General features: G+C 69.3%; 103 protein-coding genes, 2 tRNA genes and 1 pseudogene (2 of these 106 running past the window's edge). 45 read left to right on the top strand and 61 right to left on the bottom strand.

Going from position 1 to position 114621, the window contains the following annotated elements:
- The 3 genes from AB0K11_RS08835 to AB0K11_RS08845 all read right to left on the bottom strand — a co-directional run.
- Positions 1 to 235, bottom strand: the start of a protein-coding gene (locus AB0K11_RS08835; RefSeq protein WP_364974829.1) for a nucleoside triphosphate pyrophosphohydrolase. 1001 nt of this gene lie to the left of the window's left edge; the window shows 235 of its 1236 coding nt (coding positions 1–235); its start codon is at positions 233 to 235; its stop codon lies beyond the left edge, outside the window.
- A complete protein-coding gene (mfd, locus tag AB0K11_RS08840) occupies positions 232 to 3888 on the bottom strand; it encodes a transcription-repair coupling factor (protein ID WP_364974832.1) in 3657 nt (1218 codons plus the stop codon). Before mfd ends, AB0K11_RS08835 begins: the two co-directional genes overlap by 4 nt.
- A gap of 95 nt (positions 3889 to 3983) precedes the next feature.
- Positions 3984 to 4583, bottom strand: a complete 600-nt coding sequence (locus tag AB0K11_RS08845; protein WP_264012410.1) for a TetR/AcrR family transcriptional regulator — start codon at positions 4581 to 4583, stop codon at positions 3984 to 3986.
- A 94-nt stretch (positions 4584 to 4677) separates the two neighbouring features.
- Here AB0K11_RS08845 and AB0K11_RS08850 point away from each other — a divergent pair.
- The 8 genes from AB0K11_RS08850 (at position 4678) to pth (ending at position 10762) form a co-directional block, all read left to right on the top strand.
- A tRNA-Gln gene (locus AB0K11_RS08850) sits at positions 4678 to 4749 on the top strand.
- An 86-nt stretch (positions 4750 to 4835) separates the two neighbouring features.
- Positions 4836 to 6320 (top strand): bifunctional UDP-N-acetylglucosamine diphosphorylase/glucosamine-1-phosphate N-acetyltransferase GlmU, encoded by a 1485-nt coding sequence (glmU, locus tag AB0K11_RS08855; protein WP_364974834.1) that lies wholly within the window; start codon positions 4836 to 4838, stop codon positions 6318 to 6320.
- A gap of 102 nt (positions 6321 to 6422) precedes the next feature.
- Positions 6423 to 7403 (top strand): ribose-phosphate diphosphokinase, encoded by a 981-nt coding sequence (locus AB0K11_RS08860; protein ID WP_364974836.1) that lies wholly within the window; start codon positions 6423 to 6425, stop codon positions 7401 to 7403.
- Complete coding sequence (gene arsC / locus AB0K11_RS08865; protein WP_364974839.1) at positions 7404 to 7751, top strand: arsenate reductase (glutaredoxin); 348 nt, start codon at positions 7404 to 7406, stop codon at positions 7749 to 7751.
- Positions 7748 to 8419, top strand: coding sequence for an LpqN/LpqT family lipoprotein (locus tag AB0K11_RS08870; protein WP_364974842.1), 672 nt, complete (start codon positions 7748 to 7750; stop codon positions 8417 to 8419). The genes arsC and AB0K11_RS08870 overlap by 4 nt, the downstream gene beginning before the upstream one ends.
- A gap of 38 nt (positions 8420 to 8457) precedes the next feature.
- A complete protein-coding gene (locus AB0K11_RS08875) occupies positions 8458 to 9324 on the top strand; it encodes an oxidoreductase (protein ID WP_364974844.1) in 867 nt (288 codons plus the stop codon).
- 154 nt (positions 9325 to 9478) lie between these two features.
- Complete coding sequence (locus AB0K11_RS08880) at positions 9479 to 10168, top strand: 50S ribosomal protein L25/general stress protein Ctc (RefSeq protein WP_364974847.1); 690 nt, start codon at positions 9479 to 9481, stop codon at positions 10166 to 10168.
- 18 nt (positions 10169 to 10186) lie between these two features.
- Positions 10187 to 10762: an aminoacyl-tRNA hydrolase gene (pth, locus tag AB0K11_RS08885; RefSeq protein WP_364974850.1), complete on the top strand. Its 576-nt coding sequence runs from the start codon at positions 10187 to 10189 to the stop codon at positions 10760 to 10762.
- 6 nt (positions 10763 to 10768) lie between these two features.
- Here pth and AB0K11_RS08890 read toward each other — a convergent pair whose 3' ends face one another.
- From AB0K11_RS08890 to AB0K11_RS08910, 5 genes are all read right to left on the bottom strand, one after another.
- Complete coding sequence (locus tag AB0K11_RS08890; RefSeq protein ID WP_364974853.1) at positions 10769 to 11797, bottom strand: 4Fe-4S binding protein; 1029 nt, start codon at positions 11795 to 11797, stop codon at positions 10769 to 10771.
- A gap of 44 nt (positions 11798 to 11841) precedes the next feature.
- Entirely contained in the window at positions 11842 to 12690 is an 849-nt protein-coding gene (locus AB0K11_RS08895; RefSeq protein WP_364974856.1) for an ABC transporter permease, read from the bottom strand.
- Between the two features lie 22 nt (positions 12691 to 12712).
- A complete protein-coding gene (locus AB0K11_RS08900; RefSeq protein WP_364974859.1) occupies positions 12713 to 13675 on the bottom strand; it encodes an ATP-binding cassette domain-containing protein in 963 nt (320 codons plus the stop codon).
- Positions 13676 to 13731: 56 nt separating this feature from the next.
- Positions 13732 to 15366, bottom strand: coding sequence for a fatty acyl-AMP ligase (locus tag AB0K11_RS08905; RefSeq protein WP_364974862.1), 1635 nt, complete (start codon positions 15364 to 15366; stop codon positions 13732 to 13734).
- Between the two features lie 341 nt (positions 15367 to 15707).
- Positions 15708 to 16676, bottom strand: coding sequence for a 4-(cytidine 5'-diphospho)-2-C-methyl-D-erythritol kinase (locus tag AB0K11_RS08910; RefSeq protein WP_364974865.1), 969 nt, complete (start codon positions 16674 to 16676; stop codon positions 15708 to 15710).
- A 50-nt stretch (positions 16677 to 16726) separates the two neighbouring features.
- Between AB0K11_RS08910 and AB0K11_RS08915 the strand changes: the two genes are divergently transcribed.
- Positions 16727 to 17518 carry a serine/threonine-protein kinase gene (locus AB0K11_RS08915; protein ID WP_364974868.1) on the top strand — a complete coding sequence of 264 codons (792 nt, stop codon included), beginning with the start codon at positions 16727 to 16729 and terminating at the stop codon, positions 17516 to 17518.
- An 80-nt stretch (positions 17519 to 17598) separates the two neighbouring features.
- Positions 17599 to 19101 carry an amino acid permease gene (locus tag AB0K11_RS08920; protein WP_364974871.1) on the top strand — a complete coding sequence of 501 codons (1503 nt, stop codon included), beginning with the start codon at positions 17599 to 17601 and terminating at the stop codon, positions 19099 to 19101.
- Positions 19102 to 19110: 9 nt separating this feature from the next.
- On the opposite strand, the gene rsmA is transcribed toward AB0K11_RS08920, so the two are convergent.
- The 3 genes from rsmA to AB0K11_RS08935 all read right to left on the bottom strand — a co-directional run bounded on the left by rsmA (position 19111) and on the right by AB0K11_RS08935 (position 22083).
- Positions 19111 to 19995 (bottom strand): 16S rRNA (adenine(1518)-N(6)/adenine(1519)-N(6))-dimethyltransferase RsmA, encoded by an 885-nt coding sequence (rsmA, locus tag AB0K11_RS08925; RefSeq protein ID WP_364976701.1) that lies wholly within the window; start codon positions 19993 to 19995, stop codon positions 19111 to 19113.
- The gene (locus AB0K11_RS08930) at positions 19992 to 21119 is read right to left on the bottom strand and encodes a transglycosylase family protein (RefSeq protein ID WP_364974874.1); all 1128 of its coding nucleotides are present in this window, start codon (positions 21117 to 21119) and stop codon (positions 19992 to 19994) included. Before AB0K11_RS08930 ends, rsmA begins: the two co-directional genes overlap by 4 nt.
- An 88-nt stretch (positions 21120 to 21207) precedes the next feature.
- Positions 21208 to 22083, bottom strand: a complete 876-nt coding sequence (locus AB0K11_RS08935) for a TatD family hydrolase (protein ID WP_364974877.1) — start codon at positions 22081 to 22083, stop codon at positions 21208 to 21210.
- Between AB0K11_RS08935 and metG the strand changes: the two genes are divergently transcribed.
- The 4 genes from metG (at position 22076) to AB0K11_RS08955 (ending at position 27056) form a co-directional block, all read left to right on the top strand.
- Complete coding sequence (gene metG, locus AB0K11_RS08940; RefSeq protein ID WP_364974880.1) at positions 22076 to 23623, top strand: methionine--tRNA ligase; 1548 nt, start codon at positions 22076 to 22078, stop codon at positions 23621 to 23623. The genes AB0K11_RS08935 and metG overlap by 8 nt on opposite strands.
- 103 nt (positions 23624 to 23726) lie before the next feature.
- On the top strand, positions 23727 to 24899 hold the full coding sequence (locus AB0K11_RS08945) for an FAD-dependent oxidoreductase (RefSeq protein WP_364974883.1): 1173 nt from the start codon (positions 23727 to 23729) through the stop codon (positions 24897 to 24899).
- Positions 24896 to 25798, top strand: coding sequence for an RNA polymerase sigma-70 factor (locus AB0K11_RS08950; RefSeq protein WP_364974886.1), 903 nt, complete (start codon positions 24896 to 24898; stop codon positions 25796 to 25798). Before AB0K11_RS08945 ends, AB0K11_RS08950 begins: the two co-directional genes overlap by 4 nt.
- A 19-nt stretch (positions 25799 to 25817) precedes the next feature.
- On the top strand, positions 25818 to 27056 hold the full coding sequence (locus tag AB0K11_RS08955; protein WP_364974889.1) for an aminodeoxychorismate synthase component I: 1239 nt from the start codon (positions 25818 to 25820) through the stop codon (positions 27054 to 27056).
- Here AB0K11_RS08955 and rsmI read toward each other — a convergent pair.
- A complete protein-coding gene (rsmI, locus tag AB0K11_RS08960; RefSeq protein WP_364974892.1) occupies positions 27026 to 27865 on the bottom strand; it encodes a 16S rRNA (cytidine(1402)-2'-O)-methyltransferase in 840 nt (279 codons plus the stop codon). The two genes, AB0K11_RS08955 and rsmI, sit on opposite strands and share 31 nt — an antisense overlap.
- A 24-nt stretch (positions 27866 to 27889) precedes the next feature.
- On the opposite strand from rsmI, the gene AB0K11_RS08965 reads away from it, so the two are divergent.
- Together AB0K11_RS08965 and AB0K11_RS08970 are read left to right on the top strand one after the other, a co-directional pair.
- A complete protein-coding gene (locus tag AB0K11_RS08965) occupies positions 27890 to 29431 on the top strand; it encodes a phospholipid carrier-dependent glycosyltransferase (RefSeq protein ID WP_364974895.1) in 1542 nt (513 codons plus the stop codon).
- Positions 29432 to 29552: 121 nt separating this feature from the next.
- Entirely contained in the window at positions 29553 to 30407 is an 855-nt protein-coding gene (locus AB0K11_RS08970; protein WP_364974898.1) for a hypothetical protein, read from the top strand.
- A gap of 67 nt (positions 30408 to 30474) precedes the next feature.
- Here AB0K11_RS08970 and arcA read toward each other — a convergent pair whose 3' ends face one another.
- Entirely contained in the window at positions 30475 to 31671 is a 1197-nt protein-coding gene (arcA, locus tag AB0K11_RS08975) for an arginine deiminase (RefSeq protein ID WP_364976703.1), read from the bottom strand.
- A gap of 57 nt (positions 31672 to 31728) precedes the next feature.
- Between arcA and soxR the strand changes: the two genes are divergently transcribed.
- Complete coding sequence (gene soxR, locus AB0K11_RS08980; protein WP_364974901.1) at positions 31729 to 32160, top strand: redox-sensitive transcriptional activator SoxR; 432 nt, start codon at positions 31729 to 31731, stop codon at positions 32158 to 32160.
- Between the two features lie 33 nt (positions 32161 to 32193).
- Entirely contained in the window at positions 32194 to 32790 is a 597-nt protein-coding gene (locus tag AB0K11_RS08985; RefSeq protein WP_364974905.1) for an alpha-ketoglutarate-dependent dioxygenase AlkB, read from the top strand.
- 3 nt (positions 32791 to 32793) lie between these two features.
- Here AB0K11_RS08985 and AB0K11_RS08990 read toward each other — a convergent pair whose 3' ends face one another.
- Both AB0K11_RS08990 and AB0K11_RS08995 read right to left on the bottom strand, forming a co-directional pair.
- Positions 32794 to 33444, bottom strand: a complete 651-nt coding sequence (locus tag AB0K11_RS08990; protein ID WP_364974908.1) for a DUF5642 family protein — start codon at positions 33442 to 33444, stop codon at positions 32794 to 32796.
- A 28-nt stretch (positions 33445 to 33472) separates the two neighbouring features.
- Entirely contained in the window at positions 33473 to 34132 is a 660-nt protein-coding gene (locus AB0K11_RS08995; RefSeq protein WP_364974911.1) for a DUF5642 family protein, read from the bottom strand.
- A 124-nt stretch (positions 34133 to 34256) separates the two neighbouring features.
- Between AB0K11_RS08995 and AB0K11_RS09000 the strand changes: the two genes are divergently transcribed.
- Complete coding sequence (locus AB0K11_RS09000; protein ID WP_364974914.1) at positions 34257 to 34538, top strand: hypothetical protein; 282 nt, start codon at positions 34257 to 34259, stop codon at positions 34536 to 34538.
- Between the two features lies 1 nt (position 34539).
- On the opposite strand, the gene AB0K11_RS09005 is transcribed toward AB0K11_RS09000, so the two are convergent.
- Positions 34540 to 36174, bottom strand: a complete 1635-nt coding sequence (locus AB0K11_RS09005; protein WP_364974916.1) for a PE-PPE domain-containing protein — start codon at positions 36172 to 36174, stop codon at positions 34540 to 34542.
- A 381-nt stretch (positions 36175 to 36555) separates the two neighbouring features.
- On the opposite strand from AB0K11_RS09005, the gene AB0K11_RS09010 reads away from it, so the two are divergent.
- Positions 36556 to 37257: an LpqN/LpqT family lipoprotein gene (locus tag AB0K11_RS09010; RefSeq protein WP_364974920.1), complete on the top strand. Its 702-nt coding sequence runs from the start codon at positions 36556 to 36558 to the stop codon at positions 37255 to 37257.
- Between the two features lie 10 nt (positions 37258 to 37267).
- Here AB0K11_RS09010 and AB0K11_RS09015 read toward each other — a convergent pair whose 3' ends face one another.
- From AB0K11_RS09015 to AB0K11_RS09040, 6 genes are all read right to left on the bottom strand, one after another.
- The gene (locus tag AB0K11_RS09015) at positions 37268 to 38113 is read right to left on the bottom strand and encodes a shikimate 5-dehydrogenase (RefSeq protein WP_364974924.1); all 846 of its coding nucleotides are present in this window, start codon (positions 38111 to 38113) and stop codon (positions 37268 to 37270) included.
- Positions 38110 to 39108 carry a GNAT family N-acetyltransferase gene (locus AB0K11_RS09020; RefSeq protein ID WP_364974927.1) on the bottom strand — a complete coding sequence of 333 codons (999 nt, stop codon included), beginning with the start codon at positions 39106 to 39108 and terminating at the stop codon, positions 38110 to 38112. The genes AB0K11_RS09015 and AB0K11_RS09020 overlap by 4 nt, the downstream gene beginning before the upstream one ends.
- A gap of 9 nt (positions 39109 to 39117) precedes the next feature.
- Positions 39118 to 40992: an EAL domain-containing protein gene (locus AB0K11_RS09025; protein ID WP_364974930.1), complete on the bottom strand. Its 1875-nt coding sequence runs from the start codon at positions 40990 to 40992 to the stop codon at positions 39118 to 39120.
- A gap of 24 nt (positions 40993 to 41016) precedes the next feature.
- Positions 41017 to 43152, bottom strand: coding sequence for an Rv1355c family protein (locus AB0K11_RS09030; protein ID WP_364974933.1), 2136 nt, complete (start codon positions 43150 to 43152; stop codon positions 41017 to 41019).
- Positions 43149 to 44564 carry a cytochrome P450 gene (locus tag AB0K11_RS09035; protein ID WP_364976705.1) on the bottom strand — a complete coding sequence of 472 codons (1416 nt, stop codon included), beginning with the start codon at positions 44562 to 44564 and terminating at the stop codon, positions 43149 to 43151. Before AB0K11_RS09035 ends, AB0K11_RS09030 begins: the two co-directional genes overlap by 4 nt.
- Positions 44565 to 44755: 191 nt before the next feature.
- Positions 44756 to 45670, bottom strand: a complete 915-nt coding sequence (locus AB0K11_RS09040; protein ID WP_364974936.1) for a LysR family transcriptional regulator — start codon at positions 45668 to 45670, stop codon at positions 44756 to 44758.
- A gap of 131 nt (positions 45671 to 45801) precedes the next feature.
- Here AB0K11_RS09040 and AB0K11_RS09045 point away from each other — a divergent pair, with 131 nt between their 5' ends.
- From AB0K11_RS09045 to AB0K11_RS09055, 3 genes are all read left to right on the top strand, one after another.
- Complete coding sequence (locus AB0K11_RS09045; RefSeq protein ID WP_364974939.1) at positions 45802 to 46896, top strand: tartrate dehydrogenase; 1095 nt, start codon at positions 45802 to 45804, stop codon at positions 46894 to 46896.
- Positions 46897 to 47030: 134 nt separating this feature from the next.
- Positions 47031 to 48485, top strand: a complete 1455-nt coding sequence (gene dctA / locus AB0K11_RS09050) for a C4-dicarboxylate transporter DctA (protein WP_364974942.1) — start codon at positions 47031 to 47033, stop codon at positions 48483 to 48485.
- Positions 48486 to 48540: 55 nt separating this feature from the next.
- The gene (locus tag AB0K11_RS09055) at positions 48541 to 49656 is read left to right on the top strand and encodes a glycerate kinase (protein ID WP_364974945.1); all 1116 of its coding nucleotides are present in this window, start codon (positions 48541 to 48543) and stop codon (positions 49654 to 49656) included.
- A gap of 33 nt (positions 49657 to 49689) precedes the next feature.
- Here the strand turns inward: AB0K11_RS09055 and AB0K11_RS09060 are convergent, their stop codons facing one another.
- The 6 genes from AB0K11_RS09060 to AB0K11_RS09085 form a co-directional block, all read right to left on the bottom strand.
- Entirely contained in the window at positions 49690 to 50475 is a 786-nt protein-coding gene (locus tag AB0K11_RS09060) for a hypothetical protein (protein ID WP_364974948.1), read from the bottom strand.
- 141 nt (positions 50476 to 50616) lie between these two features.
- Positions 50617 to 50689, bottom strand: a tRNA-Ala gene (locus AB0K11_RS09065).
- 47 nt (positions 50690 to 50736) lie between these two features.
- Complete coding sequence (glpR, locus tag AB0K11_RS09070) at positions 50737 to 51822, bottom strand: gephyrin-like molybdotransferase receptor GlpR (RefSeq protein WP_364974951.1); 1086 nt, start codon at positions 51820 to 51822, stop codon at positions 50737 to 50739.
- 165 nt (positions 51823 to 51987) lie between these two features.
- Complete coding sequence (locus AB0K11_RS09075; RefSeq protein WP_364974954.1) at positions 51988 to 52641, bottom strand: GNAT family protein; 654 nt, start codon at positions 52639 to 52641, stop codon at positions 51988 to 51990.
- 10 nt (positions 52642 to 52651) lie between these two features.
- A complete protein-coding gene (gene glp / locus AB0K11_RS09080) occupies positions 52652 to 53923 on the bottom strand; it encodes a gephyrin-like molybdotransferase Glp (RefSeq protein WP_364974957.1) in 1272 nt (423 codons plus the stop codon).
- A 48-nt stretch (positions 53924 to 53971) separates the two neighbouring features.
- Complete coding sequence (locus tag AB0K11_RS09085; protein WP_364974960.1) at positions 53972 to 54883, bottom strand: UTP--glucose-1-phosphate uridylyltransferase; 912 nt, start codon at positions 54881 to 54883, stop codon at positions 53972 to 53974.
- Between the two features lie 68 nt (positions 54884 to 54951).
- On the opposite strand from AB0K11_RS09085, the gene AB0K11_RS09090 reads away from it, so the two are divergent.
- Positions 54952 to 55536: a 5-formyltetrahydrofolate cyclo-ligase gene (locus tag AB0K11_RS09090; RefSeq protein WP_364974964.1), complete on the top strand. Its 585-nt coding sequence runs from the start codon at positions 54952 to 54954 to the stop codon at positions 55534 to 55536.
- Here AB0K11_RS09090 and AB0K11_RS09095 read toward each other — a convergent pair.
- The gene (locus AB0K11_RS09095) at positions 55533 to 55907 is read right to left on the bottom strand and encodes a metalloregulator ArsR/SmtB family transcription factor (protein WP_364974967.1); all 375 of its coding nucleotides are present in this window, start codon (positions 55905 to 55907) and stop codon (positions 55533 to 55535) included. The two genes, AB0K11_RS09090 and AB0K11_RS09095, sit on opposite strands and share 4 nt — an antisense overlap.
- Before the next feature lie 91 nt (positions 55908 to 55998).
- Here AB0K11_RS09095 and AB0K11_RS09100 point away from each other — a divergent pair, with 91 nt between their 5' ends.
- The 4 genes from AB0K11_RS09100 (at position 55999) to AB0K11_RS09115 (ending at position 59257) form a co-directional block, all read left to right on the top strand.
- A complete protein-coding gene (locus AB0K11_RS09100) occupies positions 55999 to 57237 on the top strand; it encodes an MFS transporter (protein ID WP_364974970.1) in 1239 nt (412 codons plus the stop codon).
- Between the two features lie 46 nt (positions 57238 to 57283).
- Positions 57284 to 58078: an SDR family NAD(P)-dependent oxidoreductase gene (locus AB0K11_RS09105; protein WP_364974973.1), complete on the top strand. Its 795-nt coding sequence runs from the start codon at positions 57284 to 57286 to the stop codon at positions 58076 to 58078.
- Between the two features lie 86 nt (positions 58079 to 58164).
- On the top strand, positions 58165 to 58530 hold the full coding sequence (locus AB0K11_RS09110) for an FmdB family zinc ribbon protein (protein WP_364974976.1): 366 nt from the start codon (positions 58165 to 58167) through the stop codon (positions 58528 to 58530).
- Between the two features lie 64 nt (positions 58531 to 58594).
- Entirely contained in the window at positions 58595 to 59257 is a 663-nt protein-coding gene (locus AB0K11_RS09115; RefSeq protein WP_364974979.1) for an SAF domain-containing protein, read from the top strand.
- A 60-nt stretch (positions 59258 to 59317) separates the two neighbouring features.
- On the opposite strand, the gene AB0K11_RS09120 is transcribed toward AB0K11_RS09115, so the two are convergent.
- A complete protein-coding gene (locus AB0K11_RS09120) occupies positions 59318 to 59725 on the bottom strand; it encodes a hypothetical protein (protein WP_364974982.1) in 408 nt (135 codons plus the stop codon).
- A gap of 274 nt (positions 59726 to 59999) precedes the next feature.
- Between AB0K11_RS09120 and mscL the strand changes: the two genes are divergently transcribed.
- On the top strand, positions 60000 to 60425 hold the full coding sequence (gene mscL / locus AB0K11_RS09125; protein WP_364976708.1) for a large-conductance mechanosensitive channel protein MscL: 426 nt from the start codon (positions 60000 to 60002) through the stop codon (positions 60423 to 60425).
- A gap of 64 nt (positions 60426 to 60489) precedes the next feature.
- Here the strand turns inward: mscL and AB0K11_RS09130 are convergent, their stop codons facing one another.
- The 9 genes from AB0K11_RS09130 to AB0K11_RS09170 form a co-directional block, all read right to left on the bottom strand.
- Entirely contained in the window at positions 60490 to 61125 is a 636-nt protein-coding gene (locus AB0K11_RS09130) for an MspA family porin (RefSeq protein ID WP_364974985.1), read from the bottom strand.
- 884 nt (positions 61126 to 62009) lie between these two features.
- Positions 62010 to 62651 (bottom strand): MspA family porin, encoded by a 642-nt coding sequence (locus tag AB0K11_RS09135; protein WP_364974987.1) that lies wholly within the window; start codon positions 62649 to 62651, stop codon positions 62010 to 62012.
- A 386-nt stretch (positions 62652 to 63037) separates the two neighbouring features.
- Positions 63038 to 63172 carry a hypothetical protein gene (locus AB0K11_RS09140; RefSeq protein ID WP_364974989.1) on the bottom strand — a complete coding sequence of 45 codons (135 nt, stop codon included), beginning with the start codon at positions 63170 to 63172 and terminating at the stop codon, positions 63038 to 63040.
- Between the two features lie 148 nt (positions 63173 to 63320).
- The gene (locus AB0K11_RS09145) at positions 63321 to 63863 is read right to left on the bottom strand and encodes a molybdenum cofactor synthesis domain-containing protein (protein WP_364976710.1); all 543 of its coding nucleotides are present in this window, start codon (positions 63861 to 63863) and stop codon (positions 63321 to 63323) included.
- A 23-nt stretch (positions 63864 to 63886) separates the two neighbouring features.
- Positions 63887 to 65266 carry a trypsin-like peptidase domain-containing protein gene (locus AB0K11_RS09150; protein WP_364974992.1) on the bottom strand — a complete coding sequence of 460 codons (1380 nt, stop codon included), beginning with the start codon at positions 65264 to 65266 and terminating at the stop codon, positions 63887 to 63889.
- A 142-nt stretch (positions 65267 to 65408) separates the two neighbouring features.
- A complete protein-coding gene (locus tag AB0K11_RS09155) occupies positions 65409 to 66908 on the bottom strand; it encodes a HAMP domain-containing sensor histidine kinase (protein WP_364974995.1) in 1500 nt (499 codons plus the stop codon).
- On the bottom strand, positions 66908 to 67594 hold the full coding sequence (locus tag AB0K11_RS09160; protein WP_364974998.1) for a response regulator transcription factor: 687 nt from the start codon (positions 67592 to 67594) through the stop codon (positions 66908 to 66910). Before AB0K11_RS09160 ends, AB0K11_RS09155 begins: the two co-directional genes overlap by 1 nt.
- Before the next feature lie 69 nt (positions 67595 to 67663).
- Positions 67664 to 67837: a 50S ribosomal protein L32 gene (gene rpmF, locus AB0K11_RS09165; RefSeq protein WP_364975001.1), complete on the bottom strand. Its 174-nt coding sequence runs from the start codon at positions 67835 to 67837 to the stop codon at positions 67664 to 67666.
- A 114-nt stretch (positions 67838 to 67951) separates the two neighbouring features.
- A complete protein-coding gene (locus tag AB0K11_RS09170; protein ID WP_364975003.1) occupies positions 67952 to 68362 on the bottom strand; it encodes a hypothetical protein in 411 nt (136 codons plus the stop codon).
- A gap of 163 nt (positions 68363 to 68525) precedes the next feature.
- Between AB0K11_RS09170 and AB0K11_RS09175 the strand changes: the two genes are divergently transcribed.
- The 7 genes from AB0K11_RS09175 (at position 68526) to AB0K11_RS09205 (ending at position 77684) form a co-directional block, all read left to right on the top strand.
- The gene (locus AB0K11_RS09175) at positions 68526 to 70208 is read left to right on the top strand and encodes an acyclic terpene utilization AtuA family protein (RefSeq protein WP_364976713.1); all 1683 of its coding nucleotides are present in this window, start codon (positions 68526 to 68528) and stop codon (positions 70206 to 70208) included.
- Positions 70205 to 71353, top strand: a complete 1149-nt coding sequence (locus AB0K11_RS09180; RefSeq protein WP_364975005.1) for an acyl-CoA dehydrogenase family protein — start codon at positions 70205 to 70207, stop codon at positions 71351 to 71353. The genes AB0K11_RS09175 and AB0K11_RS09180 overlap by 4 nt, the downstream gene beginning before the upstream one ends.
- On the top strand, positions 71350 to 72945 hold the full coding sequence (locus AB0K11_RS09185) for a carboxyl transferase domain-containing protein (RefSeq protein WP_364975007.1): 1596 nt from the start codon (positions 71350 to 71352) through the stop codon (positions 72943 to 72945). Before AB0K11_RS09180 ends, AB0K11_RS09185 begins: the two co-directional genes overlap by 4 nt.
- Positions 72946 to 72950: 5 nt before the next feature.
- A complete protein-coding gene (locus AB0K11_RS09190; RefSeq protein WP_364975010.1) occupies positions 72951 to 74930 on the top strand; it encodes a biotin carboxylase N-terminal domain-containing protein in 1980 nt (659 codons plus the stop codon).
- The gene (locus tag AB0K11_RS09195) at positions 74927 to 76087 is read left to right on the top strand and encodes an acyl-CoA dehydrogenase family protein (protein WP_364975013.1); all 1161 of its coding nucleotides are present in this window, start codon (positions 74927 to 74929) and stop codon (positions 76085 to 76087) included. The genes AB0K11_RS09190 and AB0K11_RS09195 overlap by 4 nt, the downstream gene beginning before the upstream one ends.
- Positions 76087 to 76854, top strand: coding sequence for an enoyl-CoA hydratase family protein (locus AB0K11_RS09200; protein ID WP_364975015.1), 768 nt, complete (start codon positions 76087 to 76089; stop codon positions 76852 to 76854). Before AB0K11_RS09195 ends, AB0K11_RS09200 begins: the two co-directional genes overlap by 1 nt.
- 248 nt (positions 76855 to 77102) lie before the next feature.
- Positions 77103 to 77684 (top strand): DUF1707 domain-containing protein, encoded by a 582-nt coding sequence (locus tag AB0K11_RS09205; RefSeq protein WP_364975017.1) that lies wholly within the window; start codon positions 77103 to 77105, stop codon positions 77682 to 77684.
- Here the strand turns inward: AB0K11_RS09205 and AB0K11_RS09210 are convergent, their stop codons facing one another.
- Entirely contained in the window at positions 77685 to 78989 is a 1305-nt protein-coding gene (locus tag AB0K11_RS09210; protein WP_364975019.1) for a PE-PPE domain-containing protein, read from the bottom strand.
- Between the two features lie 189 nt (positions 78990 to 79178).
- Here AB0K11_RS09210 and AB0K11_RS09215 point away from each other — a divergent pair, with 189 nt between their 5' ends.
- The gene (locus tag AB0K11_RS09215) at positions 79179 to 79637 is read left to right on the top strand and encodes a DCC1-like thiol-disulfide oxidoreductase family protein (protein WP_364975022.1); all 459 of its coding nucleotides are present in this window, start codon (positions 79179 to 79181) and stop codon (positions 79635 to 79637) included.
- 129 nt (positions 79638 to 79766) lie between these two features.
- On the opposite strand, the gene AB0K11_RS09220 is transcribed toward AB0K11_RS09215, so the two are convergent.
- The 3 genes from AB0K11_RS09220 to AB0K11_RS09230 form a co-directional block, all read right to left on the bottom strand.
- Positions 79767 to 81131: a DUF222 domain-containing protein gene (locus AB0K11_RS09220; protein ID WP_364975024.1), complete on the bottom strand. Its 1365-nt coding sequence runs from the start codon at positions 81129 to 81131 to the stop codon at positions 79767 to 79769.
- 94 nt (positions 81132 to 81225) lie between these two features.
- Complete coding sequence (locus AB0K11_RS09225) at positions 81226 to 83205, bottom strand: VWA domain-containing protein (protein ID WP_364975027.1); 1980 nt, start codon at positions 83203 to 83205, stop codon at positions 81226 to 81228.
- The gene (locus tag AB0K11_RS09230) at positions 83198 to 84583 is read right to left on the bottom strand and encodes an ATP-binding protein (RefSeq protein ID WP_364975030.1); all 1386 of its coding nucleotides are present in this window, start codon (positions 84581 to 84583) and stop codon (positions 83198 to 83200) included. Before AB0K11_RS09230 ends, AB0K11_RS09225 begins: the two co-directional genes overlap by 8 nt.
- Positions 84584 to 84736: 153 nt before the next feature.
- Between AB0K11_RS09230 and AB0K11_RS09235 the strand changes: the two genes are divergently transcribed.
- Positions 84737 to 86623: an LpqN/LpqT family lipoprotein gene (locus tag AB0K11_RS09235; RefSeq protein ID WP_364975032.1), complete on the top strand. Its 1887-nt coding sequence runs from the start codon at positions 84737 to 84739 to the stop codon at positions 86621 to 86623.
- Positions 86624 to 86633: 10 nt separating this feature from the next.
- On the opposite strand, the gene purH is transcribed toward AB0K11_RS09235, so the two are convergent.
- The 7 genes from purH to AB0K11_RS09270 form a co-directional block, all read right to left on the bottom strand.
- On the bottom strand, positions 86634 to 88199 hold the full coding sequence (purH, locus tag AB0K11_RS09240) for a bifunctional phosphoribosylaminoimidazolecarboxamide formyltransferase/IMP cyclohydrolase (RefSeq protein WP_364975035.1): 1566 nt from the start codon (positions 88197 to 88199) through the stop codon (positions 86634 to 86636).
- Entirely contained in the window at positions 88196 to 88825 is a 630-nt protein-coding gene (gene purN, locus AB0K11_RS09245; protein WP_364975037.1) for a phosphoribosylglycinamide formyltransferase, read from the bottom strand. The genes purH and purN overlap by 4 nt, the downstream gene beginning before the upstream one ends.
- A 10-nt stretch (positions 88826 to 88835) precedes the next feature.
- Entirely contained in the window at positions 88836 to 90260 is a 1425-nt protein-coding gene (locus AB0K11_RS09250; RefSeq protein WP_364975040.1) for a DUF6350 family protein, read from the bottom strand.
- Between the two features lie 60 nt (positions 90261 to 90320).
- Positions 90321 to 91184: a DUF5336 domain-containing protein gene (locus AB0K11_RS09255; RefSeq protein WP_364975043.1), complete on the bottom strand. Its 864-nt coding sequence runs from the start codon at positions 91182 to 91184 to the stop codon at positions 90321 to 90323.
- 170 nt (positions 91185 to 91354) lie between these two features.
- Positions 91355 to 92485 carry a dimethylsulfone monooxygenase SfnG gene (gene sfnG / locus AB0K11_RS09260; RefSeq protein ID WP_364975045.1) on the bottom strand — a complete coding sequence of 377 codons (1131 nt, stop codon included), beginning with the start codon at positions 92483 to 92485 and terminating at the stop codon, positions 91355 to 91357.
- A 57-nt stretch (positions 92486 to 92542) separates the two neighbouring features.
- Positions 92543 to 93733, bottom strand: coding sequence for a type III PLP-dependent enzyme (locus AB0K11_RS09265; protein WP_364975048.1), 1191 nt, complete (start codon positions 93731 to 93733; stop codon positions 92543 to 92545).
- Positions 93693 to 94226, bottom strand: coding sequence for a hypothetical protein (locus tag AB0K11_RS09270; protein WP_364975050.1), 534 nt, complete (start codon positions 94224 to 94226; stop codon positions 93693 to 93695). The genes AB0K11_RS09265 and AB0K11_RS09270 overlap by 41 nt, the downstream gene beginning before the upstream one ends.
- Positions 94227 to 94333: 107 nt before the next feature.
- On the opposite strand from AB0K11_RS09270, the gene AB0K11_RS09275 reads away from it, so the two are divergent.
- Positions 94334 to 95182, top strand: coding sequence for an LLM class F420-dependent oxidoreductase (locus AB0K11_RS09275; RefSeq protein ID WP_364975052.1), 849 nt, complete (start codon positions 94334 to 94336; stop codon positions 95180 to 95182).
- Positions 95183 to 95261: 79 nt separating this feature from the next.
- On the opposite strand, the gene AB0K11_RS09280 is transcribed toward AB0K11_RS09275, so the two are convergent.
- The 3 genes from AB0K11_RS09280 to sucC all read right to left on the bottom strand — a co-directional run bounded on the left by AB0K11_RS09280 (position 95262) and on the right by sucC (position 99017).
- Positions 95262 to 96794, bottom strand: coding sequence for an acetyl-CoA acetyltransferase (locus AB0K11_RS09280; RefSeq protein ID WP_364975055.1), 1533 nt, complete (start codon positions 96792 to 96794; stop codon positions 95262 to 95264).
- A gap of 143 nt (positions 96795 to 96937) precedes the next feature.
- Positions 96938 to 97840, bottom strand: coding sequence for a succinate--CoA ligase subunit alpha (gene sucD, locus AB0K11_RS09285; RefSeq protein ID WP_364975057.1), 903 nt, complete (start codon positions 97838 to 97840; stop codon positions 96938 to 96940).
- A gap of 13 nt (positions 97841 to 97853) precedes the next feature.
- Positions 97854 to 99017 (bottom strand): ADP-forming succinate--CoA ligase subunit beta, encoded by a 1164-nt coding sequence (gene sucC / locus AB0K11_RS09290; RefSeq protein WP_364975060.1) that lies wholly within the window; start codon positions 99015 to 99017, stop codon positions 97854 to 97856.
- 248 nt (positions 99018 to 99265) lie between these two features.
- On the opposite strand from sucC, the gene AB0K11_RS09295 reads away from it, so the two are divergent.
- Genes AB0K11_RS09295 through AB0K11_RS09310 form a run of 4 tightly spaced genes read left to right on the top strand, consistent with a single transcriptional unit; the run spans position 99266 to position 102501 of the window.
- Positions 99266 to 100366: a M23 family metallopeptidase gene (locus AB0K11_RS09295; protein ID WP_364975062.1), complete on the top strand. Its 1101-nt coding sequence runs from the start codon at positions 99266 to 99268 to the stop codon at positions 100364 to 100366.
- A gap of 51 nt (positions 100367 to 100417) precedes the next feature.
- Positions 100418 to 101026, top strand: coding sequence for a hypothetical protein (locus tag AB0K11_RS09300; protein WP_364976715.1), 609 nt, complete (start codon positions 100418 to 100420; stop codon positions 101024 to 101026).
- Positions 101027 to 101028: 2 nt separating this feature from the next.
- Entirely contained in the window at positions 101029 to 101961 is a 933-nt protein-coding gene (locus tag AB0K11_RS09305) for a hypothetical protein (protein WP_364975064.1), read from the top strand.
- A gap of 30 nt (positions 101962 to 101991) precedes the next feature.
- Positions 101992 to 102501, top strand: a complete 510-nt coding sequence (locus AB0K11_RS09310) for a hypothetical protein (RefSeq protein WP_364975066.1) — start codon at positions 101992 to 101994, stop codon at positions 102499 to 102501.
- Here the strand turns inward: AB0K11_RS09310 and pcrA are convergent, their stop codons facing one another.
- Entirely contained in the window at positions 102502 to 104832 is a 2331-nt protein-coding gene (gene pcrA, locus AB0K11_RS09315) for a DNA helicase PcrA (protein ID WP_364975068.1), read from the bottom strand.
- Between the two features lie 199 nt (positions 104833 to 105031).
- Between pcrA and AB0K11_RS09320 the strand changes: the two genes are divergently transcribed.
- Positions 105032 to 105331, top strand: a complete 300-nt coding sequence (locus AB0K11_RS09320) for a chorismate mutase (RefSeq protein ID WP_364975070.1) — start codon at positions 105032 to 105034, stop codon at positions 105329 to 105331.
- A 96-nt stretch (positions 105332 to 105427) separates the two neighbouring features.
- Here AB0K11_RS09320 and AB0K11_RS09325 read toward each other — a convergent pair whose 3' ends face one another.
- Together AB0K11_RS09325 and AB0K11_RS09330 are read right to left on the bottom strand one after the other, a co-directional pair.
- Positions 105428 to 107455 carry an acyltransferase family protein gene (locus tag AB0K11_RS09325; RefSeq protein WP_364975072.1) on the bottom strand — a complete coding sequence of 676 codons (2028 nt, stop codon included), beginning with the start codon at positions 107453 to 107455 and terminating at the stop codon, positions 105428 to 105430.
- A gap of 118 nt (positions 107456 to 107573) precedes the next feature.
- Positions 107574 to 109022 (bottom strand): NAD-dependent succinate-semialdehyde dehydrogenase, encoded by a 1449-nt coding sequence (locus AB0K11_RS09330; protein WP_364975075.1) that lies wholly within the window; start codon positions 109020 to 109022, stop codon positions 107574 to 107576.
- Positions 109023 to 109071: 49 nt separating this feature from the next.
- On the opposite strand from AB0K11_RS09330, the gene pgi reads away from it, so the two are divergent.
- On the top strand, positions 109072 to 110736 hold the full coding sequence (gene pgi / locus AB0K11_RS09335) for a glucose-6-phosphate isomerase (protein ID WP_364975078.1): 1665 nt from the start codon (positions 109072 to 109074) through the stop codon (positions 110734 to 110736).
- 62 nt (positions 110737 to 110798) lie between these two features.
- Here the strand turns inward: pgi and AB0K11_RS09340 are convergent, their stop codons facing one another.
- From AB0K11_RS09340 to AB0K11_RS09360, 5 genes and pseudogenes are all read right to left on the bottom strand, one after another.
- Positions 110799 to 111182 (bottom strand): hypothetical protein, encoded by a 384-nt coding sequence (locus AB0K11_RS09340; RefSeq protein WP_364975081.1) that lies wholly within the window; start codon positions 111180 to 111182, stop codon positions 110799 to 110801.
- A gap of 210 nt (positions 111183 to 111392) precedes the next feature.
- The gene (locus tag AB0K11_RS09345) at positions 111393 to 112142 is read right to left on the bottom strand and encodes an SDR family oxidoreductase (protein ID WP_364975083.1); all 750 of its coding nucleotides are present in this window, start codon (positions 112140 to 112142) and stop codon (positions 111393 to 111395) included.
- 29 nt (positions 112143 to 112171) lie between these two features.
- Positions 112172 to 113740 carry a succinic semialdehyde dehydrogenase gene (locus AB0K11_RS09350; protein WP_364975085.1) on the bottom strand — a complete coding sequence of 523 codons (1569 nt, stop codon included), beginning with the start codon at positions 113738 to 113740 and terminating at the stop codon, positions 112172 to 112174.
- 55 nt (positions 113741 to 113795) lie between these two features.
- Positions 113796 to 114263: a zinc finger domain-containing protein gene (locus AB0K11_RS09355; protein ID WP_364976717.1), complete on the bottom strand. Its 468-nt coding sequence runs from the start codon at positions 114261 to 114263 to the stop codon at positions 113796 to 113798.
- Between the two features lie 153 nt (positions 114264 to 114416).
- A pseudogene (locus tag AB0K11_RS09360) lies at positions 114417 to 114621 on the bottom strand (DNA-formamidopyrimidine glycosylase family protein); its annotated part runs 38 nt beyond the window's last position; the annotation flags it as partial.

Genomic DNA, 114621 nt, shown 5'->3' on the forward strand with positions numbered 1-114621 from the left:
GCGCAGCGATCAGCCGGTCACCCGCAGCCAGGCGCGCCCGGACCGCCGGATGCTCGGGATCCGACGACAGCAGCACCGGCGCGTCCTCGCCGTCGTAGGCCGGCCGTGCCGCGGGTAGCGACCACGGCACCGCGATCGGCATCTCCTCGGTGTACTGCACGTCTCCGGCGAGCATCTCGATGGCCGCGATCGGGACCAGAGCGGGTCGGCGGGGATCGACCAGCACGACTGTCATGGCGTCTGCCGTCTGTCAGTCATGGCCGGGCCACCTCCGAATTTGGTTATATCAACATCCGTCACAGCATTCCCGCTAAGCGTCAATATCAAGCCGGCGACCATCGCCACCAGTTCGAGGTCGCGGATCCGCGGCGAGCCGACCCCGGTACCGGCCCGCGGTATCGGGACCTGCACCGTCGCGGTCGTCGCCCGGTAGGACGCCGAGGGATACAGCCGTTTCAGTCGCAGCTGCGCCGAATCGGGCAACTCCAGTGGCGACACCTTCACCGTCGACCCTGAGACTCCGCTGACCTCGGTGACGCCGTACTCGCGGCACAGCAGGCGCAGCCGCGCCATCGCGACCAATCGCAGCGCCGGCTCCGGCAGCGGCCCGTACCGGTCGACCAGCTCGTCGATCACCGCGTCCACCCCGGCGTCGTCGTGCACCGCCGCGAGCCGCCGGTAGGCCTCCAGTCGCAGCCGGTCACTGGCGATGTAGTCCGGTGGCAGATGCGCGTCGACCGCGAGGTCGATCCGGACGTCCTTCGGCTCTTCCGCTGTGGCAACGGTTTTGCCGTCGGCGGCGGCCCGGTAGGCCTCCACCGCCTCGCCGACGAGCCGGACGTAGAGGTCGAACCCGACCCCGGCGACGTGTCCGGACTGCTCGGCGCCCAGCACGTTGCCCGCGCCGCGGATCTCGAGGTCCTTCATCGCCACCGCCATGCCTGCGCCGAGTTCGTTGTTCTGCGCGATGGTGGCCAGCCGGTCGTAGGCGGTCTCGGTCAGCGGCATCTCCGGCGGGTACAGGAAGTAGGCGTAACCGCGTTCCCGGCTGCGACCCACCCGGCCCCTCAGCTGGTGCAGCTGCGACAGACCGAAGGTGTCGGCCCGCTCCACGATCAGCGTGTTGGCGTTGGAGATGTCGAGCCCGGTCTCCACGATCGTCGTGCAGACCAGGATGTCGTACTCGCGGTTCCAGAAGCCCTCGACCGTGCGCTCGAGCGCCTCCTCCGGCATCTGGCCGTGGGCCACCACCACCCGCGCCTCGGGCACCAGCGCCTGCACCCGCGCGGCGGCCTGGTCGATCGTGCGGACCCGGTTGTGGATGTAGAACGCCTGACCGTCGCGCAGCAGTTCGCGCCGCAAGGCCGCCGCGACCTGCTTGTCGTCCTGCGGACCGACGTAGGTCAGCACCGGGTAGCGCTCCTCGGGCGGGGTGAGGATCGTCGACATCTCGCGGATGCCCGCCAGGCTCATCTCCAGCGTGCGCGGGATCGGGGTGGCGCTCATCGTCAGCACGTCGACGAAGGTGCGCATCGACTTGATGTGCTCCTTGTGCTCGACGCCGAAGCGCTGCTCCTCGTCCACGACCACGAGGCCGAGGTCCTTCCACGTCACCCCGGTCTGCAGCAACCGGTGGGTGCCGATCACGATGTCGACCGACCCGTCCTTCATGCCCTCGAGCACCGCCCGGGACTCGGCCGGGTCGGTGAACCGGGACAGTCCCTTGACCGTCACGGGGAACCCCGCCATCCGCGTGGTGAACGTCTGCAGGTGCTGGTCGGCGAGCAGCGTCGTGGGCACCAGCACGGCGACCTGCTTGCCGTCCTGCACGGCCTTGAACGCGGCGCGCACCGCGATCTCGGTCTTGCCGTAGCCGACGTCGCCGCAGATCACCCGGTCCATCGGCACCGGCTTCTGCATGTCGGACTTGACCTCGGTGATCGCGGTCAACTGGTCGATCGTCTCGGTGAAGCCGAACGCGTCCTCCATCTCGGCCTGCCACGGGGTGTCCGGGCCGAACGCATAACCGGGCGCGGCCTGCCGCTTGGCGTAGAGCGACACCAGTTCGCCGGCGATCTCGCGCACCGCCCGACGGGCCTTGGTCTTGGTGTTCGCCCAGTCGCTGCCACCCAGCTTGGACAGCGACGGCGCCTCGCCACCCACGTATCGGGACAGCTGGTCCAGGGAGTCCATCGGCACATAGAGCCGGTCCGACCCACCGCCGCGCTTGCTCGATGCGTACTCGAGCACCAGGTACTCGCGGCGCGCCCCGCCCACCACCCGCTCGGTCATCTCGACGAACCGGCCGATGCCGTGCTGGTCGTGCACCACGAGATCGCCTGCGGTGAGTGCCAGCGGGTCGACGACGTTGCGGCGCTTGGCGGCCAGCCGCTTGCCCTCCGGCGCGGTGACGCGGTTACCGGTCAGGTCGGTCTCGGTGATGATGACCAGGTTCGACCCCGGGAGGACGACGCCGTCGTGCAGCGGACCCCGGAGCACGCCGACCACGCCGGCCTTCGGCTCCGCACCGGGTTCGAGCATCCCCGCGGGAGTGTCGGCATCGGCGAGCTGTTCGCACACCCGGTGGGCGGTGCCGGTGCCGGGGGTGACGATCGCGGCGTGACCACCGGTCGCCACATGAGCGCGCAGCATCGCGAAGATCTCGCTGACCGTCGAGTGCTGCCGGGCCGATGGCGCCGACCGGACGTCCAGCGCGATCGCCGACTCGTCGGACAGCTGGCTCAGCGTCCACCAGGGATGGCCACCCGCCCGGGCGCCCTCGGCCACGTCCTCGAGCTGCAGGAACCCCGACGCGCCGAGTTCCTCCAGGTCGATCGGCGCGTCACCGCCGACCGCCGCCGTCGACCACGACGCCTCCAGGAACTCCCGGCCCGTCTTGATCAGGTCGGCCGCGCGAGTGCGCACCTTTTCCGGGTCGCACACCAGTACCGGCGTGCCCGCGGGCAGGTGATCGGCCAGCGAGGAGAGCTCGCCGGGCCGCAGCACCGGCAGCAGCGCCTCCATGCCGTCGACGGGGATGCCCTCCGCGAGCTTGGCCAGCATGTCGGGCACGCCTCCGGGCACCGCGTTCTCCAGGCGGGGATGGTCAGCGGCGATCTTGGCGGCCCGTTCGCGGACATCCGCGGTCATCAGCAGTTCGCGGCACGGCACGGCGATCACCGCGTCGACGTCGATGTCAGGGATCGATCGCTGGTCGGCGACGGCGAACATCCGCATCTCCGAGACCTCGTCGCCCCAGAACTCGACGCGCACCGGATGTTCGGCGGTGGGCGGGAAGAGGTCGAGGATGCCGCCGCGCACCGCGAACTCGCCGCGCCGCGCGACCATGTCCACCCGGCTGTAGGCCAGGTCGACCAGCCGGGCCACCAGTCCCTCGAAGTCGAGCTCGGCGCCGACGGTCAACGTCACCGGCTCCACCTCGGCGAGGCCGGGCGCCATCGGCTGCACCAGCGACCGCGTCGTCGTCACCACGATCCGCAGCGGCGGGCCGAGCCGGGCGTCGTCCGGGTGGGTCAGCCGGCGCAGCAGCATCATTCGCGCGCCGACAGTGTCCACCCCTGGTGACAGCCGTTCGTGGGGCAGCGTCTCCCACGAGGGGAACAGGGCGGCGGCGTCCCCGAGATAGCCGCGCAGTTCTGCGGTCAGGTCGTCGGCCTCGCGGCCCGTCGCGGAAACCACCAGCAGCGGGCCGTCCTGCGCCAGCGCCGCCGCCACCAGCACCCGGGCACTGGCCGGACCGACCACGGCGAGCCGCTCGGGCCGTTCGGCCGCGCGGCGGGTGAGGTCGGCGAGCGCCGGATCGCGCAACGCCAACGAGATGAGCCCCGCGATCGGGGTTTCGACATGGGTGGGCCCCGAAGAGGTCATGATGCATCCATCCTAGGCAACGCCCGTCGGGCACGTTGTCCGTGCACCTACCCCGTTTCGACGGGTGTCAACTCGCCGGCGGCAGCGTGGTGTCGCTACCCCTCGTCGTCCTGCAGCCTGGGGTCGGCCTCGAGATGGGTCAGGCCGTTCCACATCAGGTTCACCAGGTGCGCGGCGACGACTTCCTTCTTCGGTTCCCGTGTGTCCAGCCACCACTGGGCCGTCATCGACACCGAGCCGACGAGTGCCTGTGCGTACAGCGGCGCCAACTCGGGATCGAGGCCGCGGCGGGAGAAGTCACCGGCCAGGATCGAGCTCACCTGGTTCACCGCGTCGTTGAGCAAGGTCGAGTAGGTGCCCGACGTGATCGCGGCCGGCGAGTCGCGGATCAGGATGCGGAACCCGTCGGTGCGCTCCTCGACGTAGGTCAGCAGCGCCAGGGCGACCCGTTCGACGCGCACACGGGAGCGGTTGTTGGTCAGCGAGGAGGTGATGCCGTCGAGCAGTGCGGACATCTCCCGGTCGACGACGACCGCGTACAGGCCCTCCTTGCCGCCGAAGTGTTCGTAGACCACCGGCTTGGAGACGTTCGCCCGCTGCGCGATCTCCTCGATGGAGGTGCCCTCGTAGCCACGCGCAGCGAACAGCGACTTCGCGATCTCGATGAGTTGCTGGCGCCGCTCACTGCCGGTCATCCGGGCGCGGGGTGCACGCACTTCCTTGTCGGGTGCTGCCACGATGCTCAGGGTAGCCGCTGGCCTGTGTCGACTAGAGTCTCCAGGTGATCTTTCCGTCGTGGTGTAATCGGCAGCACCTCTGATTTTGGTTCAGATAGTTCAGGTTCGAGTCCTGGCGACGGAACAATTCTCGGCGGCGGGCGTGCGAACGGCGCGACGAGCGACGTGTCGACCGACAGACATCCGCTTTCGCGAGAAGAGGGGACGGCGATGACGGTGCACGGCGAAGCCGCGGTGCTGGTGCTGGCAGCGGGCGCGGGCACCCGCATGCGGTCCGACACCCCCAAGGTGCTGCACACCCTCGGCGGGCGCAGCATGCTCTCCCACGTCCTGCACACCATCGCCAAGGTCGCCCCGCAGCACCTCGTCGTCATCCTCGGCCACGACCGCGACCGGATCGCGCCTGCGGTCACCGCGCTGGCCGAGGACCTCGGTCGTCCGGTCGACATCGCCGTACAGGACCAGCAGCTCGGCACCGGCCACGCCGCCGACTGTGGGCTGTCGGCACTGCCCGACGAGTTCGCCGGCGTCGTCGTCATCACCTCGGGGGACGTGCCGCTGCTGGACGCCGACACCCTCGCCGACCTGCTGTCCGCCCACAGCACGGAGGCCGCCGCGGCCACCGTGCTGACCACCACGCTGCCCGACCCCACCGGTTACGGCCGGGTGCTGCGCACCCAGGACCACGAGGTCACCCGCATCGTCGAGCAGTCCGACGCCAGCCCGTCGCAGCTGGCGATCCGCGAGGTCAACGCCGGTGTGTACGCCTTCGACATCGGCGCCCTGCGTTCGGCACTGCGCCGGCTGCGGTCAGACAACGCCCAGCACGAGCTCTACCTCACCGACGTCGTCTCGATCCTGCGGCAGGACGGCCTGGTGGTGCGGGCCCGCCACGTCGACGACAGCGCCCTGGTCGCGGGCATCAACGACCGCGTCCAGCTGGCCGCGCTGGGCGCCGAGCTGAACCGCCGCATCGTGGCCACCCACCAGCGGGCCGGCGTGACCGTCGTCGACCCCGCCACCACGTGGATCGACGTCGACGTGACCATCGGCCGGGACACCGTCATCCAGCCGGGCACCCAGCTGCTCGGCGCCACCAGCGTGGGCGGCCGCTGCCAGATCGGCCCGGACACCACCCTGGCCGACGTCACCGTCGGCGACGCGGCATCGGTGGTGCGCACCCACGGTTCGCAGGCGGCCATCGGATCGGGCGCGACCGTCGGACCCTTCAGCTATCTGCGGCCCGGCACCGTGCTCGGCGCAGCGGGCAAGCTCGGCGCGTTCGTCGAGACCAAGAACGCCACCCTGGGCGCGGGCACCAAGGTGCCCCACCTCACCTACGTCGGTGACGCCGACATCGGTGAGAACACCAACATCGGCGCGTCCAGCGTGTTCGTCAACTACGACGGCGAGAACAAGAGCCGCACCACCATCGGTTCGCACGTGCGGACCGGCTCGGACACCATGTTCGTCGCGCCGGTCACCGTGGGCGACGGCGCCTACACCGGCGCGGGCACCGTGGTCCGCGAGGACGTGCCGCCGGGTGCGCTCGCGGTGTCGGCGGGCCCGCAGCGCAACATCGAGGGCTGGGTGATCCGCAAACGGCCGGGATCGGCCGCCGCCGACGCCGCGGCCGCAGCACACGAGGCCGCCGAGCGCGCCGCCGACCGACAGGACGACGCCCAGGGGTCGTGATCTCGACCCCTTCTGTTGGCGATCCGGCAACCCGGCAGCGCATCTGCAGGACCGCTACGTACGATTGGGCCGACATCGACCCCCGACCGGCAGAGGCGCACAGTGGGCACCGAGTGGACCGACAACCGCAAGAACCTGATGCTCTTCTCGGGCCGCGCGCATCCCGAACTCGCCGAGCAGGTGGCCAAGGAGCTCGACACCCCGGTCACCGCGCAGACCGCGCGTGACTTCGCCAACGGCGAGATCTTCGTCCGCTTCGACGAGTCCGTGCGTGGCTGCGACGCCTTCGTGCTGCAGTCCCATCCCGCGCCGCTCAACACGTGGCTGATGGAACAGCTGCTGATGATCGACGCGCTCAAGCGCGGCAGCGCCAAGCGGATCACGGCGATCCTGCCGTTCTACCCGTACGCCCGGCAGGACAAGAAGCACCGCGGACGTGAACCGATCTCGGCCCGGCTCGTGGCCGATCTGCTCAAGACCGCGGGCGCGAACCGGATCCTCACCGTCGATCTGCACACCGACCAGATCCAGGGCTTCTTCGACGGGCCGGTCGACCACATGCGGGCGCAGAAGCTGCTGACCGGGTACATCGCCGAGAACTACGCCAACCACGACATGGTGGTGGTCTCCCCCGACTCCGGCCGCGTCCGCGTGGCGGAGAAGTGGGCCGACGCGCTGGGCGGCGTCCCGCTGGCCTTCATCCACAAGACCAGGGATCCACTGGTGCCGAACCAGGTGGTGTCCAACCGCGTGGTCGGCGACGTGCGCGGCAAGACCTGCGTGCTGACCGACGACATGATCGACACCGGCGGCACCATCGCCGGCGCGGTGAAGCTGCTCAAGCAGGACGGTGCGGGCGACGTGATCATCGCGGCGACCCACGGTGTGCTGTCCGATCCTGCGCGCGAGCGGCTGGCTGACTCCGGTGCCCGCGAGGTCATCGTCACCAACACCCTGCCGATCGGCGAGGACAAGCAGTTCCCCCAGCTGACGGTGCTCTCGATCGCACCGCTGCTGGCGAACACCATCCGCGCGGTGTTCGACAACGGTTCGGTGACCAGCCTGTTCGACGGGTCGGCCTAGATGGCGCAGACCGCCACCGTCTATCACAACCCGCGGTGCAGCACGTCGCGTAAGACGCTGGATCTGTTGCGGGACAACGGCATCGAGCCGACGATCGTGCAGTACCTGAAGACGCCGCCGTCACGCGACGAGCTGGCCGCACTGATCCGCGATGCGGGCATCGAGGTGCGCGCAGCGGTGCGCAAGCGCGAATCGCTCTACGGTGAGCTGAATCTGGCCGACGCGACCGACGAGGAACTACTCGACGCCCTCGCCGAGCACCCGATCCTCATCGAGCGGCCCTTCGTCGTCACCGCGAAAGGCACCCGGCTGGCCCGGCCGATCGACACGGTGCGCGAGATTCTGTGACCGCCCGCCGCCGCTGCGTGGCGGCAACGCTCGCGCTGATCACCGTCGCCGCCGTCGGCTGCGGCGCGGAAACCCCTGACTACGAAGCGGTCTGGTCGACGACGAGCACCACCTCGGCGGCCCCGACGAGCACCGAGGCGCCGGTGCCGCTGTCGCAGTACCTGGCGGGCATCGGGGTCGAGGGCAAACCGGTGGCCCCCGACCGGCTGCCGGACCTCACGGTCACGCTGCCGACGCCCCCGGGCTGGAAGCCCTACACCAATCCCAACTTCGAGCCCGGCACCCGCACCATCGCCAAGGGCGACACCTACCCGATCGCGATGCTGGTGGTGTTGGAGCTCAAGGGAGACTTCGACGCCGCCGAGGCGGTCAAGCACGGCACGGGTGATGCGGAGCTGTCGGAGAACTTCAAGCGCCTCAACGCCTCCGAGAAGAACTGGCGAGGATTCCCGTCGTCGATGATCGAGGGCAGCTACGACCTCAACGGTCAGCGGATGCAGAGCTACAACCGCATCGTGATCGCCACCGGATCGCCACCGGCCAACCAGCGCTACCTGGTTCAGCTCACCGTCACCAGCTTCGCCGACGAGGCCCAGGCGCAGGGCAAGGACATCGAGACCATCATCTCCGGGTTCACCGTCGCCCCCAAGCCGGCAGCACCCAAGTGACCGCGGCCCGCTGAGCCGACGTCTATAGGGTGGTGGCCATGACTGGTTGGACCGCTGCCGAATTGCCCTCCTACACCGGCAGGACGGTCATCGTGACCGGCTCCAACAGCGGTCTGGGGCTGATCACCGCCCGCGAGCTGGCACGTGCCGGTGCGTCGGTGGTGCTCGCCGTCCGCAACACCGCCAAGGGCGACGAGGCGGCTGCGGGCATGACCGGCGACGTCACCGTCCGCAAGCTCGACCTGCAGGATCTGGCGTCGGTGCGGGAGTTCGCCGCCGGTGTCGACGCGGTGGACGTCCTGGTGAACAACGCCGGCATCATGGCGGCGCCGTATGCGCAGACCAAGGACGGCTTCGAGAGCCAGATCGGCACCAATCACCTCGGCCACTTCGCACTGACCAACCTGCTGCTGCCCAAGATCACCGACCGGGTGGTCACGGTGTCGTCGATGATGCACTGGATCGGCCGCATCAACCTCAAGGATCTGAACTGGAAGGCCCGGCCGTACTCCGCCTGGCCGGCCTACGGTCAGTCCAAGCTGGCCAACCTGCTGTTCACCACCGAACTCCAGAACCGTTTGCAGCGGTCCGGGTCCGCTGTGCGGGCGGTGACCGCCCACCCCGGGTACAGCGCGACGAACCTGCAGGGCCGTAGTGGCCGCAAACTGGGCGATGCGCTGATGTCGATCGGCAACCGGTTGGCCACCGACGCCGACTTCGGGGCCCGTCAGACGCTCTATGCGGTGTCGCAGGACGTCCCGGGCGACAGTTTCGTCGGGCCAAGGTTCTCGATGACGGGCCCGACCCGGTCGGTCGGACGAAGCCCGCTGGCCCGCAACAAGGACACCGCAGCAGCCCTGTGGGAGCTGTCCGAGCAGCTCACCGGAACCGCGTTTCCCCGCTGATTTCTCTCTGACCAGCGGCTTGCGCTACCCTGGGCGAGCGTCACGGCGAGGGCGGCCGGCATGTCGGCCACCGTTATCGACGGGAACACGCGTCATCACCGATGCGGCCCCTGCTGTGCGATGAATTCCCTCGACCAGCACAGGAGCACCGCACATGGCCAAGAAGTCGGCCTCTTCGAACAATCTGACCGCATCGGTCCGTACCGCCACCGGCAAGGGCGCATCGCGTCGCGCTCGCCGTGAGGGCAAGGTCCCGGCCGTTCTGTACGGCCACGGCACCGATCCTCAGCACCTCGAGATCGACGCCCGCGACTTCGCGGCCGTGTTGCGGCACTCCGGCACCAACGCGGTGCTGAGCCTCGACATCGAGGGCACCGAGCAGCTCGCACTGACCAAGTCGCTGGAGATCCACCCGATCCGCCGCAACATCCAGCACGCCGACCTGCTGGTGGTCCGCCGCGGCGAGAAGGTGACCGTCGAGGTCAACATCGTGATCGAGGGCGAGGCCATCCCCGGCACCCTGGTGACGCAGGAAGCCAACACGATCGAGATCGAGTCGGACGTGCAGGCCATCCCCGAGCAGATCACCGTCTCGGTGGAGGGCGCCCAGGCAGGCACCCAGTTCACCGCGGGCCAGATCGAGCTGCCCAAGGGCGTCGCCCTGATCACCGATCCCGAGGCGCTCGTGGTCAACGTCGTGGCCGCGCCCACCGCCGAGGACCTCGAGTCCGAGGGCGGCGGCGCGTCGATCGACGAGCAGGCCGCGGAGTTCGTCGAAGCCGTCGAGGAGGCCGAGGGCGAGGCCGGCGAGGGCGACGAGGCCCCGGCCGAATCCGCCGAGTAGGCGGTCGACTCACCTCTCATGGCCGAGCCGCTGCTGGTGGTGGGCCTGGGCAATCCCGGGCCCACCTACGCCAAGACCCGGCACAACGTGGGCTTCATGGTCGCCGACCTGCTCGCGGGACGGATGGGGTCGGGCTTCAAGGTGCACAAGAAGTCCGGCGCCGAGGTCGTCACCGGCCGGCTCGGCGGCCGGTCGGTGGTACTGGCCAAGCCCCGTTGCTACATGAACGAGTCGGGGCGCCAGGTGGGCCCGCTCGCCAAGTTCTACTCGGTGGACCCCGCCGACGTGGTGGTGATCCACGACGAGCTCGACATCGACTTCGGTCGTATCCGGCTCAAGTTCGGCGGCGGCGTCGCCGGCCACAACGGGCTGAAGTCGGTGTCGGCGGCGCTGGGCAGCAACGGGTTCCAGCGCGTTCGCGTCGGGATCGGCCGCCCGCCCGGACGCAAGGATGCGGCGGCCTACGTGCTCGAGGCGTTCACCACCGCCGAGCGCGCCGAGGTGCCGACGATCTGCGAGCAGGCCGCCGACGCGACCGAACTCCTGCTCCTGCACGGCATCGAGCCGGCGCAGAACACCGTCCACGCCTGGTAGCGGCTGTCAGCGCCCGCGGATCCCGCTGTCGACCACCTTCACCGGCTTGTGCGGGAACCGTCGTTCGGCGTGCGCCTTGGCTGCCGAATTCGGGAGCACGTACAGCGTTTCGCGCTTCTCCTGCAACGGCTTGAGCACCAGGTCCATGAATCCTTTCCGGTCCTCGAGGTAGGGCTCGATGACGTCTTCGCCCGCCGGACACACGGCGAGGCAGTAGGCCGCCTTGTAGTTGGCCTTGAACGACAGGCTCTGCCACATCGAGGCGTTCTCCGAATCGCTGACGCGCGAGCGGAAGTCGTCGGCGTCGGTGCTGTCGGCGATGGTCTGCGCCCAGTCGGTGAAGCCGCCCATGAACTCGCGGTAGTTGTGCACCGAACATGCGACGAAGTCGAAGGCGCCGTCTTTACCGATGGCGCCGACCGGGCAGGCCGCGACGCAGAGTTTGCACTCCAGGCACGGTGAATAGTCCAGCGGCGAGCCGTATTCGGTGATCTCGGCGTCGAGCAGGATCGTCGCCAGCAGGATGAAGTTGCCGAACTTCGGGTGGATGACGTTGCGGTGGATGCCCATCACGCCCAGTCCCGCCGCGACGGCGACCGGCTTGTGCGCCACCACCCAGATGCGGCCGGGGAATTTGTCCATCTCCATCGGGAACGTCGCCGACGGGTTGAGCGCCCGGTGGCCGGCGTCCTCCAGCGCACGGGTGATCCGGTGCGCCGCTTCGTTGATGATCTCGCCGCTGCGGTGGAACTCCTGGTTGGCGACGCTGCGCGCCGTCGACCGGACGTTGTCGCGGTTCATCCGCACCACCAGCGAGATGTAGCTCCTGACGCCGGGCAGCGCCGCCTCGACGTGCTCGACCTCCGAGGCCAGCTCCGGGTTGGCGACACTGGCGAAGGCGACGTCGTCGGCGCCCGCGGCCAGACACACCTCGCGCAGCCAGCCGGCGTCGACGGCGCCGGGCTTCTCCCGCTTCCGTGCCAGCACCGCCCGCACGGTCGGATGGTCGGCGATCCGCGCAGGGGGCTTCAGCATGAAGCTGAGTATAGCGATAAATACTCAGCCTGCCAGGCGGGCCGTCAGCCGCCCGTGCGGCGGGCGTAGGCGCGCAGCGCGACGGGCGCGATGATCGCGGTCAGCAGCACCGACCACAACACCGTCGCGAGCACCGGATGGTGCAGCGGCAGCTGAGCTTCGGGCGCCGCAGGCGGCCCGTTGCCCCACAGTTCCCGCATCGCCTGCGCCAGCGACGACACCGGATTCCACTCGGCGATCACCCGCAACCAGTGCGGCATCGGCCCGGTCGGCACGAAGGTGTTCGCGAGGAAGGTGATCGGGAAGAGCACGGTGAACATCACACCGTTGACGGCCTCCACCGATCGCATCAGCGAGCCCACCAGGATGCCGAACCAGATGATGCCGAACCCGAACACCAGCAGCAGCACGAACGCGAGCACCGCCTCACCGACGCCGCCGCGGATCCGCCAGCCGATCGCCAGGCCCGTCACCGCCATCACCACGACCCCGATGGACGAGTGCACCAGGCTCGCGACGCTCCGCCCGATCAGGACCGACGACCGGTGGATGGGCAGCGACCGGAACCGGTCGATGATGCCCTTCTCGACGTCGGCGGTGATGCCCGAGGCAACGACGAACGCGGAGAACACGATGGTCTGCGCCAGGATGCCGGGCAGCAGGAACTCGCGGTAGGACGCGCCGCCGGTGTCGGTGATCGACGCGCCGAACACGAACGCGAAGAGCAGCACGAACATGATGGGCTGCGCGGTGACGTCGCTCAGCATCTCCGGCATGCGCTTGGTGTGGATCATGTTGCGCTTGACCATGATCCAGGACTGCTGCGCGATGTTGGTCGGGTGCGTGAGGGGCCGCTGCGCCTCGACCTCTGTACGCGATGCGACGGCTGTCATGCCTCGACTCCTCCTCGCTCGGTCATGCGCTGGCCTCCTCTTCGGTGCGGTGCCCGGTCAGCGACAGGAAGACGTCGTCGAGACTGGGCCGGGACAGCCCGATGTCGTCGACGGCGATGCCGCTGTCGCGGAGCCAGCCTGCGACGCGGATGACGTCGTCGAGCCCGTCCGCGGAGGCGGTGACCTGGCGGGCCCCGGCCTCGACGAACACCTCGGCGCCGGTGCGGGCCAGCAGTTCCTGCGCCGCCGCCAGGTCGTCGGCCTCGGTCACGGTGACCACCAGGCTCGCATTGCCGGCCTGGCGCTTGAGCTCCAGCGGCGATCCCTCGGCGATGATGCGACCCCGGTCGACGACGACGATGTTGTCCGCGAGCTGGTCCGCCTCCTCCAGGTACTGGGTGGTGAGCAGCAGCGTGGTGCCCTGCTCGACGAGGCCGCGCAGCACGTCCCACAGATCGCTGCGGCTGCGCGGGTCGAGGCCGGTGGTCGGCTCGTCGAGGAAGAGCACCGGCGGCGACGCGAGCAGGCTGACGGCGAGGTCGAGGCGGCGACGCATCCCGCCGGAGTAGGACTTGACCACCTTGTCGGCGGCGTCGGCGATGGAGAACCGCTCCAGCAGTTCATCGCCCAGGCGGGTGATCTCCCTGCGCCGGATGCCGTAGAGGCCGCCGATCATCCGGATGTTCTCGCGGCCGGTGAGCAGTTCGTCGACGGTGGCGACCTGACCGGTGAGCCCCATGTTGCGCCGCACCGCGTCCGGTTGCCGCAGCACGTCATAGCCGGCGACGCGGGCCGTCCCGCTGGTGGGCTCGGTGAGCGTGGTCATCATGCGGACCGTCGTGGTCTTGCCCGCGCCGTTCGGCCCGAGCAGTCCCAGCACGGTGCCCGGCGGGACGGCGAAGCTGACGTGGTCGACCGCGGGCGGGACGACCGCGGGATCCCCGAACTGCTTCACCAGGTCGATCGCTTCGATGGCCGGTGTCATGTCAACGACGGTATCGGTGATCACCGACACCCCGTTACCCGTGGGCGGCCCGAGGGTTAGGTGACCAGCGAGACCGAGTTGGCCCGGCGCAGCTTGCCCGACGGCGTCTTCGGGATGGTGCCGGGCCCGAGTACCACGACGTTGCGCGGACGCACGTCCACCTCGGTCACCACCTCGTGGGCGACCTGGTGCTCGATGCGGCGCACCTCGAGCGGGTCCTGCCAGGCGTTGGACTCGACCGCGACGGCGAACGTCTCACGCGAATGGCCGGCGTCCAGCCGGACGGCGACGGCACAGCCCGGCCGCACGCCTTCCACGCGGCCGGCGGCCCGCTCGATGTCGGTCGGATAGATGTTGCGCCCGGCCATGATGATGACGTCCTTGACGCGGCCGCAGACCACGACGTGGCCCTCTTCGGTCAGGTAGCCGAGGTCGCCGGTGTCGTACCAGCCGTGCTCGTCCTGCGCGGGGACGAATCCGCCCATGGTGATGTAGCCGGGGGTCAGCGGTTCGCCGCGCAGCTCGATGACGCCGACGCCGCGAGCGGGCATCACGTTGCCCTGCTCGTCGATGATGCGGGCCTCGAGCCCCTCGAGCAGCGGGCCGAGTGTGGCCAGCCGCTTGGTGTTGCCCTTGGTGGCGGTCACGGCCCGTCGCAGGGCGGCCAGCAGATCGGCGTCCACCTCGTCGACCACCAGGCCGGCGCCGCATTCGGAGAACGACACCGCCAGCGTCGTCTCGGCCATGCCGTAGGCGGGCAGGATCGCCTCGGCGCGCAACCCGAACGGCTTGCCCGCGTCGATCAGGTCCTCGACGTCGGCCGGTTCCACCGGCTCGGCGCCCGACAGCGCGAAGCGCAGCGTCGACAGGTCGAACTCGCCGGGCGTCGCCTGCCGGCGCAGCCGCTTGGCCAGCAGCGCGTAGGCGAAGTTCGGCGCGGCCGTCATCGTGCCCTTGTACTTGTCGATCAGCCGGGCCCACAGCAGTGTGTCGCGCAGGAAGTCCATCGGCGTGACCTTGACCAGCTCGGCGCCGAAGTACATCGGGATGGTGAGGAAGCCGACCATGCCCATGTCATGGAAGCAGGGCAGCCAGCTGACCATGACGTCCTTCTCGACGTCGTACTCGGCGCCGATGAACATCGCCTCGGCGTTCGAGTGGATGTTGCGGTGGGTGATCTGCACGGCCTTGGGCGACCCCGTCGAACCCGACGTCAGCTGCATCAGCGCCAGGTCGTCCTCGCCGACCTCGACGGGGTCGATCGGCTCCGACGCCAGCAGCTCGGCGACGGTCAGGACCGTGATGCCCTTCTCCTCGAGCACCGGGATGGCCACGTTGAACGGCTCGGACACGATCACGGCCTTGGCCTCGATCATGCCGATCACCATCATGGTGTCCTCGGCCCACAGCGCCAGGTCGGTGCGCGGGGTCGGCTGGTGCAGCATGGTCAGGCTCGCGCCACGCATCCACAGCCCCTGCGCGGTCGGCGCGATCTCGACGGGGAAGCCGGCGAGCACGCCCACGGCGTCGCCCAGTCCGACACCGGCCGCGGCCAGCCCACCGGCGATGCGCCGCGCCCGCTCGTGCACCTCACCCCAGGTGTGCCGGACCGGCTCGTGCGGCTCGCCGGTCACCATGCCGGTGGTGACGGTGCGGGCGTTGCGGTACATCTTGTCGGTGAACCTGCTCACGACATCCTCCTCGGGACCGGCGACATCGCCCGGATTCTCATGCTCCGCCAGTGAGCAGACGCTGCCGAGCAGGCGCGCATACACAATTCAGGAGCGGTTTCATCTCGAAACGGTGATGCATTGGAAAACCCGGGCGCGGTAGCGACGACGCCCTCGAGGGTGCCTGCCGCGCGGCTGCGAGGCCACCCGCCGACGTGCCCGGCAGGTAAAGGTCGTGCGCCCGATGCTTGACCGTGAGTTTTCACCGCCAGTCATCTTAGAAGACCCTTAAGTAACCGACAAACCGCAGCGCCGAATGAGGCCTGGGTCACAGTTTGCGGTGTCAAATACGACCCAACCGCTCAGCCCGACGGGGTCGGCGCGGGCACCAACCGGGCCCCGTGCACCGGCCCGCTGGCCACCCGCACGGTCCGGCAGACGCCGGCGCCGGCCAGCCGGACACCGATGTCGACCGCCGCCGCCGCCGACTCGCACAGGAACGCACAGGTCGGACCCGAGCCAGACACCAGGCCGGCAAGCGCGCCGGCTTCGCGACCAGCCCGCAGCGTGCGCCGCAGACCCGGGTACAGGCTCAGCGCCGCGGCCTGCAGGTCATTGCCCAGCAGGGGAGCCAGCTCGGCGGGGTCGCCGGAGGCCAACGCCGAGAGCAGCGGCTCGGGATCGTCCAGCCGCGGCGGCGCCTCGCGCTGGTCGTCCGCCGCCGCACGCAGCCGGTCGATCTCCCGGAAGACCTTGGGGGTCGACAGGCCCTTGTGGGCGAACGCGAGGACCCAGTGGAAGGTGTTGCGCGCGAGTACCGTCGCGAGTTCCTCGCCACGGCCGGTGCCCAGCGCCGTCCCGCCGTGCAGGGCGAACGGCACGTCACTGCCCAGCGTGGCGGCCAGCGCGTGCAGGTCGCGGCGCGGCACCCCCAGCTCCCACAGGGCGTTCATCGCCACCAGTACGGCCGCTGCGTCCGCGCTGCCGCCCGCCATGCCGCCCGCCACCGGTATCGCCTTCTCGATCGAGATCGCCACGTCGGGGGCGCGTCCGACGTGTTCGGCGAGCAGTTCGGCGGCCTGCCACGCCAGGTTCCGCTCGTCGAGGGGCAGCCCCTCGGCACCCTCGCCCGCGATCTCCAGCGACTGCACGTCGGCGTTGCGCACGGTGATCTCGTCGACCAGCGACACGGCGTGGAAGACGGTGGTGAGGTCGTGGTAGCCGTCCTCGCGCAGGTCACCGACGCCAAGATAGAGGTTGACCTTGCCTGGTGCGCGCACGGTCACCGAACCCGTGGGGACCCACTGAGATGCGGTGTTGCCGTCGGCCACCGCACGACACTAACGCCGCGGGCCGGCCCGGAGAACCTAGGCTTCCCCATATGCTCGCGCGCGGCGACAAGGTGGCGTCCTACGTCGTCGACGAACCGCTGGGCCGCGGCGGGTACGCCGAGGTCTACCGGGTGCGCACCGACGCAGGCGTCGACGTGGCGCTCAAGATGCTCGACGAGCATCACCGCAGGCCCGCCGACCTCGGCCGGCTGCAGCGAGAGTTCGGGTTCGCCCGCGCGGCCGACCACCCGCACGTGGTGAAGGTCTACGAGGCCGGACCGCACTGGCTCACCATGGAGATCGTCGGCGGCGGAACGGCGATGACCCTGCCCCGGATGGACGACCGGCTGACGGCCTTGGCTCAGATCGCCGGCGCGCTGGACCACACACACCGTCAGGGAATCGTGCACTGTGACGTCAAACCCGCCAACATCCTTGTGCGTGAGCCCTTTTCACCGACAAATGCGGTGCTCGTCGACTTCGGCGTCGCGCACTCGATGGCCGACGACGCCGCCCGCCACCCGACCCGCGTCGAGGCGTCGCTGCCCTACTCCGCACCGGAGCTGCTGCGAGGAAGGACGCCGACACCGGCGGTCGACGAGTACGCGCTGGCGTGCACCGCGGTCGAGATGATCACCGGCGCAACGCCCTTCACCGCGAGCACCTCGCTCGGCCTGGTCGACTTGCATCTGAACTCCCCGCCACCGCGGCTGGCGCGGCGGATCGCCTGGATCCCGCACGCGTTCGACTCGGTCATGGCCAAGGCGCTGGCGAAGGATCCCGAGCTGCGCTACGACTCGTGTTCGGAGATGATCCGGCTGATCACCCGCACGCTGCGGTGAACGGCGTCCGCCCGCCGACTTAACGCAGCTTTAACTGGCGTCAAGTTCCGCTTTACACGGCCGGGGCTAACTTCGGGCGTATGACCGCGACCGCGCCGTACGACAACTCCGCACTCGCGCATGAGGAGGAAGGCTACGAGAAGGGCCTCAAGCCGCGGCAGCTGCAGATGATCGCCATCGGCGGCGCCATCGGCACCGGCCTGTTCATGGGCGCCGGCGGCCGGCTCAACAGCGCCGGACCGGGCCTGTTCATCGTGTACGCGATCTGCGGCGTCTTCGTCTTCTTCATCCTGCGCGCACTGGGTGAGCTTGTGCTGCACCGCCCTTCGTCGGGATCGTTCGTCTCCTACGCGCGTGAGTTCCTCGGCGAGAAGGCCGCATATGTGGCCGGCTGGATGTACTTCTTCAACTGGGCCTGCACGTCGATCGTCGACGTCACCGCCATCGCGCTCTACATGCACTACTGGGGCGCGTTCGAGGCGATTCCGCAGTGGACCATCGCACTGATCGCGCTGGTGATCGTCCTGAGCGTGAACATGATCTCGGTCAAGTGGTTCGGCGAGATGGAGTTCTGGGCGGCGCTGATCAAGGTCGTCGCGCTCGTCACCTTCCTGATCGTCGGCATCGCCTTCCTGGCGGGCCGCTTCTCGATCGAGGGCCAGACCACCGGTCCCTCGGTGATCGCCGACAACGGCGGCATCCTGCCGACCGGCATCCTCCAACTGGTGATCATCACCTCGGGCGTCATCTTCGCCTACGCCGCAGTCGAATTGGTGGGCACCGCCGCAGGCGAGACCGAGGATCCGCCCAAGGTGATGCCCAAGGCGATCAACTCCGTCATCTTCCGGATCGCGGTGTTCTACGTCGGCTCACTGATCCTGTTGGCACTGCTGCTGCCGTACACCGCCTACGAGGAGGGCACCAGCCCGTTCGTCACCTTCTTCTCCAAGATCGGTGTTCCCGCGGCGGGCGACATCATGAACTTCGTGGTGCTCACCGCCGCGCTGTCCAGCCTCAACGCCGGGTTGTACTCGACGGGGCGCATCCTGCGGTCGATGTCCATGAACGGCAGCGCGCCCAAGTTCACCGCCAAGATGTCCAGCAGGGGCGTGCCCTGGGCCGGCATCGCGTTGACGGCCTGCTTCACCGTCGTCGGCGTCTTCCTCAACCTGATCGTGCCCTCGGAGGCGTTCAACATCGCTCTCGACCTGTCGGCCCTGGGCATCATCGCGTCATGGGGGACGATCGTCATCTGCCAGATCCAGCTGTACCGCTGGTCGCAGAAGGGCATCCTCGAGCGGCCCAGCTTCCGGCTGTTCGGCACGCCCTACACGAGCTACGCCACCCTGGTGTTCCTCGTCGGTGTGACCGCACTGATGTGCTACGAGAACTACTGGAACCTGATCGCGTTGCTCGTCATCATCCCGACGCTGGTCGGCGGGTGGTACGCGGTCCGCGGCCGGGTGCTCGAGATGGCGCGCGAGCGCGTCGGATTCACCGGCAACTACCCGGTGGTCGCGGAGACGCCGCTGCTCGACGAACTGCTCGGCAAGGACAACCGGCGCGACGCCGACAAGGAGTAGCCGGCCGGGCTACGCGAGGCGGACTGGCTCTTCGGAGTCGTCCGAGCGCTGCAGCAACCGCACGAAGTCGGCGACGCCGAGGGTCTCACCGCGACGCGACGGGTCGATGCTGGCGGCGAGCAGCCGGCGTGCCGACTCGTTGCCCGATCCCGCCCACTCGGCGAACGCGTTGCGCGACGTCTTGCGGCGTTGTGCGAACGCGATGTCGATGAGGTCGAAGACCTGCTTGCGGAAGGCGGACTCGGTCGGCCACGGCGAGGTCTCGTAACGGTCGAGCCGCACCAGCCCGGAGTACACCCGCGGGATCGGCCAGAACACCGTCGGCGACACCATGCCGTAGCGGCGCACCTTGCCGTAGAACCGCACCTTGGCACTCGGCACGCCGTAGTCCTTGCCACCGGGTTCGGCGGCCAGTCGCTCGGCGACCTCGGCCTGCACCATCACCATCACCGACTTGATCGTCGGGAACTCCGCGAGCAGGTGCAGCAGTGCGGGCACCGCGACGTTGTACGGCAGGTTGGCGACGAGCGCGGTGGGCGCGTTGTCCAGGTCCGTCGGCTGCAGCGTCAGGATGTCGCGGTTGAGCACCGTGAGCCGGTTGATCTCGCTGTGCGAGTGATCGGCGATCGTCTTGGGCAACTGGCGCGCCAGCAGCGGGTCGATCTCCACCGCGGTGACGTGCGCACCCTTGTCCAACAGCGCCAACGTGAGCGAACCCAGCCCGGGTCCGACCTCTAAGACGTGGTCGTGCCGGTGGATGCCCGACGCCGAGACGATCCGGCGAACGGTGTTCGCATCATGGACGAAGTTCTGTCCAAAGGACTTGCGTGGCCGAAAGTCGATGTCTTTCGCCAAGCGTCGTATCTCGGTCCGCCCGAGTAGCCGAATCGTCAGGACGCCCCCACTCTCGCACTACACACGGGCCACGCGCCCCATCCTTGACGCGCCCGAGTGACCTCAGCAATCGCGATCTGCTCTTCTCTTGTGGCCAGATCTGCGCGCTCAGCATACCTCAGACCGCCGTTCCGCTCCCAGGTGTTTTGATCAAATTGCACTCCACCGAAATATCCATTGCCGGTATTGATGCCCCAGTTACCTCCGGCTTCGCACTGCGCAAGCGCGTTCCACTGGCTCCCGTTGCTCACCGGAGGCACTTCGGTACCTGGTTTGGCACCCACCCGCAGCACCCCGGGACGGGCCGGTGTCACGACGACATTGGCTACTGGCAACCTGCCCGTTTCGACACCGTTCACCTTCGCGATGGCGAATGTCACGTCCTGCGAGCCGGGCGCGCCGGGGTCCTCGACCACCGAACGGCTCATGTTCAGGGAGACGTCCTCGATGCGCTGGTTGGCCGGTGCGAGCGGCAGCCGCTCGGTGACCCGCTCGATGCGGATCCGGGTCACGTGGATCGCCATGCCGTCGACGACCGGCGCGGCAGCCGGCGGGGTCACCTTGTCACGCTGCTGCAGCGGAGCGCCCGCGGCGTCGAGCAGGCCGGCCACGTTCGGCGCAGCCAGACGCACGGTGCGCACGACGCCACCCTCGTCGATGTGCACGGTTTTGGGGCTGACCACGGGCAATGACATGCCGGCCAGCGGGACGCGGCTCCCGCGCGATGCCGCGGCGGGCGCCTTGTCGGTCATCTGCAGCTGGCTGAGCGCCTCGTCGACGGTGGACGCCGTGGTCCACACCTGGGTGCTGTGCTGGCCGTCGAGGGAGATCTGCAGCGGCCGGCTGCGGCGCAGTTCGATGGTCTCGGACTGGCGGATCTTCTGGTCGCCCGCCGGGCGCAGATCGTCGCGGTCCTCGACGTCGAAGCCGTTCTCCTGCACCACGTCGATCACCCGGGACTTCATCGTGGTGACCGTCGTGGAGGTGCCGTCGACGTTGAGGGTGACGGTCTTGTGCGCCGTGACGGCGTAGCCGCCGGCGAACGTCAACGTGAGCAGCAACGTCCCCACGAGGAGTCGCAGGACAGGCGAGCGCGATTCATGGAGCTTGGTCAGAGCATTCAAGATGGAGTCAGTCCCCGACTGTCGGACGGCATTGGGCTCAGCCGTACTGGATCACAAGACGGTAACGAAAAGGTGTCCTGGCAGCAAATTAGGCCACGCGGTAGGCCCTTCTCGCGTTTGCCGTGGTTTCGCCGGCGAGTTGTTCGGCCGGGCGCCCGACGACCTCGGCGAGCGCACGCACGGTGTACGGCAGACAGTATGGCTCGTTCGGCGCACCCCGGAACGGGTGCGGGGTGAGGAACGGGGCGTCCGTCTCGACGAGCAGCTGGTCGGCCGGGATCAGCGGAACCGCCTCGCGAAGCGCCCGGGCGTTGCGGAAGCTGACGGTGCCCGACAGGCTCAGCAGCCAGCCGGCGTCGACGCAGGCCCGCGCCATCGCGGCGTCCGACGAGAAGCAGTGGAAGATCACGGTGTCGGGGGCGCCCTCGGCGCGCAGCACGTCGAGCACGTCGGCGTCGGCGTCGCGGTTGTGGATCATCAGCGGTTTGTCGACGCGTTTGGCCAGGTCGATGTGCCAGGCGAAGGCCTCGCGCTGCTCGGCGGGCGTGGCGCAGCCCTCCAGCCGGCCCGGCCAGTACAGGTCCATGCCGGTCTCGCCGACGGACACCACCCGCGGATGCGCCGCGAGGCGTTCGAGCTCCGCCCTGGTGTCGTCGGTGAGCGCATTGGCGCGCGTCGGGTGCAGCGCGACCGCGGCGTACACGCGCGGGTCCCACTCGGCGGCCCGGGTCGCCCACCGCGCCGAGGCCAGATCGTCGGCGATGGTGACCACGGTCTGCACGCCGACGGCCTCGGCCCGGTCCACGATCGCGCGCACGTCGTCGGCGTCCTCGGCCCCACAGGCGTCGAGGTGGGTGTGCGCGTCGATCAGCGGAGGCAGGGGTTCCGGCGGCGGCGGCGCCTCCCGTCCGGCTGAGCGCTTACTACTCACCGCAACACCATAAGGTTGTGTCCAAATGAGCATCCCGTTCTACATCACCACGGCTATCGACTACCCGAACGGCGCACCGCACATCGGGCACGCCTACGAGAAGATCGCCACCGACGCCATCGCGCGGTTCAAACGCCTCGACGGTTTCGACGTCCGCTTCCTCACCGGCACCGACGAACACGGCCTGAAGATGGCTGAGACCGCCACCCGTGAGGGTCTGCCCACCCCCGATTTCGCCCGGCGCAACTCCGACGTGTTCCAGCGCCTCTACGAGAAGCTCGACATCTCCTTCGACCGCTTCATCCGCACCACCGATGCCGACCACATCGACGCCTCGATCGACATCTGGAACCGGATGAACGCCGCCGGCGACATCTACCTCGACGCCTACTCCGGCTGGTACTCCGTGCGTGACGAGCGGTTCTTCACCGAGGGCGAGACGACGGTCCGCGACGACGGCACCCGGATCGCCACCGAGACCGGCGCACCGCTCACCTGGACCGAGGAGGAGACCTACTTCTTCCGGCTGTCGGCCTACGCCGACCGGTTGCTGGCCCATTACGAGGCCCACCGCGAGTTCATCGGGCCGGACGTGCGGCGCAACGAAGTGGTCAGCTTCGTCTCCGGCGGCCTACGCGACTTGTCGATCTCGCGGACCACCTTCGACTGGGGCGTCCCCGTGCCCGGCCACCCCGACCACGTCATGTACGTGTGGGTCGACGCGCTCACCAACTACCTCACCGGCGTCGGATTCCCCGACACCGACTCGGCGGCGTTCACGAAGTACTGGCCGGCCGACCTGCACATGATCGGCAAGGACATCATCCGGTTCCACACCGTGTACTGGCCTGCGTTCCTGATGTCGGCCGGCATCGAACTGCCGCGGCGGGTGTTCGCCCACGGCCACCTGCTCAGCGGCGGCGAGAAGATGAGCAAGTCGGTCGGCAACGTGGTGGACCCGGTCGCACTCGTCGACACGTTCGGCGTCGACCAGGTGCGCTACTTCCTGCTCCGTGAGGTGCCGTTCGGCCAGGACGGCAACTACACCGAGGACGGGATCATCGCCCGGATCAACGCCGACCTCGCCAACGAACTGGGCAACCTGGCGCAGCGCTCGCTGTCGATGGTCGCCAAGAACCTCGACGGCGCCGTGCCCGAACCCGGAACGTTCACCGCCGAGGACACCGCTCTGCTCGACGCGGCGGGCGCACTCCTGGCCCGGGTGCGGGAGCACTACGACGGGCAGGCACTTCACCTCGGGCTGGAGGCGATCTGGTCGGTGCTCGCCGCCGCCAACAGGTACTTCTCGGCCCAGGAGCCGTGGGTGCTGCGAAAAGGCTCCACCGACGAATCCCGGCAGCGCTTCAAGACCGTGCTCTACACGACGCTGGAGGTGGTGCGCATCGCGGCACTGCTCAGCCAGCCGGTCATGCCGACGGCGGCCGGGGCACTGCTCGATCTGCTGGGGCAGCCCGCCGACCAGCGCGACTTCGCCGCGATCGGCACCCCCATCGCGGCGGGCACGCCCTTGCCGCCGCCCAGCGGGGTGTTCCCGCGCTATCAGGTGGAGTGATCTGCGCCACACCGGCGCGATCGCCTGTCACACTCGCGGCGTGTGCGGTGTCTCCAAGGCAACCCGGCTCGATCGCAACGCCGGATGAACCGAGGAGTGTGAGATGACCGAACAGCACAGGGTGGTCGTGGTCGGCGGCGGTTACGCCGGTGTGATGGCCGCCAACCATTTGCGACTCGACGAGACGGTCGACGTCACCCTGATCAACCCGCGGCCGACCTTCGTGGAGCGAATCCGGCTGCACCAGGTCGTCACCGGGTCCGACGATTCCGTCGTGGACTACGAGAGCATTCTCGGTGCGGGCATCAGGCTCGTCGTCGATTCGGCGACCCGGATCGACGCCCCGTCGCGCCAGGTCGAACTCGGCTCCGGCGACACGCTCGACTACGACTACCTGATCTACGCGGTCGGCAGCACCGGCGCCGCGGTGACCGTGCCCGGCGCCGCCGAGCACGCATATCCGATCTCGGAGTTCGAGCACGCCGAACCGCTGCGCGCCGCCGTCGCCGGCGCCGCGGCCGACGCGCCCATCGTCGTCGTGGGTGCCGGACCGACGGGCATCGAGGTGGCCGCCGAACTGGCCGAGCAGGGCCGCCCCGTCACCCTGGTGTGCGGCAGCGTGCTCGGCCCCTACCTGAGCACCGCGGGCCGGCGCTCGGCGGCCAAGCGGTTCGCCAAGCTGGGCGTGACCGTGCTGGACGGCCCGGGTGCGGTGGTGACGGCGGTCGGCCCGGCCGCGGTCACGCTGGCCGACGGCCGCGAACTGCCCAGCGCCGTCACGATCTGGACGGCGGGCTTCGGGGTGCCCGACCTCGCTGCGCGCAGCGGCCTGACCACCGACCGGATCGGCCGGCTGATCACGGACGAGACGTTGACCAGCGTCGACGACCCCCGCATCGTCGCTGCCGGCGACGCCTCGGCACCGTCGGACCTCCCACTGCGGATGAGCTGCCAGGCGGCGATCCCGCTCGGCGCACAGGCCGCCAACACGGTGCTGTCCCGGATCGCGGGCACCGAACCCGCCGTGCTCAATCAGGCGTTCACCGGCCAGTGCATCAGCATCGGGCGCAACGCCGGACTCATCCAACTCGCCCACCTCGACGACAGGGTGATGCCGTTGCACATCGGCGGACGGGCGGCGGCGTCGATCAAGGAAGCGGTGTGCAAGGGCACGGTCGCCTTCCTGGCCCGGGAGGCGCGCAAGCCGGGAAGCTACTTCTGGCTCAAGGGCGGCAAGCGTCAGAAGCGGCTCGCCGAGGCGGTGGCGGTCCGGTGACGGCCGCGCCGGGTGCTTCGGAGCACGCGGAACGGTTCACGTTGCTGCGCCCGTTGCTGTTCACGATCGCCTACGAGATGCTGGGCAGCGCAACGGAAGCCGACGATGTGCTGCAGGAGAGTTACCTGCGCTGGGCCGAGGTCGACCTGGACACGGTGCGTGACACCAAGGCCTACCTCGCCCAGCTCGTCACCCGGCAGGCCCTCAACGCCCTGCGCACCCAGTCCCGCAGGCGCGAGGACTACGTCGGGCCGTGGCTGCCCGAACCCCTGCTGCTGGACATCCGGGACCCCGCCGCCGACGTCGTCCTCGCCGAGTCGGTGTCGATGGCGATGCTGGTGGTGCTCGAGACACTGACCCCCGACGAGCGCGCGGTGTTCGTGCTGCGCGAGGTGTTCGGCTTCGACCACGACGAGATCGCCTCGGCCGTCGGCAAATCCACGGTGGCGGTGCGTCAGATGGCGCACCGCGCCAGGGAGCATGTGCAGTCGCGGCGCAAGCGGTTCGAGCCCGTCGACTCGAGGACGTCCGAGGCCCTCACCACCCGGTTCTTCGCCGCGGCCGCCAGCGGCGACCTCGAGGACCTGATGGCGATGCTGGCCCCCGACGTCGTGTGGACCGCCGACAGCGACGGCAAGCGTTCGGCGGCAAGGAGACCCGTGGCGGGCGCGGAGCGCGTCGCCAAGCTGGTCATGGGATTGATCCGGCTCGCGGGCGAGGGTGGCCGCATCGAACCGGCCATGTACAACAACGCCCCCGCGCTGCGGCTGTACCTCGGCGACAGCTTCGAGGGCGTGATCACCGTGGAGATCGTCGACGGCCGCATCGCGCACTTCTACGCGATGCGCAACCCGGACAAGCTGGCCGGTGTCGACATCCGCCGGGAGATCAGCCGCTAGCCTCTGTCAGGCTTGGCGGGTGCGGATCGAGCGGCTCGGACGACTCGGCGACGCGCCAACGGTGCTTGCCGCCCTCGGCGCCGCCGGCGCGCGCCGCGGCCTGCCGCCGCCCGCCGCGCTGATCGGCGACTGGTTCGGCTCGCGCGCGGTGATCGCGCCGAGCGTCGACGTACGGCCGGTGGCGGTCGATTCGGTGTTCGACGGTGCGGTGGGCGACGGTTCGACGATCGGCGGCGGCTGGTTCGGCTATCTGTCCTATCCCGATCCGGGCGCCGACGGGCTCGGTCCGCGCATCCCGGAGGCGGCGGGCGGCTGGTCGGACTGCGTGCTCCGCCAGGACCGCGACGGCACGTGGCGGTATGAATCTCTCACCGACGCAGCACTTCCCGCGTGGATCACTGAGGCCCTGCACGGCCCCGTCCCGGCGACACGCGCCGACATCACCTGGCGTGCGCCCGACCGTGACGCCCACCGCGCCGGTGTGCTGGCCTGCCTCGAGGCGATCGCCGCGGGTGAGGTGTACCAGGCTTGCGTGTGCACGCAGTTCAGCGGCCGACTGCGCGGCGCCCCACTGGATTTCTTCGTCGACGCGGTCACGCGGACGTCACCCGCGCGGGCGGCGTACGTGGCCGGCGAATGGGGCGCGGTGGCGTCGTTGTCCCCCGAACTGTTCCTGCGCCGACACGGGACGACGGTGACATCCAGTCCGATCAAGGGCACGCTGCCGCGTGACGCGGACCCCGCCGCGCTGCGGTCGTCGGTCAAGGACGTCGCCGAGAACATCATGATCGTCGACCTGGTGCGCAACGACCTGGGGCGGGTCGCCGACATCGGCACCGTCACCGTGCCCGACCTGCTCTCCGTCCGGCCGGCCCCGGGCGTGTGGCATCTGGTGTCGACGGTGGCGGCGCAGGTCGGCCTCGACGTGCCGATGGCGGCACTGCTGGAGGCCGCGTTCCCGCCGGCGTCGGTGACCGGCACCCCGAAGGAGCGGGCACGCAGGCTGTTGCGGTCCTGGGAGTCCGCGCGTCGCGGCATCTACTGCGGGACAATCGGTCTGGCGTCACCGCTGGGCGGTTGCGAGCTCAACGTGGCGATCCGCACCGTCGAGATCGACGCCGCGGGCAACGCGGTGCTCGGCGTCGGCGGCGGCATCACCGCCGACTCGGTCCCCGACCTCGAGTGGGACGAATGCCTGCACAAGGCCGCGTCGATCGTGGACGCCGCTCACTCCCGCGAGCGCAAGACCGCGTCGTAGAGCTCTCGGCGCGACGGCGAGCCAGGATGCGCCGCGACCACCTGCGCGCAGGCGTCCTTCACCCGCATCCCCTCGTCGACGAGTGCGCTCACCTCCGCGACGAGTGTCGCCTCGTCGGCCTGCGGCACCGCACCCGCCAGCACCACGGTGATCTCGCCGAGCACGCCGTCCCCGGCCCATTCGACGAGTTCACTCAGCGACCCGCGCACGATCTCCTCGTGGGTCTTCGTCAGCTCCCGGCACACCACCGCGCGGCGCTGTCCACCGAGCGCCTCGGCCGCGTCGCGCAGGGTGTCGGCCAGGCGCCGCGGCGACTCGAAGAACACGCAGGTGCGCGGTTCGGCGGCCAGGGCGGCGAACCACGACACCCGGGCGGCGTGCTTACGCGGGGCGAATCCCTCGAAGCAGAACCGGTCGGACGGCAGTCCGGACACCGCGAGCGCCGTCGTCACGGCCGACGGCCCGGGCAGGCAGCTCACCGGGAGACCGGCGTCGACACAGGCCGACACCAGCCGGTATCCGGGATCGTTGATCAGCGGCATGCCCGCGTCGCTGACCACCAGAACCGTCGCCCCGGAGCGGATCGCGTCGAGCAGGCCGGGAATGCGGGTCGCCTCGTTCTGGTCGAACAGGCTCACCACCTTGCCTGCGATCCGGACCTCGAGTGCCTGGGCGAGGGTGCGCACCCGCCGGGTGTCCTCGGCCGCGACGATGTCGACGCTGCTCAACGCGGTGATCAGGCGGGCGGACGCATCCGTGGGCAAACCCAGGGGCGTGGCGCCCAGCAGTAGTCGACCAGGATTCGTCACAACCGACAGCCTACGATCGCTGTCGTGACCGCCCCCGCCACCGAAGCGCCGCGCGCGGTCCCCGTCATCAGTCCGGCCCCGCTGACACCCCCGGCGGACTTCGGTCCACTGGACCGGCTGTCGGGGTGGGCGATGACCGCCGTGGTCACGGCGCTCGCCGCGGTGACGCGGTTCCTCAACCTCGGCTCGCCCACCGATGCGGGCACTCCGATCTTCGACGAGAAGCACTACGCGCCGCAGGCCTGGCAGATGCTGCACAACCACGGCATCGAGGACAACCCCGGCTACGGGCTGGTGGTGCACCCACCGGTCGGCAAACAACTGATCGCGATCGGCGAGGCGCTGTTCGGTTACAACGGCCTGGGCTGGCGGTTCTCCGGCGCGCTCTGCGGTGTGATCGTGGTGCTGCTCGTGGCGCGGATCGGACGGCGCATCAGCCGGTCCACGATCGTCGGCGGTATCGCCGGTCTGCTGCTGATCGCCGACGGGGTGAGCTTCGTGGCGTCCCGGACCGCACTGCTCGACGGGTTCCTGGTGGTGTTCGTGGTGGCGGCGTTCGGCTGCCTGATCGTCGACCGCGACCAGGTGCGCGAGCGGATGCACATCGCGATGCTCGAGGGCCGGATCGGGGAGACCGCGTGGGGCCCGCGGCTCGGCGTGCGCTGGTGGCGGTTCGGCGCCGGAGTGCTGCTCGGATTGGCGTGTGCGACAAAGTGGTCGGGCCTGTACTTCGTCATGTTCTTCGGCGTGATGACGCTGGCGTTCGACATCGCCGCGCGCAGGCAGTACCGGGTGCGGCGGCCGTGGCGGGGGGCGCTTCGCCGCGACCTGGGGCCGTCGCTGTACGCGCTGGTGCTGATTCCGTTCGGCGTCTATCTGGCGTCGTATACGCCGTGGTTCGCCTCCGAGACCGGGGTGAACCGGCACCAGGTGGGGCAGGCGATCGGCGAGGACAGCGTGCTGCCGATCCCGGATGCGCTGCGGTCGCTGTGGTACTACACCCACGCCGCGTACCGATTCCACTCCGGGCTGACCAACGCCGACGGCAACCACCACCCGTGGGAGTCCAAGCCGTGGGCGTGGCCGATGTCGTTGCGGCCGGTGCTGTATGCGATCGACAACCAGGACGTGCCGGGCTGCGGCGCGCAGTCGTGCGTCAAGGCCGTGATGCTCGTCGGCACACCCGCGATGTGGTTCATCGCGGTGCCGGTGCTCGGCTGGGCGGTGTGGCGGGCGATCGTGAAGCGGGACTGGCGCTACGCGGTGATCCTGGTGGGCTATTCGGCGGGCTTCCTGCCGTGGTTCGCCGACATCGACCGGCAGATGTACTTCTTCTACGCCGCGGTGATGGCGCCGTTCCTCGTGTTGGCGATCGCGATGATCCTCGGCGACATCCTGCACAAGCCCCGCCAGAACGCCGAGCGGCGAACGCTGGGGCTGCTCGTGGTGAGCATCTACGTGGCGCTGGTGATCACCAACTTCGCGTGGATGTACCCGATCCTGACCGGGATTCCGATCTCACAGTCGACGTGGAACCTGCAGATCTGGCTGCCCAGCTGGCGCTAACGGTTGGACGTGTAGCGCTCGTTTTTGCGTCCTGGGCTGTTGCGCGCGGTTATCCACAGCCCTAGACGCAAAATTGCGCTCGGCAGGCCGAATTGTCGGCCGCGACGGCGACCATCGCGGCATGCAGGAAGTCGTGATCGGCGGCGAGGTGCTGGCCCTCGGCACGCTCACCCGCGGTCAGCTCCGGTGGAACTACCGTGCGCTCTTCCCCGGTGTCTACGCGCCCAAGGCAGCGACGCCCTCGCTGCAGACGAGAACCGTCGGCGCCATTCTGTGGTCAGGACGCAACGGCGTGATCGCGGGTCGTGCCGCCGCGGCACTGCACGGAGCGCGATGGGTGGACGCGGCCACGCCGATCGAATTGATCTGGCGCTCCGGCCGGCCCCCACCGGGCATCACGGTGCGCAATGAGCGGCTCGACGCCGACGAGATCGTCCGCGTCGCCGGGCTACCCGTCACGAGCGTGCATCGCACGGCGCTCGATCTGGCGAGATGTCTCCCGCGAGACGCTGCCGTCCGACACCTCGACGCCCTCGCCCATGCGTCCGGAGTCACCGCGGTCGACGCACTCGAGGCGGCCGAGCGCCATCCCAGGGCCAGGGGGCTGCCGCGAGCGCGGGTGGCGCTGGACCTGATGGACGGCGGCGCACAGTCACCGAGAGAGACGGCGCTGCGGTTGATGCTCATCGATGACGGCCTGCCCCGCCCGCACACCCAGATCCTGGTCAGCGACGGATTCGCGGACGCCTACATCGACATGGGCTACGAGGAGCCGAAAGTGGGCCTCGACTACGAGGGCGCCCACCACCTCGATGATCGCGGTCAGTACGTGTACGACATCGGAAGAGCCGAACTCATCGAGCGTCAGGGCTGGATCGACATCAAGGTGGTGAAGGAGCACAGCAGGCTCTTCACGCTGCGACGGGTCCGCGACGCCTTGGCACGACGCGAGTGGACTCCTCGTTTTTGCGCGTAGGGCTGTGGTTTCGACGCCACAACAGCCCTCCACGCAAAAACGCGCAGAAGCCGCGAACAAGACGCGGCTATACCGGGTCGCGGGCCGCCGGACACGACATGCAGCGCGGGCCGCCGCGACCGGTGCCGAGCTCTGACGCCGCGATCGGCAGCACCTCGATGCCCGAATCCGCGAGGCGCGCATTGGTTTCGACGTTGCGCTCGTAGGCCACCAGCACGCCGGGGGCGACGGCGAGGGTGTTGTTGCCGTCGTCCCACTGCTCGCGCTCGGCGGTCACCGGGTCAAGGCCGGTGTCGATCACCCGTAGCCGCTCGATGCCCATGGCCGCGGCGGCGGCGGTGACGAACGGCGCGGCGTCGTCGATCCGCACCCCTCCGCTGCCGTTGCGGTGAATCGTGAACGCCGACAACGAGTCCTTGATGTTGGGGTACATCACGACGGCGTCGACGTCGACCATCGTGCACACCGTGTCGAGATGCATCTGCGCGCGCTCCTGGGCGATCGGCACCGCCAGCACGGTGTGCGCCAGATCGTCGTCGAACAGGCTGCGCGCCAGCGCTTCCGCTCCGGCCGGCGTGGTCCGCTCCCCCACACCGACGGCGACGACGCCCTTCGCCAGCAGGAGCACGTCACCGCCCTCGATCGGCGCCGAGCGCGACTCGTAGGCCCGTCGCACCCCGAGGAACCGCGGATGGTGCGCGTAGATCAGGTCGGTCAGCGACGTCTCCCGCACCCGCGCGGGCAGCGCCAGCGACGTGATCGCCACCCGCGGGCCGATCCAGAACGACGAGTCGCGGGTGAACAGCAGATTCGGCAACGGGTCGATGACGAAGTCGCCTCCGTGGTGCATGCGGCGCACCAGCGAGAATTCGCCACCCGCCAGCGGCAGTTCGTTGAACGTCATCCCCGCCATCAGCACGTGCGCCAGGGCCGCGGGTTCCAGCGTGCGCAGATACGCCGACAGTTCGTGGGCGAGTGGGATGCCCAGCCGTCGCGGGTCGACGGCGGCCGCGATCCCGTGCATCCGGGCGGCGCCGCTCACCAGCGCCTCGGACAGCAGTTCGGCCAGCAGCAGCACCTCGACCCCGCGCGAGCGCAGTAGGTCGGCGAAGGCATCGTGCTCCTGCTGCGCCTTGGCCACCCACGGCAGCCCGTCGAAGAGCAACGCGTCGTTGTTGCGCGGAGTGAGCCGCTGCAACTCCGCGCCCGGGCGGTGCAGGATGACGACGCGCAGCGGGCCGACCTCGGAGTAGGAGCCCAACACGGTGCCGGTCACACCTAGCACCGTAGCGCCAAAGGTCACCTCAACTATTGTTCAGGTGTGGACACGCACGAGTTGACCCCGGGCGAGATGGCCGAGCGCAGCGGCGTCGCGGTGTCGGCACTGCACTTCTACGAGCGCGAGGGCCTCATCCAGAGCCGGCGTACGTCGGGGAACCAGCGGCGCTACGCCCGTGAGACCCTGCGGCGCGTCGCGTTCATCCGGATGTCGCAGCGGCTGGGCATCCCGCTCGCCCGCATCCGGGAAGCACTGCGGACACTGCCCACCGACCGCGTTCCGACCAGCAAGGACTGGGCCCGCCTCTCGGCGGGCTGGCGGCAGGACATCGACGACCGCATCCTGCACCTGGAGCGACTGCGCGACAACCTCGCCGGGTGCATCGGCTGCGGCTGCCTCAGCCTGAAGACCTGCGTCCTGTCCAACCCGGGCGATGTGCTCGCCGAACACGGGCCGGGAGCGGTCCGACTCTGAATTTTCGAACGGGTGTGCGATACACTCGCGAACATGGAGGTGGCTCTTCAGGACTCGCTGTTCGAGCACGCCGAACGCCGCCAGCTCGGAAACGGCGCCTGGCTCGACGTGCGATCCGGCTGGTTGACCGACGCCGACACCCTCTTCGACGAACTCCTCGACGTCGTACCGTGGCGAGCCGAGCGCAGGCAGATGTACGACCGCGTGCTCGACGTGCCCCGGCTGCTCAGCTTCCACAATCTGGTCGACGGGCCGGTCCCCCATCCACGGCTCAAACAGCTGCGCCGACGACTCAACGACACCTACGGCGGTGAGCTGGGCGAACCGTTCACCACCGCCGGGCTGTGTCTGTATCGCGACGGCAACGACAGCGTGGCCTGGCACGGCGACACCATCGGCCGCAGCAGCAGTCAGGACACCATGGTCGCGATCGTCGGCCTCGGCGCCACCCGGGTGTTCGCGTTGCGCCCGCGCGGTGGCGGACGGTCACTCCGGCTGCAACACCACCACGGCGACCTCCTGGTGATGGGCGGCTCCTGTCAGCGGACCTGGGAGCACGCGGTGCCGAAGACCACCAGGCCGACGGGCCCGCGGATCAGCATCCAGTTCCGCCCGCACGACGTGCGGTGATCGTCAGCCGCGCACGGCGGCGACGGCCGCGGTCAGCAGGTCGCGGGCCCGCTGCGTGTCCACCGGGGCCACCGGCTGGTTCGGCACCACCAACGGGTTGGCGGTCACGATCACCAGGTAGTCACCGAAGCTGGCGACGTAGTTGTACAGCTCGCCGGTGCGCGGCTGCTTGTCGACGATCGTCTGCAGCACGCGGTGGGTGCCGCGCGTCGTCACGCCGTCGATCTGCGGCGCCTCGACCGCTTCGGCCAGTCCGCGGAACTGCCCGCCCGCGAACTCGACCTTCTTGCAGTTCTCCCCCGGGTCGGCGGCAGGCACCGGCTCGGAGGTCTCCACCGCCATCGCGATGAAGCGGTTGCCCTGCCCCTCGGCGAAGGTGGCGGCCATGTTGCCCTTGAGCCCGTCGGGCAGCACCTGACCTTCGGCGAACTTCGCGCAGTCCGCCGGTGTGAACGTGATGCCCGCAGGCAGCTTCTGCGGGGCCAGCAGCTTCGGATCGATACCGCTCGACGGCACGCTGGTGACCTTGAACTCAGGCCCGAAGTTCGACGTGAGCTGGTCGATCCGGTTGATGTCGCCGGTGGGTTCTTCGGTTCCACACGCGGCGATCAGCACGGCACAGCCGGCGACGGCCGTCGCCCTCAGAAGCAGCATCGGCGTCAATCTACCCGCGCCCGGGCGGTCAACCCCGTAACGCCGCCACGGTTTTCGTCAGCAGGTCGGCGGCGAACGCCGCGTCGAGCGCAGACTGGGCGGCGCCCGGATCGGTGACCACGACGACCACCACGACACGGCCTTCGGCGAAGGCGTAGTACGTGTCGGCGTGTGAACGGGTGGCGGTGCCGCCCTCGACGGTCGTGACCACGTCGGCGCCCATGCCGAGCGTGATGGCGCCGTCGACCGTCGGCGCGTCGAGGCGGTCGACCGTGCCGGAGGTGGGGCCTGCCGTCACCGTCCATGCGGCGCAGCCGTCGACGACGGCCGGATCCGGTGCGGCCGCGCCGCCCGCCGCGAAGGTGTAGACGATGCCGCCCTCGCCCGACGCCGACCATCCCCGCAGCGAGGCGGGGTCGAGCACAGGGTCGGCGAGTGCAGCGCACTGCGACGGTTCGGCGATCCACCCGGGGCCGAATCCCCACAGCGCCACCGGGGTCGGCCGGTCGATGAGGTCGGCCACCTCGTAGCCGGCGGGCAGCTCGCCGCGGACGCGGTCGACCCGCGCCGGGTTCACCACCCCGACCGTCGGGGAGGACGACGGGGTGACGGCAGGTGGCGCCTCGGCCGGCGCGGCACAGGCCGCCAGACACAGCATCGCCGCTGCGAGGGCCGCGAAATGGCGCACGTCGCCGTTGATACCACAGTCGACGCGCCGGACGGTGCCGACCGCGCCCGCGTGCCCCAAACTCGTTCGGAATCAATTCGATTGATCGCACGTTGACAAGATCAGATATCGAAAGGCACCACGGATGAAGAAGTTGCTGCTCGCCGCGATGGCGGGCGGAGCGATGACCCTGATGACACTCGGCACACCGGCCGCCTCGGCCGCGCCGGCCGGCGTCGGATCGGCCGAAGAGACCGCCGCTGCCCTCGAGCGCAGTGGCTACCAGGTGGTCGTCGACAAAGTCGGCGATCTGCCGCTCGATCAGTGCTCGGTGGCCGCCGTGCAAGCGGGCGCAGCCGCGACCCAGCCGATGAGCACCGGGCGCCACGGCGCGCTCGGCACGCTGCTGCTCACGGCGAAGTGCTGACTCAGGCGGCGTCCTTGGTGTCGTTGTCCGCCGAAGGCGACGGGTCCTTGTCCGGCGCGTCGTCGGACGACGGGGAGGGGTCCGCGGCGTTCGGGCGTTCCTGACGCTGACCGGTCAGCCGCTTCACGAAGTTGCGTAAGTGACTGCCCGGGCGGTGCTCGGAGCGCGGCTTCGGATTCTGCTGCTCGTCGTCGGCGTTGTCGCGCTGCCGGAAGAACGTCTGCAGGTTGCCGCGCGACTGCGGCTCCGCTTGCGCCTTCGGCACTTCCGCGTTCGGGGTCTCGGGCGTGCTCCCAGCCGCGGGGAGGGCCGTCAGCTCGGTGGTCCGCTGCGAGTCGGCGCTCTCGGCATCCGCCGCCGGCGAGTCGGGCGCGGCTGTCGTTGCCATTTCCGTCGACGTCGTGGGATCTGGCCGGCCCAGCGGGACGAACCCCACCGGTGCGCCCTCGAGGTCCTCGTCCTCGCCGCCGACGCCGTAGATCCCGGCCGGCTCTGTGCCGAGCGGCCGCTCGCCGGTTTCCTCTTCGATGGCGTCGTCGATGCCGACGGGGATCGAGGCGAGCAGGTTGGCCAGGAACCTCGGGTTGAGCACGGGCACGAGCTGGGCCGGCACCGGCTCGCCGGGGCTGATGTCGCGACGGTATGCGGTCTCGATGATCACACGCAGCGGTGCGTCGATGACCCGCAGCAGCGCACGCGGCACACCGATCCGCTCGAGCGGCATCAGCAGCGGCAGGATGTCCGCGCCGACCATGTAGTAGTGGGTATCGCCGAACTGCCCCTGATCCTCGTCGACTTCGTCCATGCCGGCATAGGGCATGTCCCCGTGCAGCATGAGATAGGCGGCGATCGAGTTCAGCGTCGCCAGCAGGTTGAGCGGGTAGAGCGGGAAGTCACCGCCGAGGGCGTCGTACTGCTGCGCCACGTCGACGGTCGGCAGATGGCAGGTGTCGCCGACACAGCTGTTGGTCGGCGACGCGCCGTCCATGGTCACCCCGAGGAACGGGATCGAAAGCCCGTTGAAGCGCATGAGCACACCGCCGTTGGGACGGTTCGGGTTCGACAGGAGCAGAAACGAGACGTCGGGAGTCGGCCGACCGGCGGCCCAGTCCTCGCCGTACTCGTCGATCAGCCGCTGCTTCTCCATCGACGCGATGCGGGCACTCTGCGAGTAGCCGACGATCACCCACTCGTCCTCGACCCCGGGCTCGGGGTCGGTCACCACCTGCGAGTCGCAGCCGGTGGTCATGCAGCCGTCGAGGTTGTCCGCACCTTCCTGCACCGAGTCGTCGAACGTCTTCGAGCCGACGACCGGGAAGAACTCCTCCGGGGTGTACACGGCCACCAGGCGGTAGGGCTCGTTCGATTGAGCGTCCCGGTCGCCTTCGGTCGGCTCGAGGTAGTTCTCCTGCATCGCGTCGAGATAGTCCCTCACCCACTGCTCGTCCGCGGTCAACGGATCATTGCTGACGCCGTCGTGGTTGGACTGCACCAGCGGGTGTTCGGTGCCTCCCATGATGAGCGCGGTGGTGGCCAGCAGTTGGACCATCGACGGCAGCGGTGACGCCAGACCGAATGTGACCGCCGCCGCGACGGCTCCCCCGGCCACGCCCAGCGAACGAAGTTGATTGCGCATACGCGACTTCCCCCATGCAGTAACAGCAATGATTTCCCCGACGCCCAGTGATGACGCGGGTGTCAAGAGACAGCTGCTTCCTGCTGGGCACGACCAGTTTCTCATCGGATTCTCAGGTTGCCAACGGGCAATGACGAAGTTTTCGGCTACCGGTTTCAAGTAGTTGCCGCAGGAAATAACCGACCGCCCGCGACCAGCCACAGCAAGCGAATCAGCGTCGTATTTCGGAATCGGTTCAGAAGCGTCGGCGGACCGTCGCGGAGCCCGACGGCCTCCAATCGAGTTCCAATCATCGCCGGTTAACGTGCCCGGCGATTCGGCCTTCGGCGGGCATTTGCCAGCCGTAGGCTCTTGCCGACATCTCAATCGACGGGAGAACTCATGAGGAATTCACGGCGGGCGAGCGTCGCCATCGCGGCGGTCGCCCTCGGACTGGCACTCGTAGGGTGCGGGTCCGACACCGCCACCGAGTCGAGCACGTCAAAGGAGACGACGTCGAAGGCGACGTCGAAAGCGGAGGCGACCAAGTCCGCTCCCGAGACCTCGCCCGCACCGGCCGAGGGCGCCAACTACACGATCGTGGACTACATCAAAGAGAACCAGATCGTCGAGACACCGATCCACCGCGGCGATCCGGGCTCGCCGACCCTCGACCTGCCCATCCCGCCCGGATGGGAGGACGCCGGCGCCAACGCACCCGAATGGGCCTGGGGCGCCATCGTGTTCAGCGACCCCGCAGCCGCGGCTGATCCGCCGAGCGTCATCGCACTGATGTCGAAGCTCACCGGCAACGTCGACCCGGCCAAGATCATCGAATTCGCGCCGAACGAGCTGAAGAACCTCGACGGCTGGGACGGCACCGACGGGCAGTCCAGCACAATGAGTGGCTTCGACGCCTGGCAGCTGAGCGGCACCTACGTCAAGGACGGCGCCACCCGCTTGATCGGCCAGAAGACCGTCGTGATCCCCGGCCAGGACGGCATGTACGTGCTGCAGCTCAACGCCGACGGCCCGGAAGGGCAGGAGGGGCCGATGATGGACGCGATGAACCTCATCGACGAGCAGACCACCATCACCCCCTGACGGCGGGCGGTCAGGCGCGGGAGACGGCCGACGCCTCGGCGATCTGCTCGGGCGTCGGTCGCACGCCGGTGTAGCGCTCGAACTGCTCGGCGGCCTGCAGCGCGATCACCTCGGCACCGGTGATGACCGGCACCCCCGCGTCCCTGGCGGCCCTGATGAGCGGGGTCTCGGACGGCATCGCCACCACGTCGAACACCGTCTGGGCCCGTGTGACAGTCGCGATGTCGAAGGCACTGTCGCGCTCCTCGGGGCCGCCGGCCATGCCCACCGGGGTCACGTTGACGATTACCGCGGCGGTGCGCGACCCGACGTCGCCCGCGTAGCCGTAGCCGAGCCGGTCCGCCAGTGCCGCACCGGTGTCGCGGTTGCGCGCCACGATGGTGCCGGTGCCGAAACCCGCGTCCCGGAAGGCGGTTCCGACCGCCGCGGCCATGCCACCGCTGCCCCGGATCAGCACCGGGGCGGCGGGATCGAGCGCGTGGTCGGCGATCAGCCGCTGCACCGCAAGGTAATCGGTGTTGGACGCGGTGAGACGCCCGCCGGACACGGTGACGTCGTTGACGATGGTGTTCACCGCGTCGATCGCGCGGGCGGAGGGTTCCACCTCGTCGACGAGCGCCAGCACGTCCTGCTTGAACGGCATCGACACCGAGCAACCGCGGATGCCAAGGGCGCGCACCCCACCGATTGCGGCGACGATGTCCGTGGTGGTGAACGCCTTGTAGATGAAGTCCAGGCCGAGCACGTCGTAGAGATGGTTGTGGAACCGGGTACCGATGTTGCTGGGCCGGCCGGCCAGCGAGATGCACAACCGGGTGTCCTTGCTCAGCGGTGGTCTGCGTTCGGCGCCGGTCATCCGACCGCCCGGATCACCTGGCGGGTGACGGCGCGGATCTGCTCGACGAGACGGGGTTTCAGCGACAGCCCGGACGCATCGGGGACGTCGACCACGGTGGTGACCACGCCGAGATCCTCGCGGTGCCAGAACGCGCCGAACCGGTCGAGGATCTTGCGCATGGGGAAGTTGTCCGACAGCACGCGCGCCGAGAACCGTTGCACACCGTCGTACGCCGCGGACACGGCGAGCGCCTCCATCAGAAACGTGCCGATCCCTCGACCCTGATAGGCGTCCCCGACCGTGAACGCGACCTCGGCGGTGGTGGGGTCCCGTTCGTCGCGCACGAACCGGGCGTCGGCGACCACCGGCCCGTCGGCGCCGTCGGTCATCACCCACACGAAATGGTCGAGGTAGTCCACCTCGAAGAGATACGCCATCAGCGTCACCGTGGGGCGCCGCACCGACTGGAACCTCCGGTAGAGCGTCTCGCTGGAGAACTCGACCGGGCCGTTGATCGTGCGCTCGTTGTCGCCGGGGAGCACCGGACGCAGGAACAGTTCGGTGCCGTCGCGCACCCGCACCGGGATGGGGTCGGTGAAGGCGGCCAGCCGCTGCCGGGCGATGCGCACCAGCTTGGCCATCATCGGCGGCAGGTCGAGCATCGTGGTGAACGCCTCGTGGCCACCCACCCAGCCGGTGAGTTCATCGAGTGCCACCACCGTCGCGGTGCGGGGGGTGTTACGCAGCAGCGCGATCTCGCCGACGATCATGCCCGGCGCCACGTCGACGACGAGCGGATGGGTGTCGGCGGCCGCGTGGGTGACCTGGGCCCGGCCGGAGCCGATCAGCAGAAAGGACACCGCCTGCTCACCCTGGCGCATGAGGATCTGGCCGGGCGTGGCGGTCAGCGGCCGCAACTGGGCCGCCAGCGGCGCCAGAGCGTCAATGGGGCAGCCGGCAAAGATTTCCAGTGCCGCGAGTTCGTCTACGCGGACGGCTGTCGCACCGGCCACGCCCCGAGGCTACGGGGAAGGCCGACCGCCGTCGAGAGGTGTGCGCACATCTGTGTGGGTGATCGGTACCGCACCGGCGGCCAGCAGCGCCGCCATCGCCTCACCCGGGACGGGCCTCGAGAACAGGAAGCCCTGCGCCCTCGAACACCCGAGAGCCATCAGGGTCCTGGCGGCGAACTCGGTCTCGACGCCTTCGGCCACGACGTCGAGGCCGAACGCCTCGGCCAGCGCCATGATCGCCCGGACGATCGCCAGGTCGTGCGGGTTGCTGCCCAGGTCGCGGACGAAACCGCGGTCGATCTTGACCGTGTCGACGGGCAGCGACTTCAGGTGCGTCAGCACGCTGTACCCGGTGCCGAAGTCGTCGATCGCGATCTTCACGCCGACGTCGCGCAGGCCGGACAACGTGTTGCGGGTGGCCTCGATGTCCTGGACCACAACGCTTTCGGTGATCTCCAGGCAGAGGTTGCCTGCGTCGAGCCCGCAGTGGTCGAGCGTCGCGGCGACGATGTCGACGAAGCCGTGCGAGACCAGTTGCACCGGTGACACGTTGACGCGCAACACGAGGTCGAGGCCCAGCCCGTTGCGCCGCCAGCCGGTGAACTCCTCACAGGCCATCCGCAGCACCCGGCGCCCGAGCCGGCCCGCCAGATTGATGGATTCGGCGACGCCGATGAACGAGTCGGGCAGCAGCAGCCCGCGCGTCGGGTGCTGCCATCGCACGAGGGCCTCGGTGGCCAGGATCTCGCCGGTGCGCATGTCGATCTCGGGCAGGTAGTGCAGCACCAGGGCGCCGTCGACGTCGATCACCTCTTCGAGTCGCAGCTCGACGTCGTTGATCAATGCCTGCTTCTCGGACTGGGCGGGGGTGAGCACCGAGACGTTGTTGCCGCCCGCGCTCTTCGCCGACAGCGCGGCCTGGTCGGCCCAGCGCAGCACGTCGGACGTGCTGTCGCGCCCTGCCACCCCGACGGCGACGCCGATGCTGACGGTGCGGGTGAGCGTCTCGCCGTCGATCACCACCCGCTTCTGCAGCCGCGTCTGCAGTTCCCGGGCGTAGACCTCCGCGCCGTCGGCGTCCATCGACGCGTTCGGCATCACCAGGAATTCGTCGCCGCCGATGCGCGCGAGGGTGGCCGGACCCTCCACCGCTTCACGCAGGCGATCGGCGAACACCTTGATGAACGCGTCGCCGGCCTTGTGCCCGAGGTAGTCGTTCACCGCCTTGAGCCGGTCGAGGTCGATGAACAGGACGGGCACCGACTCCTCCCGGCCGGAGGCCAGCCGCCGGTCCAGGTGCTCGGTGAGCGAGCGGCGGTTCAGCAGGCCGGTCAGGTCGTCGCGCTCGGCGAGGAAGTGCAGCTGCTCCTCGGCCACGATGCGGGCCTGCAGCTGGGCGAACAGGGTGGCGATCGTCTGCAGCGCGTTGAGCTCCTCCGGCGTCCATTCGCGGTCACCGAACTTGACGAATCCCAATGTCCCGGTGGTGGTCTCACCGGACAGCAGCGGCACACAGGCCATCGAGCTGGCCGGCACCGCGGTGCCCTCCTCGATCCGGCGCTGGTAGTCGTCGTTCGCCGGCTCGGGCCGCATCACCAGCGGGGTCTTGAGGTGCTCCGCCGCCGCGAACACCGGGTCGGCGTCGACGAAGTGCACCACCCCGATCGGATCGGGGTCCGGGATGTACGGCCGGGGCGGCCACTGCGCGATGAGTTTGGTGGCGTGGATGGTGTGGTCGTTGTGGCGCAGGAAGCTGATGTCGACACCGAGCTGCCCGACCAGGATCTCCAGAACCCGTTCGCTGCTGCGCACGACCGACGTGACGTTCGCCGCCATGAGTTCGGCGGCGACCGAGGTGACGACCTCCTCGAGTGTGCGCGACACGTGTCAAACCTTACGACAGCGCGTTCACCGGGACAGTGCCCGAACACGGTCGAGACTGCGCCTGCTCCGCACCGATGCCGGACCCGTCGCGGCCAGTCGCAGGATCAGCACGACGGCGTCGTCCCGGCCGGTGCCGGCCAGCCGCGCGAAGTCCGATGCCAGGCCGGCGAGCTCGTCGGCGAACTGCGGTGACAGGCCCCGCAGTTCGTCGTGGGACCGCGCGTACAGGAACACCGGCGAGACCGGCTGCACGCCGAGCCCGTGCGTCTGCGCGGCGACCCACACCGCCTCCATCGCCTCCCCTCCCGCCGCGTAGTCGCGCAGGCTGTGGCCCGCCACGGTCACCACCGCGAGTGCGCAGCTCGCCCGCACCCGGTCGTAGGTGTCCTCGCCGAGTGCGCCGCCCGCCCCCCAGTCCGCCAGGTGAGCCATCACTTCGGGCCGCCGGAGGATGTCGAGCACGGCGAGGTCACCGGCGTCCATCTCGAGGCTGCGCACGTCGATGCCCTCGTCGAAGTCCGGGTCGCCGGGCCAGCGGAGCTCGGAGATCATCTCGGCGTGCAGCCGCGGGGTCAGGTACCGGGTGCGGTCCGCGGCGGCGAGAATGCCTGCTGCGTCTGCGAGTTCGGCGTCGGTGGTGAGCAACCGCAGGGTGGCGCCGTGGCGTGTGGCGGTCGCGCGCAGTGCCTCTGCGGTGGCGGGGTCGAGGGGGCCGGGCGTGCCGTGGTGACGGTTGCTCTCGCGGGCGAGCATGGGACGGTACAGCGCCGCGAGGTCGGCGTCACTGTCATCGCCGAGCCGCAGCGTCGCCTGAAGCGGGATCCCGTCGGTGCGCTCGGTCACGGCCACGGGGCCGAGCACGTCGTGCGCGGCGGCCGCGACCCTGGCGTTGAACAGCGCAGCGCCCAGCGCGACGGCGCTGCCGCGGTGCCCGACATCCATCGCCGAGGTGTGTTCGGAGGCAACACGAATGGTGAGCGCTTCGTGGGTGACGTCGATGCGCCACGGCTGCACGTTGCCGCCCGACGGCGCCCTGATCGCGGCGGCGGCGAGCACGCCGGTCAGGCCCGGCAGGTCGGCGTCGTCCTGATCGGGCGGCGGCTCGGGGGCTTGCCGCGCCATCTCGGGTTCGGCGAGCCGGTCGAGCGCGCCGCTGACGTCGATGCGCACCCGCCCGGACCGCAGCTCCTCGCCGAGCCCGATCCGGCGAACCGCCTCGGCCAGCGCCGTGGCGCCCAGCGCGACATCGCCTGCGAGCTGCGGCCACGTGGAGATCGACCGGTCGACCTCCACCAGTGACGCCGCGGTGCGCGATGACAACCGCGACGCCTCGAGGTGGCGCAGGATGTGCGGCACCTTGTCGCGGCTGCTCATCCCCGGCAGCAGCGACACGTCGAGTTCGCCGAGCAGTCCGTGCAGGATCGGGCGCTGCGGTTCCAGGTCGAACCGCTCGACGTCGATCAGCCCGCGGTCGCTGGTGGCCATCACGACGGGGATACCGCGCGCCCGCGCGCCGAGCCGGAGCACCGCCTTCATGTCGAGCGAATCACATTCCTCGACAACGACGTCCAGCCCGTCGAGGAACTCGTCGACGGTGTCGGTGGTGAGCCCCGCCTCGAAGACGCGGACCGGCAGGTACGGGTCCACCTCGGCGATCCGGCGGGCCGCGACGTGAGCCTTGTTCACGCCGAGGTCGAGCACCGTGGCGGGCACCCGGTTCAGGTTGGACAGCTCGAGGCCGTCGAAGTCGGCGAGGTGCAGTTGCCCGCAGAGCCCCTGGGCGGCGAGCGTGTGGGCGATGACGTGGCCGACACTGAGTCCGGCCACGCCGATGCGCAGGGTGCCGAGCCGCTGCTGCTCCGCGGCGGTGATGATGTTGCGGTTGCGGTCGAGCCGCACGGCGCGAAAAGCCTTCGGCCCCAGGACGGCGACGACGCTGCGCCGCCACGGGAAGTACGCCCACCGGCCGGGTTCGTCGAGCACGGCCGCGTCGGGCGCAGGCCGCAGCCGGTGCAGATCGTCGAGCTGCTGGCCGCGCCGGTCGAGGAACTCGATGCGGGGGTCGGCGCGCAGCCGGTCGAGCATCGCGCGATCGGCGGAGTCCTCGGGGTCCAGGAGGTGGGCGGCGTAGATGTTGAGGCCGTCGTCGTCGACGCTCATCGGGACAGCCCTGGCTCGCGGTGCCGGACCCGCGCCCAGATGTGGTCGTCGGCGACCATGGTGAACGGCACGGCGACCGGGAAGTCGTCATTCACAGACGTGACCTCGACGCGCCGGATGAAGGTGGCCAGCCCGAGAGTCGCCTCCAGCATGGCGAAGTGGTCGCCGATACAGGACCGCGGGCCGCCGCCGAACGGCACGTACTGCCAGCGATCCCGGCTCTTCATCGCCTCGGGCGTGAACCGGTCGGGGTCGAAGGTCAGCGGGTCGTCCCACAGGGTGGGGTCGCGCTGAACGGCCATCCGGCCGAAGATCAGCATGGTGCCGCGCTCGACCCGGAAGCCGCCCACCTCGACGTCGCGTGTCGCCATCCTCGAGCCGGTGGGGCCGGGCGGGCACAGCCGCAGCGCCTCGCGCAGCACCTGCACCGTGTACGGCAGGTCGGCGATGTCGCCGGGTTCGAGTTCCCGGCCGGGCAGCGCATCCACCTCGGCGGCCACCCGCTTCTGGATGTCGGGGTTGCGGCCCAGCTGCCACATGGCATAGGTCAGCGTCGTCGCGGTGGTGTCGTGCCCGGCGAACAGGAACACGATGAGCTCCTCGGCGATCTCGCGGTCCGACAGGGTCTGCCCGGTCTCGGGATCCGTCGCGGCGATCAATGCCTGGACCAGTGGAGCGTCGGTGGTGGGGTCGGCGCGGCAGGTGCGCAGGATCTCGCGGGCCAGGCGGTGCAGCGTCGCGCTGGCCGCCCTGGCCTGCCGTTGCCGTCGAGTGGGCAGCCATGCCGGCGTCCGCACCGGCTTCAGCGCGCGGTCCGCGACGTAGGTGACGGCGATCCGCAGCGGGTCGGCGACCTCGTCGGTGTGATCGGTGAGGTCGCGGCCGAGCACCGAGTGGCCCAGCGCGCGCAGGGTGAGTGTGCGGCACTCCGCGTCGAGATCGATGGTGGCGCCGTCGCGCCAGGTCGACGCCACCGACTCGGCGGCCGCCGACATGTGCCCGCCGAAGCTGCGGACCTGCTGCTTGGTGAACACGGGCTGCAGGGTGCGTCGTCGCGGCAGCCAGGCCTCGTGCGGCAGATCGAACAGGTTGCCGCCGATCACCCGGCAGAACTCGGTGAACACCCGGGTGGTCTTGTCTATCGACCCGTCCTTGTTGCTGAGGATGTCGCGGATGCCCTGCGGCGAGGTGACCGCGACGACCGGGGGCATCAGCCACCGCGGGCCGACCGTGAACCGGGTTACCGGGCCGCCGGCGTCGCGCAGCTGCTCGATACCGGTGTGGAAGGTCCGCAGGGCGCGCACCCGTTGCGAGAAGGGCAGCGGATTGTCGGGTACCCGTGGCAGCGACGCCAGCCGGGCCAATGACTGATCAGCCACGCTCGACCCTTTCCATCGCACACCGAAGCGCATACCGGAAGGCATGCGGCACAGCGGATCCCGAGACTCCGGGCCGGAGCGACGAGAGATGACCCGGTCCTGAGCTTAGCAGGGCTAATTCTTCGCGTTTCAACGATTCACGACACGCGTCAATATTGTCTCGCGTGACGCACCAACACCGTGCGGTATTGAGGCATTCCCCGGGCGACGGGGCGCGATGCCAGTCAGCGTGATGACCGACTGCCCACTCGTTTCACCCGTGCCGCGTAGGCCCTCGCCTCGGCCATCAGCGCAGTGGCCGGGGTCGTGAGGTGGTGCCGTCGGCTGACGGCCGCCACATGGAGGTGGGACTCGGGAGTGATGGTCTGCACCCGAGCCCCGGAACGGCGCGCCGTCTCCGTCCACGACGCGGGCATCACGGCGCGGCCCAGGCCGCTCAGGACCATCGGCAGAATCGATGTGCGGTGGGCGATTTCGGCGACGATCGTGACTTCGATGCCACTGGCGAGGACGTCGTCGACGAGAGCGCGCATCAACGACCCGCGTTGAGACACGATCAGCCGGCATCCGGTGAGGTCGTCGCGCGACAGGCGATCGCCGATCGGACCGTCGACGTCGGGCCCCGAGATGAGGACCAGGGCTTGACGTTCCAGCGACACGACGTCGAGGTCGGCGGCCACCGTCGGCTCGGCTGACCCGAGCACGCCGATCTCGGCCGAGCCGGTCCGGACCGATGTCAGCACTTCTTCCGGCGTGAAGGCGGCCTCGGCGTTCACGGTGACGTCGGGATGTTCGCGCGAAAAGGACGTCAGGATCTTGGTCAACGGCTCCATGCCCGGCGAGGGCATGGTGACGATGTCGACGCGACCGCCGCGCAGACCTCTGAGCGCAAGCATGGTGGCCTTCGCCTCGTCGAGATCGCGGAGCACCACCCTGGCGGGGCCGACCAGCGCAGCGCCCGCTTCGCTCAGCACCACACCCCGGCCGATGCGGTGGAACAGCGGCATCCCGAGTTCGCGCTCGAAGGTGGCGATCGCCTGCGACAGTGACGGCTGAGCGATCAGCAGGTGCTCGGCCGCCCGGCTGAATCCGTTGTGGTCGACAACCGCGAGGAAGAACTTCAGCTGCCGCACATCCATGGCGGCCTCCTGCCTGTAGTGATAGGTACAGCCTATACGCTGAATCGAAAGTGCGTCTTAGACGAATCGGTCGATGTGATCGCTAATGGAGTCATCCCGTACCTGTGATCCACACCACCGAGGAGGCCGCCATGGCAGACCAAATCTTCAAGATCGCCGCGATCCCCGCCGACGGAGTCGGTAAGGAGGTCGTCGCCGCCGGCCATCGTGTGCTCGACACGCTGGCCGCGCAGTCCGAAGGCAGGTTTGCCTTCGACTGGGAAGAGTTCGACTGGGGCTGCGAGTACTACGAGCGGACCGGCAAGATGATGGCCGACGACGGGCTGGAGACGCTGAAATCCTTCGACGCCATCTACTTCGGCGCCGTGGGCTGGAAGAACGTCCCCGATCACATCAGCCTCTGGGGACTGCGCTTGAACATCACCCAGAATTTCGATCAGTGGGCCAACGTCCGTCCGGTCAAGTTCCTGCCCGGGGTCGTCTCGCCACTGCGCAAGGCCGACGACACCGAACTCGACTGGGTCGTGGTACGGGAGAACAGCGAAGGCGAGTACGCCGGGCTGGGCGGCCGCAACCTCGGCGGACGCGGTCCAGGCAACGAGGTCGCCCTCCAGACCGCTTTGTTCACCGACAAGGGTTGCGAACGCATCATGCGCTTCGCCTTCGACCTGGCCCGCACCCGCTCCGTGAAGAAGGTCTCGAGCGTCACCAAGTCGAACGCCCAGCAGTACGGCATGGTGCTCTGGGACGACGTGTTCAAGCGCGTCGCCCTGGACTACCCCGACGTCGAGACCGAAAGTGTGCTGGTCGACGCGATGTCCGCGAAGTTCGTGCTGCACCCCGAAGAACTGTCGGTCGTCGTGGCCTCCAACCTCAACGCCGACATCCTGTCGGACCTGGGGTCGGCGCTGGCCGGCAGCCTCGGCATCGCGGCCAGCGCGAACCTGAACCCGGAACGCCGCTTCCCCAGCATGTTCGAGCCCGTCCACGGGTCGGCGCCCGACATCGCCGGAGAGGGCATCTCCAATCCGGTCGGTGCCATCGCCAGCGCCGCCCTCATGCTCGACCACTTCGGCCTGCACGCCGAGGCGCGCCGCGTCGAGGAGGCGATCGAGACGGCCACCGGTAGCGGGATCCGCACCCGCGACATCGGCGGAGCGTCGAACACCGACGAGGTGACCGACGCGATCATCGCCGCGCTGTCGAAGGCTCTGACCCCCGCCTAGCCGACCGGCCCCGGGGTCGCCCCGGCGGCCGGCATCCGCGCACGGCGCCACCTCTGTGCGGCGCAGCCATACAGATCCGGCCGGTGATCCGGCCACCTGAACACGAATCGAACACCGACACAGAGGTCCACGCCATGAACGCACACACCGACACCACCGAGGGCTACCGGCCGAACCACGAGAAGAAGCGCTGGTACCGACAGCTCTACTTCTGGGTACTGATGGCGATCATCGCCGGCGTGCTCCTCGGCTGGCTGGCGCCGTCGGCCGGGGTCGCGATGGAACCGATCGGCACCACGTTCGTCACCGCGATGAAGATGCTGATCGGACCCATCGTGTTCCTCACCATCGTCGGGGGCATCGCCAGTGTCGCCGACCTGAAGAGGGTCGGAGTGACCGGGCTAAAGGCGCTGTCCTACTTCCAGGTCGGCACGATCATCGCGATGATGTTCGGCCTGGTCGCCATCAACGTCTTCCGCGCCGGAGACGGCGTGAACGCCGATCCGGGGGCCATCGAGACCAGCGAGTCGGCGTCGACACTGATCGAGGCGGGCGAGACGAAGCAGTGGTGGGAGTTCATCACCCACCTCGTGCCCGAGAGCATGGTCGGCCCGTTCGTCGAAGGCGACATCCTGCAGATCATCTTCATGGCGGTGCTGGTCGGTGTCGCGCTCAACGCGGTCGGCCACATCGGCGCGCCCGTCCTCGACCTGGTCAACCGGCTCACCCAGGTCATCTTCAAGATCCTGAACTACATCATGAAGCTCGCACCGCTCGGCGCCTTCGGTGCGATGGCGTATGCCATCGGCAAGTACGGCGTGTCCACCCTGACCAGCCTCGGCTCGCTGATCGCATTGTTCTACGTGACGTCCGCACTGTTCGTCTTCGTCGTCCTCGGCTCGGTGATGGCCTACCTGCGGCTCAACATCTGGCACATGCTCAAGTACCTGCGCGAGGAACTGCTGCTGATCCTCGGCACGTCGACCGCCGAGCCTGCCCTGCCCGGTCTGATGCGCAAGATGGAGTACGCCGGCGTCAGCAAGCCGACCGTCGGCCTGGTCGTTCCCACCGGCTACAGCTTCAATCTCGACGGTGCGGCGATCTACCTGTCGCTGGCGGCGCTGTACATCGCCCAGGCCACCAACACCAACCTCACGGTAGGGCAGCAGATCGGCCTGCTGGCAGTGATGCTGTTGACGTCGAAGGGCGCCGCCGGTGTCGCCGGCGGTGGATTCATCGCCCTGACAGCCACATTGAGCACGATCGGGCACATCCCCGTCGTCGGCATCATGTTGATCTTCGGCATCGACAAGTTCATGTCCGAGTGCCGGGCGCTGGTGAACTTCATCGGCAACGCCGTGGCGACACTGTTCGTGGCCAAGTGGAATCACGAACTCGACGTGACACGGGCCCGGGCGGTGTTCGCAGGCAGGGACGTCGAGCCGATCTCGGACCCGAGCGAGGACCTCGACGTCGATCCGTACTCCTCCGAGACGCACGACCTGATCGCCGCGGATCCCGCCCCCGCGCTGGCGATGGCGGGACTCGCGCCCGAGAAGGCTGACGCCCGGACGCTGACGACGCCGTAGGCCGGCACGCCGACCACCCCCGGCCACCCCCGGCCACTTCGCAGGAGAAGCAACCATGAGAGTCCTCGTCGCACCCGACAAGTTCAAAGGCAGCCTCACCGCTGCCGAGGTCGCGGACCACCTGGCAACGGGACTGGCGGAGGCCGGTGCGATCACGACGACCCTGCCACTGGCGGACGGCGGCGACGGCAGCGTCGCCGCCGCCCTGGCCGGCGGATTCCATCCCCTCCCGGTCGAGGTGCACGGGGCGACGGGCAGGCCGCACCGCGGTCTTGTCGCATTCGACGGCGACACCGCGATCGTGGAGGTCGCCGATACATGCGGACTGGCGACGCTGCCCGGCCGTGTTCGTGCACCCATGACCGCGACGAGCCGGGGCCTCGGCGAGGCCGTCCGCGCCGCCCTGGCGTTGTCTCGCCACCAGCTGGTGCTCGCACTCGGGGGCAGCGCGAGCACGGACGGCGGCATCGGCATGCTCGGTGCGCTCGGTTACCGATTCCTGGATCGGACCGGCGATCCCGTGTCCCCCGTGCCCGGCAACCTCAAGCGCATTCACCGTGTCGACTCACGTCATGTCGTCGACCTCCGCGGAGTCCGGCTCACCGTCGCCGGAGACGTGACGAGTCCACTGCTCGGACCGGCGGGGGCGGCTGCCGTGTTCGGGCCCCAGAAGGGCGCCGACGCAGGACAAGTGGTTCAGCTCGAGGCCGGCCTGAGTAATCTCGTCGACGCATTCGGGCGCTCGGGCGTCCACAACGCCGCAGCGCTGGCTCAGTGCGCCGGCGCCGGGGCCGCAGGCGGCATCGGATACGCGGCCATGCTGCTGGGCGCCACGACGGTATCCGGCGCGGACTACTTCCTGGAGCTCCTGGACTTCGACCGGCACGTCGCCGACGCCGATCTGGTCGTCACCGGCGAGGGCCGACTCGACCACCAGACGTTGCGTGGCAAGTTGCCCTGCGCCGTCGCACTGCGCGCCGCGCCGACACCCGTCGTCGCCGCGGTCGGGCGCAGCGACCTGGACGACGACACCGCACGCAGCCGTTTCACCGACGTGTTCGCCGTCGCCGACCACGCCGACGGCGACACCGCGCGCGATCCCCGTCGGACCGCACTCATCCTGCGGCGCCTCGGCACACTCATCACTCGTCAGTTCGCGGCGACGTCCTGACCGACTCCGGTCGCGCTGCCTGGGATCCGCGTCCTACGACAGCTGCCGGATGACCTCTTCCAGTGGCTGCGAGGACGTCCCGATGTCGCCGAGGAACGGGTGCGAGAGTTCCATCACCAGGAACAAGTTCACCGCCACCAGCACGCCCAGGATCGCCACCATCGAGTAGTGCGTCGAGGGTTTCTCGACGTCGTAGATGATCGCGCACAGTAGCAGCAGGGCACTCGTCAGCCAGATGACCGCCCACAGCGACCATGGCGGGCCGACATCCGTGCGCGCCTGCAGCACCCGCTGCGTCCGGGCCTGACTGAGGCTGTCGAGATCGCTGAAAGAGCTTGAGAGCAAAGTCTTCTGCGTGTCGGTGCGGGCCTGGACGCCTTCATACGCCGCATAGAGGCGCGTCAAAGCCTCGTCGGCCTCGGGGTAGGACCGTCCCCTGGCATTCTCGTTCCACTCGACCACCGCCGCCTGGTGGTATTCGAGCAGCGCCTTGCGTACCCGGTCGCTGTCCGGCTGGTCGAACACCGTGGCGTATCGGGCGAGCTGCACGCCCGCCGCGCCTTCGGTCCGCGCTCTTCCATCCGCGTCGCCGATCTGTCCCCACATTGCGGAGACGACGAAGCCGAGGAAAAAGGCGAAGACGAACCCGACCACCCCGAACGCGAACCTGATCACGTCGTTGTGCTCTTCGCCCTTGAGGCTGGGGAACTTCCGACGCACCAGTGTCTGGAGGAGCACCGCCCCGCCTGCGACGACCACGATGAGGCCCAGCAGCAGCAACCACGAGGGAAGGTTGCTGACCAGCCACAGACTGACCATTCGGCTCTCCTAGAACTGCACCGGGCGCGGATTCTCGACTCTAGGCGTGGTCATGCGAATGCAAGTGAACCGGGAGGAAAGGGCGGTGGCCGTCGACGGCCATTCCCTCACGGTCACCGCCTCTGAACTGCAGATACCCTGTGGAGCTAAGGGGAATCGAACCCCTGACCTTCTCGATGCGAACGAGACGCGCTACCAACTGCGCTATAGCCCCTTGCGGAACGAAAGGCTACCAGTCGCGCCGCGAGTGCCGAAAATCGACTACTGGCCCGCAGCGCGCGGGAGGTCGTAGTGCCGGGCGAACGTCGTGTAGTCGAGGTGCTCGAACGCCGGATCCTCGTCGTCGATCTCCAGCACCGCCGCACCCGGCCGCCGCAACCGAGCCGGGACCACGTCGAGCTTGTGGTCCTCGGCGTTCTCCACACCGAGCCGCGACCGCATCATCCGCTGCGCCCGCCGGCGTCGCAGTCGTTGCTCGATGCGGGTCTGGCGGCGCAGGTACATGAGGTACATCAGGGTGACCGAACCGATGATCGCGCAGGGCCACCACGCCCACGGCGCGACGAGATATGCGGCGGCGGCCGTCGCGACGATCGCCACGGCCATCGACACCAGCATGCGCATGCGGAACCGGTACTTGCGCGCGCTGACCGCGGCCGCGGTCTTCGACTCGTTCCTGCGCCGGCGGGCAGCGCTCATCGAGTCGGCGACGTGCAGGTCTGATTCCGACGGCGCTTCCAGGCCGGAAGAGTCGGCGACGTACTCGTATTCGTCGTCCGTGCCGTCGTCCTCGACGGCATCGGACTCGTCGGTGTCGTCTTCGAGGGCTTCGTCTTCGAGGGCTTCGTCTTCGAGGGCTTCGTCCTCGGCCACGACTTCGACGGCTTCGTCTTCGTCCTCGAGATCCTCGTCTTCGGCCACCGGCTCAGGGGCGTTGAACTCCAGGGGCAGCTCGGGTTCGTCGAATACGGATCCGCCCACCGGCAGCGCGCCGGAGGCCTCGTCGACGACGTCGACGTCGAGATAGTCGGGTTCGTCGGTCACGACAGTGGCGGCCGCGAGCACCATCGCACGCTGCGGCCGGGCCTCTTGTTCGTCGAGGTCGTCGAGTGCGTCCTCGTCGACGCCGTTCTCGTCGGGCCGCCAGTGCGGGTCACTGTTGTGGCCGGCGGCCGGGCCGCTGCGACGCAGTTTCGAGCGGCGCCCGGTGTCGAGCACCCGCGTGGCCAGCGCCACGTCGCTGGTGCGGCGAACCGCGTCGCGCTTGCTGATCAACATCGGAACCAACACGAAGAGCCAGAGCACGACGAGAGAGATCCACAGGAGAGATTGGGGGATGCTTGGCATGACGCCGGCTCCTTTCCCCGTTCAGGCTAGGTCCGTGACCAGCGCGTCCGGGGATGACGCGCCGAGGACAATTACACACCTGTAATTCGCAGGATACAAGCACCACGAGTAACACGTGTCACACACGTCACGGATTCGCTCGCGAAAGTGGCAGCGGCCTATCCGTCAGGCCCACTGCGCGCGACCGCTGCGCACGAGCGCGGCCGCCGCCGTCCCCTTCATCTCCTCGATGGTGATCGCCACCAGGAGGTGGTCCCGCCAGGCGCCGTCGACCTCGAGGTAGCGCTTGAGCAGCCCCTCCTGGCGGAAGCCCACCTTGCCCAGCACCGCGCGACTGGCGGCGTTCTCCGGGCGGACCGTCGCCTCGACACGGTGCAGCATCACCTGGCCGAAGCAGTGGTCGAGTCCGAGCGCCAGGGCCGCGGTCGCCACTCCCCCGCCCGTGCGCTGGCTCGTCACCCAGTAACCGATCCACGCCGACCGCAGCGCGCCGTGGGTGACGTTGCCGATCGTCAGCTGTCCGGCGAACTGGCCGTCGACTTCGATCACGTACGGCAGCATCCGGCCCCTGCGGGCTTCGGCGCGAAGACTCGAGCAGACCGTCGGCCACGACGAGAGTGCGTGTCGCACTTGCCAGTCCACCGCCGCCGTCGGCTCCCACGGCTCGAGCTGCGTCCGGTCGGCCAACCGCAACCGGCTCCACTGGGCGGCGTCGCGCAGCCGGATCGGTCGCAGCCGCACCACCCCGGCGGGAACCCGCAACGGCCCTGCCGGCGTCGGCCAGCCCGGATGCATCGGACTCGCACGCAGGAAACTCATCGCCCGCCGGTCAGCCGCGCTGCGCCAGGAATGCCACGTCGACGACCTCGCCGGTGCGGACCTCCTCGGTGTCGGCCGGCACCGTCACCAGACAGTTCGCCTCGGCCAGCGTCGCGAGCAGATGCGACGACGAACCCGGGGCGCCGCCGAGCGCCTGCACCAGGTACTCGCCGGTGTCCTGGTCGCGCATCAACTGACCGCGCAGGAATCCCTTGCGGCCGGGCACCGACGTGATGGGCGACAGCGTGCGAGCGGGCACCACGCGGCGCATCGGTGCGCGCTTCCCCAGCGAGAGCCGGATCAGCGGCCGCACCATCACCTCGAACACCACCAGGGCGCTCACCGGGTTGGCCGGCAGCAGGAAGACCGGGACACCGTCGCGGCCCAACTGGCCGAAGCCCTGCACCGACCCGGGGTGCATGGCGATGCGGGTCACCTCCATGTCACCGAGCTCGGAGAGCACCGCACGCACCTGTTCGGCCGCCACACCGCCCACTGCGCCGGCGATCACCACCACCTCGGCCCGGTTGAGCTGTCCTTCGACGATCTGGCGCAACTCCGCGGGATCGGTGGTGTCGACGATGCCGACCCGGTTCACCTCGGCGCCTGCGTCGCGCGCGGCGGCGGCGAGCGCATACGAGTTGACGTCGTAGACCTGCCCGTTGCCCGGCGTGCGGGAGATGTCGACCAGTTCGCCGCCCACACACATGATCGACAGCCGCGGCCGCGGATGGACGAGCACACGCTCGCGGCCCACCGCGGCGAGCAGGCCGACCTGCGCGGCGCCGATGATCGTGCCCGCGCGTACGGCGACGTCACCGGGTTGCACGTCGTCGCCGGTGCGGCGCACATAGGCGCCCGATCGGACCCCGCGCAGCACACGCACCCGGTTCTTGCCGCCGTCGGTCCACCGCAGCGGAAGCACCGCGTCGGCGAGGGTGGGCATCGGCGCGCCGGTCTGCACGCGGGCGGCCTGGCGGGGCTGCAGCCGGCTGGGCGTGCGCGCCCCCGCCTCGATCTCCGCCATCACCGGCAGGCTGACCTCGCGCTCGCCGTCCTCGTCGTCGGCGTCGGGCCGATCACCGAGGCCGAGCCCCAGCACGTCGACGCTTCGCACCGCGTAGCCGTCGATCGCGGCCTGGTCGAACCCCGGCATCGGCCGTTCGGTCACGACCTCCTCGGCGCACATCAGGCCCTGCGACTCGGCGATCGCCACCCGAACCGGACGGGGCGCCACCGCGGCGGCGGCCACCCGGGCCTGCTGCTCCTCAACCGAACGCACAACACGCCTTTCTGCCATCCGCGGGCCGGGCCGCGCAGCAGTGCTCGCCTACGGTCGGGTCAGCCCTAGTCGTTCGATCAACCACTCCCGCAGTTCGGGACCGTAGTCGTCGCGTTCCAACGCAAAGTCAACCGCAGCCTTGAGGTACCCGCCGGGATTTCCCAGGTCGTGTCGAGATCCGCGATGCACGACCACGTGCACGGGATGGCCCTCCTCGATCAGCAGCGCGATCGCGTCGGCGATCTGGATCTCGCCGCCCGCCCCGGGTTCGACCCGGCGCAGCGCGTCGAAGATCGCCCGGTCCAGCACGTAGCGGCCGGCGGCGGCGTAGGGCGACGGCGCGTCCTCCGCCTTGGGTTTCTCGACCATGCCCTTGACCCGCAGCACGTCGGGGTTGGCGGCGTCGGGCACGGTCTCGACGTCGAAGACGCCGTAGGCGCTGATCTTCTCGGGCTCGACCTCGATGGCACACAGCACGGATCCGCCCCGCTTCGCGCGCACTTTCGACATCGTCTCCAGCACCCCGGTGGGGAGCACGAGGTCGTCGGGGAGCAGTACCGCGATGGCGTCCTCGTCGGGTCCGAGCACCTTCTCGACGCAGCCGATCGCGTGGCCGAGGCCGAGCGGCTCGTCTTGCACCACCGACTCGACCTTGATGAGTTCGGGTGCGCGACGGACCTTTTCGAGCATCTTGTCCTTGCCGCGCTCCTCGAGCGTGCTCTCGAGCACCAGGTCCTCGACGAAGTGCGCGACGACGCCGTCCTTGCCCTCGGAGGTGATGATGATCAGCCGGTCGGCGCCCGCCTCGGCGGCCTCGGCGGCCACCAGCTCGATGCCCGGTGTGTCGACCACCGGGAGCAGCTCCTTGGGCACGGTCTTGGTGGCCGGCAGGAATCGCGTTCCCAGCCCCGCGGCGGGTACGACCGCGGTGGACGGGATGGGCACCTCGGGACGAGTCACGCTGACACACTAGCCGCGTCCGCGCCGTTGAAACCCTGCCGGATGTCGTCGGATGTCATGGTGGACACGTGCCCACCGCGTCCAAGGCCGAGCTGCGCGCCCGGATCCTTTCGGCTCGCCGCGCCGCGCCCGCAGCGGTGCACGACGCCGAGGCGCATGCGCTGACAGGCCATCTCCTGACGCTGGTCGCCGCGGGCCAGACGGTGTGCGCGTACATGCCGGTCGGCTCGGAGCCGGGATCGGTCACGACGATCGAGACCCTGGCGGCACTCGGGGTGCGGGTGCTCCTCCCGGTGGCCCGGCAGGATTCCGCGGGTGTGCCGCTGCCGCTGAACTGGGGCGAATATCGGGTGGACGGGCTGGTCGAAGCGCGATATGGGCTGCGCGAGCCGGCGCCGCCGTGGCTGCCCGCAGACGCCGTCGCGACCGCGGCGCTGGTGCTGGTGCCCGCCCTCGCCGTCGACCGCACCGGGACGAGGCTGGGCCGTGGCGCCGGCTTCTACGACCGCACGCTGCCGCTGGCCGACGCAGCAGCCCGGCTCGCGGCGGTGGTCCGTGACGACGAGCTCGTGGACCGGCTGCCCGCCGAACCCCACGATGTGCAAATGACGCATGCCCTCACCCCGCGGGGCGGCCTCACTGCGCTCGGCTAGCCGCGGACGGCGTGCATGCCCTCGTCGCCCCGGTGATGGGCCGGCACTCCGGGACCAGCGTGCTCGGCGTTGTGCACGGCGTCCATCACCAGCTGGCGGACATGATCGTTCTCCAGGCTGTAGAAGATCGTGGTACCCGCGCGGCGGGTGCGTACCAGCCGCGCCATCCGCAGTTTCGCCAGATGCTGTGACACCGATGGCGCAGGCTTGTCGACGCGCTCCGCCAGCTGGTTGACCGACAGCTCATCTCCGACCAGCGCCCACAACACCTGGACGCGGGTGGCGTCGGCGAGCATGCGGAACACCTCGACGATGAGTGCGGCCTGCTCCTCGCCGAGCGGGTCTCGGGACGCCTCGGTGCCTGCGGTCATCGTCGAAGTCTAAGTCGGCCGCTCCCCACGAAGAGGATGCTGCTCTACTATCTAGTTATGCACGCAGATAATGATCAACGGTGATGTAGTCGTGTTCGGCGTCCTTCGCGACAGGACCTTCGCGGCGCTCTTCGCCGCTCAGGTGGTCGCACTGATCGGCACCGGCCTCTTGACCGTGGCCTTGGGCCTGCTCGCCTACGACATCGCGGGCAACGACGCCGGCGTGGTCCTCGGAACCGCTCTGGCGATCAAGATGGCCGCCTACGTCCTCGTCGCACCGGTCGTCACCGCGGTGACGTACCGGCTCTCGCGCCGGCACCTCATGGTCGCCGCTGACGTGGTCCGAGCGGTCATCGCGCTGTCGCTGCCCTTCGTGCAGCACGCGTGGCAGATCTACCTGCTGATCTTCCTGCTTCAGGCCGCCTCCGCCACCTTCACGCCGGTGTTCCAGTCCGTCCTGCCCGCGGTGCTGGTCGACGAGGACGACTACACCCGCGGCCTGTCCCTGTCCCGCCTGGCCTATGACCTCGAGTCTCTGCTGAGCCCGGTGCTCGCCGCGGCCCTGCTGACGATCGCGACGTACGAGCGCCTCTTCCTCGGCACCGTCGCGGGGTTCGCCTTCTCCGCAATTCTGGTACTGCGGACGCCACTACCGATTCGTTCGATCGCCCGCGCGGGAGAATCCCTCCTGCAGGCGACGACCGTTGGAGCGCGCCTGATGTGGCGACGGCCGGTGCTCCGTGCGCTGCTGATGCTGAACATGGCCGTCGCCGCGGCCACCGCGCTGGTGGTGGTGAACTCGGTGGTCTACGTGCACGACCTCCTGGAGGCCGGCGATTCTGCGTTGGCAGTGGTGCTCGCCTGCTACGGCGGCGGTTCCATGGTCGTCGCGCTTGCGCTCCCCCGCCTGGTGACGGCGATCAGCGACCGCCGGCTCATGCTCACCGGCGGGGCCGTCGCGACCGCCGGCCTGATCGCCGTGGCGGTGACACTCGCGATGGATCCGCCCACACCTGTGGCGTGGCCACTACTGGCGGCGCTGTGGGTGATGCTCGGTGGCGCCACGTCACTCATCAACACCCCAGCGGCCAGGCTTCTGCGCTTTCAGAGCGAAACCGACACTCGGACAGCAGTGTTCACCGCCCAATTCGCCCTGTCGCACGCCTGCTTCTTCCTCACCTATCCGTTGGCCGGCTGGATCGGCAGCATTGCCGGTCAACCGGTCGCCGCGGCCCTACTCGGCGGGTTGGCCTGCGGGGCCGCTCTCGTCGCCGCGCGGACCTGGCCCTCCGCGATCGGCGTCGATCACCGGATGACCGTCACGGCCTGACGTCGGTTCGACCACCCTCAAGATCACCGCGCTCTAAGCTTCGGCCATGGATCTCGGGGGCAAAAGAGTACTGATCACCGGCGCGTCGCGTGGAATCGGCGAGGCGATGGCCCGGTCGTTCGCCGAAGCCGGTGCCACGGTCGCGCTCGTCGCACGCAGCGCCGACGCGTTGCGGGCGCTCGCCGACGGCATCGGCGGCACCGCGCACGCCGCAGATCTCGCCGACCCGGCCCAGGTGGACGCCCTGATCGGCCGGGTCGAGGACGAGGCAGGCCCGGTAGACGTCCTGGTCAACAACGCGGGCATCGAGAGCACCGCGGGATTCGCCGACGCACCGGACGGCGAACTCCAACGGGTGACGCAGGTCAACTACCTGGCGCCGGCCGAACTCTGCCGGCGCGCCACTCCGCGGATGCTGAGCCGCGGCGGCGGCCACATCGTCAACATCTCCTCGATGGCCGGTACCGCGACCTTTCCCGGCCTCGTCAGCTACGGCGCGTCCAAGGCGGCGCTGTCGCACTTCACGTCGGGGCTGCGCATCGACCTGCGGGGTCTGCCCGTCGCGACGACGCTGGTGGAACTCGGGCCGGTGCCGACCGACCTGCTCGCCAAGGCCGACGACTACGCGCCGACTCGCGACAGCTTCGACCGGCTCTACCGGCTGCATCTGCTCAAGGACACGCCGAAGGAGAAGGTGGCCGCCGACATCGTCGAGGCCGTGCGTAAGGGCCGCCGCCACGTGCGGATACCGAGGCGGGCAGCGCTGTTCCCCAGTCTCGTCGAAGCCCCACGCCGCCTCTCGGAGTTGATGCTCACCGGTGTGGCGCACCAGCCGCGCTGACCGCGGAATGACGGCGACCGCGTAGCGGTTCTAGCACTTGGCACGATAGAGTGCTAAAGAACTTTGTGACCGTCTCGGAGGTTTCCTTGCCTACCTATTCGTATGCGTGCACCGCGTGTGACAACAAGTTCGATGTGGTGCAGGCCTTCAGCGACGACGCGCTGTCGCAGTGCCCGAAGTGCGACGGACGGCTGCGCAAGCTCTTCGGCAAAGTCGGCGTCGTGTTCAAGGGCAGTGGCTTCTACCGCACCGACAGCCGCGAGGCCGCCAAGAGCGCGAGCAACGGCTCGGCGAAGAGCTCCGAGTCGGCCGGCTCTGGATCGGCCGGCTCCACGTCCTCGTCGACCGACTCCTCGAGCTCCAGCTCGTCGAGCGACTCCGGCAAGAGCTCGAGCTCGACGTCGGGCTCCAGCTCGTCGAGTTCCGCACCGGCCGCCGCTGCGTCGAGCTGACAGTTATCCACAGCCCGCCGGATTGACCGCGCGGATCGGCCCCTGTCCTGCCTAGCGTGGCGGGATGGGGGAATCGCTCGATCCGACGCCGCTTCATCGGCTCACTGCGGCACTGCGGCCGGACTGGTCGCGGACCGTGGCGGCCCGCCGGATCGCCGCGGGTGTGCTCGTTCTGCTGGCGGCCCTGATCGCGGTGCGCTCAGACCCGCGCGGCGATCACGTCGACGTCCTCGTCGCCGCCCATGATCTGCCTCCCGGGCAGCCGCTCGCAGCTGCCGACCTGCGATCTGAGAGCCATTCGGCGACAACAGTTCCCGAGGGCGCCCTCGCCGATTCGGCGACTGCGGTCGGCAAGACCCTGGCCGGACCGGCTCGGCGTGGCGAGGTGCTCACCGACGTGCGCATGCTCGGGCCGCGTCTCGCCGAGTCCGCGGCTGGTCCGAATGCGCGCATCGTGCCGCTGCATCTGACCGACACTGCGTTACTCGACCTCGTCCGGCCGGGTGATGTGGTCGACGTGCTGGCCGCCCCCGATCCGGGTCCGGGTCCCGGCGACGACGCCCGTCCGCGGCTGGTGGCCGGTGAGGCGGTGGTGGTGCTGGTGTCCGGGAAGCAGCAGGGGCCGGGCGCCGGCGACCGCGTGGTGCTGGTGGCGCTGCCGGCGCACGACGCAAACGAGGTGGCGGGTGCCGCGCTGACGCAGGCGATCACCCTGACGTTCCACTAGGCCGGGAAAAGCAATCCGCCCCCGGCCGCAGGGCCGGGGGCGGATCGTCAGACTGTCAGATCACCAGTCGCCGAGGGCGGGTCCGCCGCCCGTCAGCGGGCCTTCGCCGGCCGGCGTGAACTCGCCCTCGAACAGCGGGCCGGTGGCCGAGCCGGAGACCGCTTTCACGGAATCCCGGACGCCGGCATTCTCGCCGTTCGTCTGTGCATGGACGATCGTCGGATCGGCGGTGCGCGCCTCTCCACCCTGTCCGCGGGCGGCACCGATATCGGTGAGGCGGATACCGTCCTCGTTGACCGCGACGGCCGCGCGACTCGTCACCTCTGGCGACGGTGCGACCTCTTCGACTTCGGCGCTGGCGGTGCCGAGGCCAAGCGTCAGGGCGGCCGCGGCGACGGCAAACGACCCGGCTCCCACGATGCCCAGCTGCTTCGCACGACGAGTGAGCGCCTTGGCGTGTGCTGCCATCAGCATTCCCCTTTGTTGGTTGACGGGACGGAGCCCGGTAGGTTCGCGACCCCTGAAGACTAGCAGTGCCGAGGCCGTCTCGCCTGCCCAGCCGACCACCGAATTTCGCACGGCGCCGGTGCATGTGGGTGATGGCTCCCGCGCACGTCGTCGCGCGTTTCTCCGGCGTCGACGACGGGAGCTCCGGCGGGGCCGTTTCGCCGTCCGAAGGCGGGCGCGGCCCGCTACCGTCACCGTGGAGCGAGCCACAGAAAACGACGAAAGGGCCACGATCATGCTCAAGGGTTTCAAGGAATTCATTGCTCGGGGCAACGTCATAGACCTCGCGGTCGCGGTGGTCATCGGCGCGGCCTTCACCGGCCTCGTCACCGCGTTCACCGCGAACGTCATCCAACCGCTGATCGACCGCATCGGCGCGGGCCCGGATGCCGAGTACGGCGTCCTGCGCATCCCGCTCGGAGGTGATCAGTTCGTCGACCTCAACGCCGTGCTGTCGGCCGCGATCAACTTCCTCATCGTGGCCGCGGTGATCTACTTCGTCATCGTCCTGCCGTTCAAGAAGCTCAAGGAGCGCGACGCGAAGGTCGCTACCAGCGAGACCGAGTTGACGCTGCTGACCGAGATCCGTGATCTGCTCCGCGCCGATGCGGCAGGCACGGCGGGCGCGCACAGCCAGCGGGAGGACCATTCCGACGAGTGACAGGCTCTGCACACGAGAACGGCCCCCGGTGAATGACACCGGGGGCCGTTTCGTCAGAGCAGGGTCAGTTCATGTTCCACGGTTCGCCGTAGGTGGTGACGCTGTCACCGGTCGAGGCGATCAGCCGGGCGAAGGGACGCAGCAGCACGCCGCCTGCCGCACCGGTCACCGTGCCGTGGGCGTTGGACACCGCGACCGAGCCGCCGGCGCCGGCCACGTCCACCGAGAACGTCGCGACTTCCTGGATGCCGGGGCCGTTGCCCAGGTCAGCCGAGATCGACACACCGGGGAACAGCGGCGGCGTCTGGATGCCCTCGATGACGCCCCCACCGAAGTCGGAATCCAGACCGTCGAACGCGATGTTCGGGGTGGTGTAGCTGAAGTTGATGCCGACACCGAGCGACCAGGGGAAGCCGACCTGGTAGCCGAGCTCCAAGGAGCCCTCGAAGTCGTCGGCGCCCTCACCGGCCACGATGTAGGTCGCCTTGCCGGAGTGGAACCACTCACGGGTCAGCCGGTTGCGGTCGAGCGGGAACACGCCGTTGAGGTAGGTGTCCCACTGCTGGATGGTCAGGTTGCGGCCCTGGCCGTCGAGCAGGCTCAGCTCGTTGTCCAGACCTGCATTAGAGGTGCCAGTGCTCGCGAAGAGACCCGCGATGGCCGCGACCAACGCGATCAGCACCCGACTGATTGCCTTCATGTTCTCCCTAGCTTGTTCGAGGGCGAGTCCAAGAACTCACCAGTCTGTTGTCGGTGCCTGGCCGTCCGTACACCACACACCTCGCAAGATCTTCATGTGAGGCGAATTAGAAACTTCACATTCGGTTCTTACGGCTTGCTCATCGTTGACACGGGAAACATAACGGGGCGGCACCACCCCGGCAACGCAAGCGATCGTCGCGCGCCGAACCGGCGATGGGGTTCTGGGAATTTGCTGGGAGCGGAGCCGGGGCGACGGTCGGGGCGATTTGCGAAAACAGACCGGTCGCGTCGCACCGGTTCCACACGCGCGTCGAGGCCGCATCGACCTGGTGGTCGCGATGTCCGGAACGCCACGCACGTGTGCCCGCACTGAAAAAAAGCCAGTTCAGAAGCGGTGCAGCGGGCGGTTCGTCAATCAACGAACGCCGCGGAACGCGCCGCCTGATGACCGCCCCACTTCGTCCGGAACAATGGATGTCCGGGCGCTGGGCCAGACGGCCCGGTGTTAACTGACCATCCGTGGCGTCATATCCGACGCGCGGTATGGCGACCCTACTGTGACGAGTATCACATTTTCGACGTAAGCGCAGTTCACCGGCTTGTAACTTAAGCGGACACTCACGCGCCTCCCCGGCGTCAGGAATAGGGCGGCGACGGAGGGATGCGGCCAGCAGCTATTCCAGATGTGCATCGTCCGATGCACATCCTGCATGGCTGTGAGACGACGTCATTGCGGCCAATCGAGGGCCCACGGCCAAGCCGTCGCTGGCATCAACGACCGACGCCTGAAGGCGCGACGTGCGCGGGCTCTTCGAGCAGTGGAACGGCAACGAGAACGGCCCCCGGTGAATGACACCGGGGGCCGTTTTCGTCAGAACTGGGTCAGTTCATGTTCCACGGTTCGCCGTAGGTGGTGACGCTGTCACCGGTCGAGGCGATCAGCCGGGCGAACGGACGCAGCAGCACGCCGCCTGCCGCACCGGTCACCGTGCCGTGGGCGTTGGACACCGCGACCGAGCCGCCGGCGCCGGCCACGTCCACCGAGAACGTCGCGACTTCCTGGATGCCGGGGCCGTTGCCCAGGTCAGCCGAGATCGACACACCGGGGAACAGCGGCGGCGTCTGGATGCCCTCGAGCAGGGCGGACGTGTCGCCCACGTCGGTGTCGAGACCGTCGAACGCGATGTTCGGGGTGGTGTAGCTGAAGTTGATGCCGACACCGAGCGACCAGGGGAAGCCGACCTGGTAGCCGAGCTCCAGGGAGCCCTCGAAGTCGTCGGCGCCCTCACCGGCCACGATGTAGGTCGCCTTGCCGGAGTGGAACCACTCACGGGTCAGCCGGTTGCGGTCGAGCGGGAACACGCCGTTGAGGTAGGTGTCCCACTGCTGGATGGTCAGGGTCCGGCCCGCGCCGTCGAGCAGGCTCAGCTCGTTGTCCAGACCTGCGTTTGAGGTGCCCGTGCTCGCGAAGAGACCCGCGATGGCCGCGACCAACGCGATCAGCACCCGACTGATTGCCTTCATGTTCCCCCTAGCTTGTTCGAGGGCGAGTCCAAGAACTCACCAGTCGTTGCCGGTGCCTGGCCGTTCGTACACCACACACCCCGCAAGATCTTCATGTGAGGCAAATTAGAGACTTCACATTCAGTTCTTACGGCTTGCTCATCGTTGACAGGAGGAACATAACGGGGCGGCATCGACCCGGCAACGCATAGCGATGTCGCGCGCCGAACCCGCGCCGCACGTCACGATTAGCTGCCGGCACCCATGATCAGCGATCGGGCTCGTGGGCGAGGGTGTGCGGCGCGCACCGGTCGGATGGGCAAGCACGACCACGCACCTCGGGCCCGACGTCGGCGCCGTTCGAAGAGTCCGCGGACACATGCCACGAAAGGGCAGGTTTTGGCAGTTCAGCCGTGGTGCGGAGGACGGTTCTCGATCAGCCAGTCGTCGTGGTCCATGCCGGCGTCGGGCACGCCCTGCTCCCGCTCGTCGGCACTGGTGTCGGGGAGCACGTCACCGAAGACCTCGTTAACTGACGGCACCGGTTCTCGTGAACCTTCAATCATGGCCACAGCCTACTGTGACCAAGATCACACATGGGACGTCCGTGCAGTTCACCTGCCCGTAATTTGACGTCTGCGAAGAACTCGGCCGCGGCGTCGTCACCGTGCACGGGGATCGCCTCGCAGGTCAGATTTCCAGGCTGGAGAGCTGCCCGATGATCTGGACCGCCAGCGGGTTCAGCGTGGCCATTCCGTCGCGCACCGCGGCACGTGAACCGGCGATGTTGACCACCAGCGTGCTGCCCGAGACACCGGCCAGCCCGCGAGACAGGCCCGCGTCGACGATTCCGGCCGACAGTCCGGACGAGCGCAGCGCCTCGGAGATACCCAGCAGTTCGCGGTCGAGGATGTCGAGCGTGGCCTCGGGGGTGACGTCGCGAGGCGTCACACCGGTGCCTCCCACGGAGACCACCAGGTCGACACCGCCGATGACCGCGGTGTTCAGTGCATTGCGGATCTCGACCTCGTCCGCGGCGACCACGACGACACCGTCGACCACGAAGCCGGCCTCGCCGAGCAGCTCGGTGACCAACGGCCCGCTGTGATCCTCTTCGCCGTGCGCGGTCCGGTCGTCGACGACGACGACCAGCGCGCGGCCCACCAACTCCCCTGGCTGTTCCATGAGTGCAACCGTATATCCGGGGCCGGACAGCGGCGCAGCCACCAGCACGGTCTCCAGACCGTCGCCCGACATCACTGCTCGGCCTTGCCCAAGGTGACCTGCGCGGTCTGCGGCTTGCCGGACGGGTCGAGGTAGGTCAGCGTGACCTTCTCGCCCGGGGCTTTCGATCTGACCGCCGCGACCAGGGCGTCGGCACTGTTGATCACCCGATCGTCGACCTTCGTGACCACCACGCCGCTGGGCAGGCCGGCCGCCGCCGCCGCGCCACCGCCGGTGACCTCCACGATCTTGGCGCCGTCGGTCGCGGTGTCGTCGCTGACCTGGACACCGAGCGAGGCGTGCGAGGCGCTGCCGTTCTGGATCAGTTCGTCGGCGATGCGCTTGGCCTGGTCGACGGGGATCGCGAAGCCGAGTCCGATCGAGCCGCTCCGGGCCTCCGGGGAGTCGCCGCCCATCGTCGCGATGGCCGAGTTGACGCCCACGAGTTCGCCATTCATGTTGACCAGCGCACCACCGGAGTTACCCGGGTTGATCGCCGCGTCGGTCTGGATGGCGTCGAGCACGGTGTTCTGGTTCCGGGTGTCGCCGCCTGCGGCCACCGGACGGTTCAGCGCGCTGATGATGCCGGTGGTCACCGTGCCCTCGAGGCCGAGCGGCGAACCGATCGCGACCACGTCCTGGCCCACCCGCAAGCTGCCCGACGAGCCGAGTGAGATCGGCGTCAGGTCGGACACGCCTTCGGCGCGCACCACCGCGATGTCGCTGCTGGGATCCGTGCCCACGACGGTGAACGAGGCCGTGCGGCCGTCGAAGAACGTCACCTTCGTCTGCGCGGGCGGCTGGGACCCGGCATTGCCCGGCAGGCCCGGGAAGCCCGGCGCGCCACGACCGCCCGGGTTCCCCGTCGCTGCGGCCACCACGTGATTGTTGGTCAGGATCAGGCCGTCCGAGGTCAGGATGATTCCCGACCCCTCTTCGGATGCCCGGCCGAGGTCGGTTTCGAGCTTGACGACGCTGGGCACCACCTTGGCCGCCACCTGCTCCACCGATCCGGCGGGCAACGCCGCCGCGGGAACCGTCGGCGCAGCGCCACCGAGGCTCGAACCCAGGCTCGGCCGATCGGGCTGGGCCAGCACCGCGACGCCACCGCCGACACCCGCCGAGACGACGGCGATCGCCAACGCGCCTGCGGTCAACAGCCCTGCGCGGGAACGCTTTCGGGGACGATTGCCCGGCACCGCGGCGGGCGCCGAGCGGTACGGGTCGTACGGGGAGCGGTACTGCTGCTGCCCCGCCTGCTGAGTGGCGTAACGCCAGTCGTAGGTCTGCTGGTGGGTCTGCTGGTGGTACGGATCCGGCCGGTGCGCTCCCGGGTATCCGGGCGCCGCGGGCTCATTGCCACCAGGCCCACGGCCCGGCTGCGGTGGCGAGTACCTCGGGTGGTTCGTCATTCGCTGATGAGCTCTTCCTCGTGAAGGGATCCGACATCTACTTCAACGCGCTTCGTAGGCTCACAGTGCCCATGTGGGCTGAGAATCCACTTAGAGATGATTCGGTGCCGGCCGAGACTTGGCGTGCGCCATGTCGCGTCGGTCACACATTCTCTGCTCCGGCCGCTCGTTCGTCCACGCGCCCGGCGGGGCGTGTCGCCGGAATCGGCGACGTCTGGATCGCCGCATCGGCGACCGGCCGGCCCGGCAGCACGACACGGAATGCCGACCCCGGCGGGTCCCCTCCCGGGACCGCGTCGTCCACCCGCAGCGCGCCACCGTGTTTGAGCACCACCTGCTTGACGATGGCCAGGCCGAGCCCCGAGCCCGGCATGGCGCGGGCCGCTGTCGAACGGTAGAAGCGCTCGAAGACGAGCGGCTTCTCGTGTGGCGGGATCCCCGGCCCCTGGTCGGCGATCACCAGTTCCGCGTGCACCGGGTCGATCTGGGTCAGCCGAACGGTGACGCGGCCGTCCGGCGGGCTCCACTTGGCGGCGTTGTCGAGGAGATTCAGCACGGCTCGGGCCAGCCCCGCAGCGTCGCCGTACACCTGCCATGGCTGCGCGCGCACGTCGAACGTGACATCGCTGCGACGCCGCCGCACCCGCTCGAGGCTGCGGTCGACGACCTCGGCCAGCTCGACCGGCTCGTGCATCACACCGCCCGCCTCGTCGCGGGTCAGGTCGACCAGATCGCCGACGAGGGTGGACAGTTCCTCGATCTGGGCGATCACGTCGGCGCGCAGACCGGCCATCTCCTCTTCGGGGAGCCGCGGCGCGCCGGGAACCTGCGACGCCATCAGCAGTTCCACGTTGGTCCGCAGCGAGGTCAGCGGGGTGCGCAGTTCGTGACCGGCGTCGGACACCAACCGCGCCTGTCTGTCGCGGGACTCGGTCAGCGCCCGCAGCATCAGGTTGAAGGCTTCGGTCAGCCGGGCCAGTTCGTCGCTGCCGTACACCGGGATCGGCCGCAGGTCATCGGTACGGGCCACCCGTTCGGCCGCTTTGGTCAACCGTCCCACCGGGCGCAGTCCGGCGCGGGCCACCATCCCGCCGGCGATCGCGGCGACCAGGACGCCGATGCCGCCCACGATGAGCAGCACCGTGCCCAGCCGCCGCAGCACCTGGCCGGTCGGCGCCAGGCTCTTGGACAGCAGCAGTGAGCTGCCGTTGGCCAGATGCACCGCGAGCACCCGCTGGTGGTTGGCCGTGCGCAACGACAGCAGCAGTTCACCGGAGACGACGTCCTGCTCGGCGGAGCCGTACGGCAGCGTCTGGCCCTGCTGGTTGGCGGTGTACTTGACGCGTCCCGGGATGATCAGCATCGCGTTCACGTCGGAGTAGGCGGTGCCCTCGATGGCCTTGGCGGGGTCTGCCGCCAGCGAGCCGCTCTCGATCAGCAGCCTCGCCCGGCTGTGCAGCTGGTTGTCGAGGTCGTCGTAGAGCGCGCGGGACACCACCGCGTACACCGCGACAGCCATCAGCACGACGACCATGGCCACCATCGACATCGCGAGCAGCATCACCCGCCAGCGCAAGGACAGTGAGCTGGTGTTCGGCGGCGACGGCGGGCGCCACGAGGCGTTCTGGGTGAAGAACGACATCAGGGCGGGGTTTCGCGCAGGACGTAGCCCACGCCGCGCACGGTGTGGATGAGTCGCGGTTCCCCTTCGGCCTCGGTCTTGCGACGCAGGTAACCGATGTACACCTCGAGGGCATTGCCCGAGGTCGGGAAGTCGAAGCCCCAGACCTCCTCGAGGATGCGGCTGCGGGTGAGAACCCGACGCGGATTGGCGATGAGCATCTCCAGCAGCGAGAACTCCGTGCGGGTCAGGCTGATCTGGCGCTGTCCGCGGGTGACCTCGCGGGTCACCGGGTCGAGGCTGAGGTCGAGGAAGGTCATCGCGGGCGAATCGACCCCGTCTTCGGGCCCGGTGCGACGCAACAACGCGCGCAGCCGCGCGAGCAGTTCCTCGAGCGCGAACGGTTTCGGCAGGTAGTCGTCGGCGCCGGCGTCGAGGCCGGCGACCCGCTCGGACACCGAATCCCGGGCGGTCAGCACCAGGATCGGGAGATCGTCACCCGTGCTGCGCAGCTGACGGCAGACTTCCAGCCCGTCCAGCCGCGGCATCATCACGTCGAGTACGACCGCGTCGGGCCGGTCGTTGGCGATCAGGTCGAGCGCCTCGACGCCGTCCTGGGCGAGCGCGACGGTGTAACTGTTGAAAGACAAGGACCGGCGCAGCGATTCGCGGACCGCACGATCGTCGTCGACGACAAGTATGCGCACAGCCCCAGTCTCACCCCGACGCCTGAGAGTGAACTGAGAGGCGCGCCGGGAGACTCCCTGCGGGTCCGGTCAGCGGCGGTCGAGGTCGATCAGGCCGAGGCGGGCGGCCTTGAGCAGGCGACGCGGCACCTTGTGCTGCTGACCGGCCACGGTCACGCCCACCAGACCGGTGCTCTTCGCCTTCCACTGCGCGCGACGGCTGCGGGTGTTCGAACGCGACATTCTGCGCTTGGGGACGGCCATGATCGAGACTTCTCCTCTTGCGGGGTAGTGCCAGGCAGGTCCCGGGACAGCCGGGTCGTAGGCAATTGTCGTCAAGGATAGCCGGTGCGCTGGTCAGCCTCCAAAAGCCGACGGTCAGGACGAGGGGCTGCCGCTGTCGATCCAGTCCGCGATGTGCGGCGCCTGGAACACCAGGACGCCGAGGACGGCGACACCCACGCAGGTCATCGCGTCCTCGCCGGCCGCGACACCCCACATGGTCGCCCCGATGCCCGTGGCCAGGACGGTCAGGCCGACGACCAGCAGGCGTACGACGTCACCGCGGCTGGCTTCCCTTCCGTTCCCATGACGGGTCCCGCCGGGCTTCAGCGCGCGGTCCGGGCGTAGCGCGTCGATCACCAGTGCACCGCCGAATCCCGCGAGCGTGCAGCCGAGGATGACCGTCCACTGCTCGCCGACGGCAGGCAACCACGGATTGAAGGTGATGCCGATGCCGCACACCAGCCACAACGCACCGACGACGGCATGGGCGATGCGGTATTCCATGGATCAAGTATCGAGCCGCGCCCAGGGTGGTCGGAACACGAATCGCGCCGTCGGCGCCCTTGACGCGGTACCCGCAGTACCGTCTAACCTACCGGTTGGTTGGTCGTTGACGGCGATGGTCGTCGGCTCGCGTCGACAGCAAGGGAGTGCAGTGCCTGATCCGGTGCGCATCGGCAACTGCTCGGGGTTCTACGGCGACCGCCTGACCGCCATGCGGGAGATGGTCGACGGCGGTGAACTGGACTTCCTGACCGGTGACTATCTCGCCGAACTCACGATGCTGATCCTGGCCCGCGACCGGGCGAAGAACCCGGACCGCGGCTACGCCAAGACCTTCCTCACCCAACTCGAGGACTGCCTCGGGCCGGCGCTCGACAAGGGCGTGCGGATCGTCGCCAACGCGGGTGGACTCAACCCCGCCGGTCTGGCGGCCGCGGTCCGCGCCCTCGCCGACCGACTCGGCCTGCAGGTGAACGTCGCCCACGTCGAGGGCGACGACCTCGTCGGCCGTGCCGGCGAACTCGGATTCGGTCAGGTGCTGGCCGCCAACGCCTACCTGGGCGCGTGGGGCATCGTCGACTGCCTGAACCGGGGCGCCGACGTGGTGGTGACCGGCCGAGTGACCGACGCGTCGGTGATCGTCGGCCCGGCCGCGGCTCACTTCGGTTGGCGCCGAGACGATTACGACGCGCTGGCCGGCGCCGTCGCCGCAGGACACGTGATCGAGTGCGGGACGCAGGCCACCGGCGGCAACTATGCCTTCTTCTCCGAGATCGCCGACCCGCTGCGGCCGGGCTTTCCGCTCGCCGAGATCCACGCCGACGGTTCGTCGGTGATCACCAAGCACCCCGGCACAGGTGGCGCCGTGACCGTCGGCACCGTGACCGCCCAACTCCTGTACGAGATCGGCGGGCCGCGCTACGCCAATCCCGACGTCACCTTGCGCGTCGACTCGCTGCGGCTGTCCGACGACGGCCGCGACCGGGTCCGGATCGACGACGTCAGGGGTGAACCGCCGCCGCCGACGCTCAAGGTGTCGCTCAACAGCGTCGGCGGGTTCCGCAATGCGATGACGTTCGTGCTGACCGGTCTCGACATCGACGGCAAGGCCGACCTCATCCGCCGCCAGCTCGAATCCAATCTGACGGTCAAGCCGGCGGAGCTGGAGTGGACGCTGGCGCGCACCGACCACACCGACGCGGACACCGAGGAAGCGGCGAGCGCGCTGCTGCGCTGCGTGGTCCGCGACCCCGATCCGGCAAACGTGGGTCGTCGGTTCTCCTCGGCCGCGGTGGAATTGGCGTTGGCCAGCTACCCGGGATTCACCACCACCGCACCGCCCGGCGAGGGCCAGGTGTACGGCGTCTTCACCGCCGGGTTCGTCGACGCCGGCACGGTGCCCCACGTCGCCGTGCACGCCGACGGCACCCGCACCGGCATCGCCCCCGCCGCCGAAACCCTCGTCCTGGAACCCGTGCCGGACCCGCAGGTGCCTGCGGGCGCGCACGGTTCGACGCGCCGCCTGCCGCTCGGCGCGATCGCCGGGGCCCGCAGCGGCGACAAGGGCGGCAGCGCCAACGTCGGGGTGTGGGTACGCACCGACGAGCAGTTCTGTTGGCTCGCCGACGAACTGACCGTCGACCGGCTGCGGGAGCTGCTGCCCGAGGCAGCCGATCTGCCGGTGACCCGGCACGTGCTGCCCAATCTGCGTGCCGTCAACTTCGTCATCGAGGACATCCTCGGCGAGGGCGTGGCCTACCAGGCCCGCTTCGACCCGCAGGCCAAGGGGCTGGGCGAATGGTTGCGCAGCCGACACGTGGACATCCCGGAGGAACTCCTGTCATGAGTATTTGGACCACGCCCGAGCGTGAGGCGCTGCGGAAGACGGTGCGCGCGTTCGCCGAACGCGAGGTGCTGCCGCACGTCGACGAGTGGGAGAAGGCCGGCGAGCTGCCGCGCGATCTGCACCGCAGGGCCGCCGAGGCGGGCCTGCTGGGCGCCGGTTTCCCGGAGGCGGTCGGCGGTGGCGGTGGCGACGGCGCCGACGCGGTGATCATCTGCGAGGAGATGCACCAGTCCGGTGCGCCCGGCGGCGTGTTCGCGTCGCTCTTCACCTGCGGGATCGCGGTGCCGCACATGATCGCCTCGGGTGACGAGCGGTTGATCGACACCTACGTGCGGCCGACGCTGAGCGGCGAGAAGATCGGCTCACTCGCGATCACCGAACCGGGTGGCGGGTCGGACGTCGGGCACCTCACCACCCGCGCCGTCAGGGAGGGCGACGAATACGTCATCAACGGCGCGAAGACCTACATCACCTCAGGCGTGCGCGCCGACTACGTGGTGACCGCCGCGCGCACCGGCGGGCCAGGCGCCGCGGGCGTCTCGCTGATAGTCGTCGACAAGGGCACACCGGGATTCGAGGTGACCCGCAAGCTCGACAAGATGGGGTGGCGTTCCTCGGACACCGCCGAACTCGCCTACACCGACGTGAGGGTGCCGGTCGAGAACCTGATCGGCGCCGAGAACAGCGGCTTCTTCCAGATCGCCGCGGCATTCGTCTCGGAGCGCGTCGGGTTGGCGGCACAGGCCTACGCCAGCGCGCAGCGCTGCCTGGACCTGACGGTGCAGTGGTGCCGAGACCGGGAGACCTTCGGCCGGCCGCTGATCTCGCGGCAGGCGGTGCAGAACACGCTGGCCGAGATGGCCCGCCGCGTCGACGTGGCCCGCGTGTACACGCGCAGCGTGGTGGAGCGCCAGCTCGCGGGCGACCCGAACCTCATCACCGAGGTGTGCTTCGCCAAGAACACCGCCGTCGAGGCCGGCGAGTGGGTGGCCAACCAGGCGGTCCAGCTGTTCGGCGGGATGGGCTACATGGCCGAGTCGGAGGTCGAGCGGCAGTACCGGGACATGCGAATCCTCGGCATCGGCGGCGGAACCACCGAAATCCTCACCTCACTGGCCGCCAAGACGCTGGGATACCAGTCATGACGGCCCTGCGCTCGACGCTCGACGCCGCATCGCCGGCCTACGCCGAGGCCGCCACGGCGATGACGCAGAAGCTCGCCGAACTCGATGCCGAGCACGCCAAGGCGCTCGCCGGTGGCGGCGAGAAGTACGTCACGCGTCACCACGACCGCGGCAAATTGACCGCCCGCGAACGCATCGAGATGCTGGTCGACCCCGATTCACCGTTCCTCGAGCTCAGCCCGCTCGCCGCGTGGGGCAGCGACTTCACCGTCGGCGCCAGTGTGGTGGCGGGGATCGGTGCGGTCGAGGGCGTCGAGTGCCTGATCGTGTCCAACGACCCGACGGTCAAGGGCGGGACCAGTAATCCGTGGACGCTGAAGAAGATCCTGCGCGCCAACCAGATCGCGCTGCAGAACCGGCTCCCGGTGATCTCGCTGGTGGAGTCCGGCGGCGCCGATCTGCCCACGCAGAAGGAGATCTTCATCCCCGGCGGGCAGATGTTCCGCGACCTGACCCGGCTCTCGGCGGCAGGCATCCCGACCATCGCGCTGGTGTTCGGCAACTCGACGGCCGGCGGCGCCTACATCCCCGGCATGTCCGACCACGTCGTGATGATCAAGGAGCGGTCCAAGGTCTTCCTGGCCGGCCCGCCGCTGGTCAAGATGGCCACCGGTGAGGAGTCCGACGACGAGTCACTCGGCGGCGCCGAGATGCACGCCCGCACATCAGGTCTGGCCGACTACTTCGCCGCCGACGAGCTCGACGCGATCCGCATCGGCCGCCGCATCGTCGCCCGGTTGAACTGGCGCAAGGAGGGTCCGACGCCTGCCGCCGTGCGCGAACCGATCTTCGACAGCGAGGAACTGCTCGGCATCGTGCCGCCCGATCTGCGCATCCCGTTCGATCCCCGCGACGTGATCGCCCGCATCGTCGACGGCTCGGAGTTCGACGAGTTCAAGGCCATGTACGGCTCGTCGCTGGTGACCGGGTGGGCCACGCTGTGGGGTTATCCGGTCGGCATCCTGGCGAACGCCCGCGGCGTGCTGTTCAGCGAGGAGTCGCAGAAGGCCACCCAGTTCATCCAGCTGGCCAACCGCGCAGACACGCCACTGCTGTTCCTGCACAACACCACCGGCTACATGGTGGGCAGGCAGTACGAGGAGGGCGGGATGATCAAGCACGGGTCGATGATGATCAACGCCGTCTCGAACTCGACCGTGCCGCACATCTCGCTGCTCATCGGCGCGTCCTACGGCGCAGGCCATTACGGCATGTGCGGCCGCGCGTACGACCCCCGGTTCCTGTTCGCCTGGCCGTCGGCGAAGTCGGCGGTGATGGGCGGTGCGCAGCTGGCCGGGGTGCTGTCGATCGTCAGCCGTGCCGCCGCGGAAGCCCGCGGCCAGCAGGTCGACGAGGAGGCCGACGCCGCGCTGCGGGCAGCGATCGAGGGTCAGATCGAGGCGGAGTCGCTGCCGATGGTGCTGTCGGGCAGGCTCTACGACGACGGCGTGATCGACCCGCGGGACACCCGCACGGTGTTGGGAATGTGCCTGTCCGCCATCGCGAACGGGCCGATCGAGGGGACGTCGAACTTCGGCGTCTTCAGGATGTGAGCGCGATGATCACCAGAGTGCTGGTCGCCAACCGCGGTGAGATCGCCCGCCGGGTGTTCGCCACCTGCCGCCGCCTGGGCATCGGCACCGTCGCGGTGTACACCGATCCCGACGCGGCCGCCCCGCATGTCGCCGAGGCCGACGCACGGGTGCGGCTCGAGGGGACGAGCGGGTACCTCGACGCCCGCCAACTGATCGCGGCCGCGCAGGCCGCAGGCGCCGACGCCGTCCACCCCGGCTACGGCTTCCTCTCGGAGAATGCGGATTTCGCCGCCGCCGTGCAAGGCGCCGGCCTCACCTGGATCGGCCCGCCGGTGGCCGCGGTGCAGGCCATGGGCAGCAAGATCGAGGCGAAGAAGATGATGTCGGCCGCCGGCGTGCCGGTGCTCGACGAACTCGATCCGGAGACCGTGACGGCCGCTCAACTCCCGGTGCTGATCAAGGCGTCGGCGGGTGGCGGCGGCCGAGGTATGCGCGTGGTGCGCGACCTGGCCGACCTGCCGGGCGAGGTCGAGGCGGCACGCCGGGAGGCGCAGTCGGCCTTCGGCGACCCGACGGTGTTCTGCGAGCGGTACCTCGCCGCGGGCCACCACGTCGAGGTGCAGGTGATGGCCGACGCGCACGGCACGGTGTGGGCGGTCGGCGAACGCGAATGCTCGATCCAGCGGCGGCACCAGAAGATCATCGAGGAGGCGCCGTCGCCGCTCGTCGAACGCATCCCAGGCATGCGGGACAAGCTGTTCGAGGCGGCCCGGCTGGCCGCCGAGGCGATCGCCTACACGGGTGCGGGCACCGTCGAGTTCATGGCCGACGAGCAGGGCGACTTCTTCTTCCTCGAGATGAACACCCGCCTGCAGGTCGAGCACCCCGTCACCGAGGCGACCACCGGACTCGACCTCGTCGAGCTGCAGCTCCTCGTCGCCGACGACGGCAGGCTGCCCGCCGAACAGCCCGTAGCACAGGGGTATTCGATCGAGGCCCGGCTCTACGCCGAGGACCCCGCGAAGAACTGGCAGCCCCAGGCAGGCACGGTGCACCGGTTCGAGGTGCCCGGCGCCCCGGTGCAGTTCGACCGGCTGACGCGGGCGGGGGTGCGGGTAGACACCGGGATCGTCGACGGTTCGGTGGTGTCCATCTACTACGACCCGATGCTGGCCAAGGTCATCTCCTATGCGCCGACCCGGCGGCACGCCGCGGCGATCTTGGCCGACACGCTCGCACGCACGCGACTGCACGGTGTCCGCACCAACCGCGACCTCCTGGTCAACGTGCTGCGCCACCCCGCATTCGTCGACGGCGCGACCGACACCGCGTTCTTCGACACCCACGGACTGGCCGGGCTCGCCGCGCCCCCGGGCGACGACCGGACGACCGCGCTGTCGGCGGTCGCGGCCACGTTGGCCGATGCGGCCCGTAACCGCAGTGCCGCGACGGCATTCGCGGCTGCACCCAGCGGATGGCGCAATCTGGCGTCGGGTTATCAGGCCCGGCGCTACCGCGACGCGGCCGACGTCGAGCACGAGGTGCGCTACCGGTTCAGCCGCGGCGCGGTCGAACTGCCCGATCAGGACGACGTGGCGCTGGTGTCCGCGACGCCGGGACGGGTGGTGCTCGAGGTCGACGGTGTCGAGCGGCCGTTCGACGTCGCCCGCTACGGAGACGCTGTGTTCGTCGACTCTCCGCAGGGCGCAACCGAACTCGTCGCACTGCCACGCTTCCCCGATCCCGGCGCCGCGATCGCGCACGGCTCGCTGGTGGCGCCGATGCCCGGCTCGGTGGTGCGTGTCGGCGCCGCGGTCGGCGACACCGTCACAGCCGGCCAGCCGCTGGTGTGGCTGGAGGCGATGAAGATGGAGCACACGCTGGCCGCACCCGGCGACGGTGTGCTCGCCGAATTGAACGTCGAACCCGGCCAGCAGGTCGAGGTGGGCGCCGTACTGGCGCGGGTGTCCGCGCCGGACGAGACCGCAGGAGGAGAAGCATGACCGGATTCGTCGAGACCGAGGAACAACAGGCGCTGCGCAAGGCCGTCGCCGCGATGGTCGCCAACTACGGCCAGGACTACTACCTGGAGAAGGCGCGCGCAGGCCGGCACACCGACGAATTGTGGCGCGAGGCCGGGCAGCTCGGTTTCATCGGCGTGAACCTCCCCGAGGAGTACGGCGGCGGCGGCGCGGGCATGTACGAGTTGGCGCTGGTGATGGAGGAGATGGCCGCCGGCGGGTCGGCGCTGCTGATGATGGTGGTCTCCCCCGCGATCAACGGCACGATCATCTCGAAGTACGGCACCGAGGAACAGAAGAAGCGCTGGATCCCCGGCATCGCCGACGGTTCGATCACGATGGCGTTCGCGATCACCGAACCCGACGCCGGCTCCAACTCGCACAAGATCACCACGACCGCGCGCCGCGACGGCAGCGACTGGATCCTGTCCGGCCAGAAGGTCTACATCTCGGGCGTCGACCAGGCTCAGGCGGTGCTCGTCGTCGGGCGCACCGAGGAGGCCAAGACCGGCAACCTCAAGCCCGCGCTGTTCGTGGTGCCCACCGACAGCCCCGGCCTGAGCTACACGAAGATCCCGATGGAGATCGTCAGCCCGGAGTTCCAGTTCCAGCTGTTCCTCGACGACGTACGCCTGCCTGCCGACGCGCTGGTGGGATCCGAGGACGCGGCGATCGCGCAGTTGTTCGCCGGCCTGAACCCCGAGCGGATCATGGGTGCGGCGAGCGCGGTCGGCATGGGCCGGTTCGCGATCGACAAGGCCGTGTCCTACGTCAAGACCCGCCAGGTGTGGAAGACGCCGATCGGCGCGCATCAGGGCATCTCACATCCGCTGGCGCAGAACCACATCGAGATCGAGCTGGCCAAGCTGATGATGCAGAAGGCGGCGAGTCTCTACGACGCCGGTGACGACGGCGGCGCCGCCGAGGCCGCCAACATGGCCAAGTACGCCGCGGGCGAGGCGTCGGTGCGGGCGGTCGACCAGGCGGTGCAGTCCCTCGGCGGAAACGGTCTGACCAAGGAGTACGGGATCGCCTCGGTGCTGGTCGCATCCCGGTTGGCCCGCATCGCGCCGGTGAGCCGCGAGATGATCCTCAACTTCGTCGCGCAGACCTCGCTGGGCCTGCCGCGGTCCTACTGATGGGTGAGCTCGTCCGGTACGCGGTCGACGGCGGCGTCGCCCGGCTGACGCTCGACTCGCCGCACAACCGCAATGCGCTGTCCACGGCACTGGTCGCAGGCCTGCACGAAGGGATGCGCGCAGCTGCGGCCGACGCCGATGTGCGGGTGGTGGTGCTCGGTCACACCGGCGGCACCTTCTGCGCAGGCGCGGATCTGAGCGAGGCCGCCGGTCGCGACCCCGCGGACCTCGCCGCCGGGCGGGCCCGCGAGATGACCGATCTGCTGCGGGCGATCCTCGAACTGCCGGTCCCCGTGATCGCCGCAGTGGACGGGCACGTCCGCGCCGGCGGTATGGGGCTGATCGGGGCGTGCGACATCGTGGTGGCCGGTGCGCAGAGCACCTTCGCGCTGACCGAGGCGCGGATCGGTGTGGCGCCGTCGATCATCTCGCTCACGCTGCTGCCGAAGATGGCGCCGCGCGCGGCGGGGCGGTACTTCGTGACGGGTGAGAAGTTCGGTGCGGCCAGGGCCGCCGAGATCGGGTTGATCAGTGTGGCCGCCGAGGACGTCGAGGCGGAGGTGGCCGCGCTGGCCGCCGAGATCGGCCGGGGTTCGCCGCAGGGCCTGGCTGCCTCGAAGCGGTTGACCACGGCGGCGATCCTCGCGGCGTTCGACCGCGACGCCGAGATGTTGACCGCGCAGTCGGCCGAACTGTTCGTCTCGGAGGAGGCGCACGAGGGGATGATGGCGTTCCTGGAGAAACGACCGCCGCGATGGGCACGGTGAGACCGGTACACCGGTACCACTCCGTCGCCGGATGTGGTGAATTTCGCACCGCCGCGACGACGAGTCCTGGGTTACCACCGCGCCGCGAATCGATCGCTGACCAGCAGGGAAAACGAATCGTCTTTCCGATTCGACCTACCCGAAACCGCAAATAGTTCGATGGGCTAGCTGGTTCGCCGAGAACCGTCACACTACATTTCGGCCAACACCCTTGCATGTACCAGTGTTAGTCGTAGGCTCGTGGTGTTATGAGCAGCCCAACGTCGCAAAACGGCTCCACGCGTGCTGCTGACACCGATCGCATTCAGGTGGCGCAGATCCTGACGGACGCGGCTTCTCAGGGTCGGCTGCCGATGAGCGAGTACGAGAGTCGGCTCACCAAGGCGTACGCCGCCAAGACCTACGACGAGCTGGCGTTGCTGAGCGCTGACCTCCCCGGCGCGATGGTCAGCCCGCGCGGAACCGGCCCGTGCCGGCCGGCACCCTCGACGGTGCTGATGGCGATCATGAGCGGCTTCGAGCGGCGCGGCCGCTGGAACGTGCCGCGCCGGCTGACGACGTTCGCACTGTTCGGCGGCGGAGTCGTCGACCTGCGCTACGCCGACTTCACCGCACCCGAGGTGGACATCCGCTCGTACTCGATCTTCGGCGGACAGACGATCCTGGTTCCGCCGGAGGTCAACGTCGACCTGCAGGGTGTCGGCGTGATGGGCTCCTTCGACCACAACGTGGAGGGTGAGGGATCACCCGGCGCGCCATGTGTGCGGGTGCGCGGCTTCTCGCTGTGGGGCAGCGTCGGCGTCAAGCGCAGGAAGCGCAAAGAAGGCTGATCACTCGTCCGGCGACGAGTCTTTTTCCGACGGGGCGTCGGTGTCGGAGTCGTTCTTCACGCGTGACGGCTTGGTGAGCCGGTGAATAGTGCGCTTGATCGCTGAGCCGACCGGATCGCTCGAGCGCTTCCTCTGCCCCGCCTTGGTGGGCGACGGATCCGTGCTCTCCTCGATCTGAGGCGTCGCCTTCTTCGTCACGAGCTGCGACGTGCGGGGTGTCGTGGTGCGGCCGGCCGTGGTGTCCGGTGCGTCGTCGAGCGTGCCCAGCCCGTCACGCACGCCCTGATTGAAGTCGCGAGCGAAGGTCTGCGTCTCCTTCGCGGTCGGCACCAGCCGCGCGGGCTCGTACCTGTCGGGGTTCGCCAGCGCGTCGTTGTCCGGATAGCCGTAGTCGACGGCCGCCTTCAGTGCCGGCTCGACCGCGTCGGCGAACCGGTCGCCGGGCTCGCCGCCGTACTGGCGCAGCGGCTGCAGCAGCGGCAGGCCGTCGGTGCGATAGCTGATGTACGTGGTGCCCTCGACCTTCTTGACGCGCACCGTCTCGCCCGTCTGCAGCGTGAACTCGCGCTCGGCGCCGTCGGCGACCTCGCTCTGGCACGCCGCGTCGCAGTTCGTATCGGTGTAGTCCAGGTCGCCGTTCTCGTCGACCGGCAGGTTCACCTCGTTCTGGTTGAGCCGGTTGTCGAAGTAGGTGGCCAGCGAGTTCGCCATCGCGACCGGGTTCAGCACGTATGCCGGTGTGTTGCCGTTGATGTCGTACTCGTAGCCGACATCGACCACCTTGACGCCCGGCTGCTCCGGTGTCGGGATCGGGTTCACCCCGATGACGGCGAACACCGGATAGCGGGTGCCGAAGCCGCCGTTGGGCCGGGCGACGTTGTTGTCGAGGATGTACAGCGGCGTCGTGAGGTCGGGATCGGCCGAGTTCGTGGCCTCCAGGTAGCTCAGGAGCAGGCTGACATTCGCAGCGCCCCAGCCCGAGGACAGCACGACGTTGTCCTCGCCCGAGTTGGCCTTGAGTGCGTCGTAGACGCCGAAGGGCCCGGTGAAGAAGCTGACCTGGGTGACGTCGGGGCGGTCGAACTTGTTGCCGTAGAACGCGCGGATGCCGTCGCCGGTGGGGTTGGTGGAGCTGCCCTCGATCACCAGCGCCGCCAACTCGACGTTCGGCGCGGCGACCGAGCCTGGCGCCGTCACGGCGACGCCACTGACCGCCGCTGCCGTCACCACGGCGGCGCCGCCCACCACGACCGGTCCGACCCGGCCCGACCCCCGCCGGCCGGACTTCACCCGATGCTTTGCCACTACCGCCCCCTCGCGCACATTTCTGTGAGCAAACTACCGCACGAACCCCCACAACGAGCGAACTGGAAATTGCGCGCGAGCTAGACGATTGCCGGCGCAAGCAACACGTCGCCACCGTCACACGCTCGGCCCGGTTGCCGCCGCGCAGAGCGGGGAATACTGGGTTGCAGCGAAGGAAAGGAGCGGACAGTGGCTGAAGAATCGCGCGCCGCCGCCGTCGACAACACCGCGACCGGCCTGCCCGCGCCCGTACTTCTCTACGACGGGGTGTGCGGGATCTGCAATCGCGGCGTCCAGACGATCCTGCGCTACGACAAGAACGGATCGCTGCGGTTCGCGGCACTGCAGGGCGAGTTCGCCGAAGGTGTGATCGCCCGGCACCAGGAACTGCGCGATGTCGATTCGATGGTGTTCGTCGAAAACCCGGGCTCTGCCGAGGAACGCGTCAGCATCCGCACCGCCGGCCTGCTTCGGGTCGCCGACTACCTGGGCGGGCCGTGGAAGTTGTTCCTGGCCGGCCGGGCCGTACCCGCTGGGGCTCGCGACCGTTTCTACGACTGGTTCGCCTCGATCCGCTACCGGGTGTTCGGCAAGCACGACACCTGTCCGATTCCCGCCCCCGAGGTGCGGGCGCGCTTCATCGACTGACGTTGCGGCGGAACTGAATCGGCGCGAGTCTCGCTACCGCCATGGCCACGGACGCGGTAGCGCTCTGCACGGCCGCTCTGCTCATGAATGCAGCGTACGCCCGGACGTTCAGACCGAAATCCCGGGTGGCTACGCGGGTTCCGCGTCGTCGTCTCGGTGGGTGAGGTGGCGGCGGGGGTGGTGATAGTGGTTGGTGCGGTGCTGGCCGGTGTCGAGTGGTGGTGGTGGGATCCATTCGGTGCGGCCGTTGCGTCGGCGGGTGGTCCATTGGGTTTGTTCGATGAGGATGTTGTCGGGTTGGCAGGCCAGGGCGAGTTCGTCGATGTCGGTGCGTCCGCCGTCGGCCCAGTCGCGTGCGGCGTGGTGGACCTGGGTGCGGTAGGCCGGCGCGGTGCAGCCGGGGCGGGTGCAACCCCGGTCGCGGGCGAACAGCGCCAGCCGCTGGGCGGTGGTGGCGCAGCGCCGGGCGCGGCCGAGGTAGAGGATTTCTTCGGTGTGGTCGTCGAACACCGCCAGGTAGTGCCGGGATCGGCCGGCCAGCCGGATCAGGTCGCGCACCGGCAGTTTGGTACCTCCCGCGGTGTGGGCGTACCCGGCACCGGATTCGAGGTCGGCGACGGTGGTGGTCGCCACGATCGTGGCCGGCAGCCCATTGATCTGACCTCCGGCGGCCGCGGCGTGCCGTAGCGCGGTCTTCAGCGCGTCATGGTGGCGTTGTTCGCGGGTGCGCGGATCGGAGTTGCCGGTGAAGTCGCGTTCAGCGACCTCGCCCGCACCCGGGTCCTCGGGCAAGTTGTGTCCGGGCGCGCCTTCTCGGGCGAGCACGACGTCGAGCAGGGCAGCGGTCTCGGGGTCGAGTTCACCACGGACCGGGGTCATCCCGTCGCGGCGCTGCTTACCCATCTTCAGATTGCGTTTGGCTTGTTGGGTGTCGTGGTCGGGTTCGGCGCCGTCGGGATCGATGACCTCGACCAGATGATCGGCGAGCTTTTGCAGATCCTCCGGGCACATGCCCTGCGCCCACCGCGCGAGGTCACGCTCGGCGTCGGCGCGGGCCGCCTGGTCGACCCACGGCGGAAGCTTGGTGAAGAACTTGCGGATCACCTCGACGTGTGCAGGATCGATCAGCCCTTTCGTCAAGGCGGCCGACGTGTTGTCCCACTGCGCAGGTAGTTCTTCACCGGTGAACGCCCACCGGGGTCCGAGCATGCCGGCAGCGTCGAGGCGTCTCTTCGCATCGGCGGTATCGAGGTGCAACCGCTGGGCCAACACGTCTTTCAGCCCGGTGCCACCGAAGTCCGCGGCGGTGAACCGCTGCGTCAGGGTGGCCAGCACGGTGTGATCGAGCGCGGCTTCCTGGCGCAGTCCGAGCTGGCGGCGCTCATAGACCGCCACCAACTCCGCCCCGGTCAACGCATCAAGAGGCAGGGCGGCCAACCCGGCGCGGGCGTCGTCCCACGCCTGCAGCGCCGCCACCACATCCGCCCTGTCCATACCCCGAACACTAGTTCGACCCACCGACAGGAAACGCCGCGTTCGGGACAGCTGAAACGCATGTGGCGCAGGTTGTTTCGAACTTGAGGAAGACTTACCTGCGGCGGCGCGACGACAGGTAGTCGCCGACCACAGCGGCACCGAGACCGTCGAGATCGGGTACCACGACCCGGCCGCCCACCCTCCGCGCCACCTGGTCGATGAACCGCGCCAGGCCCGGATCACTGCCTAGCCGGAAGATCGTCACCTGCGCGCCGAGTCGCGCGACCTCGTCGAACGCCCGCACCGTGTGCGCGATCGTGCGCGGATGCGGCGGATAGTCGAAGAACACCTGAGCGCCGCCGCCCTGGCCGTCGCGGAAATCCTCGAGGTGCGCCGTCGGCTCACCGTCGGTGACCACCAGCACCACCGGCTGAGCATTCGGGTGCCTCCGCAGATGCCGCGACGCCAACGCCAACGCGTGGTGCAGGTTGGTGCCCTGCTCGTAAACACCCTCCAGGCCCGTCAGTTCCGCCGCGCTCACGGTCCTGGCGTACCGGCCGAACGCGATGATCTCGAGCGCATCGGACCGGAACCTCGTGCTCACCAGATGGTTCAGCGCCAGCGCCGTGCGCTTCATCGGCAGCCAGCGGTTCTCCATCACCATCGAGAAGGACGTGTCCACCAGCAGCGCCACCGCGGATTGCGTGCGGGTCTCCGTTTCTGAGATCTCGACGTCGTCCACCGTGATGTGCAGCGGCGGTTCCGCCACTCCCGTTCCTGCGCTGCGCAACACGGCATTGGTCAGCGTGCGGGTCACGTTCCACGGCTCGGTGTCGCCGAACTGCCACGGCCGCGTCGCGCCCGTCAGCTCACCGGCAGCGCCGGCCCGTCGGGTGTCGCGTTCGCCGTGGCGCCCCGAAAGTTGTTGCGCCACATCGCGTAGCGCCGTCTGGCCGAGCTGACGCATCGCCTTGGGCGAGAGCCGCCACTGGCCGTCGGACCCGCGGTCGAGGAAACCCTGGTTGAGCAGCGCCCGCTCCAACTCGGCGAGCGTGCGGGCGTCGACGGCGGCGTCGTCACCGAGCTGGCGGGCCAGCGCGTCGAGGTCGACGTCGTCCATCGACGCGCCTGCATAGCTCTGTGAGAGCTGCTCGGCCAGCTGCTCGAGCTCGCCGATGTCGGCCAGCGCCTGCGCGCCCTCCCCCATCCCGAGGGGGTTGTCGCCGGAGAACTCAGACGAACCCGACCAGTCCTCACCCGGTCGCGCAGCCTGCAGGTGCGAATCGAGCTTACCGAGCGCGTTCATCAGCGACGGCGACCCGAAGGCCTGCTGAGCCAGCGCATCCAGCTCGGCCCGCTGGTCGGGCGACAGACTGTTGCGGAACCGCTGCGCGGCGGCCGCGCGCTGGGCGAGCGAGTCGAGCAGTTCGTCGATGTCGCGCGGGTTCTCCGGGAAGAACTCGCCGTGCTTGTTCATGAAGTCTTGAAAGTCCTGCTGGGTGTCCTCGCCGCGAGTGTGCTTGTCCAGCAGGTCGTTCAGGTCGTCGAGCATGTCGTTGACGCGCTGACGATCCTCGTCGGTGGCGTTCTCCAGCGCCTCCTTCATCCCGGCGAAACGCTGGTCGAGCATCTCCCGACCCATCAGGTCCTTGATCTGCTCGTACTTCTGCCGGGCCTCCGGTGAACGCCAGTCGTACTCGGCCAGTTCCTGCACGGCCTTGGCCGGTGACGGCGACAACGCCTCCATCTGCAGTTCGCCGAACCGGGCGTCGTCGTCCAGTGCGCGGGCCAGCTCCTTGCGCTCGGCCAGCACCGCCTCGTCGAGCAGCTTCTTGATCTCCTGCAGCGTGCCGTCGAGGTTGTTGCGCTGCAACAACTCTCGTCGCCGCCGATTCGCCTCCGCCGCGAGCCGGTCGGCGCCCCGCATCTCCTTGGTACCGCGCCGCAACAGCTCCGACAGCGCCCGCCGGGGCGAGCTGCCCTCCATCACGTCCTCGCCGATCTGCGCGAGCGCCTCGCGCAGATCCACGGGCGGGGCCAGCGGATCCGGCCCACCCGTATACGAGGAGTAACGGGAGACGCGTCTAGCCATAAACGGTTTCGCCTTCTCCTGACACCTTGTCGATCCGCTTCGCCAGATACAGCGCCTCGAGCGCCAGTTCGATCGCGGCGGCGCGCTCGCCGTCGGTCTGCGCGTTCAGCCGCTCGGCGATCACGTCGATCACCGGCAGGTCGGGCAGGGCGGCCAGCACGTCCTTGGCCGACACCCGCTCGCCCGTCGTCACCGGCGAGCCCTCCTCGACCGCGGCCACCAGCGGGCCGACGTCGATGCCGCCGAGCATCCGCTGCGCAGTATCGGCGGTCGCGCGGCGCAGCAGGTGCTCGAGCACTGCCTGTTCGCGGCCCTCCTCGCCGGACTCGAACTCCAGCTTGCCCCGCAGCACGTCGATGACCGTGCCGACGTCGCAGACCCGGGCCACCGGCTCCTGCTCGCCAAGCACCGCGGAGCGGTGCCGCGCGGCGGCCGCGACGGTCTCGGCCGCGGCGATCGCGAACCGCGCCGACACACCGGAGCGCTGGTCGATCGAGCTCGACTCGCGCAGGTTGCGCGCGAACCGGGCCAGCACCTGCAGCAGGTACACCGGCACGTCGGCGGCCAGCTCGGCCTCCTGGCTGATGACGCCCACCTCGGCGTCGAGCTGCAGCGGGTAGTGGGTGCGGATCTCGGCGCCGAACCGGTCCTTGAGCGGGGTGATGATGCGTCCGCGGTTGGTGTAGTCCTCGGGGTTGGCGCTGGCGACGACCAGGACATCGAGCGGGAGCCGCAGCGTGTAGCCGCGCACCTGGATGTCGCGCTCCTCCATCACGTTGAGCATCGACACCTGGATGCGCTCGGCGAGGTCGGGCAGCTCGTTGACCGCGACGATGCCGCGGTGCGCCCGCGGGATCAGCCCGTAGGCGATGGTCTCCGGGTCGCCCAGGCTGCGGCCCTCGGCCACCTTGATCGGGTCGATGTCGCCCACGAGGTCGGCCACGCTGGTGTCCGGGGTGGCCAGCTTCTCGGTGTAGCGCTCACTGCGGTGCTGCCACGCCACCGGCAGGTCATCGCCGGAATCGGCGGCCCGGCGGATCGACTCGGGCGTGATCGGGGTGTACGGATGCTCGTTGAGCTCCGAGCCGGCGATCACCGGTGTCCACTCGTCGAGCAGGCCGGTCAGCGCGCGCAGCAGCCGGGTCTTGCCCTGGCCGCGCTCGCCGAGCAGCACGATGTCGTGGCCGGCGATCAACGCGCGTTCCAGCTGTGGGATCACGGTGTCCTCGAAGCCGAGGATGCCGGGCCACGAGTCGCGGCCCTCAGCCAGCGCGGCCAGCAGGTTGTGCTGGATTTCCTGTTTGACTCCCCGCTCGCGATGACCGGAGGCACGCAGCTCGCCGACGGTCCGGGGCAGATCAGAAGGTTGGGTCACCACTCCACGCTACGACTGCCGGCGTCGGGCGGCACTTCTTCCCCCCACAGCGAACGCAACGTCACGCGCCCGTAAGAGGTCCGGCGCACCGAACGCGGCGCACGCCGACCGGCGACTCGGTCCAAGGATCAAGGTCGGGGCCGGTAGTCTGCGGCCATGCCGTTGGAAAGCGGTCAGGTCTTCGCGGGCTACACCATCGTCCGACTGGTGGGCTCCGGCGGTATGGGCGAGGTCTACCTCGCCCAGCATCCACGACTGCCCCGTCAGGACGCGCTCAAAGTGCTGCCCGCATCGTTCAGCGCCGACGGCGAGTTCCGCCAGCGCTTCCAGCGCGAAGCCGACCTGGCCGCCACGCTCTGGCATCCACACATCGTCGGCCTGCACGACCGCGGCGAGTTCGACGGCCGGCTGTGGATCTCGATGGACTTCGTCGACGGCTACGACGCGGCCCGGCTCCTGGTCGACCGGCACCCGAGCGGCATGCCGCCGGCCGACGTCGTCGAGATCGTCACCGCCGTCGCCGATGCGCTGGACTATGCACACCAGCGGCTGCTGCTGCACCGCGACATCAAGCCGGCGAACATCCTGCTCACCAGCGCCGAGCGGGCCAAGCGCCGAATCCTGCTCACCGACTTCGGCATTGCCCGGCGCACCGACGACGTCAACGGGCTGACGTCGACCAACATCACCGTCGGCTCGATGTCCTACACGGCGCCCGAACAGTTGATGGGCCAGCCGATGGACGGCCGGGCCGACCAGTACGCGCTGGCCGCAACGGCATTCCGGCTGTTCACCGGCACACTGCTCTTCCCGCACACCAATCCGGCCGTGGTCATCAGCCACCACCTCAACACCCCGCCGCCCAAGCTGGGCGAGAAGAAGCCCGAACTGGCCGCCTTCGACGCCGTGATGGCCAAAGCGCTGGCGAAGGACCCCGAGGCCCGATACGCCACCTGCCACGACTTCGCGGTCGCACTGGCCGAGGCCGGCAATCAGAAGGTGGCCGAGACGAGGCCGGTACTGCCGGTCCCACCGCCCGCTCCACCGACACAGCCGTTCCCGACGATGCAGAGATCGGCGGCACCGCCCTACGTGCCGACTCCGCCGCAGTCGCGTCCGCCGGTCACGCCCAAGCCGTCGGGGCCGCCGGTGATCACTGCGCCGCCCGGACCGCCGGTGCCTCCGCAGGCCGGTCCGCACGCCCGGCCGCCGGTGCCGCGGTCGCCGGGCCAGCATCCCGCACCGCCGGTCTACGTGTCGCCGTGGACGCCGCCGACGAACGAACCGTCGCACGCCGCCGGATTCGGCGCACCGCCACCGCGTCCCAGGCCACCCGGGAAGCGGCGCCCACTGCTGATCGCCGGCGGCATCGTCGCCGTGCTGATCGTCATCGGCGCGGGCATCTTCGGCCTGACCCGTCTCGGTGGATCCGATCCGGCGCCCTCGCCGCCGCCCACCGCATCCGATGACACCACGACGACCACCACCCGCACGTCCACAACGGAGCCGCCTGCGCCGGCGAATGCCCGGGCGTTCACCATCGCCGACTACATCCGGGAGAACCGGATCGACGAGACGAACATCCAGCGCACGACGCCGGGCGCCCCGGTGATCACCATGCCGATACCGCCCGGGTGGTCAGACGCGGGTCCGCGCCGGCCGGCGTGGGCGTACTCGGCGATCATCCGTGAGACGCCGGGCAATCCGGAGCCGCCGACGGTGACCCTGCTGGTGTCCAAGCTCGAGGGCGACGTCGACGCCCAGCGACTGCTCGAGTACGCGCCGAACGAACTGAAGAACCTGCCGGGCTACGAGTCCGGCGGCGGCAGAAAGGGACAGCTCGACGGCCTGGACTCCGTCCACGTGCGCGGGACGTTCCTGCGCGACGGGTTACGGCGCGACATCGCGCAGACCACGGCCGTGGTGCCGTCGCCGAACGGTCTCTTCGTGCTGCAGATCAACGCCGACGTCCCGGAACCGCTCGGGCAGGTGCTCGACGAGGTGATGGGCGCCATCGACACCCAGACGAAGATCAGCCGCTAGCCGGCCGCGCTCAGTGCGCGAAGTGCCGGGACCCCGTCAGGTACAACGTGACACCGGCCTTGGCCGCGGCCTCGGTGACGACGTCGTCGCGCATCGACCCGCCCGGATGCACCACTGCCGTCACACCGCCCTCGGCCAGCGTCTCGAGCCCGTCGGGGAACGGGAAGAACGCATCGGAGGCGGCCACCGCACCGCGCACCCGGTCGCCGCCGCGCTGCACCGCGAGCTTCGCCGCATCCACCCGGTTGACCTGGCCCATACCGACGCCGACCGTGGCGCCGTCGGCGGCGACCACGATCGCGTTGGACTTGACCGCGCGACAGGCCCGCCAGGCGAACACCAGATCGGTCAGCGTGTCCGGGCCTGCCGGCTCACCGGTGGCCAGCGTCCAGTTCGCGGGATCGTCGCCTGCGGCGTCGAGCGCGTCCCGCTGCTGCACCAGCAGGCCCCCGCTGATCTGGCGGAACTCGTTGCCGCCCGGCTGCGGTTCGGACGCGACGAGGATGCGGATGTTCTTCTTGCGCTGCAGGACCTCCACCGCACCCGGCTCGTAGGCCGGCGCGATGATCACCTCGGTGAAGATGTCCGCGACGGTCTCTGCCATCTCGACGCTCACCGTGGTGTTGGTCGCGATGACGCCGCCGAACGCCGACAGCGGGTCACATTCATGGGCCTTGCGGTGCGCGTCGGCGACCGACGTCGACGAGATCGCGATGCCACAGGGGTTGGCGTGCTTGATGATCGCGACGCAGATCTGCTCGTGGTCGAACGCCGCTCGCCAGGCCGCGTCGGCGTCGGTGTAGTTGTTGTAGGACATCTCCTTGCCGTGCAGCTGCTCGGCCTGCGCCAGGCCCGGCCATGCCGCCGCGTCGCGGTACAGCGCCGCCTGCTGATGCGGGTTCTCGCCGTAGCGCAGCACCGCGGTGCGCTGCCACGTGCCACCCACCCACGCAGGCAGCCGCTGTGCGGGCTCCTCGGGCGCCAGCGTCGATCCCATCCAGGACGCGACCGCGACGTCGTACTCCGCGGTGTGCCGAAAGGCCAACGATGCGAGGATCTTCCGCTCGGCGAGGGTGAACCCGCCTGCTCGCACCGCGGCCAGCACACCGTCGTAGCCCAGCGGATCGACCGCCACCGCCACGCTGGGATGGTTCTTCGCGGCGGCGCGCACCATCGAGGGGCCGCCGATGTCGATCTGCTCGACACACTCGTCCATCGACGCGCCGGAGTCGACGGTCTCGGTGAACGGGTAGAGGTTCACCACCACCAGGTCGAACGCCTCGATGCCGAGCTTCTCGAGGGCCGAGACGTGTTCGGGCTTGCGGGTATCGGCGAGCAGACCGGCGTGCACATGCGGGTGCAGGGTCTTGACCCGGCCGTCGAGCACCTCGGGGAACCCGGTGACGTCCTCCACGGGGGTCACCGGAACTCCGCTGTCGGCAATGGTTCTGGCGGTCGACCCGGTGGAGACGATGGCCACGCCGGCCTCGTGCAGGCCGCGGGCGAGCTCGCCGAGCCCGCTCTTGTCGTAGACACTGATCAGCGCGCGCCGGATCGGCCTGCGTCCCTCGGTCATCCTATGGTTGCCTTTCGTCCGCTCCAGGTCACACCGCGAGTCGCCAACGCGGCCAACACATCCACCAGCAGCCGTCGTTCGACTGTCTTGATCCGTTCGTGCAACGTGGCCTCGTCGTCGCCGTCGAGCACCGCGACGGGCTCCTGGGCGAGGATCGGCCCGGTGTCCATTCCGGCGTCGACCAGGTGCACCGTGCAGCCGGTGATCCGGACACCGTAGGCCAGCGACTCGGGTACGGCGTGCGCGCCGGGGAACGCGGGCAGCAGCGCCGGGTGCGTGTTGACCACGCGGCCCGGGAACCGGCCGAGGAACTGCGCACCCAAGATCTTCATGAAGCCGGCCGACACCACGAGGTCGGGCTGGTGCGCGGCGGTGGCCTCGGTGATCGCGGCGTCCCAGGCGTCCCGATCGGGGTGGTCGCCGAGACGCACCGTGTAGGACGGCACCCCGGCCTCGCCCGCGATGTCGAGTGCGGCGCACGCCCGGTCGGTGCCGACGGCGACCACACGGGCGGGATAGTCACCGGCCGCGGCGCCGAGTAGCGATGCGAGCAGCGAGCCGGTGCCCGAGGCGAGAACGACCAGCCGCGCAGGTGCACTCGGGGGCACACGTAGCGGTTGCTGCACCCGCAGCAGCCTAGTCGGCGGGTCTGTGCGGCTGATCGCGGGACGCGTCCTCGTCGGCGGCGATGTCCTCGTCGGTGATGAAGTGGTCCTCCGGATCGACGGGTTCTCCGGGCTCCTCGGCGGCCGGCTCGTCGCCCAGCGGCTCACCGGCCTCGGGCAGCAGCGGCTCGGGCTCTGGTTCGGTGAGTCCGTCCTGCGGGTCGGGTTCGGGGACGGGCGCCTCGTCGGTGTCCGGCACCGCTTCGGCCGGTTCGTCCGCGGCCGGTTCGTCCGCGGGTGCCGGCTTGGGAACCTTCGCCGGCCTGGGGCGGCGCGCGATGCCGCCGGCCATCGACACCGTCAGGCCGCCGATACCGACGAACCACAGGAACACCGCGGGCCCGAAGGTGGCCTGGTCGACGCCCACGTCGCCGAAATTGCCGAGCCGTCCCCCGCCGGCGTGGCCGAGCAGCGCCATCGTCGCCGCCGCCGCGGCCGCCGCGACCACCAGCTTCGCCGCTGCGGAGGGCAGCGGCACGGGCCTGCGGGCGCACTGCTGGCCGACAGCGACCGCTGCGGCCGCCGCGATGATGAGCAGTGCCACCCACACCGGTCCCAACGGCGGTGCAGGCACCGCGGCGAGCACCGGCAGCGCGGGCACGTCGCCCCCGAGCACCGTGAACGAACTGAACGTGGCCAGGCCGACGTGCGCGCTGGACCCGACGGCCACCGCCGACGCGCCGACGAAGACGTTCGGCGCGTACAGCACGGACAGCACCGTGAGGCTGAACTGGCCGAACGCCGAATCGGTGATGGCGTAGAGGTCGTGCATCGTCGCCCAGTGCACCACCAGGGATCCGGCGGTCACCGCGCCCGACAGACCGACCAGCGTCAGGACGCCGGCCGTTGCGGCGCGGAACGCGTCGGGCAGCCAGTCGGGCAGTGGCGAACGCAGCACCGTGCGGCGACCGACCTGCGACGCCACGCCGAGGGCCGCCCCGATCGCATGCACCGCCAGCACCGAGCCGAACGCGGGCAGCGCGTGCGGGGTCTGCAGGTCGGTGAGCACCGAGGAGGCGTCGTGCACGACCGCCAGCGCGATCGCGGCGATGAGCAGCGGCCCACCCAGCGCCGAGGCCACCACCCAGCGGATGACGAACCAGGACGCTCGCTGCGACGTCGCGGCCGCGGTGGTGCGCATCGCGCCGTACACCATCAACAGCACCGGAAGCAGCGGCATCACACCCAGTTCGCTGCCGCCGATCGACACCGGCACGCCGTGCACGCCGAGCCACATGCTCGCGATGGCGCCGAACGTGCCGGTCATGTCGCTGTTGGCGATGACCAGCTGGATCAGGGTCACCGCAGCGATGACGACGAGCGCCACCACGGACGGCCCGAACGCGACCCGAAGCAGGTCCCGCGCCTGGCGGGTCGCGACTGGCCGGTTGTCCACTAGCGGGGCAGCTCCTCGCGCAGGCTGACGTGCGCGCACTTCACGCACGCGCGGCTCAGCTTACGACGGCGCGGGGCCGGACTGCTGCGATGACGGCGATTGCTGCTGCCCGGGATTCTGCGGCGACGGCTGCTGCGGCTGGCCGTACGTCGGGAACCCGGTGGGCGGGGTGGGCGGACCGCTCTGCGAACCACCCTGGGGGCCGCCGGCCTGGAAACCGCCGGTGGTGGGCTGCCCGGGGTAGCCGCCGCCGTACTGCGTCGGGTAGCCGCCGGGACGCTGCTGCGGCAGCTGCTGCTGACCCGGGTGCTGCTGGGGGCCGCCGTAGTAGCCGCCCGGCGCGCCGTACTGGCCGAACTGCTGCTGCTGGTCGTACTTCGGCTTCGGCGCGGGCGGGGTGAGGATTCCCGAGTCGAACAGCAGTGCGGCGATCGCGGCGCCGGTCTGCAGCAGCGCGAAGATCAGGATCAGCCACAACGCCCAGCCGTAGTCCACGTTGTCCGGCGTCTGGAACATGTTGGTGAGGACCAGCAGGAATCCGAGCACCGAGACGACCGCGACCAGGGCGGTGTAGTTGCGCTGCTTGGGCAGCGTCGCGACGGCGGCGAAGAGGCCGGCCAGCAGCAGCGCAGCCACCGCCAGCGTCATGCCCTCGGTGGTGCCCGCATCCCCGCCGATGCCGGGGATGTTCTCGTACTCGGTGGGCACGTTGGCCTCGAAGACCGGTGCGAACGCGTTCAGCAGGAAGGTCAGCAGTCCGAGCACCGCTGCGGCGAGCAGCAGATAGGACGGCAGCTTGTTCGGTCCTGCGGCCGTGTCACCTGCGGCGTCGGGCACCTTCCCGAACTGCTGCGTCGGCGCGCTGAACTGGGTGGTCGGCTGCTGGGACGGCGGGTAACCGGGGCTACCGGGTGGGTACGACATGGCCTCTCCTGTACTGGTCGGGCGTCGGGAAGATGTGCACGGCGCAGATGTGGTGACCTCCGGCCGGCACGGACAACCGTGAGCGATTCGTTCCCCACGCTAGCGCACCGACCTGCGAGTGCGGCCAACGACGGGTGGGAAGCCGCGGCCAGTGCACGGCGGGCGTCCGCTCAGGCCGACACCAGCACCGGCGCGTCCGTCGAATCCCGTTCGCTGTCCTCGATTTCCCGGACCAGCGGCAGCACCCGGGCGCCGAAGTACTCGATCTCCTCCTGGAAGTGCAGGAACCCGCCGAGGATCAGGTCGACGCCGCGTTTGCGGTATGCCGCAATGCGTTCCGCGATCTGCTCGGGCGTGCCGATCAGCCCGGTGCGGAAACCGTCGTTGTACTGGACGAGGTCGTCGAAGCTCGAGTCGGCCCACATCCCCTTCTTGTCGCCGGTCGAGTTCCCCGCCTGCTGGACGGCACCGCGGAAGCCCTCGACCGCGGGGCGGTTGGCCTTGTCGACGATTTCCCGCAGGACGTCTTTCGCCTCCTTCTCCGTGTCCCTGGCGATGATGAAGCCGTTCAGCCCGAAGCGCACCTCGCGGTTCACCTCACGGGCGTGGTCACGCACCTCGACGAGCTGCTCGGTGACGCCGTCGAAGTCCTTGCCGTTGGAGAAGTACCAGTCCGAGTGACGGCCGCCGTTGCGGCGGGCGGCGGTGGAGTTGCCGCCCTGGAAGATCTCCGGGTTGGGCCGCTCGGCGGTGTTGAGCGGTTTCGGCTTCAGCGTGAAGTCGTGGATGCGGTAGAAGTCGCCACGGAAGTCCACGTCGTCCTCGGTCCAGATCTTGCGCAGCACCTGTAGGAACTCCGCGCTGCGCCGGTAGCGCTCGTCGTGTTCGAGCCACGGTTCGCCGAGGTGGGTGAACTCGTCCTTGAACCAGCCCGACACCACGTTGACCGCGAACCGGCCGTTGCTCAGGTGGTCGGCGGTGGCGCCGAGCTTGGCGAGCACGGCGGGCTGCCACAGCCCCGGGTGCACGGCGGCGATCACCTTCAGCCGCTCGGTGGCCAGCAGCAGCGCGAGGCTGAAGCTGGTCGACTCGTGCTGGTACTCGGCGCCGTAGCTGGCCTCGTAGCGGACCTGGCTCAGCGCGTACTCGAAGCCGTTGTTCTCCGCGGTCTGCGCGAGCTTCTTGTTGTACTCGTAGTTCCAGTCGGTGCGCTGCTCGATGGTGCTCGTCACCAGGCCGCCGCTGACGTTGGGCACCCAGTAGGCGAACTTGACGTGGTCGGCGATCCGTTCGGTCGTCATGGTCAGCCATCCCAGCAGCGGAAGCGACGGCCGTCGCGGGTATGGCTCTGGCTGAAGTTATGTGGCCGGGCCCGTGCACTCGACGATCGGTGTCGCGGCGATCCCGTTGAAGCGCGACGCCGTCACCGCGGTGTACGCGCCCATCATCGGGCTGACCAGGATGTCACCGACGGCCAGCGGCGGCATCGGGTAGTCGCGGGCGACGACGTCGACGCTGTCGCAGGTCGGCCCGGCCAGCGTGACGACGTCATAGGCCGTAGCGTCCTCGAGCTCGCTCAGCGCCAGGATCGGCGGGTGGACGTCCTCGGTCATCACGTTGGAGTAGCTGCCGTAGACGCCGTCGTCGAGGTAGTGCCACTGCCTGCCGCCGCGTTCGGCGCTGCCGACCACGCTGGTGAGCAGGGTCATGGAGTCGGCGGCGAGGAAGCGGCCCGGCTCGGCCAGCAGGGTGAACTCGCCGCGGCGGTCGCCGAGCACCTCGTCGACGATCTCGGCGACGGCGGCCAGGGCGGGCATCGGTTCGCGGTAGCTGACCGGGAAGCCGCCGCCGATGTCGATCACCCGGGTGGGCACCGCCAGCGTGTCGGCGATGTGGCCGACGAGGTCGAGGGTGCCCCGCAGCGCGGTGCGGTACGGCTCGGCCGTCGACCCCTGGCTGCCGACGTGGAAGCTGAACCCGGCGAACTGGACGCCCGCCGCGAGGACGTGCTTGACCAGCAGTTCGGCCTCATCGGGTTCGACGCCGAACTTCGCCGACAGGTCGGACTTGGCCGTCGGGTTGCGGAACGCCAGGCGCACCAACACCTGGATGTCGTCCGGGCGGCCGGTGAACTTCTGCGCCTCGACGGGGTTGTCCACCACGAAGGTGCGGACCCCGGCCGCGTAGGCGTGGTCGATGTCTGCCGGCTTCTTCACCGGGTGGGTGTGGATGCAGCGTGCCGTCGACAGTCCGAGCGACCGCAGCAGGTCGATCTCGCCATTCGTGGCGACGTCGAAGCCACCGCCGCAGGCGGCGACGGCGGCGAGCACCGACGGGTGCGGCGCGGCCTTGACGGCGTAGTGCAGGCCGAAGCCGGGCAGATGGGCCGCGAGTTCGCGGTAGCGGGCGGTGACGCGGCCGGCGTCGAGCAGCAGCAGCGGGGTGCCGTGCTGTGCGGCCAGTGCCCGGTAGCGGGCGGCCCCGGTACCGGAGCTGCCGCGCAGTTCCTCACGCAGCAGCGACCGACGTGACCGGACCGTCGCATCCATCCGTTACCTCCTCTGGGGCGGGGCGGCGGACCAGCAGGGTGCTGAACCGCTCGTAGCTGAAGATCGCGAAGACGTAGAAGGCGAGGTCGGCGGCCAGGCTGCCGAGAACCCAGCCCACCGCGGTAGTGCCGACGAGGAACGGGCCTGCGAACAGCGCGACGGGCCGCACGATGACGCTGTCGATCGCCTCGGCCGGGCCGAATTCCACGGCGATGCTGCGGACGGCGAGCCCGTTGGCCAGCGCCATCCGCAGCACGGTGTTGCGGTCCGCCAGCGATCGGTAGGCCCACCGCACGCCGTTGACGTAGGCGGTGGCGTAGTAGCCGGCCGACGAGCCGATGGTGCCCGCCACGACCGCGGCGGCGTAGGAGCCGGTGAGCTGATAGGTCGCCAGCGCGCTGCCGACCTCGGCCGTCCATCCCGCGAGTTCGTTCGGCAGGTAACGCCGAACCCATTCCATGACCTTGCCGCGGGCTCGGCGCCGAATCCCCATGGCAGAGACGTTCGTCGGCCGCGCGGCCACCGTCATGCGTAGTGCGCTACTCCTCTGCGCCCGCGACGGCCTTGCCCTTGGGACTAGAACACGTTCTAATTCACGGCATGGACTACGGGCTCGTTCTCTTCACCAGCGACCGGGGCATCGCGCCTGCGGCGGCCGCCAAGCTCGCCGACGACCACGGTTTCCGCACCTTCTACGTGCCCGAGCACACGCACATCCCGATCAAGCGGGAGGCGGCGCATCCGACGACGGGTGACGAGTCGCTGCCCGACGACCGCTACATGCGGACGCTCGACCCGTGGGTGTCGCTGGGCACGGCGTGCGCGGTGACGTCACGGGTGCGGCTGTCGACGGCGGTGGCGCTGCCGGTGGAACACGACCCGATCACCCTGGCCAAGTCGATCGCGACACTCGACCACCTGTCAGGCGGGCGGGTGTCGCTCGGCGTCGGATTCGGCTGGAACACCGACGAACTCGCCGATCACAACGTGCCACCCGGCCGCAGGCGCACGATGCTGCGCGAGTACCTCGAGGCGATGCGGGCGTTGTGGACCGAGGAAGAAGCCTCCTACGACGGCGAATTCGTCAAGTTCGGGCCGTCGTGGGCGTGGCCGAAGCCCGTGCAGTCACACATCCCGGTTCTGGTGGGCGCCGCGGGCACCGAGAAGAACTTCAAGTGGATCGCCCGCAGCGCCGACGGCTGGATCACCACTCCCCGCGACTTCGACATCGACGAGCCGGTGAAGCTGCTGCAGGACACCTGGGCGGCGGCGGGTCGCGACGGCGCCCCACAGATCGTCGCGCTGGACTTCAAGCCGGACCCCGACAAGCTGGCGCGCTGGCGCGATCTCGGCGTCACCGAGGTGCTGTTCGGGTTGCCGGACAAGTCCGACGCCGAAGTGGCGGGTTACGTCGAACGGCTGGCCGGGAAACTCGCCGCGCTGGTGTAGTTCTCGCGCCGAATGTGAGCTTGCGTTCGAAGATTCCCTCGAATCTCGCGCACGAGCTCACGTTCGCGCGCGACGGGCCTCAAGCCAGAGTCGCGACGTTCGTGGTGCCGTCGTTCGTCACGGCGATCGCCGCACCCAGCGGGTCGCCCTCGGTCATCAGTGCCACCAGGTCCGCGTCGGTGGTGACCGCCATGAACCGGCTGCCGTCGGCGTCGAGCCTGCCGATGATGATGCCGGTGATGTCCGGCCAGTCGTGACGCACGGAGTAGGTCTCGATGGTGCCGCGGCCGTCGGCATTGCGGGTGACCGCGACCTTCGGCAGCGCGGCGATGTCGGCCTGCAACTCCTTGCTGCGGTCCGGCGCCCAGTCGGCGGGCTCGGTGGAGTACACCCCGACCGAGTACTTGCTCATCACACCGCCGTTAGCGCCGACCAGGCCGAAACTGCCCGGCTTGTCCCGCATCTGGGCGACGGTCTCGGCGATGCCGTGCAACGAATAGCTGTTCCCGGGACCGCCGAAGTAGGGCAGGCCGCCGGTGAGGGTCAGTCCCCGCGGATCGTCGTGCGCCAGCCCGAACTCGTCACACACGGCGAACACCGGGAACGGGAAGCAGCTGTAGAGGTCGAACGTCGCCACGTCGTCGATGCCGATGCCCGCAACCCGGAGTGCCTCCGCGACCGATTGTTTCGCGGAGATACTCACGCTGACGTCGGGGCGGTCCAGCAGGTCCTGCTCGGTCTGGTCGGCGTGCCCGCGCAGGTACACCCACTTCTCCTCCGGCACACCGAGCCGGCGTGCCGCTGCCACCGACATGACCAGCGCCGCCGCCCCCTGGTTGACGGTGTCGCGAGCCACCAGCAGCCGCGGATACGGGTCGCAGATCATCCGGTTCTCGTCGGTGACGGTGACGATCTCGTCGACCGACCGTTCCACCGGCGACGACGAGAACGGGTTCTTCGCAGCGACTTTCGAGAACGGCGAGAACAGTTCGGCCATCGCATGGCGATACTCGGCGACACCGAGCCCCAACCGGGCACGGCGCGCGTTGTCGAGCAGCCCGTACTGCACGGGGGCGCCCGTCAGTCCGTGCCCCGCGGTGTACTCGCTCATGTACTGCTCGAAGCCGTAGCCGCGGTCCTCGAGCTGTCCGCCGACGTGCTCAGTGAAGTCCGGCTTGTCGTCTCGCTTGGAGAAGTACTTCGCCGTCGACCCCGGCTCGGAGCCGACGATCAACGCCACCTCGATCTCGCCCGCGGCGATCGCCCCGGCGAATTCCGTCATCACCTTCTGCGGCCCGTTGCCGCCGATGGGCTCGAGCACCGCCCGCTCGGGGTCGGCGCCGATGCGTTGCGCGACCGAGCGCAGGTAGTTGTCCGAGGCGCCGAGCGGCGGGTCGGCGAACGGCGTGCAGATCTCGAACTGGCGCAGCCCGACGAATACCTGGATCGCCGCGGCCACGTCGTCGGCCCGGGCGCCGGTGTCGGTCAACGCCGCCCGCACCGCGGCGGTGGCGAGGTCGACCGCCGACAGCCCGCGGTAGTCGGGGTCGTCGATCCGCTCGGTGAACTGGCCGACGCCGACGACGACGGGCGTGCGGGGATCAACCGGCATGACGGACCTCCTGAGAAGTGTTACTTCGTCAGGCTAACCGAAAACTGGAACGTGTTCCAATCCGCCGTCTGCCCAACGCGAGACTGCGGCCAGATCGCGAAACCCGGAGGATTCGCGATCTGGCCGCAGTCTCGGCGTGCTGTCTAGAGGCTTTCGAGGAGCTCGCGAGCCAGCGTGGCGGTCTCCGACGGCGTCTTGCCGACCTTGACGCCCGCGGCCTCGAGGGCTTCCTTCTTGGCCGACGCGGTGCCCGACGAACCGGACACGATCGCGCCCGCGTGACCCATGGTCTTGCCCTCCGGCGCGGTGAAGCCCGCGACGTAGCCGACGACCGGCTTGGAGACGTTGGCCTTGATGTAGTCGGCGGCCCGCTCCTCGGCGTCGCCGCCGATCTCGCCGATCATCACGATGATCTTGGTCTCGGGATCCTTCTCGAACGCCTCGATGGCGTCGATGTGGGTGGTGCCGATGACCGGGTCGCCGCCGATGCCGATCGCGGTGGAGAAGCCGAGATCGCGCAGCTCGTACATCATCTGGTAGGTCAGCGTGCCGGACTTCGACACCAGGCCGATCGGGCCCTTGCCGGTGATGTTGTTCGGGGTGATGCCGACCAGCGACTCGCCGGGGGTGATGATGCCGGGACAGTTCGGCCCGATGATGCGGGTCTTCTCGCCCTTCTCGACGTTGTAGGCCCACGCATACGCGCTGTCCTGCACCGGGATTCCCTCGGTGATCACGACGAGCAGCGGGATCTCGGCGTCGATGGCCTCGATGATCGCGTCCTTGGAGAACGAGGGCGGCACGAAGGCGATCGACACGTCGGCGCCGGTCTCCTTCATCGCCTCGGCGACACTGCCGAACACCGGCAGCTCGATCTCGTTGCCTTCTTTGTCCTCGTGCTTGACCGTGGTGCCCGCCTTGCGGGCGTTCACCCCGCCGACGATCTGCGTGCCGGCCTTGAGCATCAGCTTGGTGTGCTTGGTGCCTTCACCGCCGGTGATGCCCTGGACGATGACCTTGCTGTCCTTGTTCAGGAAGATAGACATCTGTTGCTTCCCCTTACTTGTTCGCCAGCTCGGCGGCCTTGTCGGCGCCCGCGTCCATGGTGTCGGCCTGGATCACCAGCGGGTGATCGGCCTCGGCCAGGATGCGCCGGCCCTCGTCGACGTTGTTGCCGTCCAACCGGACGACCAGCGGCTTGTTGGCCTCGTCGCCGAGGATCTTCAGCGCGTTGACGATGCCGTTGGCCACCGCGTCGCAGGCGGTGATGCCGCCGAACACGTTGACGAACACGCTCTTGACCTGGCTGTCGTTCAGGATGACGTCGAGGCCGTTGGCCATCACCTCGGCCGACGCGCCGCCGCCGATGTCCAGGAAGTTGGCGGGCTTCACCCCACCGTGCTTCTCGCCGGCGTAGGCGACGACGTCCAGCGTGGACATCACCAGGCCCGCGCCGTTGCCGATGATGCCGACGGCACCGTCGAGCTTGACGTAGTTGAGGTCGTTCTCCTTGGCCTTGAGCTCGAGGGGATCGGTGGCGTCCTTGTCCTCGAACTCTTCGTGGTCCTCGTGCCGGAAGTCGGCGTTGGCGTCGAGGGTGACCTTGCCGTCGAGCGCCAGGATCTGGTCGTCGGGCGTGCGCACCAGCGGGTTCACCTCGACCAGGGTGGCGTCCTCCTTGACGAACACCTCCCACAGCTTGGCGATGGTCACCGCGGCGGCGTCGAGCACCTCGGCGGGCAGGTGACCCTGCTCGGCGATCGAGCGGGCGAAGGCCTCGTCGACGCCCTTGGTCGCGTCGACGGGGACGCGAGCGAGCCGGTCGGGCTTGGTCTCGGCGACCTCTTCGATCTCCATGCCGCCCTCGACCGAGCACATCGCCAGGTAGGTGCGGTTGGAGCGGTCGAGCAGGAAGGAGATGTAGTACTCCTCGGCGATGTCGCTGGCCTCGGCGACGAGCAGCTTCTTCACCTCGTGGCCCTTGATGTCCAGGCCGAGGATGTTCTGCGCGTGGGTGAAGGCCTCGTCGGCGGTGGCGGCGTACTTCACGCCACCGGCCTTGCCGCGGCCGCCGACCTTGACCTGTGCCTTGACCATGACGGGCTTGCCGATCTCCTCGGCGATGGTCTTCGCGTCCTCGGCGGTATCGGTCACCCGCCCGGGCGTGGTGGGCACGTTGTGCTTGGCGAATAGCTCTTTCGCCTGGTATTCGAAGAGATCCATGGGCTCACTGTCTGTCTTGGGTTGACGTCGAGGGTTGCGCCTGACGGCTCGTGGGAACCTTATCGACACCGCAGTGACGCGTCGGCACCGCCTACCTCTCATGTGGCAGATCTCACCGCGGTCCTTCAGTGATACAGGTCACAAAACCTGCCGGAATAGTCCCACAGGTTGCCACCAACATTGGATTTTGGTTAACGTGCCTCTGGTCTTCGATAACGTTCAGGTCACGGATAGAAGGACTATTCAGGTTGGCGCAGCACCGTTCGTCCCCCACTCCGCAAGGAGCCTCGACGAACGCTCGGCAACGGCGGATCAGCCCGTACCTCGAGCACGAGACCGAGATCACCGACATCATCCCGTTCAACGAGTTCGGCGGTCTCGGCGACCTCGAGTTCCGTGACCACACCGCGTTCGACCGGGAATCGCAGGTCATCCACGCTCCTGAGCTCGATGATCTTCACGATTGCAACGAGACGCCGCTGCGGCTGGCGGTTCCGTCCGAGTTCCGCGCCGACGTGGCTACCGATTCCCGCACCGCCCATTCGCGGCGCGCCCGGCAGTCGACCCACGCCTACCGCGACAGCCACACCGACGTCAGCGACGGATCGGCCGCCACGGACATCATCGACATGGCCGGCAGGCGCGGCGTCCACCGCAAAGAATCCGCGGGTGCCGTCAAGAGCCGCCTGATGATCGCCGCCATGGCCGCGGGCGCGACCGCCGCGGGCGCTTACACGCTCAGCAACGCCACCGAGCCGGTCCCCGGCGACACCGTGCTGGCTGCCGGCGAGACGGCCGTCAACGGCGCTTCGGTCACCGGTTCGGTCGACGGCATGCAGATCGTCACGGTCGCGTCGAACGTCGAAGCGTCGGTGCACGCCGAGGAGATCACCAAGGCCGCCGCCTTCGCCCAGGAGCGCGCCGAGCGCGAGGCGCGCCAGATGCGGCCGCTGTTCGTGATGCCCACCCGCGGGGTGTGGACATCGGGCTTCGGGTACCGGTGGGGCGTGCTGCACGGCGGCATCGACATCGCAGGGCCGATCGGCACTCCGATCCTGGCCGCCTCCGACGGCGTCGTGGTGGACGTCGGCCCGACCGCCGGCTACGGCGCGTGGGTGAAGCTGCGCCACTCCGACGGCACCGTCACCCTGTACGGACACCTCAACACCTGGAACGTCTCGATGGGCGAACGGGTGATGGCCGGCGACCAGATCGCCACCATGGGCAATCGCGGTAACTCGACCGGGCCGCACCTGCACTTCGAGGTGCTGCTGAACGGCTCGAACCGCGTCGACCCGGTCGGCTGGCTGGCGAAGCGGGGCATCAGCACCGGCAGCTATGTTGGCTGAGTGAGCGACGGAGTCTTCCCGAGCGGCCCTTCTTCAGACCAGACGCGCATCATCCGGCGTCAGCCCGAGAGCGCGACCCCGTCGAAACCCCTTCCCGTTGAAGACGAGTCGCAGACCGGCATCATCCGGCGCCATCCCACCGGCGAGCTGCCCGCCGTCCCCGCGAGCGAACCCCAGACCAGCTACATCGAACCGGCGTCGCTGCAGGCGACCGGCTACATCCCGCGGCCGAGACCCACGGCCATCCCGAAGCAGGGGAACGACGCCGACCCGCGGACTGCCGTGGCCGCCGCGGTGGTCAGCATCGTCAGCGGGTGGTCCACCGCCGTCATCGCCACCGACCTGATCACCGGGTGGTGGCGTACCGACCGGCTGTTCTGTGTGGCCGTCGGATTCCTCACCGCGATCACCGCCGCGGCGATCATCGGCGGACTGGTGCTGTTGCTGCTGCGCCGCCGCATGGGGCGGCTGCTGATCGTGGTCGGCTCGGTGATCAGCCTGCTCATCTTCGCCAGCCTGTTCGTCGCGGGCGCGAAGCTGCCGCCGGTCGTGTACGCCATCCCGGTGCTGCCGCTGGCCGGGATCGCGCTGACGATGCTGCCGTCGACGGCCCGGTGGAGCCGGTCCTCCCCCGACGTCGACGCTGCGCCCGCGGCGTAGACGTGCGAGAGGCACGCGCCGTGCGCGCGGAGTCGACGGCGGGGGCGGCGACAATCGCGACGGCAGCGGCGATCTCGGGCGTGCTCGCCGCCGCATTCGGCGTGGCCGCGACGCTGCGGGCCCTGTTGATCTTTCAGATGTCCCAGGCTGTCGACGCGAGCACGATGCAGCGGGCGTACGCGTTCGTCAGCGCAGGAGTGCCGGCGGGCGTGACGGCCACCCTGTTCGCAGGCGTGGTGCTCTTGCACGGGAAGCAGCCCGCCGGACGGCTACTGCTGGTTGCCGGTGGGACCGTGGTGCTCCTGATCACCGCCGCCGATCTGGTGATGTGGTTCGGGTCCGACCGCGTGGCATGGTCGAACGACTCGGTGATCGGCGCTCATCGGTGGGGCTGGACGGCAATCGCGATCACGACGATGGTCCTCGCATCGCTGCCCGGCACGCGACGCTGGTGCAGCGGTCGCCCGCCGGTGTCCGCACGGCGTCGCGACGCCGCGGCCATCGCAGCGGCAGCCGTCTCGTTGCCGATGGCGGCCTACCTCTGTTGGCTTGCCTGGCGGCAGTACGACTTGGGCTGGGGCTTCGTCGAGATGGGCGGGGTGTTCGGATCGGACATCGGCTCGGTGTGGTCGCGGGTGATGCTGGAGACGTTCCTTGCGGCGGTGGTGACCGCCGCAGTGCTCGTCGCAGCGTGGGTGGCGCTGCTGTTCGGCGCGGCGGTCGGCCGCTGGCTCCTGGTCGCGGCCGCCGCGTTCACGCTCGGGCAGACGGTGTACGGCTCGACCGACTTCGCCCTGCTCCTCACCGAACTCGGCGCCCCTGACCTTCTCCGCATCTTCGCCCCACGAACCGCCGCAGCCGTGCTGTTCGCGGTGGTCGCACCGCTCGTCATCGTGGTGCTGGCGGTGCTGCCATCGCCGAAATCGGCGCGCTGACCGGGCCTTTCCCGCTGTTACGGTGATGCGGTGAACCCGTGGCAGCCCCAGCAGCCCTTCGTTGCCCCGCCGGGATACCCGCCGCTCGCTCCCCCGGTCCACCCGCGGCCGAGCGGTGCGACAGCCATCACCGCAGGCGTTCTCGGCTTCGTCGGAGGCGCCCTGCCGCTGATCGGCATGCTGCTCGCCCTCGCCGGTGTCGGCCTGCTCACGGTGCTGTTCGGCGGATCGGAGGCCAAGGGTGAGGCGGTCGCGTTCATGAGCCTGCTGGCCATCGGTGTGATGGTCCCACTGGTCGGCTCGGTGGTTCTGTTGATCGCGTCGGCGGTGATGCTGCTGCGCGTCGCGGCGGCGCGCTACGTGGTCGCCGTGGTGTGCGCGGCGCTGGTGGCGTACAGCATCGTCGAGCTGGTGACCGGGCCGTCGACGGGTCGGATCGACACGTCCGACGCCACCTGGTCGGTGCTCTACGTCGTGACGGCCGTGCTGGCGCTGCTGCCGTCGACCGGACGGTGGTGCGCCGCGCGCGGCAGGCGCTGACTAGAGCTTGCTCACCGGCGCGTGGTTGTGCATGAGTTTCACCCGGCCGGCGCTGCCGAAGTCGATCAGCGACATCGCCGACTCCCCGACGCCCGACACCTCTTCGACGCGGCCGAGGCCGTACTTGTCGTGGGTGACCCGGTCACCGGGTTCCAGCACCACCATCGGGCGCTTGGCCGCCGACGACCGCGCCGGCGCCGGACGCGGGGTGCCGAACCGGCCGGCGCCGCTGACGGGCGCCGAGTACGACGGCGCCGGATCGGTCCGCCGCCAGTCGATGAGCTCCTGGGGGATCTCGCGCAGGAACCGCGACTCCGGGTTGAGCATCGGCTGCCCCCACGACGACCGCACCTTGGCCCGGCTGACGTACAGCCGCTGGCGCGCGCGGGTGATGCCGACGTAGGCCAGCCGCCGTTCCTCGGACAGTTCCGTCGGATCGCCCAGCGCCCGCATGTGCGGGAACATGCCGTCCTCCCAGCCGGTGACGAACACCACCGGGAACTCCAAGCCCTTCGCGGTGTGCAACGTCATCATCGTCACCACGCCCGCGCCGTGCTCCGGCAGCTCGTCGGCGTCGGCGACCAGCGACACCCGCTCCAGGAACTTCGCGAGGACGCCGGTGTCGGGGATGTCCTCATCGACCGGTTCGTCGTCGGCCAGCGCTTCGGCGTTCGCCAGGTCGATGCTGAATTCGTGTGCGACGCTGACTAATTCGTTGAGGTTGTCGAGGCGGGCCAGGTCCTGCGGATCGCTGGACGCCTCCAGTTCGGCGCGGTAGCCGGTGCGGTCGAGTACGGCTTCGACCACGTCACCGAGTTCGTCGTCGAGGCGGCCGCGCAGCTCGTCGAGCATCGTGACGAAGCCCGAGATGCACTTCTCCGCCCTGGTGTTGAGCATCGACACCCGGCCCTCGGCGGCGGCCTGCAGGGCGTCGTTGAAGCTCGAGCCGGTGTTCTCGGCGTAGACCGCGACGCACGCCTCGGCCCGGTCGCCGATGCCGCGCCGCGGGGTGTTGAGGATGCGCCGCATGCTCACCGAGTCACCGGGGTTGTCGAGCACCCGCAGGTAGGCGACGATGTCGCGGATCTCCCTGCGCTCGTAGAACCGGACGCCGCCGACGACCTTGTAGGGGATGCCGGCGCGGATGAACACCTCTTCCAGCGCGCGGGAGGAGTTGTTGGTGCGATAGAACACCGCAACGTCGTTGTAGGTGATGTCGCCGCGGTCGGCCAGGGCGTCGATCTCCTGCGCGACGAAGCGGGCCTCGTCGTGTTCGTTGTCGGCGACGTAGCCGACGATCAGTTCGCCCGCGCCCTCGTCGGTCCACAACCGCTTCTCGCGCCGGCCCGTGTTGCGTGCGATGACGGAGTTCGCGGCGTTGAGGATGTTCTGCGTCGAGCGGTAATTCTGTTCCAGCAGAATGGTCGTCGCGTTCGGATAGTCGCGCTCGAAGTCCTCGATGTTGCGGATGGTCGCGCCGCGGAACGCGTAGATCGACTGGTCCGCGTCACCCACCACACACAGCTCGGCCGGGGGTACTCCTGCGGTGTCGTCGTCCGGGCCGGCCCGGCCCACCAGCTCGCGCACCAGCACGTACTGGGCGTGGTTGGTGTCCTGGTACTCGTCGACGAGGATGTGCCGGAAGCGTCGCCGGTAGTACTGCGCGATCTGCGGGAACCGTTGCAGCACAGCGACCGTCTCGCCGATCAGGTCGTCGAAGTCGAGCGCGTTGGCGCCCCGCAGCCTGCGCTGGTACTCGGCGTAGACCTCCGAGATGATGCGCGGCAGGTCCTCGTCGGCGTTGGAGGCGTCGTAGGCCGCCTGCTCCGGGTCGATGAGTTCGTTCTTGAGGTTGGAGATGCCGTTGGACAGCAACCGCGGTGAGTACCGCTTGGTGTCCAGCCCCATGTCCTTGCCGATCATCAGCAGCAGCCGCCGCGAGTCGTCGGCGTCGTAGATCGAGAAGTTGGAGTTCAGCCCGGGCAGCAGCGAGGCCTGGTTGCGCAGGATCCGCACGCACGTGGAGTGGAACGTCGACACCCACATCGCCCGGGCCCGCGGCCCCACCAGCCCGACCACGCGTTCACGCATCTCGGCGGCGGCCTTGTTGGTGAAGGTGATCGCCAGGACCTGGCCCACTCCGACCTCGCGGGCGGCGAGCAGGTAGGCGATCCGACGGGTGAGCACCGCGGTCTTCCCCGACCCGGCGCCTGCGACGATCAGCAGCGGCGAACCCTCGTGCAGCACCGCCTGTCGCTGCTGCGGATTGAGCCCGTCGAGCAACTCGTCGGTTTCGGAGGTGTGGGAGGTGTGGTGCGGGGCGACAGTCATACTGCTCCAAATCTACCGCCGCAGGCCGACACCTTTGCGCCGATGTGGCAGTTGGTGGCACACTGATTCGCGTGCTCAGCGAGCGGCGATTTTTTTACGGGTACCGGCCAGCGGTGCCCGTGGTCTAGCTGCTTTCTCAAGAGCCCCGCGGTCCGCATCCGGATCCGGGGCTCGTTTGCTGTGTGGGACCCGGCTGCGGATGACACCATCTAATACACACAACGAGGAGTCACCGATGTCAGTCCAATCTGAAACCGTTCCGGACATCGAGGCGCTGCGGCTGGAGATCGACCAGCTCGACGCCACGATCCTGCAGGCCGTCGCCCGCCGCACCGAGGTGTCGAAGCTCATCGGCAAGGCCCGCATGGCCTCCGGTGGCACCCGCCTGGTGCACAGCCGCGAGATGAAGGTCCTCGAGCGCTACAGCAGGCTCGGCCCCGAGGGCAAAGACCTGGCGATGCTGCTGCTGCGGATGGGCCGCGGCCGCCTCGGCCACTAGTCGCACGTTTCCGCCGGAACGGCATTCCCGGTTGGCAAGCCGCGCGCTTGATGACCAGGAATGCAGTTCCGGCAATGGTGGCGAGAAGCTACGGGGTCATTTGCGGAGGGCGTCGGTGAGCCACGGCGTCAGCCACTCCACCGCTTCAGGCGTGGGGTGCACGCCGTCGCTGCGTAACCGGATGCCGTCGACGCGGGTGGTGTAGTAGCCGCGCGGCGACAACTTCTTGTTAAAATCCAGCACCGACACGTTCGGGCGGTCGCCGACGACGTCGCGCAGCAGGTCGTTCCACTCGTCGGCGCGGTCGGGGTCGTCCTCCGGGTACAGGCTGCCGTCGGACTGTTCGGCGCGTCGGTTGTACGGCGCCGTGGTCACCAGCACCTTGGCCCCCGTCGAGCCGACGATGTCGAGCGCCCGCTGCAGCTCGCCGCGCAGGTAGGCGTCGTAGCCCGACTCGCCGACATGGGTCCATTCGCCCTCGTTGACGCGGTCGACCACCTCCCAGCGGCCGACCATCAGCAGCACCACGTCGGGGCGGTCGTGGTTGATCCGCTGCGCCCACCGGGCCGGCCAGGAGTCGCATTCGGGTTTCTGGTTGAGCGTCTCGCCGGTCATCCGGTACGGGCCGCCGCGGGCGATGCCGCAGCCGATGGTCGTGTAGTTGATGAAGCGCAGACCCGGGGTCGACGGCAGATAGCGCATCAACGTCCAGGCGACCGAGTCCCCGAACACCGCGACGGTGCGCGTGCCCGGCGCGCGCTGCGCATCCTGCGCGCCGACGGCGACCGGGATCTCCGGCAATACCGCCGCCGCCGACGCCACCTCGAGCGGGGGTTCCGCGTCGTCAGCCGGGTGGAAGCCCACCGGCACGACGGACACGGTCACCACCGCTGCCGTCGCCATGGTGGCCACCGCGAGCGGCAGCATCGGGACCGACGACGGCCGCCAGCGCCGCACCGGCTGCTCGATCAGCCACCAGGACAGCGCGGCCACCAGCAGCGTCGCCGCGCACCTGGCCGCGAACAACGGCCAGCCCGACCACCCGGTGCGTTCGCCGTTGAGCACCAGGAACACCGGCCAGTGCCAGAGGTAGACGCCGTAGGAGATCGCGCCCAGCCACACCAGCGGCGACCAGGCCAGGATCCGTGCGACGGGACCGCGCTGGTCGAGCGCGACGGTCGCGACGACCAGCACCGCGGCGGCCGCGACGGCGGTGAACAGTCCCGCCCGGTACTCGGCGGGGCTGCCGGTGGCGTAGTGGGCGAGCACCGCGACGCCGGACACCCCCGCCACCGAGAGCACCCGAGCCAGCAGGCGGGCCCACCGCGCGCGGATCGGCGTGCCCATGGTGACGGTCGACCAGTCGCGGACCAGCAGGGCGGCGGCGGCCGCTCCGAGCAGCAGCGCCTGTACCCGGGTGTCGGTGCCGAAGTACACCCGGTTGGCCGTCGCGTCCGACGTGAGCAGCACGGCCGCGACGGCCGACGCCGCGGCGCCTGCGGTCGCGACCGCGAACACCGTCCAGCGCACCGTCCGCAGGCTCGGCACCCGCCGCCGGACGCCGAGCACTCCGATGACGAGGAGCAGCAGCAGCGGCCAGACGAGGTAGAACTGCTCTTCGACCCCGAGTGACCACATGTGCTGCAGCGGCGACGGCGGACTGCCCTGCGCGAAGTAGTCGGTGCGCTGGGCGACGAACGCCCAGTTGGACACCCAGAAGAATGCCGCGACGGCGTCGTCGCGCAGTGCGGTCACCGCGTCGGGCGGGAAGAGGTCACGCACCAGCAGCACGGCCGCCACCACCACCAGCAGCGCGGGGAGCAGACGGCGGACGCGGCGAATCCAGAAGTCGCGCAACCCGATGCGACCGGTGCGGCCCAGTTCGTCGAGCAGCAGCGAGGTGATCAGGAATCCGCTGAGGACGAAGAACACGTCGACACCGAGAAAACCGCCGGGCACTCCCGGAAGTCCGCCGTGCTGGGCGAGTACCAGCGCCACCGCGATCGCGCGCAGACCGTCGAGGGCGGGGATGTCGCGGCCCTTCGCCGGGCTGCGACGCGGGGGGTCAACTGCGGGGGCCACCCATCGGCGTCGACCGCCGACGCGGACCGGCGCCGCAGTCATGCCATGCCCTCCCATGTCGAGCCCCGAGCATGGAAGTCTATGGGCCGCCGCGGCCCCGATCGTGAAGGCGCGGCGGCGCGTTCGCGGCTACTTCGTCACAGCGCGGTGTCCGCTCGCGCTAACGCGTCAGCGCGATGTACTTGGTGTCGAGGTACTCCTCGATGCCCTCGGTGCCACCCTCGCGGCCGAAGCCGGATTCCTTGATACCGCCGAACGGGGCGGCGGCGTCGGAGATCACCCCGCGGTTGACGCCGACCATGCCCGATTCGATGCCCTCGGCGACGCGCAGCGCCCGGTCCAGCGAGCGCGTGTAGATGTAGGCGGCCAGCCCGTATTCGGTGTCGTTGGCCGCGGCGATGCCCTCCTCCTCGGTGTCGAATCCGGTGATGGGCGCGACCGGGCCGAACACCTCCTCCTTGAGGATCCGGGCGTCTGCGGGCACGTCGGCCAGCACCGTTGCCGGGTAGAAGTTGCCCGGACCACCGGGCGCGACGCCGCCGACAGCCACCGTCGCGCCGCGCGACACCGCGTCGGAGACCAGTTCGGTGACCTTCGACAGCTGCTTGGAGTTGATCAGCGGGCCGAGCGTCGCCGACTCGTCGAGGCCCTTGCCGAGGGTGAACTCGCTCATCCGCTTGACCAGCTTCTCGGTGAACTCCTCCCGCACCGAGTTGGCGACGTGGAAGCGGTTCGCCGCCGTGCACGCCTCGCCGCCGTTGCGCATCTTGGCCAGGATCGCGCCGTCGACCGCGGCGTCGATGTCGGCGTCGTCGAACACCACGAACGGTGCGTTGCCGCCGAGTTCCATCGACGTGCGCAGCAGCTTGTCCGCCGACTGCTTCACCAGCGACTTGCCCACGCCCGTCGACCCGGTGAACGTCAGCTTGCGCAGCCGGCCGTCGTCGATGAGGGCCTCGGTGACCGGACCCGGGCTGCTGGTCGGCAGCACCGACAGCACACCCTTGGGCAGTCCGGCCTCGTCCATCAGCTTGGCCAGGTAGAGCATCGTCAGCGGCGTCTCCTGCGCCGGCTTGACGATCATCGTGCAGCCCGCGGCGAACGCCGGACCCATCTTGCGGGTGCCCATGGCCAGCGGGAAGTTCCACGGGGTGATCGCATAACACGGTCCGACGGCCTGCTTGGTGACGATGATGCGACCGGTGCCCGCCGGGCTCGGCGTGTAGCGGCCGCCGATCCGCACCGCCTCCTCGGCGAACCACCGGAAGAACTCGCCGCCGTAGGTCACCTCGCCCTTGCTCTCGGCGAAGACCTTGCCCATCTCGAGGGTCATCAGCGCGGCGATGTCGTCGGCCTGCTCGGTGATCGCCTCGAACACCGACCGCAGGATCTCGCCGCGCTTGCGCGGTGCCGTCGCGGCCCACTCGGCCTGCAGCGCGCACGCGGCGTCCAGAGCGGCGACGGCGTCCTCGGCGGTCGCGTCCGACACCGTCGCGATCACCTGGTCGTCACTGGGGTCCAGCACGTTGAACGTCGACGTCGTGGTGCGCTCTTCACCGCCGATCCACAGGCCGGTGGGAACAGACTTCAGCAGCGCGGTGGTGTCCATGCATCCATCATCAACCCTCCGGCGGGAAGACCGCACTAGGGTCGGGAACATGAGTGCCGACACCACCATTCCCGACATCTCCGCGACTCCCGCGTGGCAGGCGCTGCAGCGCCATCACGACGAGATCCGTGGTGTGCACCTGCGTGAGCTCTTCGCCGACGACCCGGCACGCGGCACCGAACTGACGCTGAAGGTCGGCGACCTGTACATCGACTACAGCAAGCACCGCGTCACCCGCAAGACACTCGAGCTGCTGCTCGACCTGGCCCGCGCCGCCCGCCTGGAGCAGCGCCGCGACGCGATGTACTCGGGGTTGCACATCAACACCTCCGAGGACCGTGCGGTGCTGCACACCGCGCTGCGGCTGCCGCGCGGTGAGGAGTTGGAGGTCGACGGGCAGAACATCGTCAAGGATGTGCACGACGTGCTCGACCGGATGGGCGATTTCACCGACCGGCTGCGCAGCGGCGAGTGGACGGGTGCGACCGGTGAACGCATCACGACGGTGGTCAACATCGGCATCGGTGGGTCCGACCTCGGCCCGGTGATGGTGTACGACGCGCTGCGGCACTACGCCGACGCCGGGATCTCCGCGCGCTTCGTGTCCAACGTCGACCCCGCCGACCTCGTCGCCAAGCTGGACGGACTCGAACCGGCCACAACGCTTTTCATCGTCGCGTCGAAGACCTTCTCGACGTTGGAGACGTTGACCAACGCGACTGCCGCGCGCCGCTGGCTCACCGACACACTCGGCGACGCCGCGGTGTCCAAGCACTTCGTCGCGGTGTCGACCAACAAGAAGCTGGTCGACGACTTCGGCATCAACACCGACAACATGTTCGGCTTCTGGGACTGGGTCGGTGGCCGGTACTCCGTCGACAGCGCGATCGGGCTGAGCGTGATGGCGGCGATCGGCAGGGAACGCTTCGCCGACTTCCTGGCCGGCTTCCACCTGATCGACGAGCACTTCAAGTACACACCGCTGGAGGCCAACGCGCCGGTGCTGCTCGGACTGATCGGGCTCTGGTACTCCGACTTCTTCGGCGCGCAGTCGCGGGCGGTGCTGCCCTACGCGAACGACCTGTCCCGGTTCGCGGCGTATCTGCAGCAGCTGACCATGGAGTCGAACGGCAAGTCGGTGCGGGCCGACGGCACCCCCGTCACCACCGACACCGGGGAGATCTTCTGGGGCGAGCCGGGCACGAACGGCCAGCACGCGTTCTACCAACTGCTGCACCAGGGCACCCGCCTGGTGCCCGCCGATTTCATCGGCTTCAGCCAGCCCACCGACGACCTGCCCACCGCCGACGGTGACGGCAGCATGCACGACCTGTTGATGAGCAACTTCTTCGCCCAGACGCAGGTGCTGGCGTTCGGCAAGACCGCCGACGAGATCGCCGCCGAGGGGACGCCCGCTGAGGTGGTGGCGCACAAGGTGATGCCCGGCAACCGGCCGACGACGTCGATCCTGGCCACCAAGCTGACCCCGTCGGTGGTGGGACAGCTGATCGCGCTCTACGAGCACCAGGTGTTCACCGAGGGCGTGGTCTGGGGCATCGACTCGTTCGACCAGTGGGGCGTGGAACTGGGCAAGACCCAGGCCAAGGCGCTGCTGCCGGTGATCACCGCCGACGCGTCCCCCGAGGCGCTGTCCGACGGTTCCACCGACGCCCTCGTGCGGCGCTACAGGACGGAGCGGGGTCGATCAGCCTGAAGGCAGTTCGGCGCGAAAACCCATGCGGTGCATGGGTTTCCGCGCCGAATCGCTGGCGTGTGTCAGCCGGCCGGGATGGTGCCGCAGGCGCCTGGAACGATGCAGCCGCTGACGCCGCCGGGACCGGCCGAGCCGGACGGCCCACCGGGGATCGCGACCTCAGCGCCATCGGGGCCTGCCGCGGCGGCCGGGCCACCCGGGACCACGGCTTCAGCGCCGCCCGGGCCTGCCGCGGCGGCCGGGCCACCGGGAACCGCGGCAGCGTTGGCGCCGTCGGGGCCTGCTGCGACGGCCGGGCCACCCGGAACCGCGGCCTCAGCGCCGCCCGGGCCCGCCGCGGCGCCCGTGCCACCGGGAGCGGCAGCCGCAGCGCCGTTGGGGCCCGCCGCCGCGGCCGGGCCACCGGGGACCGCGGCTTGGGCGCCGTTCGGACCCGCGTCACCCACGGGACCGCATGCGACACCCGGCGCGCACGGCGGCGGGGCAGGCGGCTGAGCGAGAGCGATCGGTGCAGCTGCGATTCCTGCGGCAGCGACACCGGCGAACAGGACTGGTGTGAGCTTCGAAAGTTTCGCGTTCATGATCGAAGGGTTTCCACGCCGCTGCGGTGATTAAACCGGCTACCAAGAATTCGATCTTGGCAGCGGTGTCACGTTTCAGGCGAACTTCGCGGCGACCTTCGGTGGCAGCACCTTGAGCAACAGCACCAGGGGTGCCCAGGGCCATGACGGCACCGCGGCGCGGCCACGCTCACGCTCGATGGCGTCGACCATCGCCGCCGTCCCGGTCTGGGTGTCGACCATCAGCCGGGTGGTCTCGGCCTTGGCGGTCATCTCCGACTCGATGTAGCCGGGTTCGAGCACCGTCACCGTGATCGGACTGCCGGCGTACTCCGCACGCAGCGATTCGCCGAGCGACGAGACACCGGCCTTGCTGGCGGCGTAGGCGGCCCGCACTCCGGGGACGCCCTTGTTGCCGAGCACCGAGGACACCAGCACCAGGTGCCCGCCGCCCGCGGCGGTGAACATCTCCAGCGCCGTCTCGATCTGCACCAGCGCGGCCACCAGATTGGTCTCGATGGTGGCCTTGTTGGCCCACAGCTTTCCCGTCCCCAGCCGGGCACCCTTGCCGACGCCGGCGTTGACGATGATGCGGTCGATCCCGCCCAGTTCCTCGGACAGCGCGGTGAACACCTGCGGCACCCGGTCGTGGTCGGTCACGTCGAGTTCGGCGACGGCAACCTGGATCGCCGGATGCCGGTCCTGCAGTTCGGCCTTGAGCTCCTCGAGGCGGTCCATCCGGCGCGCACACAGCGCGAGGTCGCGGCCCTTGGCGGCGAACACCCTGGCCATGCCGGCGCCCAGGCCGGAGCTTGCGCCGGTGATGAGGATCTTCTGCCTGGTCATCGGAGCAGCGTAGCGACCGGCCGCCTGCGCTACTTGACGCCCGGGATGCGGCGCAGCGCCTTGAGTCCCGCGGTCATCACCGTGGCGTAGCGGTCCGCGCGGATCCATGGCGGCGCACCGACGGGCAGCCCACGCTCGGTGGCGATGGTCTGGGACTCGGTGTATTTGAGGATGCCGTGTTCACCGTGGCGGCGGCCGACGCCGGAGTCCTTCATGCCGCCCATCGGAGCATCCACCGACGCCCACGCAGCGGCATACGCCTCGTTGACGTTGACCGTGCCCGCCTGGAGCTTCGCCGCCACCCGCCGGCCGCGTTCCGGATCATCGGTCCACACACTGAAGTTCAAGCCGAACCGGCTGTCGTTGGCCTTGGCGATCGCCTCGTCCTCGGAGTTCACCCGGTAGACCGAGACCACGGGTCCGAAGGTCTCGTCCTCGTAGACGTCCATGCCCTCGCGCACTCCGGTCAGGATGGTCGGCTCGTAGAAGTACGGTCCGATGTCCGGCCGCGGCTGACCGCCGGTGAGCACGGTCGCCCCCTTCGACTGCGCGTCGTCGACATGTTGGCGAACCGTCTTCAGCTGGTTCTCGTTGATCAGTGTGCCCATGTCCGCGGAGTAGTCGAGGTCGGGCGTGAGCTTCAACGCCTGCGTGTACTCGACGAACCGCCCGATGAACGCGTCCCACAGCGCATCGGGGACGTATATCCGCTCGATGGAGATGCACAGCTGCCCGGCGTTGGAGAAGGCCGCTTTGACCGCGCCCCGAGCCGCCTTCGCGACATCGGCGTCGTCGAGCACCAGCAGGGCGTTCTTGCCACCCAGTTCCATCGAGTAGTCGATCAGCCGCTCCGCGGCCTGTTTGGCGACGGTCCGACCGGTGCTCGTCGAACCGGTGAACATCAGGAAGTCGGACTGTTCGATGATCGGCGTGCCCAGTTCGGACCCCGGCCCGGTGACGGTCTGCACCAGCCCCGGGGGCATTCCAGCCCGTTCGAGCAGCTGCACCGCCCACAGATGGGAGAAGGGCGTGCGGTCGTCGGGCTTGGCCAGCACGGCGTTGCCCGCGACCAGGGCAGGCAGCGCGTCGCTGATGCCGAGGGTCAGCGGGTAGTTCCACGGGGAGATGACGCCCACCAGCCCCTTCGGATGGTGGTGCTCCCACACCTCGGTGAGCATCAGCTGGACACCCTGGCGGCGCTTCGGCCGGAGGTACTTCTCGGCGGTGTTGGCGTAGTAGCGGGCGGTCAGCGCGACGTCGATGACCTCCTCGAACGCATGACGGCGGGCCTTGCCGTTCTCCAGCTGGATGAGGTCGAGCACCTCGTCCTGGTGCTCGAGCACGAGATCGTGCAGCCGGAGCAGCACCTGTGCCCGTTCGGCGACCGGACGGGCCGCCCACTCCTGCTGCACAGCGCGGGTGCGCTCCGCTGCTGCGGCGACGTCCTCGGCGGTGCAGTGCGGCACCTGCCCGAGCGGACGGCCGGTCATCGCGTCGGTGATGTCGCGCTTGCGGCTGGGGTCGGCCGCATGCACCCGGTCGGGCAGGTCCGTGAGGAGCGCGGCGACGCGGGGATGGGCGGTGCTGAATGTCGTCATGGCAGTCCTTCCGGTCAGGCGACAGGGATACCCGAACGGGTGACCGGCAAGCGCACTACTTGAGCAGCCGCGACATCCGCCGGTCGGCGAGCACCTTGCCTGCGGTCTGGCACGTCGCGCAGTACTGGAACGACTTGTCGGCGAACGACACCTCGCGCACGGTGTCGCCGCACACGGGACAGGGCAGACCGGTGCGCGCATGGACACGCAGCCCGGATCGCTTCTCGCCCTTCAGGGTTGCCGCCTGCTGCCCCACCGACCGGGACACCGCGTCGGTGAGCACCGAGATCATCGCGTCGTGCAGCGAGCCCAGCTGCGCGGCGGTCAGCCTGTTGGCGGTCGCGAACGGCGACAGGCGTGCCACGTGCAGGATCTCGTCGCTGTAGGCGTTGCCGATCCCGGCGATCACCTTCTGGTCGGTGATGACGGTCTTGAGCCGGCCGCTGTTGCCTGCCAGCAGCCGGCCGAGGTCTTCTACGGTGAGTTCGAGCGCATCCGGCCCGAGGCCGGCGATGCCCGGCACCGTGTCCGGGTCGGTGACCAGCCAGACGGCCAGCCGCTTCTGGGTGCCGGCCTCGGTGAGATCGAAGCCGGGCGCCTCGCCGGGCGTGCCGAGGTGGACGCGCAGGGCGATCGGCCCCTTGCCCGGTTTCAGCGGCGCGCCGGCGAGCTTGTCCGACCAGCGCAGCCAGCCGGCCCGGGACAGGTGGGTGATCAGATGCAGGTCGCCGATCTCGAGGCCGAGGTACTTGCCCCACCGGTTGGCGCCGGTGACCTCGCGGCCGTGCAGCGCGGTGATGGGCGGATCGAAGGTCTTGAGCACCGAGAAGGCCGAGACGTCGACGCGGCCGACGGGCAGCCCGACGGCATGGCGACGCAGG

Source organism: Mycobacterium sp. NPDC050551, from assembly GCF_040674075.1.
Taxonomy (GTDB): Bacteria; Actinomycetota; Actinomycetes; order Mycobacteriales; family Mycobacteriaceae; genus Mycobacterium.

Bases quoted from the DNA above. Each gene is read 5' to 3' on its own strand.
- mfd (WP_364974832.1), bottom strand. From the start codon at position 3,888: ATGACCTCTTCGGGGCCCACCCATGTCGAAACCCCGATCGCGGGGCTC.
- AB0K11_RS08845 (WP_264012410.1), bottom strand. From the start codon at position 4,583: ATGACCGGCAGTGAGCGGCGCCAGCAACTCATCGAGATCGCGAAGTCG.
- glmU (WP_364974834.1), top strand. From the start codon at position 4,836: ATGACGGTGCACGGCGAAGCCGCGGTGCTGGTGCTGGCAGCGGGCGCG.
- arsC (WP_364974839.1), top strand. From the start codon at position 7,404: ATGGCGCAGACCGCCACCGTCTATCACAACCCGCGGTGCAGCACGTCG.
- AB0K11_RS08875 (WP_364974844.1), top strand. From the start codon at position 8,458: ATGACTGGTTGGACCGCTGCCGAATTGCCCTCCTACACCGGCAGGACG.
- AB0K11_RS08880 (WP_364974847.1), top strand. From the start codon at position 9,479: ATGGCCAAGAAGTCGGCCTCTTCGAACAATCTGACCGCATCGGTCCGT.
- pth (WP_364974850.1), top strand. From the start codon at position 10,187: ATGGCCGAGCCGCTGCTGGTGGTGGGCCTGGGCAATCCCGGGCCCACC.
- AB0K11_RS08890 (WP_364974853.1), bottom strand. From the start codon at position 11,797: ATGCTGAAGCCCCCTGCGCGGATCGCCGACCATCCGACCGTGCGGGCG.
- AB0K11_RS08895 (WP_364974856.1), bottom strand. From the start codon at position 12,690: ATGACAGCCGTCGCATCGCGTACAGAGGTCGAGGCGCAGCGGCCCCTC.
- AB0K11_RS08900 (WP_364974859.1), bottom strand. From the start codon at position 13,675: ATGACACCGGCCATCGAAGCGATCGACCTGGTGAAGCAGTTCGGGGAT.
- AB0K11_RS08915 (WP_364974868.1), top strand. From the start codon at position 16,727: ATGCTCGCGCGCGGCGACAAGGTGGCGTCCTACGTCGTCGACGAACCG.
- AB0K11_RS08920 (WP_364974871.1), top strand. From the start codon at position 17,599: ATGACCGCGACCGCGCCGTACGACAACTCCGCACTCGCGCATGAGGAG.
- metG (WP_364974880.1), top strand. From the start codon at position 22,076: ATGAGCATCCCGTTCTACATCACCACGGCTATCGACTACCCGAACGGC.
- AB0K11_RS08935 (WP_364974877.1), bottom strand. From the start codon at position 22,083: ATGCTCATTTGGACACAACCTTATGGTGTTGCGGTGAGTAGTAAGCGC.
- AB0K11_RS08945 (WP_364974883.1), top strand. From the start codon at position 23,727: ATGACCGAACAGCACAGGGTGGTCGTGGTCGGCGGCGGTTACGCCGGT.
- AB0K11_RS08970 (WP_364974898.1), top strand. From the start codon at position 29,553: ATGCAGGAAGTCGTGATCGGCGGCGAGGTGCTGGCCCTCGGCACGCTC.
- AB0K11_RS08985 (WP_364974905.1), top strand. From the start codon at position 32,194: ATGGAGGTGGCTCTTCAGGACTCGCTGTTCGAGCACGCCGAACGCCGC.
- AB0K11_RS08990 (WP_364974908.1), bottom strand. From the start codon at position 33,444: ATGCTGCTTCTGAGGGCGACGGCCGTCGCCGGCTGTGCCGTGCTGATC.
- AB0K11_RS09000 (WP_364974914.1), top strand. From the start codon at position 34,257: ATGAAGAAGTTGCTGCTCGCCGCGATGGCGGGCGGAGCGATGACCCTG.
- AB0K11_RS09005 (WP_364974916.1), bottom strand. From the start codon at position 36,174: ATGCGCAATCAACTTCGTTCGCTGGGCGTGGCCGGGGGAGCCGTCGCG.
- AB0K11_RS09010 (WP_364974920.1), top strand. From the start codon at position 36,556: ATGAGGAATTCACGGCGGGCGAGCGTCGCCATCGCGGCGGTCGCCCTC.
- AB0K11_RS09015 (WP_364974924.1), bottom strand. From the start codon at position 38,113: ATGACCGGCGCCGAACGCAGACCACCGCTGAGCAAGGACACCCGGTTG.
- AB0K11_RS09030 (WP_364974933.1), bottom strand. From the start codon at position 43,152: ATGAGCGTCGACGACGACGGCCTCAACATCTACGCCGCCCACCTCCTG.
- AB0K11_RS09035 (WP_364976705.1), bottom strand. From the start codon at position 44,564: ATGCGCTTCGGTGTGCGATGGAAAGGGTCGAGCGTGGCTGATCAGTCA.
- AB0K11_RS09040 (WP_364974936.1), bottom strand. From the start codon at position 45,670: ATGGATGTGCGGCAGCTGAAGTTCTTCCTCGCGGTTGTCGACCACAAC.
- AB0K11_RS09045 (WP_364974939.1), top strand. From the start codon at position 45,802: ATGGCAGACCAAATCTTCAAGATCGCCGCGATCCCCGCCGACGGAGTC.
- dctA (WP_364974942.1), top strand. From the start codon at position 47,031: ATGAACGCACACACCGACACCACCGAGGGCTACCGGCCGAACCACGAG.
- AB0K11_RS09055 (WP_364974945.1), top strand. From the start codon at position 48,541: ATGAGAGTCCTCGTCGCACCCGACAAGTTCAAAGGCAGCCTCACCGCT.
- AB0K11_RS09060 (WP_364974948.1), bottom strand. From the start codon at position 50,475: ATGGTCAGTCTGTGGCTGGTCAGCAACCTTCCCTCGTGGTTGCTGCTG.
- glpR (WP_364974951.1), bottom strand. From the start codon at position 51,822: ATGCCAAGCATCCCCCAATCTCTCCTGTGGATCTCTCTCGTCGTGCTC.
- AB0K11_RS09075 (WP_364974954.1), bottom strand. From the start codon at position 52,641: ATGAGTTTCCTGCGTGCGAGTCCGATGCATCCGGGCTGGCCGACGCCG.
- AB0K11_RS09095 (WP_364974967.1), bottom strand. From the start codon at position 55,907: ATGACCGCAGGCACCGAGGCGTCCCGAGACCCGCTCGGCGAGGAGCAG.
- AB0K11_RS09105 (WP_364974973.1), top strand. From the start codon at position 57,284: ATGGATCTCGGGGGCAAAAGAGTACTGATCACCGGCGCGTCGCGTGGA.
- AB0K11_RS09115 (WP_364974979.1), top strand. From the start codon at position 58,595: ATGGGGGAATCGCTCGATCCGACGCCGCTTCATCGGCTCACTGCGGCA.
- AB0K11_RS09120 (WP_364974982.1), bottom strand. From the start codon at position 59,725: ATGGCAGCACACGCCAAGGCGCTCACTCGTCGTGCGAAGCAGCTGGGC.
- mscL (WP_364976708.1), top strand. From the start codon at position 60,000: ATGCTCAAGGGTTTCAAGGAATTCATTGCTCGGGGCAACGTCATAGAC.
- AB0K11_RS09130 (WP_364974985.1), bottom strand. From the start codon at position 61,125: ATGAAGGCAATCAGTCGGGTGCTGATCGCGTTGGTCGCGGCCATCGCG.
- AB0K11_RS09135 (WP_364974987.1), bottom strand. From the start codon at position 62,651: ATGAAGGCAATCAGTCGGGTGCTGATCGCGTTGGTCGCGGCCATCGCG.
- AB0K11_RS09150 (WP_364974992.1), bottom strand. From the start codon at position 65,266: ATGACGAACCACCCGAGGTACTCGCCACCGCAGCCGGGCCGTGGGCCT.
- AB0K11_RS09155 (WP_364974995.1), bottom strand. From the start codon at position 66,908: ATGTCGTTCTTCACCCAGAACGCCTCGTGGCGCCCGCCGTCGCCGCCG.
- rpmF (WP_364975001.1), bottom strand. From the start codon at position 67,837: ATGGCCGTCCCCAAGCGCAGAATGTCGCGTTCGAACACCCGCAGCCGT.
- AB0K11_RS09170 (WP_364975003.1), bottom strand. From the start codon at position 68,362: ATGGAATACCGCATCGCCCATGCCGTCGTCGGTGCGTTGTGGCTGGTG.
- AB0K11_RS09180 (WP_364975005.1), top strand. From the start codon at position 70,205: ATGAGTATTTGGACCACGCCCGAGCGTGAGGCGCTGCGGAAGACGGTG.
- AB0K11_RS09185 (WP_364975007.1), top strand. From the start codon at position 71,350: ATGACGGCCCTGCGCTCGACGCTCGACGCCGCATCGCCGGCCTACGCC.
- AB0K11_RS09190 (WP_364975010.1), top strand. From the start codon at position 72,951: ATGATCACCAGAGTGCTGGTCGCCAACCGCGGTGAGATCGCCCGCCGG.
- AB0K11_RS09195 (WP_364975013.1), top strand. From the start codon at position 74,927: ATGACCGGATTCGTCGAGACCGAGGAACAACAGGCGCTGCGCAAGGCC.
- AB0K11_RS09200 (WP_364975015.1), top strand. From the start codon at position 76,087: ATGGGTGAGCTCGTCCGGTACGCGGTCGACGGCGGCGTCGCCCGGCTG.
- AB0K11_RS09205 (WP_364975017.1), top strand. From the start codon at position 77,103: ATGAGCAGCCCAACGTCGCAAAACGGCTCCACGCGTGCTGCTGACACC.
- AB0K11_RS09220 (WP_364975024.1), bottom strand. From the start codon at position 81,131: ATGGACAGGGCGGATGTGGTGGCGGCGCTGCAGGCGTGGGACGACGCC.
- AB0K11_RS09225 (WP_364975027.1), bottom strand. From the start codon at position 83,205: ATGGCTAGACGCGTCTCCCGTTACTCCTCGTATACGGGTGGGCCGGAT.
- AB0K11_RS09235 (WP_364975032.1), top strand. From the start codon at position 84,737: ATGCCGTTGGAAAGCGGTCAGGTCTTCGCGGGCTACACCATCGTCCGA.
- purH (WP_364975035.1), bottom strand. From the start codon at position 88,199: ATGACCGAGGGACGCAGGCCGATCCGGCGCGCGCTGATCAGTGTCTAC.
- AB0K11_RS09255 (WP_364975043.1), bottom strand. From the start codon at position 91,184: ATGTCGTACCCACCCGGTAGCCCCGGTTACCCGCCGTCCCAGCAGCCG.
- sfnG (WP_364975045.1), bottom strand. From the start codon at position 92,485: ATGACGACCGAACGGATCGCCGACCACGTCAAGTTCGCCTACTGGGTG.
- AB0K11_RS09265 (WP_364975048.1), bottom strand. From the start codon at position 93,733: ATGGATGCGACGGTCCGGTCACGTCGGTCGCTGCTGCGTGAGGAACTG.
- AB0K11_RS09270 (WP_364975050.1), bottom strand. From the start codon at position 94,226: ATGGGGATTCGGCGCCGAGCCCGCGGCAAGGTCATGGAATGGGTTCGG.
- AB0K11_RS09275 (WP_364975052.1), top strand. From the start codon at position 94,334: ATGGACTACGGGCTCGTTCTCTTCACCAGCGACCGGGGCATCGCGCCT.
- AB0K11_RS09280 (WP_364975055.1), bottom strand. From the start codon at position 96,794: ATGCCGGTTGATCCCCGCACGCCCGTCGTCGTCGGCGTCGGCCAGTTC.
- sucD (WP_364975057.1), bottom strand. From the start codon at position 97,840: ATGTCTATCTTCCTGAACAAGGACAGCAAGGTCATCGTCCAGGGCATC.
- sucC (WP_364975060.1), bottom strand. From the start codon at position 99,017: ATGGATCTCTTCGAATACCAGGCGAAAGAGCTATTCGCCAAGCACAAC.
- pcrA (WP_364975068.1), bottom strand. From the start codon at position 104,832: ATGACTGTCGCCCCGCACCACACCTCCCACACCTCCGAAACCGACGAG.
- AB0K11_RS09320 (WP_364975070.1), top strand. From the start codon at position 105,032: ATGACACCATCTAATACACACAACGAGGAGTCACCGATGTCAGTCCAA.
- AB0K11_RS09325 (WP_364975072.1), bottom strand. From the start codon at position 107,455: ATGACTGCGGCGCCGGTCCGCGTCGGCGGTCGACGCCGATGGGTGGCC.
- AB0K11_RS09330 (WP_364975075.1), bottom strand. From the start codon at position 109,022: ATGGACACCACCGCGCTGCTGAAGTCTGTTCCCACCGGCCTGTGGATC.
- pgi (WP_364975078.1), top strand. From the start codon at position 109,072: ATGAGTGCCGACACCACCATTCCCGACATCTCCGCGACTCCCGCGTGG.
- AB0K11_RS09345 (WP_364975083.1), bottom strand. From the start codon at position 112,142: ATGACCAGGCAGAAGATCCTCATCACCGGCGCAAGCTCCGGCCTGGGC.
- AB0K11_RS09350 (WP_364975085.1), bottom strand. From the start codon at position 113,740: ATGACGACATTCAGCACCGCCCATCCCCGCGTCGCCGCGCTCCTCACG.